Genomic DNA, 115,343 nt, shown 5'->3' with positions numbered 1-115,343 from the left:
AAGTAAAGTACCTAGTAATACAGCGTTTGCAGAACCCATATTAGCGAGGAATTCAGTTAAGCCTGACATGATTGCAGAAACCGGACCACCAACAATGTAAATCATTGTTAAACCCGTTACTAAGCTTGCAAATAATGGAATAATCAAGATAGGTTTAAGTGCCGCCATTGAATCTGGTAGATCAACTTTTTCAGCGATAAACTTAGCAACATAACCTGCTAGGAAACCAGCAATGATACCACCAAGGAAACCAGCACCAGTTGAACTTGCTAACATACCACCAATTAAGCCAGGTGCGAGACCTGGTCTGTCAGCAATTGAGAATGCAATAAAACCAGATAAAACTGGGATCATAAGTGCAAACGCAGATGCACCACCAATAGCCATTAAGGCTGCAGCCATGGTGCCTTCTTCTTTAAATGCTTCGATACCGAATACAAAAGAAAGCGCAATTAATAAACCACCTGCAACAACCACTGGTAGCATATGTGATACACCAGTCATAAGGTGCTTGTAAACACCAGATTTTTCTTCTGAAGTGCTGTCGTTACTTCCGCCTTGATGCTGGTAAATTGTTGCTTTTTCAAAGGCATTATTAATTTCTTGATTGGTTTTCTTTAGTGCTAAACCGGTGCTTGTTTTATAAAGTTTTTTACCTGAAAAACGCGCTAAATCAACTTCAATATCTGCAGCAATAATCACTAAATCAGCGTCATTAATATCTTCTGCTGTTAATTGATTTTTTGCACCTACTGACCCGCGAGTTTCAACTTTAACTTGATGGCCAAGGCGTCTGCCTTCTTCTTCAAGTGCTGTAGCTGCCATAAACGTATGAGCTACGCCTGTTGGGCAAGCTGTAATAGCTATAATCTTTTTAGGTGCAGTCATAGTTGCATCCCCTTGTTGTACTTTCGTTAATAGTGCTGATTTACTCTCAGCATTTTGTAAATAAGTTTTAGCATCTTTTAGACATTCAGAAATATCTGATTGATAAACTTTTTTACCTTTAAAACGACTAATGTCGATGTCAGTATTAGTACAAAGAATAATTAATTCTGATTCATCAATTTGCTTTTGAGTAAGCGTTTGAACAGGGCTTACACTTGATTGACATTCAATATTAATATCCCAGTTTAATTCGTTTGCTCCCTTTTTTAGCATTCCGGCAGCTATAATGCTGTTGGCTATACCGTTGGGGCAAGCAGTAACTATCGATACTTTCATTATGAAATCCTTTATCTAGTAGAGGTTAGTTGTGTTGTTATTTGTATGCTTTCTTGCATCTTTTGTACTTTTTGAATATCTTTTACACCGACACCTATTTGTGTCACAGCAAAGGCTGCGAGTGCGGTGGCAAAACTTAATCCTTGTTTTTTATCCCATTTATTCAGTTCAGCCCAGCAAAGTCCTGCTACTAATGTGTCGCCTGCTCCTACGGTACTAACTACGTCCATCTTTTGAGGGATAGACTGGGTCCAACCATTTTCGTTAAGCCATAAAACGCCTTTTTCTCCAAGAGAAATGACTACGTTTTCACAACCTTGTTGGTATAGCTTTTCGGCGGCCAGTTTGATTTCATCAATACTTGTTAGTTGCTCACCAACAATTGCACTAAGTTCTTCATCGTTTGGTTTAATTAAAAAAGGCATAGCCTCAATACCGGCACTTAAAGCTTGATTACTACTATCAAAAAATACTTTTTTGCCTGCCTTTTGTAACTTTTCAATCCAGTTTTTTAATTGATTCGTTGAAATACCTTTTGCTAAACTTCCGGCTATTACAAATACGTCATGTGTTTCTGCAAGGGAAAAAAGTTGCGTTTCAAAGCGCTTAATATCCTCTGCTGACACTGTCATACCCGGGAAATTAAGATCGCTAACTTGTCCTGATTTTTCAACGATTTTCACATTAATACGAGTATCGCCGTTTACGCGGACGAAGTTGTCAATAATATCTAAGGAATCAAATAGATGAACGAAAGCGTCTTGGTTATTGTCTCCAAGTAGTCCTGTCACCGTGACGCTAGCACCTAATTCAGCTAGCACCTTGGCTACATTAATACCCTTTCCTGCAGCATGAAGGCTACCTGTGTCAATGACATTGACGGTGCCGGTATTTAAAACATCGAGTGAGCCAGTTAAATCCAAAGCTGGATTTAATGTCACGGTCACTACTTTTAATTTTTGATTTATATTCATTTTTCACCCAAGCCTTCATCAATTGCTTTACCAATGGCAGTAAGCGCTTCCTGAGCATCTTCTCCTTGAGCAGTAAACTGTAATTTATTTCCGAATTTGATGCCCAGAGTCATTACTTTCATGAGGCTTTTAGCATTTACTGATTTGCCATCACCGTCTAGGTTGATCATTTGTATTTTGGATTTAAATTTTTTGGTCGTATGAACTAGCATTGCACCTGGGCGAGCATGGAGGCCGTGTGGGTTTTTAATGGTAAAGGTTTGTTGACTACCTTCGAGTTGCTCTTGAGTTAGTAAGGCAATAATCTCTTTTGCATTACTATTTAATAGTTGTTCTATTTTATTTTTATACAATAGTTCAATTAGAAAACTAAGGTTTTTAAGATGCAGGTCACTATCACTTGCAATACAAAGTAAGCCTTTTACTAATTCGTTTTTATACTGTAACGGGGTTGTACTAGTGACGAATGAAATTGCCGTTTTGGTGATACCCTGATTACTCGTTGCGATACAAAGTCCCTGATCTAAATAGGTAACGTTTTTGACAGCGCTTGCGACAAACACATCATTCACCGCACCTTGATTTTTTATTAAACCCGCTGCAGTAGCGCTCAGTTGCGCAACATTGTCTGCAGGAAAATCAAGCAGAATTAAATTGTCATTAAAATCTGTTTCACTTTGCACTTTACCTGAAAGTATTCTAACTATTGTATCTGCGCTACTTGCTTCTTTAATAAAAGTTTCGACACCATCCGTTGAAAGTGCCTTGGTAAGTTGACTAAGAATTGTTAGATGCTCATCTGACTTAGCCGCAATACCGATAGCAAGATAGACTGTATTACCATCCCCCCAATCTACACCTTCAGGATAGTGGTGTATGATAACGCCTGTTTTGTTGACCAAGTCGCGTGTATCTGTTGTTCCATGAGGAATAGCGATGCCACTACCTAGAAAAGTTGAATTCTGTGCTTCACGTGCCAGCATGCCATCACGGTAACCTGCTTCAACATAACCTTTTCCTGCAAGGCTACTCGCAACTGACTTTATCGCTTGGGTCTTCTCAGTAGCTACTTGTGAGAGGACAATATCACTGATCTTAATTGTTAACATGATTTGTTCACCTTAATTTTTATCCCAAAGCTGAGTCGATTAGGCTTTGGTGGGAATTAATATTCAACTAAGAAATTGTTTTATCTTAGTTGCTGAATCGCTTCAGCAATTAATACTGAATCGTTTCAGCATAAATTGCAACTATTACATACTATTTTTGTTTATTTGTTATTCATGACGAGATATAGATCGTGTTTTTGAAGATGTTTATTATAAAAAACAAAAAGAATGCTTATTTGTCGTTCCGCGCTATTTGTTATTTTCTGTTGAAGTCAGTGCGCCACTTTTACTCTATTTTTACCGGAGGCTAGTTATACCAATCGTAATAATTAGTTGATCTATTTTACTTGCTAAAATGATTGTTTTTTCGTTAAAAGGTTCGTAAAGAGACCACCATTTACATCGACTTTCGCCACAAACTAAACAATTTTTCTGCGGAATATTCAGCTTAGATCACATTTTTAGGCCTTTAGTTGTAAGTAAAACCGCTTATATTTTGCTCATACAGTGAGTTTGCATCTTATAAATATTTTTTATGATTATGAGTGTGACTATCGCCAATGGAATATCCATTATATTAGAAACCTGGGATAATATATTTAACTTCATTAATTCAGGTAGTGTTTCAGCACTTGCAGATAATCTAAATATTGATTGGTTCAATATGTTAGATGAAAGCCACAGAGTCCACCAGATAGGAAGAGTGATACTTACTTTTGGATAACGCCAATCAAGCGGACTTTTACTGGTCATCCAGATCTCTTTCAATGCTAGATATGGCTTCCAAAGATTAAAGATAGGAATAAAGTAATATCCAATGGACCAAGCTGGCGTATGACTCATACTCTGTGCACCAAGCTGCCTTGCATTATGATTAGCTCGATAAATCCATTTTAAGATTAATATTGCCGAAGCAATAAAAGCAATGAGAGAAACGATGCCAGTAACTTGCAGTGATTGAATGACAAGCTCGCCATCAGCAAAAGCTTCTTCAAGTGAGGCATAAAAACCTTCTTGATAAGTAGCTAATAATCGAAATTCTAAAAAACCAAATATAATTGAGAAAATGGCAATTACAATCTGGGCATAAAGCACGTATTTAATCCATTGTGTTAGTCTTTCTAAACTTTTAACTGTTTGGTTTAAATTCGTCATATTGATCTCTCCTTTCACTACAAACAATGCTGCAGATATTTCATTAGTTCCTCTTTTAAAGGTAATGCTGTCATTGCGCCTTTTTGACTTGTCGCTAAAGCGCCACAACCATTTGCCCATTTCACAGCTTGACGAATATGTTTAATTTCGCTCCAATTGTTGTTCTGTGCAAGATGACTGATTAACCCACCAACAAATGCATCGCCCGCTCCCGTAGTATCGATTGGGGTAACTGCTTTTCCGGTGATCTGCTCTTTTTCATTTTGTGTCATAATTAATGCACCTTTGGCACCCTGAGTGATTAGTGTCAGTGTACTCTTGAACTTGGCAATGACTTTTAAACCCGCGTCTAACTCATTTGTATCGGTTAAAAATAATAGCTCGTCATCAGAAAATTTAATTACATCAGCCATGGCTACCGCTTTTAATATTACTGATTTTATTTCACTCGGTTCGTTCCATACCTCATCTCGTAGATTAGGATCAAAACTAATAAAACCACCTACTGATTTCATTTGTCGCATTGCATCAAAAGTACTACTTCTGCTTGGCTCATTCGCTAATGCAATGGAACATACATGTAACCACTGATTCTTTGAAAAATGTGGAATATCACTAGGAAGCAAGAATTGATCTGCACTTGGTTTTACCATAAAAGTAAAACTACGTTCACCAGAATCATCTAAATCAACAATGACAGTAGAAGTTCGTTGTTGTTCGTCAAGTAGCATAAAATCAGTATTTACGTTCTCGTTAGTCAGTATTTCTTTCATGAAACGACCGAGAGGATCCTGACCTACACGACCAAAAAACGCGCTATTTCCACCTAAGCGAGAGACTGCAACTGCAACATTAGCAGGGGCACCACCTGGGCACTTTAAATAGCTATTTTCGTTTTCTGGAATTAAATCTACAACGGCATCACCCGTTACCCAAATTTTGTTCATAATAGCGCCTATTTTTTATAGAGAAAACCAGTATTTTTCTCAAAATACTGGTTTAAATGATGACTAAAAGTTAGATTATGCGGTGGCTACTTTTAAAGGTTTAACTTTTTTTGAATCTTTCATTTTAGTGCGTTTACCAAGTACGATAGTTAGACCAAACGCTACAGCAAACGAAATTAACATGCCGATAATATAGGGCGTAACATCGCCTGAACGTATAGATATAATGCCTGGCAAACCGGCTGCTCCAAGCGCACTTGCTTTAACGTTAAACAGTGTAATGAATGCACTCGCCGTTGCAGCAGCAATAATTGCTGCAATAAACGGGTAACGAAATTTCAAATTAACACCAAACATTGCTGGCTCTGTAATACCGAGAAGTGCAGTCACGCCAGATGGAATTGCAATACCTTTCGTTTTGATATCTTTAGTTGTGAACCCGACTGCTAATGCCGCGCCTCCCTGTGCAATATTAGACATTGCCGCTATTGGGAAAATAAATGTACCACCCGTAACTGCAATATCAGCAAGCAGTTGTATTTCAATTGCAATAAAACTGTGATGCATACCTGTGATAACAAAGGGAGCATAGATGAAACCAAATAGCGCACCACCAATAAATCCAGCTGAATCGTATAACCAGTTTAGTCCATCACCTAGTAAGAATCCGATATCGCGAGTGAACGGCCCAACAATGGTGAAAGTAATAACGCCTGTAATAAAGATAGCTAGCAAGGGCGTTAAAAGGTTGTCTAATACAGAAGGGATAAACTTGCGTAAACCATTTTCAACTTTAGCTAAAATAAACGTAGCAACTAGTACAGGTAAAACAGAACCTTGGTAACCGACCTTTTGGATTTCAATGCCAAGAATGTTCCAAACCGGAATATCCCCCGCAACAGTTGCACCTGCAAAACCCCAACCGTTAAGTAGGTCTGGATGAACCATCAACATACCCAACGCCGCACCTAAGAAAGGGTTACCGCCAAACTTTTTACTAGCAGAAAAGGCTAAAAGGATAGGTAGGTAGACAAAAGGGGCATTAGCAAAGGTATTAATCATTGCGGCAAGGTCAGCTAAACCCGGATTTGCACTGACCAGTGATTCTCCATCGATGAATAACCCTGGCGCTACTAATACGTTAAATATCCCCATTAACAGACCACCTGCAACGATAGCTGGAATTATTGGTACGAAGATATCAGATAAATCTTTTACTGCTTTTTGAATAATATTTTGTTTCTCGGCGCCTGCTGAAGCGACATCTTTAGTACTCATCTCTTCAAGTCCTGTCAGCTTTGCCATCTCTGCATAAACTTGGTTAACAATTCCAGAACCAAATATAACTTGGTATTGGCCTGCTACTTTGAATTGGCCTTTAACGCCTTCAAGATCATCAATTGCCTTTTCATCGATTAGTGTTTCGTCTTCAACAGCAAGACGTAAGCGAGTAGCACAATGTGCCAATGCTTTAATATTATTTTTACCACCCAGCATTATTATAAGTTGGCTAGCGATTTTTGGATAATTCATAACTTCCTCCTAGTGAAATTTCAATTCCGTCTATCTTTAATTAATTATTGGGAACGTTTTCAAGGTGAGTTTCAGGTAATTTTAGCCCCTCAGCAAGCTGGTTAGGTATTAAATGTGATGCTTGTCATAATTAATATGCAATAAATGACCTGTTAATATTTTAAATTACAATTGAATGGCTGTTGTTTGCTATAATTGTTGCAAACATTCCCAATATGTAGGAAAAAATTCATGGCTGGATTGCACGAAGTTGCAAAATTATCAGGCGTATCGAAATCGACAGTCTCTCGTGTCATTAATAATGAATATGGCGTTAAAGCGAGTACCAAAGAAAAAGTGCAAAAAGCGATTGATGAGTGTGGTTATGTTGCTAATCAAGTAGCAAGAGATTTGAAATCACAAAAGACTCATCTCGTTGGCGTAATCGTGCCCCGCATGTCTTCATATGCAACCGCAAAGGGGCTTGATGGTTTAAGTTCTATTATAGATCAAGCAGGTAAACATGTTTTATTAGCAAATAGCCAACAAGATAATGAAAAAGAAATAGAGTACATCAAGCGTTTTAATCAAAAGCGTGTAGAAGGCATATTACTGTACGCAACACATTTAGACTCTGAACTGGTCAAAGCAATTAAGCAATCAGATGCTCCGGTTATATTAATAGGACAAGACGGTTCTTTATTTAATATTCCTAGTATTATTTATGATGATGTGAGTGTTGGTTTTAGTGCCGGACTAAGGCTTGTCGAAGCGGGAGCTTCAAACATAGGCTTCATTGGTGTGAATAGCCAAGATATTGCTGTTGACCAATGTCGTTTCCAGGGTTTAGAGCAATCTTTGTTGCATTTAGAGCAGGCTCCTCCTCTATTCCATAGTCGTGGGGAGTTCTCGATGGAGTCCGGATTTTTACAAACAAAAAAATTGCTACTTGATTGGCCACAATTGGATGGTTTATTTTGTGCGACAGATAGAATTGCAATAGGCGCAATGAAGGCGATCACTGAAGCTAATAAAGTCCCTGGTATTGACATCAAAGTACTTGGTGTTGGTAATGATGAGTTTTCTCAAGTGTGTACTCCGCGACTATCAACATTCAACTATAGCTTTGATTCTACAGGAAAAAAAGCAGCTCAGTTACTGTTGGATTTGATCGAAAATAAGCAGGGCGCTGTAAGTAAGTTAGTCATGAACTTTGAGAATATCTCTCGGGAAAGTTGTTGATAATTTAATATAAAGCAAATTAAATAGAGACTTATGTCCTTGTTATTTTCTTAAACTAAAGTCATCTAGCTATTGCATAAATATCCTTTAAGGCATATTCTGCAAACGTTCCCATTTTTTATGTGCTGTAGGTGTTTTATGTCGTTATTATCAATTATTAAAGAGTGTGGTGGTATTAGAAATGTAGTTCGTATTTTGTGCCCTGATTCGCGCATTATTATTGAGATCTTGAATTTTAATTTACTATCCAGCAAGGCAAAGCAACAAGCTTACAATTTACAGTTAAAGCAGATTACTTTTTGCAAAAGTGATATCGAAAATAAAGATGAATTTGAATCTCAATTGTTAGTTGTAGGCCATGCTATCGCACAGCAACAGTTAACCGCACTTGCACCTTGTATTCAGCCTACTAAATGTGAATACCGACCTGCTTGGCATATTTCACCGCCTCAAGGTTTGTTAAACGATCCCAATGGCTTTATTTATCATCAAGGGCAGTATCACTTGTTTTATCAATGGTATCCCTATAGTTGTGCACATAAAGATAAATATTGGGCGCATTTAACCAGTAAAGATTTAATTAAGTGGGATTGGCAACCTGTTGCACTAACACCTTCAGATTGGTTTGATAGTCACGGCGTTTTTTCCGGACATGCACTCAGTCAAGATGATAAATTAATGTTGTTCTATACAGGTAATGTCCGTATTGATGAAAATAGAGACAGGCATACCACTCAATGCTTAGCTACTTCAACGGATGGTATTAACTTTACAAAATATGGACCTGTTGTACCTGAACTGCCAGCAGGCGTAACACCACATTGCCGAGACCCTAAGGTTATTCGTCATAATGACCAATGGCTAATGTTACTCGGTGTTCAACGTGAAGATGAAGTTGGCCGTCTTGCGATTTACCGGTCAGATGATCTCAAAGCATGGGAATTTATTGCTTTGTGCGGTGATGAGCTTGGTGACTTTGGTTATATGTGGGAATGCCCTGATTTTTTCACTTTAAATAAACAAGACTTTATTGTAATTGGTCCACAGGGTATTAAATCACCTAGTCCACATCAAACCGTGCCACACCACAATGGTATTGTGAAAGCAAAGCTTGATGCAAGAGGTAAAGCAATGCTATCTGATTTTCAACATCTGGATCATGGTTTTGATTTTTATGCCCCTCAATCTCTTCTTACACCTGACGGGCGTCGAGTAATGAATGCTTGGATGGGACTTCCGGATGAAGTTGATCATCCGAGTGTAGACAATAATTGGTTACATCAATTAACAACGTTTCGTGAGTTGTCATTAGTTAATGGTAAGTTGTTGCAAACGCCTATTAAGGAACTGGAGCAATTACGTCGTCAGCATGTTTCGGTGCCAATAAACCAAACCTCTTTTGATTTAAAGAGTAAAACGTTTGAGTTAAAGATTTCAATGGAGTGGGGCAGTTCGTTGCGCTTACATCAATCAGAGCAAGGGTATTGTGAAATTCGTTTAGATAAAACAACAAAGACACTATTTTTAGACAGATCTAATACCCTATTGCGTGAAGGTGATACCGTTCGTGAGTTAGCGCTACCAGATTCAAAATCGGTACAGTTACAGATATTATCCGATACTTCTTCGTTAGAAATATTCATTAATGAGGGTGAAGCTGTGATGTCGACTCGCGTATTTACGAATAAAGATGCAACCCAAATCAGTTACGAAGGAGAGGTGGATTTCATCGATTGTTGGTTATATTGAATGAAAAAATCTTCAAAGGCCCCTATTTTACCGATGAAAAACTAGTATAAAAAATCCGAATATAAAAATTCGCTTTTTTATAGGTAAAATTTCTTTAATTGTGATGATATTGTTTTATTAGCAGATGAGTTTAAAAAAACAATAAAGTTAAACTACTTCTTTTGGACTCATTCCATGAATTTTTTTAAAAACTTTATAAAATTACTCATATTTTGAAATCCGATACTATAAGCAATATTAGAATAAGCTATGCTGAAAAAAGTCCTGAAGCTTTTTTAAACACTCGTAATCTTACCCTGGGTATTACATTACTTTTGGAAAACCGATATAGGTTCTAACGGATATACTAGCAAGCTATTCTGCTTCTAAAAAATGATTAATAACAAGTGTAGAGCACTCAACTGTTCAGTATGAAAATAATTAGGGTGAACTCTCACATCAGCCTACTCGATAGCAATAACGACAGATGCGGAAATTCAAATCACAGGGCCAAGCCCAACGTTTTTAAGTTGCTAGGGGTAGTAAATAACCTATTTCGTTTTGGCCGTCATTTAATGCAGCGAAGCACTATTGCTCATTTTCTGAATGGATGCAGGTGAGTTGCGTCCCAAACTAGATTAAGGATAATTTTATAGCCTTTAACTATCTATCATCGATAAGATAATTGGACTCCCTCTACATCTTCGTTAGCGTGTAGAGTAATATCATTGTTACCACGCAAAATATTAAAGGAGTCCTCAATGGATAATACAATAGTTGGTGTTGATTTAGCAAAAAGAGTCATTCAAGTTTGTATTTATACAAATAAAAAAGTGCATTCGAATATCGAAATGACATCTGATGAATTTTTACTTTGGTTATTTCAACAAAAGCCTGTAACTATTATCTATGAGGCGTGTAGTGGCTCTAATTATTGGAAACAAAAAGCAATTGAAGCGGGCCATAAAGCGTTATTGATTTCAGCTCAATTGGTATCGACGATAAGACAAAACCAAAAAATAGATAAAAATGATGCGCTTGCAATTATACAAGCATCACAATTGGCTGAGATTGGTTTTATTAATGGCAAAACGCACAAGCAACAGCAGCTTCAAACTATCTTGAAACTCAGGGAGCTAGCAATTAAACACCAAACTGCATTGCGGAATCAATTAGTTGCTTTACTTGCTGAATTCAATATTCATTGCTCAAGCAGAAACGGTGGTATTAAATCTGCGATAGCAAATCTACTTGAAGATTTTGATAATGGTTTCACTTGTGAATTCAGGGCTACCATCAATGCAGCTTATGCTCACCTCATTGCACAATCAGAAATTATTGAACAATATAATAAACAATTAGCGCATTCCATTGAGCAACACGAAGATTGTAAGCGATTGTTACGAATAGAAGGCGTTGGCCCGATTAATGCCATCAATTTATATGTTGCACTTGGGTGTGGTGATATAGGCACTTTCAAGCGAGGCAAAGATGCATCCGCTTGCATAGGTTTAACGCCAAAGCAATATTCATCGGGTGGCATCATTAAGCTTGGTGCCATTGGCAGTCGAGTTAAGCATGGTAGATTACGTAGCCAATTAATTGTAGGTGCGATGGCAGTTGTTACTCACCTCGCCAAAAGAACACCTAAAACAAAAAAAGAATGTTGGCTCATGGGGTTAATCGAACGCAAAGGTAAAAAATGTGCAGCGGTTGCCTTGGCAAATAAAACAGTTAGAACGGCTTTTGCAATGCTAAGCCAAGGAACAGAGTATAAAGCAGAGTTATTAGCTGTTTAAAAAGGTCCCACAATAAAATGCAATAACGAAGATAAAAATCAGCATATTAAATCAGTTGTCAACTAAGAGTCTTGAACTCGTCGATAAGATATTGATAATATGCTCGCGAAAATATCCTAGAGCCAGGGTTCGCTACTCTATTTAGAGCTCGTACATAAGTTCGCATTAAATTCTTCGATTATTCACTTTGTTGTTGACAAGGGGGAGTCCACATAAGTTGACAATACCCAATACCCATAGGCCTTTCGGATGTTAACTACCCCTGAACGAGCCAGCTCAGAAAGCACTTGGTAAAATTTATCAGCTGGAGCATTATCGGCGTCAATAAATACTGCAATTTTATTTTTATCCTTCATCTATCACTCCATCATTTTTAGGTTTGTTTATCATCATAATACCCATCATGTGAATTAAAAAACTAAGGCTGTTTGACGAGTATTTTTTTCTAGGTTTTTGTGGCTTTGCTTGTTTAATATCTAGGGTTCCTAATGAATTGAGTTGCTCAAATTCCCTTGTTTTTTTAGCTTGGTTTTCTTTACTAATTGCTTTAATCGAAGATTCATCAGGATGAATAAGTTCTAATCGTACATGGCCTCTACCCGTCGCACCTGTTGATTTTGCTTTTTTACCCTTTCTAGTTTTAATATTTTTATAAGCGACTTCCCATTCATCAAGCACTGCGCTTTGTTCGATAGTGTAAGTGACAACGCGCCAATAGCTTTTAGGAACGATATTTTCAAATGCGTTTAAAAAATACTCCAAGTCTTCCGGCCAATTGAAATTAATGCCTGATTGATTCATACACTGGTTACGTAATGCATGTTTTAGCATATTGATAATGCGTTCTTTGTTTTTGTTATCATCGTTATTTTCTTTGAATTTAGTACGCATGTTGATGATTATCTTATCTAGAAAAGCGAGTTCTTTACTGCTTGGTGGTTTTCCTTGAAGTAATGATGAAGGGCGAGAGTGTCGAGGTGCAGGATTACTTCTTCTCGTCTTTATTTTTTGAATATGCTTAGCGTTGTCTATCCAGCGTTGAATCATCTGAATCTTGATATTAAATTCAATCGCTAATAGCTCAGGCGCATAGCCTTCTTCTATTTTTTTGAGAATATCGTAGCAGAGCATGATGCTTACATGCTTGTTTTGAGCCTCTTCTTGCTGTTTAGCTTTAAACTCTGTCGCGTCAAGCAACTTAGGCTCCAATCTATCTATTTTGAGCTTTACGTTCAATTCATCATAGCAATGCTCGATTCGTACTGTACTTGAGTGCGCTGTTTGCAAATCAGTAAAGTGGCGGCGACTTGTTAAACCAAAAGCTCGATTCTCCTGTGGTGTAATGCTATGCGTTGATTTAGATAGCTTATGGGCAACAATCCAATCACAAAAGTGAAAGTAATTACTAAAGCAAGTTACCGGTGTCGCATGACCATCAAAACGCGCAATTCCATAGTACTTATTGCGTAATGATTGACCGCAGATAAGTTGTGTAATTGCTTGGCTTTGCTCTTTTGAGTAAGGTACTGCATTTGGGAGTAGGGCATAAGCATCATCAACTTCGACCATTAGCTGTATGCGACTAATGCAACTATGCCTTAGGTGATGAAACACCAAAAAATCTAGTTGTGATAGGTGGCGCAAGATGCCGGAAATGGTACTTGAAACATAAAGTTCATCAAAAGGCGTGTAAATATCGCTACCTAACGTAAAAGCAATATTATCATCGGCCATTGATAAGATGCGTTTGCGTGCAATGCAATCTCGAACAAGCGTATTTTCACTCTCTGTCAGCAGTGGGTACAGTGGTACCTTTCTTAAGGAGGCTGGCTTCTTATTATTAGCAATTTTATTGCTGCGAATTTGCATCCAGCCAACCTCTGACTTTTCAATGAAACTGAGTGTTAATTTTCTTATTTCACCAATACGCAGGTTGCAACGGAAGCTGAGAATGGCAATGCATTTTAATGTGTCTTTATTGTCATTACTTAAGTTGTTCAAGTTATCTATTTCTTGCAAGGTAGCCTTGAAAAGTACCTCATCAATAAATCCTGCGCGGGTATGATTAGATTGTTTAGCATTATTGTTAATAGGCTCAAGTAACGCGGGAAACTCAAATTGTGATACACAAAACCCGTGCAAGTCACTAATGCGCTTTGTTAGGCTTTGTTTTACTTTTTCTGTAGGGGAATTTTCAATTATCTCCCTGTATATTTCAGCTATTTGGCTGTGAGATATGCCTTCAATATTTTCGCCTTCAAATGCAAATAGCCAACGACGAGTTAATAATGAGTGGTAGTTTGCAATTGTTTTGGGCCCACATGTTGTGTCTAACTTATAAGTAAACCATTGCAATAGTGCTTGCTGTTCAATTGGTAGGGGCAACTTTGCAATACTTAATAGCGCATTTTTAAGTGTTTTTTCTGAACGTTTTTGTTTTGGCTCTGCTTTTTTTAAGGCGACCTTAAGTCGGTGAAATAGATCGCTATTTGTCTTTTGAGAATGATGAATAGCAGTAGATACGTAGGCTGGTGTATCACTTGTGTTGGCGTTTGGCTTAAACCCTCCTTGAACGACTAACGTGGTGCCAATTCTTGCAAGGTTATTCAATGGCAAAGAATAAGACTTTGTACGTCCTGATACATATTCAGACAGCGCTTGATTAATGTTAACGCCTTCAGTTCGCTCTACAATATAGGCTGCCACTTTACATAGCTTATTTAGTGAAGCAGGGAAATATTCTAACCCCCTATCCATACCGAATGTGAGTTGATTATAAAGGGCTAAGTGAGATGTAGGAGGCTTCCTGCTTTTTATGTTTAATGATTGCCATTGTTTGATCAGCCCTAATGTAAAAGGTGATAAATAGCACTGACTTTGTGTTGTGCTATTCCCTACCTCATCGTATACGTTTGTATTAAAGCCAGGTGCTTTATAGCTTAATGTAATTAGCGGAAGGCCTCCTGCATTAACGATGTTTAAAGGAGATAAAAGTTGTTTTGAAAACGCAACAATTAGCGGGTAACTGCAATGACCGGAGTGACACATGAACGAAAGTACTAATGCTTGAAAGTGTTGATCAATGGTTCTTTCTGCTGGTGGTTGCGCTATAAAATTCTCATACCAACCACGGTATTCTTGTTCAAATGCCCAAGCTGTGCGTATCCAGTTACTATTTTTCGTTTGTTTCTCTGGTTTAGCTGTGAATAAATAAGCTGGTGCGCTTACTTGCCAATTATGTTTTTTCCGATAATTTTCAACCGTATTAACAGCGCGATTAAATGCGAGCTTAAAGTCACGCGCCTCACCAAATGTTTTACGAAGCATCTCTTCCATTTTTTCCCATTGAGGCAGGAATTCAACTTGTTGAAGCGGACGCTCAACAGGTAGGAAGTCATCAACGATTTTACTCGCTTTGGCTAATACACGGCGTATCTCATCATTTCTGTTTTTCTTCCTAGCTTTAACGCCAATTCCCTTAGACATATGCGACTTCCTTAACGGCAATTCGCTGTAGTAAGTTCCCAACAAGGAGGGATATTTCTCGCAAGTCTTCAATGCCAATGCTGCTAAATTGTGAGAAAGCAGTTTGGCTAATGCCTGTGTGACCCATCCACGCATCCATTAAATCAGGTGCAACTTTGCTCTTATGTAAAAGCGTCCTTAATTGATGACGATGCCAGTTAGGCGGTAGTGGGAAGTAATCAAATTGTAGAATAATCGTTTCTGGCGTTGATTCTTCGAATAATTTTTCAGGGGCTTGGGTATTGCGGTAGAAAAATAGATGCTCTCGGCTATTTAAGATTTTTTGGTAGCGTTTACTTAATTGCGGGTTTGTATTCTTAAAGTAGCGTGCAGCCTGTGATACGAACGCTAAATATTGTTCAACTATTTTTACTGTCAGTGGCGGAATAATAACAATACGGCCTGATCCTATCGCTAATGAATCCTTATCTGCAATGTAATACTCACCAGAAAAAAGGTTTAAATCAGACTTCTTACCTAGCCATCCTGTTACTGGTCGATAACCAGACGATAATCCCAGCACCATTTGTGTATAGGATGTGATCAAATCATGGTGGTCAGCTATAAACCAGTAGTTCTTGTTTGTTGTGCTTTTATTGATACGTGTAATTAACTTATTCATTAAGCTAGAAAGGATATCTTCAGACACATCTAGGGTAGAGCCTAGCTGCCTGTTATCACTCACTCCTTTTATCTTTGGCAACTTTTTCATTGAGATAGTGGGACGAGAAATAGAAAGTGTAGGTGCTATTTTATAAAGGTAATCAACAAAGTTATTAAAGGCGTTACTCAGGTTTTCAATATCAATATGGGTATATGAAAGGGCTGGTAATTTTTGTACATCAGGATCTGATATTAGCTGTGTTAATACGGGATCAATGCCTACCTGTTTTTGGTGATGGCTTAGAAATCCGCTAATTTTATTTAATGTTAAGTGCGTGTGGTGTTGCTTATTAATAAGAGACAAAATAGCTGAAAGGTCTTCCTTGCTGACTTGCTTTAAAAGCTTTGCATCTTTTAGATAGCGTGGAAATATAATATCAAAATATTTACTGACATCTGGTAAATAAAGTGCAACTTCAGGACGTTGCTTTTGAGATGGAATTACATGCTTTCGGGTGAGCATACTATTTCCGTTTTTAAGGTTAAATTTTGTGTCAATAATTTGCGGATGGCTATTACCCAAAAACAGCATCAGTATGAGGCACTTTACAACTGGTTTTTGCTCTTCAGCTGAAGAGTAATAATGATTTTCACAATAAGCTAATAGTTGGTGTATCTCAAACTCTGTTGCTTGATTTATATTGCAGGAGGAGGATATTTTATTCTGGATTATATGATCTGAAATCGCCTTTGCTTTCACGGCCTGATTGCCATAATGAGAGTGCGAATGATGAGTTGCTGGCTCTTTTACAGTAACGATGACGAACTCTTTATCATTACCTATGTTTTCTTCTTTTTCCCATTTCTCTGTCACCTTTTTCTGGCTTGAGAACACCTTTACGTCAATGTTGCTTTCGCCCTCTAGTTCAGCATCTTCATACGTCATTTCAAGCATTGCATGTCGGCTAGTGAATTCTCGAGTCCCTGCGCTTCTTTCTATTCCCTTTTTATCTTCAGAGCATTTACTTAGGGGAGTGTGATAATGGGCTAATTGAGCATCAATAGCTTGAGTGAATTTTTTCGATAAGTCACTGTTAGGTAAACTCTCTCGTTTATCTTCAAAATCAGTAATCAGATCTGGTAGGTAACGATTACCCACTTTGTTAAGTCGCGGCAAGTGTGGGGCAAGGTTTTCTCTTTTCCCTTTTGCATAAAACCTTATTTCATTACAGGCGCGTTCGATAAGCCCCGGAGTACTCCCCATAAAAATTAGTTTAATCGCAACAGATAACATTAGTGCTTTGTATTGATCGAATTGTTCTAAGTCATAAGAAGCCCTGATGGGAACAGAGGCTAGCATTGCGGGGAGATAGTAAATGTCTAGGTTGCCTTTACATTCTTCCAATAACGCTTCTTTTGTGCAGGGCGGATGTTGTGAATATTCTTTTAACTTTGCTTGCAGTAGAATATCCTCATCAAAACTTCTTTTTAAAGCGGGGGCAAGTAGTTGAGTTAGTCGAATTACTTCTTGCGAAATACAAGAGAGGGCGTCTTTTTTAAATGAAACTGGAAACAGGGTCATAAAGAATATTTCAATATTCTCTTTTTCAAATCTTGCTTTAACGTCATCTTCTGTCATTGATAATCCCCATGCTTATGGTATATTTTTAGTTAGAAGTGCTAATATTGTTGAAAACTTAATTTGGATAAAACAAATGATTAAGCGTAAAAAAGAAAATATGGATTTAAAAAATCAAATCTACCGTACCGTTGCTAGCTCTACCGCAATTGAAACCGGTGAATCTATTCGCGAGCTCGAGAAGAAGTTGAAAAATAAAGAAAGTAAGTTCAACTGGCTGACTTTGGCATAAGCACGTCAGTTATTAATCTCTCCATATGTTGGTAATCACCAGCAACACCCGCTTGGATAGCTTTAAAATAAAAGTCTTTATTTTCATCCCACAGGTCGTAGTTCAAAAGTGCAAAGCCAGCCTTATGTGCAATCACATCCAGTAGTAATCGAGAAATTCTCCCGTTACCTTCTCTGAAAGGGTGGATCAAAATAAATTCCACATGCACTTTAGCTAAAAAATGAATTAATGACTCTTCATCTATGTTCGGCAAGCCCTTAAATTTATTGAGTAGTGATTTTTCAAAGTTATCTAAAAGTGCAGGGATTTGTCTAGCGGCTGCAAAATCAAAGTTTCCTTTGCGCATATTTACAGATCGTGTTGTGCCTGCCCATCCATAAATATTGCCCAGCCATTTTCGGTGCCACTCTTGAATATCTGCGATCGTTAATGAATCTGGTGAATGTATAACATCATCAAATAAGTGCTGGTATAGCTGAACAAGTAAAACACTTTCAGCGTCATTTATTTCAAGCTCAGAAATAATACCTAGTAAATTTTTTAGAACCTTAGAATCAGATCCAGCTTGAAATTCACCTTCTGATGAATTTACGTCGTATTTCTTAGTCATCTGCAATCCTTTGTGAATCATTTATCGGTCTAATGATTAATAAGCTTGGATGTTATAAAAGTAGCTCTGCTCTCATTTCATTTAAAATGTCATCTTTACTAATGACTTTATTCCCTTTATTTTTTTCTCTAATTACAGTTCTCTGATTCGCAATAGTGCCACGACATATTGAAGCTAATTCTGCTAATTTAGGCTCAGACAAATGACCTGCGCCATAAAGTGTTCTTATGAAATGTTCTGGCATTTTTTCATTGGTTTGATTCATGAAGTGGCCGAGTGATTTCATATCAATTGACGAATGAATTTTTTCAATGATCCCAGACCAAGCTAATTCAGATATCTCATATCCAGATAAGTTAGGAGAATAAATGAGAATGTTGGTGGAGGAAAAGTCAGTTTTAGTTAGATCAAAAGCGGTGTGCTCGAAACCTGAAATTATTTGAATAGAGGTGTCACTTTGGATTGCATGTAGGGTCATCGACTTGGTAAAAAAATCAGTTGATGAGGTTGGGAGCTTTTCAATATTGAACAATTTTTCTATTGAAATGAAAAACTCAAATGCAATAGTTGCATCTTTATGAATCTCAAAAGTAAAATTTTTCTTCTTATTCGCACCTAGAATTTTGACCATTAGCACTACTCAAATTACCTTTTTAGTATAAATACTATACGATCTGTTGTGACCAAATACAAAGAAACTACCGTATTAATAGGTGTTTTGTGATGTTAAATGGTGTTAATTATTTTCTTTTAAGTTATCTCTAATCCGATGTTTTTAATGAAGTTATTGTTTTTCTTGGTGTTTTTGTACTGAAAACAAAAACTAGGGGGTAAGCCTTCCAAGCTGATAATGCGGGTTCGATTCCCGCTGCCCGCTCCAAGTTTCTTTATAGAAAGTAACTTTAAAACCAAGCTCTTATGCTTGGTTTTTTTGTTTCTGCTTTCTGAAAAAAATGGTGACCATTCGATGCCAAAGTCTATTTTTTAATGGTGTTGATAGTAATCCATTTTCTCGTTTCTATTCCTCTGGCTTTACTTCTAATTTTTTGCTTTGAAGCTCATAAAGTTCTCCAACCTCAACTTCTAAATGTTCACATTATATTTCTATAGCACTTCACTCCACCCACGTAGCTGTTTCGGTATTACCAATTTAATAACTAACTCATATCTTTAAACGATTATTAAAATGACGGGGAAGCTGGTCATTAAAAGTTGTGACAGATAAATTGAGAAGTTATTCAACCACTAACAAGCATTAATGCCAAGTATCGAACATTTCACTTAATAACGAATGTAAGCTCTCACATCAGACCACTCGGCAGTAAGTTCGGCCAAATTATAGAGTCAAGCTCAGCGGTCTTTAAGTGGTCACGGTGTGACAAATTATTTGTTAAAAAGAGTTAATCATAGTGATTTAGAAAGGTATGGGAGTTCAACCCTTAGCCTAGATTATAGACTTATAAAATAGTAACCCATTAATTTTAGTTATACCTTCCTCAGTTATTCTTTATCCCTAAGCGGTACTACATCCTATTTTAATAACTCCAGAATATTGCTCAAATAAAATGCGATTTCCGTCACTAATTATGATGTTTGTTGCTATATGGTGAGTCGAAATAAGTATTCGATAAACAGTTATTCGATCATTAAACCCTTTCATTTTATTAAAAAGGTTATACCAATGACAAAGAAACCTAACATATTTATTTTCATGACAGATCAGCAAAGAGGTGATTCATTAACTAATCCGTTAATTGAAATGCCAAATGTACGATCTCTGATGAAAAGTGGTGTGAATTTTAAAAATACGCATTGTCCATCACCACATTGTTGCCCGTCGCGAGCTACCTTTTTTACGGGAAAATATCCAACTGAGCACGGCGTATGGAATAATGTATGTGTGCAAAACGCATTATCCGATAGATTAACCCCTGGGATACCATTGTTTTCAGAAAACCTTAAAGAACAAGGTTATCGAATGGGGTATTCAGGTAAATGGCATGTTAGTTATGAAACTGGCCCTGAAGATCATGGGTTTGAAGAAGTTTACGTTACTTCAAATAAAAGAACAAAACCCGACGAAGCGACTAAACATATGAGCTCGGGTTGGGAAGTTTATAAAAAACTCGCTAAAACACGAGATGAAGACGTAGACACTCCGAGAAAAGTGGGGCAAATAAAACGCGCAGGCTATCCTAATTACAATCACTATGGTTCGAAAGATAACCCATTTAATGATTTTGATGTCGTCAATGCAGCAATAGAAAAACTTAATGAAATACAAGAAGATGGTAATCCTTGGTTATATTATTTAGGCACTCTCGGGCCTCATGACCCATATTTTGTACCTCAAAAATTTTTAGATATGTATAAAGATGTTGATATTGAACTGACGGATATTCATTTTGATGATCTTCATGATAAACCTCACCTGTATCAGCGAACTCAGAAAGCATTTAATCAATTATCAATAGAAGAAAAAAAGGATGCCATTATCCACTATATGGCGTTTTGCACCTATGAGGATTATCTTTTTGGATTAGTGCTCGACCAGCTTAAAAAACGTAGTGATTTCGACGATACTCTTATTTTATTTACAAGTGATCACGGGGATTACAACGGTGAGCATGGCCTATGGTGTAAGGGTTTGCCTGCCTTTAAAGGTGCGTATCATATCCCAGCAGTGATTAGTTGGAAAAATGGATTAAAAAATCCTAATCGCACCATTGATGCGCCTGTTTCATTAGCTGATTTTGCTCCTACATTTTTAGAACTTGTTAATGAAGATACATCGACATTAACGGGGCAAAGTTTATTACCCTTTATTTACGATAAGAAGCCAGAACCATGGCGTGAATATTCATTTACCCAGACTAATGGCAATGAGATTTATGGCATACAACGTGCGGTATTCAATGATAAATGGAAACTGGTTTATAACTCTTTTGATTATGATGAACTTTACAATTTGGAAATTGATCCTGATGAGTTAGTTAATTTAGCGACGGATGATAAATATAAAGACATAAAAAAATCTTTATATCGCGAATTGTGGTCTTTTGCCGAGTCGGTAAATGATAAATGTTTAAACCCCTACATAATGGTTGGACTTGCCGAGTTTGGTCCTGCATATGCGTATGAATAACAGAGGATATTAATATGAACAGTTGGACAATAATTTCATTTGTAGCATTTACCGCACTTGTGGCTTACATATCTTGGCGAGCAACAAAACAAGAAGATTTAACAACATCTACAGGTTACTTTTTGGGAGGGCGAGGCCTAACTGGTTTACAAATAGGTACTTCAATACTGCTAACTAATTGGTCAGCAGAGCAATTAATTGGACTTAATGGACAAGGATTCGCAGTTGGCCTTTCTAATATGGGGTGGGCTGTAACAGCTGCTCTTGGCTTGATAATAATGGCTGTCGTTTTCTTACCTTATTTTTTAAGCCGAGGAATAACCACTCTGCCTGAATTAGTCGAACAAAGGTTTGGTAGCGGCGCTCGTAATTTTATGTCGTATTGTATTCTGGTGGGATTAGTTTTCATTCTACTTCCTGCTGTTCTCTACGCGGGGGCAATTGGTTTAAGTAAAGTCTTTGATATTTCTGGCCTACTTAACCTTTCAGATAATGCAGCACTAATAGGAACGATTGCTTTTATTACTATTATTGGCAGTATTTATGCGATTTTTGGTGGTCTGAAAGCGGTCGTTATCTCGGATACAATTAATGGCATTGGGTTCTTCTTCGGTAGTATTTTAGTGCTAGTTTTGGGATTAAACGCTTTAGGTGGCGGTAGTATATCTGAAGGCGTTCATCGATTAGTTGTCGATAATCCTCAAATGTTAAATGCAGTTTCTGCTCCGAAAGTAACAGTGCCTTTTTCTGCCATATTTACTGGTATGATTTTGATCAATCTTTATTTTGCTTGTGCCAATCAGTTGATTATACAGCGTGCTCTAGGTGCTAAGAATTTAGCTGAAGGGCAGAAAGGCATCCTGATGGCGGGAGTGGTAAAAATTCTGAGTATCGGCATTTTGTTAATACCAGGTATTATTGCTTTTCATCTTTATGGCACAGAAGGTATTAAAGCCGATGAAGCTTATCCACTATTGATTAATCGTCTCATGCCTGATTATTTGGTTGGTATTTTTGGTGCGGTATTATTTGGTGCAGTTGTTTCTACGTTTAATTCAATTATAAATACATGTTCTACTATTTTTGCTCTGAATATTTATAAACCATTTAGTAAATCTAACTCTGATATGAAATGTATTTCAGTTGGTAAAAAGTTTGGCGCTGTTATTGCCGTCATGGCTGCTTGTCTTGCACCATTGATTCAATATGCAGATGCTGGAATGTACATGTTTGTGCAAAAATTTAATGCTTCGCTTCATTTACCAATACTATTGATTGTTGTTGTAGGTATGGTTTCCAAACGTGCGACTGCTAAATCAACGATTACAGGTGCCATTGCCTATGTTGTTTTCTCATTATTCTTAAATTATATTTATACTGGTTGGCATCTACATTTCCTTCATAAAGCAGCTATCTTATTCGGATTAAGTCTTGCCATTACATGGTTCATGACCATAAGAAATCCTGATACATCAAACAAAGTATTATTACCTATAGTAGATGTTGTCGATTTAACTCACTGGAAACATATACGTATCGCTTGCGTTATGACCTTTGTGTTAATGGTCGCTACTTATGTCATGGCTTCTTCTGCGGGTATTGTTACTGAGCCTGAAAATATTGCTCGAAACCTTATCACTATTTTAGTTGGATCAATCATCTCTGTTTTTGTATTGAACATATTAGTTAAAGCCCTTTTAGCTAAACATCATGCAAAGAAGCAAGCTGAGGTAGAGGTCTTAAGCTAGGTTAGATTTATTAACACTCTATGTATTTGTTATTAAAACGAAGGCATAGAGTGTTTTTTTATGAACAAAGAATAAGAGTAAAGGAAGTAAAAAACGTTTCGTTCTGCTTGTTGAAATTTAACCTACCTACGTTGAGTCTTAAAGTGATAACAACTATCTATTAAAGCCACGTCTTGTTAGTGAAATTTTTACGTAGCAACCATCGAATACTTCATTATTTTCTTTGCTATAAAATAGGACAGGTTTATGTGCGCTAAAGAAATGAAACAAAAAATAATAGATGTATCTAACCATGGAATTGTACCGAACACCGACATCACATTAAAATTGAGTCAATTATTATTTAAAATAAAGGGGATGGACGACATTAAGTTGTTTTTTCCTAAAGGGGTCTATCAATTCTATAAAAAACACGCGATGGAAGCATATAAAAACATTGCGAATCATGATGATGGTCTAAAACGTATCGCATTTTTAATTAATAATATGAATAGTTTATCTATCGATGGCGATGATTCATTATTTCTTTTTTATGATGAAGTCATTCCTTTTGCTGTTGATAAATCAAAAAATTTCACTATTAAAAATGTGAAAATAGATTTTATTATGCCATTCCACTCAGAGTTAGAGATTGTCACCTCTGATCCTGAAAAAAAGAGTTTTATCGCTAAAATAAATGCACAGCGTTATCCTTATAAAATTGAAAATAACAAAATATTATTTAAACGTTTTGAGCAATGGGTTCATGTTGGTCAAAACATTGCCTTTGATAAAAGTACAACTGCACCAATTTATAATCCTCCTTTATATGAAACAGTTGATTATCCTCATGCAATTGATCTTGGAAATGATTGTGTAGAATTCTCAAAACTAGGTGAAAATATACAACCCATTCCCGAAGGCGCTGTTTGGATCACTTATGGAGAAAGAACCTTAAACCGTCATATCCCAGGTATTCATATCATAGATTCTAAAAATATTATTTTAGAAAATATAACGGTACATACCGCGGGGGGGATGTCTCTCATTATTGAGCGAACTGAAAATATTAAATTATCACAATATTTTGTTACACCACCAAATGACCGTATGGTTTCGACGAGAGCGGATGCCACGCACTTTATGAATTGTAAAGGTGATATTGTTGTTGAAGATTGTAAATTAGATCACATGCTTGATGACGGCATTAATGTTCACGGTGCTTATGTCAATATTGACTCCTATATCGGAGATAATACATTCGTCGCTTCGATTAGCCATTTTCAACAGGAAGGTATTATTTTTGCTGATCCTGGAGATAAGGTTGCTTTTACTAATAAAGAAACTATCTCTTCTTTTTTTGAAACAACGGTGGAAGAAGTTAACATTATTAACAGTAAAGTATTTTTAATTCGTTTTGCTGAAGTACCGGATCCAATCCCTTCTTTTGAAATGACGCTTGAAAATTTAACATGGCAGCCGAATGTTGTTTTTAAAAATAATATTATAGAAAAAAATAGGGCTCGCGGAGCTTTATTGACCACAAAAGGTAAGGTTGAAATTACTGGAAATTATTTTTATAACCAAATGCATAATGTACTTTTGGTGGGTGACAATGACTTCTGGTATGAATCGAGTGGTACAAAAGATGTGACAATTCATAATAATATTTTCGATAAAGTGGGCTTTTCAGATCCAGATGCCTATCCATTATATGTATTAGTTAAATTAACCAAAGACCAAAAATATGGTGAAAAACCCTATCATGGAAAGGTGAGTTTTATAGAGAATCAAATTAATAGTCTTAATGGACTGTTCGTACACGGTAGTTCAATTGATAGCTTATTAGTTAGTAATAATAGTATCGTTTCATCTACAATTACTCGTGACTATCTAAGTCAGTATCCCTCTATAAATCTTAACTCTGTAAATAAAGCGGTAATTAAAAATAATCGTAGCGAGGGCTTTAACAGTGAGCTGTTAGTCAAACAGAGTAAGGTGAGCGAAGCTGTTGTGGATAAAAACTTGGGTTTCTACTCGACGAATTAACCTGCTTAAATATAACAATAAGCTGTAAATGATTAAATGTATTTGCAGCTTTAAACTAATTTATAACATGATCTTTCAATAACATCATTGAGTATGATTCAAAGCAGATCTGTTGTTTTTTATATGCATGTATAATTTTAACCCATTTCTGACTGAGTACCTTCTGCATCTTCCATTTCTATTACATTGTTTAAACCTGTTCAGGTTAAGTTTATCTAAAGGTCTTTATAAGCATAATATTCACTGTAATTCTGACTCTGTAAATTATCCATCACTCAAAGTCGAAGGAGATCTACTTGTTAGAGCCTATCGTTTATACCTAGATTTTTTTACAGCAGGCTGATTCTTTTATCTTCATAGGTATAGCTGTTCCACTACCATTACAACTAAATATTCTTTATGAACGTCGATATGACTCTGAATGCAGCACTTACTATGCGGAATCTAGGTGTGTTATATCTGAGCCAATTTTAAAATGCTATTTAATCGTCTTTGTTATCGAGATCAAAAAATTATTAAAAATAGAGTGAGTTAGGCTATTTTAAAGAGGTATTTCCCTCGTTATATTTATGTTTTGAAATTAAAAACAATGCAGACCTATTAATTATATTGATACCTTCCTCATTTATTCTTTATCCCTAAGATGGCCTATCTCAGACTTTTATCAAAGCAAAATTTGACCCAAATAAAAACGTGAGACACATCATTAATTAGAATTTTTGTACCTATAAGGTTAGTCGAAATTGCTCACAGATAAATTTTATCGATAGATGAATCCTTTTATTTTATAAAAAATATTGGGTAAATGAAAAAAACAGATGTTTTTTTTATTAATTATCAGAAATAAATTTATTAGTGATTTCTGATAATTAATAGGGACATAAACGTATGAAAAAAAGTTTTTTGACACCAAGTATTCTCGCCTTACTTTTTGCATCAACAGCGCATGCAGGGGCTGTGTATGAAACGCCTATCGGTACTATAAATTTAGGGGTAGATGCCGAGTTTGATTTTTCGAACGAATCGAATGTGAACAAAATAGAGCAAAGAACGGATAATGACGCTAAAATTTTCAATTCTGGCGGTCGTTTAAAGTTTCTTTTTGATGGGCAGAGAACGTTAGAAAATGGTCACTTTGTCGGGTTTAACCTTCACCCAATATGGAGACAAAATGGTAATGATAATAATGGTAATGCACATGAGATTACTCTTCAATTTGGTGTAGTAAATGATTGGTCTATTAAAGCAGGTCATTTTGAAGCAACGACGCTTTCTTATCAGGGGCAAGATACTTATTTTGTAACCGCGAACTCAACGGTTTATCGTGCAAAACAATTTCGTGGTCGTACTGGGTACCCACAAATTACTTTTACTAAAACACTAAATGATAATTTTGGATTTGAATTGACCGCTCAATCTCGTGACGATGGTAGTACTATGGTTGCCCGACCACTCGTTACTTATGATACAGACACAGTATCAATGGCATTTGGTTTTGAAATCCCTGTAGCAACCGATAGCTCTGATATAGCAGGAAAAGACGTCGCTTCTTTTATTACGGCTAATGACAATGTTAAAGATGATTTTAATGATAGCTCGAAGGTTGTAGATGATGGAAATGCATGGTTTGGTTCAGCGGTTACCGGTATTTATAAGGTGACAAATGATCTAGCACTAAATGCTCGTATGGGGTATTTATCTGATAAACGTATTAATGATAATGAAGCCACATCTTTCTCGATGGGTGTTGGTGCTCAGTATCAAAATTTTTATATAGCTACATTATATGGGGCAAGAAATGCGGACAAAAATGCTAACGATACAGAAGAATTAAGAATTTATACTTCCTATAAATTTCCAAGTGTTTTGGATCTAGAAAACTTTGATATATATCTTGGGGCTGGTTATACGCAAACTAAAATTGGCGACAATAGTAAAGAAAGTGCCATTGGTGGACGTGTTCGTCTCAAATACCATTTTTAACAGGACTGAAATTTAGAATGTCTGATATTTAACTAAATCTAAAAGCGATGGGCGTAGTCATCGCTTTTAAGTTATTAATTACACTCTTTAAGTATACATATATGAACAATAGATTAAAAAACGTATCACTTGCTTTGCTGATTTCAGCAACATCCCTCCAAGTTTTTGCAGATAATGGATATTACAAAGATTTTGAAACGTCTATCGTAAAAAACTTAGTGACTGATTACGACGTTGATAATTCTGATCAAAAAGATGATACACAAAAACTTCAATCTGCAATTAATGAACTATCACAAATGGGCGGAGCAGAGATTATTATCCCTGCAGGCGTATATTACTTTATGAATGTGGAGTTAAAATCAAATATTAAGTTATTAATTGATGAAAGTGCCAGCATAAGGCCTTATCTACAGGCGATGTATGATAATGGCGGTGATGCGATATTCAACGTGGGGAAGCATAATGATGAAGTTGTCAAAAATGTTGCTGTGACAAGTTTACAAAAAGACAAACGCTTTATCGTGCAGCTGCCTGCTATCACTAAAGTTTCCGGCGCGAATCCTGCTAAACCATTTAATAATGTTTACGGCATAAAAGTGTTTCATTTTTTCAATATTGAAAACTTTTTGACATCAAATATGAATATTTATGATAACAATACAAAATATTCAGCGATGAGTTTGAATGTAATATTAACCGATAAAAATAAAGCGAATAGAGGTAAGTTGCCAACAAGCGGCGATGTTAAAAACATCACTATTTATAACGCTGCATATGGTTATGGAGCAGTGCAAGCCCAAGCTGCAAATAAGGTCTATTTTGAAAATATAGAGTCTGAAGGTGGCGCTGCATTAAGGTTGGAAACGGGTTATGCTCCTATGAATAATATGCAGTTAGGTGGTGTCACTAATATTAAAGCCAAAGATATAAGGTGTATCAATGGTAGTGCTGCATTAACATTATCTCCTCATACGATTCAAACTAATGAGAATATAGAAGCACATAATATAAGTGCAGATGGTTGTAATTTTGCAGTCAGAATCGCCACTGGTTTTATTTCAAAGAAAAACACAATGGAAGGACTAAAACTTGGAGTATTTAAAAATGTAAGTATAGATGGGATCGATGCAACCTTTGGCTACCACTCTCAAATTTTACATAAAGACTTTTCTTTATTATCTAAAGACTTACAACGATATATATTCAGAACAGATAACGCGTTGGAAGCATTGGAAGGTCCGTCTATCTCTGCGGTTGGTTATGTTGGTGGCCCAGGTCAGCCAATAAATTATGAGGCATCGTTAACCAATATCAAAATGTATGGATTTAAAGCAGATACAAAAGAAATCATCACTCCCGCTGACAGAGGCAAGGTTTATACAGCAGAAGAATAAGCCAGTTTTGATAGGCCTTGATGCTAAGTAACCTCTGTTCTGGATAAGCAAAACGATATAACACCGTTATTTCCGCGTTAAATTATCTCTCAATAACCCGTTATTCCTTCAATAATTCGCCTTGAACTACAAAAAACTAACGGCACTGTATAGCCAAAAAAGATAATCTTATGATTTTAAATATAATTCCACTTTGATTAACCAGAATTGAGGTTAAAGCAAATATTACTTCGATTATTTGATGATGTTGAAAATGAAGCTCTTTTTGAATATTAGCGAATTAAAAGTGCTTATGATGTTTATTATTGGCTACCTGCTGCTTAATTTGTTTTATAAACTCATTAATTAAATGGCGACGCTGTGCATTAGGTTTAGTCCAAACACCTATATGATAATGCCAAATGGGCTCATTTAAAGGCAGCTCAACGAATCCTCTATTTTTGATTTTATGTAGCAGAGAGTTTGTTGCACATAATAATGCATCATTTTTCTTTACCAAAGCTAATGCAACTTCAATAAACCCTGTCTTGAGAATAAAGTTAATTGGGGGAGTACGCTCGCGTGATAATAATTTATTGATGCTATCAAGCATCGAGTTCGAACTTTGAAAACCAACCCAAGGATAATCTGAAAGCTGTTTTAATGAGTATTCCGATGATTGAACGAGCTTATGGTTTTCGTGGGCAATAATGCATAGGCGAGTATCCATCAGCGGAATAAAAGAGACATCATTATTTTCTACAAACGACTTACCATTCTCTCCCCCTAATACGATATCCAATTCACCTGAAATTAACTTTGGAATTAGATTTTCAATAGTATTTGGCATAATTTCTATATGTACATTTGGATACATAAATAAAAAATTAGAAATCATTTCTTTTATGGGGGTTTCCCAAGCAGGGCCTGAGCCAATTCGCAAAGATTCTTTTTCAGAAAATAAAGAGTTGATTTCAGATTCCATACCTTTCATCTCATTTTCTATCAGAATGCATCGCTCTATCATTATTTGGCCAGCTGGTGTTAATTCAACACCACGCGCTTTACGCTCAAATAGTTGAACTTTATAACGCTCCTCAAGGGTTTTTATGCTTCGACTTATTGCTGGCTGCGTAATGTTAAGAAATATGGCTGCTTGCGAAATAGAACCATGTAAAACAACTTGCATAAAATGAGTGAATAATTTTTCCATCTTTATTCTATTCCTGTGTTTGCCTTATTTATTACAATAATCATTTATAGTTGTATTTAGAGCACCTAAACAAACATGATTTTGATCATTCTAAGCAGTCGTTCTGATATTTACTTTGACGATTTATTAAATTTTAGTTTCTTAAAATATTCATTAATAGGGCCGGAGATTGTTGCGTTTCTAGTAAACCTTTCATGGTTTTCATATAAGGCGCACTATGTTTAAAAAAGTAAAACAGCCCTTCACAGAAATAGCTCAGATTATGTTCACCTGTAGATGAAGCAATGAATCGATGTTTTGGACAATCACCATGACATTGTTCTAAAAATGCACATGTTTTACAGTCTTCTGCGATTTTATCTTTTTTGTCTTCACCAAACTGATTTGCGTGATCGCTGTTATTCATGGTGGTTATTGATTGTTCATGAATATTGCCTAGCTTATGTTCGGGATATACATAATGGTCACAGTTATAAAGATCTCCATTAGCTTCCAGAGCAAAAGCATGGCCACATTTTTCACTAAAAATACATACCTGAGCAGGGTAACCACAGGTCGTTGCTAGGGTCGTTTCAAATATTTGTACAAACACCTTACCGATATCATTTTTTACCCAGATATCAAAAATACGCGATAAAAACTCACCATATTGAAGTGATGGAACTGACCATTTTGTTACTTGTGCTTGGCGAACAAAATCTGGTCCAATTAAACGGATTTCATTAGATTCTGCATTAGTATCTTCTCGTTCAACGAGTGGGATAAATTGAATATGAGGTGTGCCTAATGATTTTAGATATTTATACACTTTCTCTGGTTGTTTAACATTAAGGCTATTAACTACGGCTAAGATATTAAACTCTATTTTATGGCGCTTTAGCAGTTCAATGGCCTTAATGACTTTATGGTGCGTGCCTTTACCACTTCTTGTTACACGGTAGGCGTTATGTAATTCTTCTGGGCCATCTATAGATATACCTATTAACCAGTCATTTCTTTTAAATAACTGGCACCATGCTTTATTTAAAAGCAAACCGTTCGTCTGCATGACATTGACGATCTTTTTGTTTTTAGCATATTTTTTTTGTAGTTGAATCGCTTTCTCATAAAACTCAATACCAGCTAAAGTCGGTTCACCACCTTGCCAAGCAAAATCCACAGTATCGCTTGATTGCGCTTCTATTTGTTGGCGAATGAAAATTTCTAGTGTTTCATCATCCATAAATTTTTGCTTGGATTCTGGATATAATTTATATTTTTCTAAATAAAAACAATAAGTACAGTCAATATTACAGGTAGACCCCGTTGGTTTTGTCATGACATGACAGCCACTATTTAATTTTTCCATATTTTATACTCACTATATTAAAAAGTTGCTAACACTACCTTTAGAAAATAAAGTCACTAAATCTCATTGATAAAAGTTAATTAGGTATTTATTAATAATATTGTACTTATACCCACATTGATTAAACGTGATATTAAATATTATTCTGATGTTTTTTTGTAAATGAACAATAGTGCTGTTGAGGAAGTTATTAATAAATACCTAAACGACAATGATGAGATTATTTGTTTAACGTTTGGCTATATTCCACAGGTATAACCAGTATATGAATGGATTAAATAATAAAGATGATGTAAAAAACGAACATACTAAGAGCGCGTCGATTATTATTAGAAATTATGTGATCTAGAAAGGAAATGCTTAGATCATAAGGTATCTCTCAGCCAAACAAAAACTTATGCTAATCGGTGGGACTTTAAGCCCTTTGATGCTTTAAGGGCGAATGCTTCTAGCTCTTCTTTATTCATAATGATCTATCTTTAATGTGATTAAGTTAATGATAGGCAATTTACAGGTTGTAGGACAGAGTCACTCTCAGGCCTAGCTGGTTTTACTCTTGTAAGTGAATTTTTTATTGTTGGTTACAAACCTAAAGAGATTTCTCTGAAGTACGATCCAAATAATTACTTTACGGTTGCATAGAAGCTACATATCAACTACGTAAAACTATATTATTGCAACTACCTAGCAATGCTAGTATTTCAAAACTAATACTATTATTGGTATATTTAATTGAATGGTAAGCTAGATAAGAATATTCATATTAAATAAACATTCAATATGATGAGTTTTAACTTTAGTGGTAATTCAAATAGTACTGTTTTACTTTAATTACCTAGGTAATAAATACGCTTTATTACAATTTTATAGTCACAAAGTAAGTCTCAGCTAAACCTAAATAATCAGCGTAGAAAAAAACACTATTTGAATTGCAACTTTAGTGTGAAATTATAAGTATATTAAAATCAATGACTTAATAAATTAAGACATAATAAGGCATTGATTTTTATCCAAATAATCACTATCGTGGTTCGAAAATACCAACTACTTAGTTAACGGAGCTTCGCTTAAATGCATTATTTCTGGGTGCCATTTTTACCCATGTTAGGGATTATCGTTCCCTTACTAACCAATAAACTGAGTCGCAGCGCATGTACGCTGGCAACTGCGTTGTTACCAGCGCTTGCCCTTGGTTTGATTCTTCTTGATTTGCCAGCGATATTTTCTGGAGAGTCTTTTAGTAAGAGTGTTGATTGGATCCCCCAATTAGGCTTATCGTTATCGTTTCGGCTCGATGGTTTAGCTGCACTGTTCAGTATATTGATCTTAGGTATTGGTTTACTGGTCATTTTATATGCGCGTTACTATTTGTCTGAAAAAGATCATATGGGGCGTTTTTACTGCTATTTGATCATGTTTATGACAGCCATGCTCGGCATTGTTATGTCAAATAACATGCTACAACTCTGGCTTTATTGGGAATTGACCAGTATCAGCTCATTCTTGTTGATTGGTTTTTGGTCACATAATAGCGATGCGCGTAAAGGGGCTAGAATGGCTCTTACGATCACTGGTGCTGGTGGTTTAGCGTTGTTGGCGGGGATCATCCTATTAGGTCAAGTCGTTGGCAGTTACGAATTAGACGTCGTCCTCAACAGTGCTGAATTGGTAAAACAAAGCCCTTATTATATTGCAATTCTAAGTTTATTTTTAATTGGTGCTTTTACTAAGTCTGCGCAATTTCCGTTCCATTTTTGGTTACCTCATGCCATGGCTGCACCGACACCTGTAAGTGCTTACTTACACTCGGCGACCATGGTAAAAGCAGGTATTTTCTTATTAGCACGTTTCTATCCAGTATTAGCTGGTACGGAGATGTGGTTTGTTGTGGTTTCTTTAACTGGTCTATTAACTTTGTTATTAGGGGCTTATACCGCATTATTTAAACATGATTTAAAAGGGCTGTTAGCTTACTCGACCATCAGTCACCTTGGTTTAATCGTATTGCTACTCGGTTTGAATACTGAATTAGCTGCGATTGCTGCGATATTTCACATCATGAATCATGCCGTTTTTAAAGCATCATTATTTATGGCTGCAGGTATTATTGACCATGAATCTGGCTCCCGAGATATGCGTAAACTTAATGGGTTATGGAAATATATGCCTATTACCGCGACGTTAGCGATGGTTGCATCAGCCTCGATGGCGGGTGTGCCGCTGCTCAATGGTTTTTTATCTAAAGAAATGTTCTTTACTGAAACCTTAGAGCAAAGCATTTTAGGTGCTATGTCTTGGTTAATCCCTGTATTAGCGACAATTGCTGGTGCTTTCTCTGTCGCTTATTCACTGCGTTTTATTCATGATGTGTTCTTTAACGGTGAGCCGAAAGGTTTAACTAAAACCCCTCACGAGCCACCGCGTTATATGCGTGTTCCCGTGGAAATTTTAGTGACTATTTGTTTGTTGGTCGGTATTTTTCCTAACTATACTATTGGCCCGTTACTAGAAAGTACTTCTTTGGCGGTGCTTAACCATGCGCTACCTGAATATAGTCTTGCTATTTGGCATGGATTTAATCTTCCATTGCTAATGAGTGCGTTGGCTATTGTTGGTGGCGTGGCGATTTATTTGAATCGTAAACATTTATTCAAATTTGCAGGTATGTTCCCAGATATTGATGCAAAATTGGTATTTGAAGGGTGTATTCAAGCCTGTGTAACGTGGGCGCAAAAAATAACCATTAAATTGGAGAACGGTTCTTTACAACGCTATGCTTTTTGTCTCTGCTTCTTCGCTTTATTACTGATCGCACCGCCTTTGTTTGACCTCGACACAACGAGAGGAAGTATGCCTGGCACGCCAATAAATGGCGCCGTGATGGTTGCTGCCATATTGATCATTGCAGGTTCACTTGCAACCTTAATTTGGAGTCATTATCGTCTCATCGCTTTACTCATGTTGTCGCTAGTTGGTTTGGTGGTATCGATAACCTTCGCTTATTTCTCTGCTCCCGACTTAGCCCTTACTCAGCTATCGGTAGAAATTGTAACGGTGATTTTGTTATTACTAGCGCTGTACTTTTTCCCTCAGCAAACGCCAACTAGTAAAAGTCGACCTAGCCATTTTGTGCGTGACTTGACTATCGCATCATTAATAGGTTGTATTATTGGTAGTATTTGTTTTGCTTTAATGACCCATCCTTTGGATAGTATTTCTGCGTTCTTCTTGGCTAATGCAAAAGCAGGCGGCGGTGGAACCAATGTAGTGAACGTTATTCTGGTTGATTTCCGTGGCTTTGATACCTTTGGTGAAATAACGGTATTGGGGATTGCAGCATTGGGTATTCATAAGGTGATTGCTCGCATGCGTTTATCAATGCGCACTAAAGATTACGATGGCCGACTATGGGCTAAAGAGAAATATCCAGTATTATTATTGGTCGTTTCACAAAGCTTGTTACCCCTATTTTTGCTCATATCTGCTTATATATTTATGCGCGGGCACAACTTGCCTGGTGGTGGTTTTATTGCCGGTTTGATTACTTCCATTGCGTTAATTCAACAATACCTTGCACACGGTGTTGATTGGATGGCTAAAAGGGTGAGTATCAGTTATCACTATATGATCGCTATTGGATTAGCGATCGCTGGATTCACTGGTTTAGGTAGTTGGTTTGTTGAACGACCATTCTTAACCTCTTGGTTTGAATATGTTTCCTTACCTTGGATAGGTAAATTTGAGCTTGCGAGTGCATTGATGTTTGACCTCGGGGTTTATTTCACTGTTATCGGTGCGACATTGCTTATATTAGCGAGCTTAGGCAAGTTAACGACTAAAGAACGACTCACAGTAGGAGAAAGATAATGGAATTAGTCTACGCAGTTTGTGTCGGCTTCATGAGTGCCTGTGGCATATTTTTAATGCTACGTGGACACACTTTTACTTTAGTTATTGGGCTTACTTTATTGTCTTACGCTGTTAACTTATTTCTATTTGCCAGTGGTGGATTAACCATAGGCGCACCCGCGGTACTTAACAGCAGTGAAAATTACGCCGATCCGCTACCGCAAGCGTTAGTACTGACGGCGATCGTTATTGGATTTGCTATGACCGCTTTTGCGGTGATTTTAGCGATGCGAGGACGCGCTGACTTAGGTAGTGATCACGTAGATGGAATAGAGCCTTTTGATCCCCTATCTGAGGAAAAATCCTAATGAGTTTGTTTGACCATTTAGTTATCTTCCCAGTGTTAATACCTTTTTTTGTGGCTGTCACTCTGCTTTTTCCAAGCTTAAGCAACTCCTTAAGCCGACAACGTGTACTGAGCATCACCGCCAATGTTTTTCTGGTCGTGGTTGCCTTCTCATTATTATTCAAGGTTGAGCAGCAAGGTATTCAAGTATATGCACTTGGTGATTGGTCCGCGCCTTTTGGTATTGTATTAGTTGCTGATCTATTCTCGGTATTAATGGTGTGTTTAAGTGCTATTTTAGGCTTATCAATAACGCTATATGCAAGTGCCGGAGAAGATAAAACAGGTGCCTTTTTTCACCCTCTTATTATGTTCCAATTAATGGGTATTAACGGTGCATTTTTAACCGGTGATGCATTTAACTTATTTGTATTTTTCGAAGTGTTGTTAATAGCCTCATACTCTCTGATGATCCACGGAGGAGGAAAGCAACGGATACAGGCGAACATCCATTATGTATTCCTTAATTTAATTGGTTCATCACTATTTTTGTTTGCATTAGGCACTTTATACGGCACTTTAGGCACCCTTAACTTTGCTGATATGGCTGATAGAATTCCATTACTCTCAAACAACGAATTACTGATCGCTAAGTCTGGTGCTTTATTGTTATTGGCTGTTTTTGGTTTGAAAGCAGCGATGCTTCCCTTGCATTTTTGGCTACCAAAAGCTTACTCGACGACAAGTACGCCAGTAGCTGCGCTATTTGCCATTATGACTAAAGTTGGTATTTACAGTATTTGGCGGGTACATGGTGTGATGTTTGGTGACCAAGCCGGTGAACTCGCGAATATCGCCTTACCCTGGTTATGGCCGATTGCATTATTAACCATTGCTGTTGGTACGATTGCGGTACTCGCTAGTCAAAGTTTGCGGGTACTTTGTAGTAACTTGGTCATTGTATCCGTTGGCACTTTATTGGTGACCATCAGTTTGAATACGGTACAGGCTACTTCAGCAGGGATTTATTACTTGCTACATAGTACTGTTGCTTGTGCTGCTATGTTCTTGCTCACAGGTTTAATTCAACAACAACGTGGCCAAGCGGAAGACCGTTTTGTTGCTGCTAGAGCAATGCCACAGGCAGGTATTTTAGGCTTTATCTTTGTGTTATTGGCAATCGGTTTAATTGGTATGCCTCCATTATCTGGTTTTGTTGGTAAAGCATTGATTTTGCAATCAGTTACCAAAGCAAGTGAAGCAATGTGGGTTTTCCCTCTCATACTAGGGGGAGGGCTAATCGCTTTGATCGCCTTATCTCGGGCTGGTACTTCACTATTTTGGCGAACCAGTGGTGAAAACACCAGTGCACTAAAAGGGCATCCTATTCAGTATTTGGCCATTGGTATATTGGTTGCGTTACTGCCTTTGATGGTTATTTTTGGAGGACCAGTAAGCGACTATACACAATTGGCTGCAGAGCAACTTAAAGCAGGTTTAAGTTTACAACAACTTAATGAGGTCGCTAAATAATGGATAAATTACGTAAATTTGTTTGGTTTCCTACGCCTTACCACAGCGTATTATTATGGTTGGTGTGGCAAATTTTACATGACTTTAGTCGTGGTCATATGGTGTTAGGTGCGGTATTTGCGATTGTTATTCCTTGGATTGTCGCGCCTCTCAATGAGAAAGAAGCAGTAGCAAAAAAACCTATCAAGGCGGTGATGTATTTGTTTCGCTTGTTAATTGATATTGTTGCCTCTAATTACGATGTAGCAAAGCGTGTGTTGCAAAGCAATCGCGGTTTAAAGCCCGCTTTCATTGCGGTGCCTTTAGATATTAAAGAGTCTTTACCACTCACCATTTTTACCAGTAGTGTTTCATTAACACCCGGTACGGTGAGCGTTGAATTGTCAGATGACCGAACATGGTTATATGTGCATGTGCTGCACCTTGAAGATGAACAAGAGTTAATTAACCTTATCAAAGATCGTTATGAAGCACCTTTAAAGGAGATTTTCGGATGTTAAGTGTCGCTATCCTGATTGCTTGTGCGCTAATTTGTTGTGCTTTAGCGTTAAATACTTGGCGTTTAATTATTGGTCCTACTACACCAGATAGAATTATTGCCGTTGATACGATGTACATTAATAGCATTGCATTGATCATATTGTTAGGGCTTCACCAAGGCTCTGCCATTTATTATGAAAGTGCATTATTGATTGCGCTTCTTGGGTTTGTAAGTACTTCAGCTTTTTGTAAGTACTTATTACGTGGCGATATTATCGAATAAGGAAGGCAGATGACTGTATTTTTAGAAGTAGTAATAAGTGTTTTATTGGTGTTTGGTAGCATTGTTATGCTAATCGGTTCTATTGGCTTAGCAAAACTCCCAGATTATTTTACGCGCTTACACGCTCCCACCAAAGCCAGCACTCTAGGCTGTGCCTCTATTTTGATCGCTTCTATGATATTTTTCAGCGTTCAACTTGGTCACGTGAGCTTAAAAGAAATGTTAATAAGCATGTTCTTGTTGATCACTGCTCCCGTTGCGGCACACATGTTAGCGAAAGCAGGCTTGCACTATAAAGTAAAAATGGCTGATAGTACTAAAAACCAACATCTGGCTAAAAAAGCTTATTTACAACAACACCCTGATGACAAGTAACTCGTTCTTGCTGGCAGTAAATAAGGATAGTGACTTACATATCCTTTAAAGGGATATTGTTAAGTCTATCCCCTGAATAGGATATTACTTTATATAACCCGCTACCAATCGAAATGCTTTATTCAGCCCTTAGCTTATCGCGATAACGTAATTGGTTGCTACTACAAACTTGGAGAAAAGGTTTTTAACCAGTAAGCATAAAAGGCTTTATAGGTATAAAAATCCTCTTTTTCTTTAGGTCTTGGTTTTGGAATTTCAGATACCCTTACACTAAATAATAAACAATCCAAAGCTTCGGTTAAATGCCCCTTTTCGAGACAAACGCTCTCCAAATACCAAGCAGTAGTATTGATATTACCTTGCACACTTCGGTCGCCTCGTTGATAAAATGCACAGGTGCTAATCGCCGCATTATACTGCTCTATATATTGTGTAGCCTTATCTTGACCCATTTTTGCATTATCTACCCAGTAGCGGAAATTCGCCTTAAGACCTGATTCAAAGCTATTTAAAAATTCAACATTATCGCCTTTTTTACCGACAGGAAACATAATGCAATAGCGGCTGTGGTAGTCGGTTACTAACCAATATTTTTTGCGCTGTATCGTTACGCAGTGGACTACCCATTGCCATTGAAATGCACCGTTTTCCTGTGGGTCTACATCCTCTGGAAAAACAGGGGATGCAATCGATTCGGCAATCGTTTTGTGTGGTGATGGTTCAATACAGGTGATTTTTTTACCATCGCGTTTAACACTAAAAAAATCGGCTGCCGCTTTGGTGCAGTTAAAAATTAACATGAGATTTTCCCTTTCATATTTACCTCTCTATTGTTCATTTTTATTAAGCTTGAATGCAAGTCATAAATAGCGTTGTTTATCGATTTTTCAGTATTACTCTTTGAAGCTGTGTGGTTCGCTTAGCAAAGCCTAAACAGGGAGGATAAGATGGTCTTAGGTTATTTTCTCTACTCATTTTCGTGCCTCATTCTGCTCTTTGGCATTGGTTAAACATTTGTTTTTAATCTCGGTTCAATACAAATAGACCCAGTGTACTTGATTCTTTTTATTGTATTTATAGCATATTGTTTAATAACATTAATAATCACTTTCACTCCCTTTAATAGTCTATTATATTGCCTCTTCCTGACTTGCGTGTGCTCAAATATCTAACAGCAGATTATCCTGCTTAAAGCGCTCCACATCTTACAATCACAATAGGTATCAAGCTTAATGTCACCTCTTTTATTAATGCTTCTCTCTACTGTATGTTTATCATTAAGTGGCTTTCTTGCTAAGTACTTAGAGCATATTGTGCCTATCAATGTATTACTTATGGCCCGTTTAACGATCCCTGCGATTATTATGTTAGGTACTGCTTTTATATTAAGAGCGAGACTTCCAACCTTCGCTGAAACAAAGGTGATCGGCAAACGTTCTATTTTTATCGCGTTAACGCAGTTTTGCTTCTTTTTATCATTATCGAAACTAAGCCTGATTGAGTTAGTTGTTTTATTTAGCACTGGCCCACTGTTTATCCCCATTATTGAAAGGATATTATATGGCTCCACAATATCTAGGCCGATAGTGCTGACATTAGTCTTTTCATTTTTTGGCGTTATTGTGCAATCTGGAGTGATTAACGGTGTGCAGTTTCAGTGGGGCATGTTGCTAGGGTTATTAGCGGGCTTTTTTAATGCTTGTTCGCAGGTATCGATGTACAAATCCAGTCAAATTAAATTAAATCCCTTTATGACTAATGGCGTTAGCTTTTTAATTGCGGTGATATTAGTGTTGCCTATTGCTACGTTATTAATGGAGTCATCCACTTCTGAATTTACTTATTGGTTGTTTCCTTACGCGGAAGTGATCGTGTTAATGGGAGCATTGAGTGTTGGTACACAATTATTCAGAACGAAAGCGTACCAACGATCTCTGTCTAGCGCAGAACTTGCTCCTATATTTTATTTAAATATATTTATTGCTGCCTTACTACAAGCGATCTTCTTTGAACAAACATTTCAGCTATTTCAAGTCGTAGGTTTAGCGATTATTGTCAGCGCTTGTTTGGCGTATTCTTATGCAAGTTATAACTCACGATAAATCGTATACATGGTTGTATAGCCGATGGATGATAGCAGGGCTGTTATTAATACGTCGTATGCTCATAAAATAATGGTGAGAACAATAAAGAGAATTAAAATCAGAAAATAAGAGAGTTAAAATAAAGGAATAAAAATTGAAGTGATGACTTTGCAAAGCATATTTCCTTGCAAAGTCATCTTTAATGCAGATTAATGGTTAAGTGTTTGCTCGCCTTGACCAAAGTGCCAATCAAAATGGAAATGCTGTGTAATATCTTGATCTTTACGCTGATAGGTATGACTGCCAAAATAATCACGCATTGCTTGTATTAAGCTTGCTGACGAGTCCGCTTCACGATAACTATCATAATAGCCGATCGCTGAGCTGGTGGTTAACATTGGTAAGCCTTGGCCGATTGCTTCGGTCAATACTTGTCGCCATGCTAATTGTCCTTTAGCAAGGTCGTTACTAAATCGCTCTGCAAGCATTAAGTTGGGAAGTTGAGGCTGGCTTTGATAAGCCTCGGCAATATCATTCAGGAAGGTGGCTCGAATAACACAGCCTGCACGCCAAATTTTAGCAATCACCACATAATCAAGTTGCCAGTTATATTCTTTGTCCGCAGCTGACATCAGCTCAAAACCCTGTGCATAACTGCATATTTTTGAACAATATAAAGCGTCTGCTAATTTATCTATCCATAGTGCTTTATCTTTTGCTTGTACCTCTGGGCCAGCTAATTGTGATGCACCAATAATACGTGTTTTCTTTTGCGTGCTTAAACAGCGGGCAAATACCGAAGCTGCAATCGCATTCGCAGGTACACCTAATTCCAAAGCCTCACGAGCTGTCCAGTTGCCGGTGCCTTTTTGGCCGGCTTGATCTAGAATCACATCAACCATAGGTTGGCCTGTTTTAGGATCAACGGTACGTAAAATATCAGCGGTGATTCCAATCAGATAACTTTGTAGCTTGCCTTTATTCCACTGACTAAAGATATCAGCAACTTCAACGGCAGACATGGCTAATACTTGGCGCATGAATTGGACTGTCTCGGTAATCATTTGCATATCAGCATATTCAATGCCGTTATGTACCATTTTCACAAAATGCCCAGATCCAATTGGACCAATGTATTCAGCACAGGGCTCGCCTTCAGGTAGAGGTTGTTCAACATGAGTGCGTGCAATTTCAGCCCCTGTTGCTGGGTCCACTTTTGCTGAGATAGCTTGCCACATCGGTTTTAATTGCTGCCATGCAGCTTTGTCACCGCTGGGCATTAATGAGGGGCCAAAACGTGCACCTTGCTCCCCACCAGAAATAGCACAGGTAAAGAAATGGAATTTATTCACATAAGCTTGGTGACGCGTAATGGAATCTCGCCATTGGCTATTACCAGTGTCGACCACAACATCATCGGGTGCTAAGCCGGCAGAAATTAGATCTTGGCAAATAATATCAACGATAGGACCCGCCGGAACAGATAATACAATACGGCGAGGCGTAGTAAGTTGTGCCATTAATTGTGTTAGATCTTGCACCGTTTGTAATGGTGCCGCTGTTAATGACTGATGTTGCGTTAGTAGCGCTTGGCTGCGTAGTGGATTGGTATCAAAGGCGACCACAGAAAACCCACGCTCGGCTAAGTTTAGTGTCATGTTCGCACCCATTACACCCAAGCCGATCACGGCAATATCTTTTTGTACTTGCATTAAAACCTCAATATTTAAATGGACGCCTGATTTATGGCTCGATGGCCTTGTTTATTATGCTTCTTATTAGGCCATCTTTATTATTATTTTTTCGTTCTGTTATTACGTTATTAGCTGTACGTTATTATCTATAACGCCGCTATTTTTAACATGGCGACTTTTAACGCGATTATCTCCACCACAGGGCTAAGATTGGGAAAATAATCACCAATCCAAGTGTTAATACTTGTAAGCAGATGAAAGGCACTAGTGCACTGAATATCTCACCCAGACTAATATCTTTAGGTGCCACTGATTTCAAATAGAAAGCAGCCGGCCCAAAAGGAGGAGAAAGGAATGAGACCTGCATATTTAAACAGAAGACAACACCAAACCAAACAGGATCCATACCCAAGCTAACAATAATTGGTACAAAAATAGGCATAGTTAATAACGCAACACCAACCCAATCAAGGAACATACCTAATACTAATAGAATAGCCATCATAATAAGCAGTGTTGTTGTAGGGCTACCGCCACTAAGTGCTAGTATGGTGTCGCCTACAAAATCAATTCCACCCATCAGGTTATAAACACCCACTAATGCGCTGGCGCCAATCCCTATCCAGATGATCATGCCACAGGTTTTCATGGTTGAGATAGCGGCATCTTGTAGCATTGAAATATTAAGCTCCTTACGGATCCAAGTACTTAACATAATGCCTACAACTCCTAATGCAGAGGCTTCTGTAACCGATGCAATACCACTATAAATACTGCCAAGTACCACTGCCACTGACAACAATGGGAAGAACAAGGCTTTAAAAAAGTTAGGTTGTGTTTTAGCATCTTCCGCGAGTTCTTCCGCCGTAGGTAAAGGGGCTAAAGCAGGGTTTAATTTACAACGTATTAATACATATAGAATATAAAAAATAGCCAATAATAATGCAGGTACAAAAGAGGCTTTAAATAAGTCACCAATAGATACACTGGCGGTTAAACCATAAATAATAAGTACAATACTTGGAGGTAACATAGTGCCTAAAGCACCGCCTGCACAGGTTGTACCTATAGCTAGTTTACGGTCGTAACCCAAGCGCAACATTTGTGGTAACGCTAATATACCAAGCAATACCGTTTCACCACCGATAACACCTGACATTGATGCTAATATAACCGCAACCAATAAAGTTTGTACCGCAACACCACCACGTAAACGTTTGCCAAATAACTTCATGGCTTCGAATAGATCATGGGCAATGCCTGAGCGGTCTAATAACGCGGCCATTAATACAAACATTGGCACCGCAAGAAAAATATAACTGTCTACAAAACTATAGAGGCGACTAGTTACCAAAGGAAGTGCGTCGATACCAAACCAACCCACGGTAAAAAAGAGTGCAACAAAACCAGTCACAAATGCTAGCTGCATACCGGTTAACAGTAGCGCTATCATCATAAACAGCATTAATAAGCTACCATAGCCGATGCCAATTGCAGATAAATCAAACATGAGAGTGTTTCCTTAGCGCTTTGATTTCGGCAATCAAATGCAATAAAAATTGAATGGTAAGAATACAAAAGCTAATAAAGATAACCGCTTTTAAGAGTGCAGGGAAAGGAGGGTTCCACGCACTACCTGAAGTATTGAGTCGCAGTTCGCCTAGTGGAGAAAACCATGCACTTTCAACCAGTGTATAAGCGCCATAAGTCATCAATGCAGAAAAAATAATACCGATGATATGGTGTAATAAATTAAGGTAATGGCGGGTACGCTGAGAAACAACATCGTAAATAAGCACTACACGCACATGTTTGTTAGATGCGAAGGCATACAATCCACCAATCACAAATAATGAACCGCCAATAAAAGACGCCGTTTCATGCACCCAAATGGTTGGCGAGTTAAATGCATAACGCATTACCACTTCATAAAAAGAGATAAAGACAGTGAAAATAAACAACATGCTCAGCCAGTTACTTACTTTTAAAATGGCAGCATCAAGTTTGTTCTTAGGTTGCTCATCTTCTTGAGGTTGTGGCATGACTTTTTTGGTAGGCATAAGAGGCTTCCAGATAAAGCAAGGGTTTAGGCAACCCTTGCGATTAAGTTGAGATTATTGCTTATAACAGACCGTTTTCTGCTAAGAAGGTAGTCACCGATTGATATACTTTAGCGGCGTTATCCGAGCGAGCTGCAAATGTTTTCCACTCTCCTTGGGCAATGCTACGGAATTTTTTACGCTCTTCAGCAGACCAGTCGTGAATAGTGATATTAGGATTTGCTTGTGCTTCTTTAATCGCTGCTTGGTCGGCAATTTTTAACTGCGTCGTCATATCGTAAGAGAAATCACGTACAGATACCGTTAAGATCTCTTGAAGATCCATTGGTAATTTATCCCATTTTTTCTGACTTACTGAAATATCGATCAGAGGTAATGAGTGAAAACCAGGTTGAACAGGGTGTGTTGCCACATCATTCAAACCATTTTTTTGGTTAGTTGAGAATACAGTGTAATCAGCTGCATCAATAACGCCTTTGCTTAGCCCAGTAAATACTTCTGAACCTGGTAAGTTAACTGGTGACGCGCCAGCCGCAGCAAAAACTTGTTGTACTAAGCCTTCTGGGGCACGTAGTTTAAGTCCTTTTAAGTCAGCGACACCATTCAGCGGTACTTTAGAAACAAATGATTCAACACCGGTAGTTGATGCACCAACAAATTTAACCCCATAAGGCGCGTATAACTCAGTCATTAACTGATTACCACCACCGTAGTTCATATATTGTAAAAGCTGTGTTGTATCAGACCATGCACCGACCATATTACCAATTAGACCAAAGGCTGGATCTTGACCTGAGAAATAACCAGTTGCAGTAATTTGGCCATCTAAAATGCCCATTTTAATTGCACCTAATGTTTCAGTATGTTTAACCACACTTGCAACGGGCAATAACTTGATATCAATACGCCCATTAGACATCTTCTCTACACGATCAGCCCATTCTTGTTGTACCTGGAAATTTTTGTCACCAGAAGGATCAGACGATTGAATTTTAAACACAAAATCAGCCGCCATTGCAGAAGTCGATAACAGGCCTGCAATAACACCCGAGAGTAATGATTTGTGAAGCTTTTTCATGTTGAGATTCCTTTTTCCAATAAGTGTAAATTTCAAATTAATCATGTCCAGTTACAAATAGGTTACCGGTAACTTGAAGCGCATGTTACCGGTAACTGCCTAATTTTTTCGTGTTTTTGATCACAAATTTATAAGCAGATATTAACCTCATTCTTGATAAAGATCATTTTTTAGCACTTATTTTGGCTTTTTTATTGTTATTCGTAAGTGCTGCTTTTAATCTCTATCCTATTGAAATTAAATAATTTAATTGTTTATTTAGTTTGTTAAGTAAGCAAGTTTACATGGTGTGAACATTGCAAATAGGACCTAGTGAGCGTTTTTTATTGTTGGGGTACAGTTCACATTATTAGACGTTACGGGTAACATGTTACCCGTAACGTGATATTGTTTTTAAAAATATTAGTCATATAACTTGATCAACATAAGCAAGATGGATAGGGGAGCGGGATGAATAAACTACCTAGTGGTGCGGTATTGATAATAATGGGAGTCGCAAGCAGTGGTAAATCATCAATCGGTCAGTCGCTGGCAAAAGCATTAAATGTAAAATTCATTGATGGTGATGACCTGCATCCTAAAGCTAACATCTTAAAAATGGCTTCTGGTCAGCAATTAAATGATCAAGACCGTATTCCTTGGCTAGAAAGAATTCGAGATGCGGCTTTTAGTATTGAGAAAAAGAATGAAAATGCGGTGATCGTCTGCTCTGCGTTAAAACAAAAATATCGCCAATTAATTTGTGAAGATAACAATCAAGTGACTTTTTTATTGTTACACGGCAGTTTTGAACTTGTGCTACAACGTATGCAAAATCGTCAAGGACACTTTATGCCGGTGACTTTATTAAAAAGTCAGTTCGAGGCATTAGAGTTACCCACTGAAGATGAAGTGAACGTCATTAAAATCGATATCGATGGCAGTGCCGAAGCCGTGGTGCAGCGTTGTATTGAAGCGACGCAAAACCTAAATTTATAAAATAGTTAAAGCAAACCATAACAGTAGCGGCATGCTTAACACCGATAAGAGGTTGCCATACAATACCATAGAAGCCACTGTCGCAGCATTCAGTTGGTATCGCTCTGCGAGTAAATAATTCATTACCGCTGGTGGCAGCATCGTAAAGAACACCATCATTTGTAGCTGCAGTTGAGTTAAAGGTACCCATAAATAGATCACCGTAAAGGTGATCGCGCCGCTTAATAGGGAAGTTGCGGTACTCACTAAACCAATTTTAACCCCCGAACGATTAACATAAATCAATTGGCTACCTAATGAAAAAAGCATCAAAGGGATCGCGCTCTCACCGAGTAAATTAGCGGCTTCCCATACCGGCGCCCAAATAGTTACATCGCTTAAATTCAATACCAGTGCAATCACAGTCGCATACATGATCGGCATGGTTAACAATTGCTTGATACCTTGTTTATTAATACCGCTGATAATCACAATGCCCAGCGTGAATTGTATACAGGTTGCGACTATCATCAATAATACCGCATCACTTTTAGCAATTTCACCAAAGGTATAAACAAAAAGCGGGATCGCTAAATTACCACTGTTGCGAAACATGTGCGGAGGTACCCAAACCTTCACATTCCAATGATAGAAACGGCATAACATAGCAATCAAAAGGCCAGGTAATATCACCGCAATTACACTCGCAGTAATCAAATTAACCTGCTTGCTGCCTAAAGGCATATTCACCAAAGAAGCAAATACCAAAGCAGGCACAAAATAATCGAGGTTTAATTTATTAATCGGTGCCATGTCGATCGAAGTACGGCGCGCGCAAATATAACCGGCCAATACGACCATAAACATAGGGAATAAAATTTCTATAATGCGTAATAACATAATAATAATTCAACCGTAGTGGAAGTTGACCGCCATACTGATAGACGAAATAGCTGCGCAGATAAAACCACAAAGCAAACCTATTAAGGAATCATTTAATTTTTTAATCGTTTAGGAAAAACATCACTTAATCTATAACCTAGAGCATAAAGCTAGCATCGAGGGTATTTTGCAATGTAATTCCTTATTTAACTATTCCAAGTTGAGATTAAATACTCTCACCATGGCGGATCTCAACCCCTAAATCAATCACAGCTTCGGTGATCGCTTCACCTGCCAAACGTGCAATCAACTGTTGCGCGGTGACTTGACCTATTTTTTCACGCGGCGTTACCACTGTAGCTAACTTAGGTACCATAGATTGCCCTATATCGTGACCATGAAAACCAGCAACTGCAATCTGTTCAGGAATTTTTAAGCCCATTCGTTGTGCTTCAAAAATAGCCCCGATCGCCAAGTCATCATTGGTACAAAACAACCCATCTGTTTGTGGGTGTGCAGCCAGCGTGCGTGTTAATAGTTCAGCGCCAAGTGAAAATGAAGAAGCCGCTTCAGTCATCATACTTTTACAACTAAGGCCATGCTCTCGCATCGCTTTTTCATAACCTTGCTGTCTTAATTTGGTTCGAGTATCTAAACGTGCACCTAAATAAACAATATGTTGGTAACCTTTTGCAATCATCGCGGAAACCATCTGATAACTCGCTTCGAGATTATCAACACCCACTGCTTGCTCAATGGCCGGTGACGCTACATCCATCATTTCGATCACTGGAATACCCGCTGTTTCAATCATCTTTAACGTTCTTGGGGTGTGATGGCTTTCAGAAAGAATTAAACCGTCGATATGGTAAGACAATAAAAAACTAATACGTTTTTCTTCTAGTTCTGCACTGTATCCATAATGGGCAAACATGGTTTGGTAACCTGCTGCTTCAGTCACCCGTTCAATACCACGAATCACTTCAGAGAATACTTGATTGGTTAAAGAGGGCACTAAGATACCAATGGCATGGCTTTTTGCATTAGACAGTAAATCTGGCGCACGATTAGGTATGTAACCTAATTCTTCTACCGCAAGTGATATCTTTTTTTGCATCTCTGAGGAGACTTGCTGCGGGTCTCGCAGGTAACGACTAATAGTCATTTTAGTTACGCCAACAATGTTAGCGACATCTTGCAGGGTAGGTCTTCTTTTCTTGCTCATAATCATAGCCTATGGAATGTTACCTGTAACATAACAATACTTGTTAGTGGATGCCACAATATTAATCAACTTGGCATAGACAAATAATAAAAAGTGTTAACCGGTAACAAAAAACATGAAGTACGTAGTTTAAAGTATTTTAAAATAATCATTATATTATTCAGATGGTTATGTGATCGTGTTGTTCTAGTTTTTTGCTGTTTTTAAAGTGAGCTTACTGCTTCGCCAACGTAGTAGATCGATCATGCAAAACAAAAATAAACTGACGCCTATTAAGGGTAAGGCATAACCTAGGATGATGGTTATTACACTGAGGGTTATTTGGGTGTTTTTGCTGAGTTTTAACCAAGCTCCGGTAAGGGTGTTTTGTTTGCCTTTGCTATTGCGACGACGTTGCCAAAGCATTTTGTAACCGTAAATAATAATTGCACATAATGCGAACCCAAAAGCGGCCAATATGAGTTGATTGATGACACCAAATAATACGCCCATATGTGCATCGACTCCCCAGCGGATCAGTTTTGCAATGAGTGGGAAATCTTTAAACTCAGCATGGTCAATCACCGTCATTGAAGCGGTATCCACTGCAACGGAATCGACTTGTGTTGGCCAACTATGATCAATTTCACGTACCAACCAAGCTGATTTATTATTATTGGATGGGATTATTTCTATTTTGTTTGCATCAATTCCAAACTTACGGGCAGCCAATAAGACTTGATCAAATTGATTATCTTGAGCCGATAATCTTGTATTTAGATTGATACTTGGTGTGCTTAATTGGCGAGAAACGCTAGGTGTTATCCAGCCTATATCTTGTCTCAACTGTGAAATATTAGCGCCAGCCCATTTCGACCAGGTTAAACCTGTTGCTGAAAAGAAAATTAAACCGATACTAATATATACCCGTTACCATTCAAGATGCAAAGTTCAGCAAGTTGTGAGGTGAGTTAGCTTCTAGGCAGAAAGTTGAAGATCTAACTAGTTCAATCAATACTTTCTAACAACGAAGATGCTTGCCTCACAACTTGCCCTGTGGGTCGTTAGCTCGAAAAGCAATTCAGCGTTGCAACATTCGATAAGGACTAGCCATTGTCATCATGTTACGCCTTGCCTTGCTGTCCAAGCTAACGACTGAATAAAGCATCTCGATTGATAACGGGTATAGATAGCGATATTGGCATGGCGTGTACGTGAACGAATGAAACCATTCTTAGTGTTCTTTGTTTGCTTTTGGCTGGTGGTTTTTATGTTACGACGACCTAGTTGTAGCCATAAAAATATCCCTGATACAGCTGCCACCCACATCCATGACGCAGCTAATTCACTGTAATAACGTCCTACTGATCCGAGTAATAAATCACTATGCATAAAGTCTAGATAGATACGAAAGGGTAAAATGCCACTTGTTCCGTAACTTGGTAAGTTGCCTTGAATGTTGAGGGTGACAGGGTCGACAAAGACGGTGTGGGCACGATAACGGTCTAATGAGGGATCGATAAATAATACACGGGTGGTTTGGCCTTGAGCAGGTGATGGGCGCAATGCTTTAAGTTGTAAAGGCTTTACTAAGCTTTCTCGAGCAGCTGTCACTTGTGTCTGTAATGAGTGGGATTGGCTCTGATCAAGTCCCTGAACCTGACTATTAGTTGTGAGTTGTTGTTTATAAATGATTTGTTCTATTTGAGGAGACAATACATATAAGGTGCCCGTCAAAGCAGCGATAAAAATAAACGGTCCAATCAATAACCCTATATAAAAATGTAAGCATTTAATGAAGTCACTTAAGGCGTTGTCTGGATTGCTATTTTTTGATGACATGATCACTTCTCTTATGGCTTTGTCTTTGCTGATATCGGCGGCATGATACAGGGAGTGATAAATAGATGGCTAGTAGATTAATAAAGGGGAAATTTATTGTATTGATAATACGGCTTTATACAGCCGCATTATCAATTAACTAAAGGTTAGAAGTTGTGATTAAGGTACAAGAGGCTTAGGCACAGTTTTAGGTACTGCTACAGGAGTTACCTTAGGAGCTGCTTTTTTTATTTTTTTTTGTATTGTCTTGTGCGTGAGTGCAGGCAATAAATGCAATTTATGATGAATTGCATGGTGGATAAAGGACAGCTTAGTGCGCACAGCTTGTGTTAATACAAAAGGGTAGGCATCTGCTAATCCCATGCTTCGGTTTAAAGAGTTAAGGATCACTGAAAAATCGACCCACGTATCTAGAATATTACTGATCGCTGTTTGCCCTGAAAAAAAGTAAGCATCTTGTGGTAAATTTAATTCCCCTACCTCATCAGAATCTGCTTGTTCACCAGATGTTGAGCCGGTAATGGAAAAGTTTTGTGCTGTTTCTAGGGTATCGATAATGTGCATATAATGCGCCCAAGTCTCTGCCCAGTCTTCATAAGGGTGCATAGTGGCATATTCACTAATATAATGTTCTGGCCAATTTTTTGGTGCACCATGTTGGTAATGCTGGTCTAGGGCTTCTTGATAATCAAGTTGATCATCACCAAAGTATTGCTTACATAGTTGCTGCTTTTCTGGGGTATGGACGATTAATTGGTCAAAGTAATAGTGCCCTAGTTCATGTCTAAAATGCCCTAGCAATGTACGATAGCGTTCACCCATCGCATCTTTTGTTTGTGAGCGAGAAACGTCGTCGGCTTCGGCTAGATTGATGGTGATATGACCACAATCATGACCGGTGAACACGGTTTCTTGGCCGACTAATGGGCTAGTAAAGTGGTCATTAACATTACGGTCGGTAATAAAATCAAAGCTTAACCCATTGTCTGGGTCTTGAGCGATTGTATTGAGCGGCAATGAGAGGGCTTTTAAGGTATATAACGCACGACGTTTTGCTACTTCCATTTTTTTCCATAACGGAATATGTTCAGCAATACTCAAGTCAGGTACGGTTTCGTTAAAACGACAAGCAAAACACAACACTTCATCTTTGCCTTCAACGGGTACAAATGTGCTTAAATTAACCATGCCGTTGCAAGCTTCAAATTGGGCATTATTATCACATTTTTGATAATGGATAGTCGGGGCAACCGCTTTAAAAAATGTACCTGTTGTTTCATCAAGTTCATAGGGCTCTACTTGATCAAAGTTGTCATCAAGCCCTACTGTTCTGTTACAAACGAGGCAATGACTGCTTTCAAAAAACAAAATAGGTTGTTCTGCGCAATCACATTGAAATGTTTTCATATAAATACTCTATTAACAAAAATGTAAAGCAAGCATATTTAATGCTTTACCGTGCTGAAATACACTTACTTAGATGCGACTTAATAAATCCGATTTTTTAGTATTGTACTCATCATCAGTTAATGCGCCCATCTCATGCAGTTGTGATAATTTTTCTATGATCTCAAGCGTTTGAGTAATAGATTTTTGGTTGTTCTGATCTACCGGTTGTTTGTTGTTTGAATTAGCCGAGTAATTGCTGTCTTGATTACTATTTGTTGTTTGTTGTTGGTTGCTGCTGTTATTAGTATTGCTGTTTAGGTCGTTGTTATTGTTAAAGTTGTTATTTTTTTGCATGTTGTCATTCATATTATTCACAGCTGGCGCTGCCACATCTGCAAAATTAGTGTTCGCTACTGTTGGTAATGGTTGACCTGTGACTAAAGGCAAACTACTTACATTAATGGTGCCCCATTGGCTATTGAAAGTCAGAGAAGTGTTATTACCTTGCTGTTGACTCACGCCACCAATGTTGTGGTCTAATGTGTCATAGACAGATACCTGGCCATTCAATTCCACTGCTAGGCGATTTGGAAAAACCGCATAACGGATATTGTTTTGAGCGCCGCTGCTAAATGGACTGCCGAGGTTACTTGGCCACCATTGATTGCTGCCAGGTGTTCCTGCTGGAATTTCTGGAAAAATTTGGTTGTTACTGAGTATGTTTGCTAGCTCATTACATAAATTGTCGACGGTTGTTTTTAGGCCGTTATTAAACATATCGCCGACCATGGTCATACCACCGCGCATCCATTGTCCAGAACCACCTAATTCAGGACAGTTGAATTGTGCCATAGAGCCGCCGCCATTATTCACTGCAACTAACATGTGAGTCACTGCACCGTGACTTAAGCCATAACGTGACGCTATATCATTAACGAGGTTTTCACCAACATTGGTTAGTTTTTGCATAATAATATGCCCTTTTTATAAATTGAGTGGGAGTGAATAGCCAAAGAAAAAGGCTGGATTAGCGTCTGTTGTGTAATAGGGTGTTTAATAAACATCCTGCCTATATTACTCATACTGAATACCGCTTGATTATATCTTAAGGTCGTTTGTTTAACCGCGAAGTGGCGGTTAAAAGATGCACTATCATAGCATCATTCTTAAGCTTCTTAGCAGCTTTATCGAACACTCTTTTTTATTTTTTTTTAATATAAATTAATCTCTTTTTTAATAAAGACTTAAGATCTCTGAATGATGGAAAAAGCTATTACAGGTAGTGTTTTTTATGATCCCTACATATCTTCGAAAGTTAGACTTTTTCGAACTATTTAGGTCGCTTTTTTCATCTATTTAATTGTTTCTTTTTGATGGTTTAAATAAAAAGGTATATGGATAAAGTTGTCTTCATTATTTTTATATTCGATACGAATTAAGTATTTAAATGTTATTTGCCTCAAACATGTGTGATTAAACACTGTTCAATTGTGTTTTTTGTACGTATAAATGATGTTAATTTCATTAACGCTTATTTAATATTTTTTTACTTTTAAAGATATTAGCGGTGATAGTGCTTTGATGAGGTAAAGATGAAATATAATCCTGTATGTATCGTTTTTTCTGTTCTAGCGCTGGTTTTTCCACCAAAAATATTTTTATTCTATTTGATTTTTAAGGGCTATTTTAGTGCATCACTGCACCATTTCTAAAAATCTTGGTTATTTTAAAAGCCATTATTGAACATATTCGCTGTTTAATTGTGCTATTTGACCGATTAATTAACTTAAAACCTTTATTTTTTATGTTTGAAGTAAGTGGAATAAATTTTGCACAAAATACAATACTAAGAAAGATTTTCATGTTATCTATATAGCTGTAATTTATGAAAGGGGATTAGTCGATGACAATTACTGTTGGTATTTCACACCACACTGAATATAAATATGACCGTTCTGTTAACATGGGGCCGCATATATTTCGTTTACGCCCTGCACCTCATAGCCGCACCAAGATTAAAAGTTATTCCTTAAAAATATTACCTGAAGATCATTATATTAATTGGCAGCAAGATCCCTTCGGTAATTATCAAGCCCGCGTCGTATTTAACCAACCCACCACAGAGTTCAGTTTTACCGTCGATTTAGTCGCAGAGATGACGGTCATTAACCCCTTCGATTTCTTTTTAGAAGAATATGCAGAAGAATTTCCATTTGTTTATGACAGCATTTCAAAGTCAGAATTAGCACCCTATTTAAAAAAACGTAAAGCCAGCCCTAAAATGCTAGCGTTAGTTGCATCGCTACAACCTAAAGAGCCGCTTCGCAGTGTAGATTTTTTAGTGGCGGTTAATCAGGCCATTTATGAGTTAGTAGGATATGGCATTCGTTTAGAGCCTGGAGTGCAAACCGCTAATGAAACCCTTAGTAAAAAAACTGGGTCTTGTCGTGATTCATCTTGGTTGTTAGTTCAATTATTCCGTCATTTAGGATTAGCTTCTCGTTTTGTTTCTGGCTATTTAATCCAATTAACTTCTGACCAAAAATCACTGGATGGCCCGAGTGGCCCTGAAGAAGACTTTACTGATTTACATGCGTGGGCGGAAGTTTACATTCCGGGTGCGGGTTGGATTGGTTTAGATCCTACCTCTGGTTTATTTGCGGGAGAAGGACACATTCCATTAGCCTGTACGCCTGAACCAAGTTCTGCAGCACCAGTTACCGGTGGAATTGACGACTGTAAATCAGAGTTTAGCTTTTACAATAAAGTGACGCGTGTTCATGAAGACCCACGTGTGACTAAGCCTTATTCAGAAGCGCAGTGGTCTGCCATTAATCGTTTAGGTCAGCATGTTGATAAAACCTACGATGAAGAAGGTATTCATTTAACTATGGGTGGCGAGCCTACGTTCATTTCCATTGATGATATGGAACATGCGCAATGGAATACGGAAGCCGACGGTAAAGAAAAACGTCAGTTAGCGCAAAACTTATTTGTAGAAATGAATAAGGTGTTTACGAAAGGTGGCTTTACCCATTATGGCCAAGGTAAATGGTATCCAGGTGAACCATTACCTCGTTGGCAGTATGCGTGTTATTGGCGCAAAGATGGTGTCGCTTTATGGAAAGATGCAAGTTTATTAGCGGATCCCAATAAAGACTATAAGTTAGACCATACAGATACCAAGAAATTTGCTGAAAAGCTGAGTGACGCGTTAGGTTTAGGTAAAAAAGCATTGACCACTGCCTATGAAGATATTCTTTATCACCTCTGGCAAGAAGGTTCTTTACCTACAGAAGTTGGCCCTAAACAGCCTGAATTATTGCATGCCATGAGCCGCCAAGGCTTTTTGAAAAAAATGGAGCTAGGCATAGAAAAACCAGTCGGTTATGTGCTGCCATTACAATGGAATGGTGGTAAAAATTGCTGGCAATCTTGTACTTGGGAATTTACGCGCGGGCATTGTTTCCTATTGCCGGGTGAATCTCCATTGGGTTATCGCTTACCTTTAGATAGCTTGGAGTGGACAAGTAATATTATTGACCGTGACCCCTTTGATATTCCTGAAGAATTTTCTAAACCTAAAAAGCTGAAAAAAGGCTTTATTGGTCAAGAAATGATTAAAACGGCGATGGCCTTAGAGGTACGAGATGGTCGTTTATATATCTTTATGCCGCCGACTAGCCATTTTGAACATTATTTAGGTTTATTGACTGCCATTGAAGGCGTCGCAAAAGCATTATCTATGCCGGTGGTAATTGAAGGTTATAACCCACCTAAAGACAGCCGTGTTGAAAAATACGCGGTAACGCCTGATCCAGGTGTGATTGAAGTGAATATTCACCCTTCTAAATCTTGGGATCAGTTAGTTGAAAGAATGACTACCTTATATGCGTTAGCCAAAGAGGCGCGTTTAGGGACAGATAAGTTTATGGCTGATGGTCGCCATACGGGAACCGGTGGTGGTAACCATGTGACCTTAGGCGGTGAAACGCCAGATCAAAGTCCGTTCTTACGTCGCCCTGATATTTTAAGAAGCTTTATCACCTATTGGCAACATCATCCTGGGTTATCTTACCTATTTTCTGGTTTATTCATTGGCCCAACAAGCCAAGCTCCTCGTGTTGATGAAGCCCGCGATGAAGTATTATATGAATTAGAAATTGCATTTTCACATATGCCTGAAGGCGAGGTCCCTGAACCTTGGTTAGTTGACCGATTATTACGTAATTTATTGGTTGATTTAACCGGTAATACACACCGTGCCGAGTTCTGTATTGATAAGTTATATTCACCAGACTCTGCAACAGGGCGTTTGGGTATTGTGGAATTTAGGGGCTTTGAAATGCCACCTCACTCACAAATGAGTTTGGTGCAAATGTTATTACTACGTACCTTATTAGCTTGGTTTTGGAAAAAACCATACCACAAACCATTGGTTCGTTGGGGTACTGAGCTACATGATAAATTCTTACTACCGCAATATGTTGAAAATGATTTGGCCGAAGTATGTCGTGATTTACAACAATCTGGTTTTGCATTCCAATTCAGTTGGTTAAACCCATTCTTTGAATTTAGGTTCCCTGTTTGTGGTACCCGTGAGTTGGATAATATTACCTTGGAATTAAGAACTGCGATTGAGCCGTGGCATGTACTCGGTGAAGAGGCCAGTGCTTCAGGTACTGCAAGGTACGTGGATTCGTCCTTAGAAAGGGTGCAAATAAAAGTTCAAGGGACCATGAGTGACCGTTATATAGTGACTTGTAATGGCCGCCGCGTTCCGCTTAAAGTGGTGAAAGGTAAAGCCAAAGATGAGCGTGTCGCAGGTATTCGTTACCGTGCATGGCAACCACCAACGGCTTTACATCCAACTATTGGAGTGCATGCTCCTCTGGTGTTTGATCTAATTGATACTTGGGAAGGACGCTCTTTGGGTGGCTTTGTTTATCATGTGAGTCATGCTGGTGGACGTAACCCTGAAACCTTACCTGTTAATGCGTTTGAAGCGGAAGGAAGAAGGGTGGCTCGATTCTGGGAACATGGACATACCCCTTCTTTATTACCTTCAGATCAACCAAGTTGGAGTCCATCTGCGGTGACACATAGCTTCCAAGTAGCCAATTCAGTTAGTGAGTTTGTGGTACCGGAAGAAGAAAGTGTTAACCAAGATTATCCAAATACCTTGGATTTACGTCGCCAACCTGCTTTTAAATAAAAGACAGCGACATTAATCACTCTACCTGTTGATTGTTTAGGGTAGAGTGATTTCATGATCATCGATGCAATGAATACTGATCATGATGTTTGATAAAACGGAGCAATGTTAAATTGTATATAAAAAACCACACCATGTCGGCCTTACCTAAATGGCTGTCTTTGTATTTAAATAAGGTCCATGTTCACGATGAGCTGGCTAATCATGGTGGGCGTTATCCTGAGCATTGGGATACATTATTTAAGCGCTTAGGTAATTTAACTGCGGAAGATCTGAGTAGTCGTGCTGTCGAAATAAGCCAGTTATTACAAAATGGTAATACGCAGCCTGAAAATAATCAGCGTTGGCATTTTGATCCGCTTCCTTTTATGTTTTCTAAGTCAGAGTGGGCTTTTATAGAAGAAGGGATTAAACAAAGAACTGTACTTTTAAATGCTATTCAGCAGGATATTTATGGCGAACAAAAGTTGTTGCTTGAAGGTCATATCCCTGCGCAACAATTATATCAAAATAGTAATTATTTAAGAGAAGGCTTTAGCTTACCAAGCAATGAATTGAAATTATTTTTTACCGCTTTGGATATTTACCGGACACCATCGGGTGAATTTAAAGTATTAGCAGATCATTGCCAATGCCCATTAGGGTTAGGGTTGTTAGTTGAAAGCCGCATTATCGCTCGACGTGTAATGGCGGAAGAGTTTGCTGATTGTAATGTTCAGCAAATCAAAAACTTTTTGAAAATATTTCAAGAAGGGATCAATGAATATACTCAGTATATGGAAGATCCTCGTGTGGTTATTTTAACCCAAGGAACGGATGATCCTAACTATAACGAACATGCCTTTTTATCCGTTTATTTTGGTTATACCTTAGTGCAAAGCGCTGACCTTACGGTGCGCAATGGTGAGGTGTGTTTAAAATCGTTACAGGGTTTAGGTAAAATTAACGTAATTGTTCGTTGGGTGCCGGATCGCAGTATTGATTCTTTAGAGCAAACGGAATACTCCTTACATGGCATTCCTGGTTTATTACAAGCGGTACGTGAAGGTGCTGTTAAGGTATTAAATCCATTTGGAAGCGGCGTTTTATCTTCCCCTGCTGTGCAATGTAATTTAACGCATTTATCGCAACATCTTTTAAAGCAGCCATTGATGATTGCCGAACCTAATTATTATGATGTTGAAAAGGCCAAAACCTTAGATTGGTCGCTATTAGAATTAGCGAGTTATAAAGATAGAAGCTTAAAGCTCGATGGCAGTGTCGATGCTGAGAAAATAAAAGCGTTGATCAGTGTAAAACCTGAAGAATATTATTTTCAAGATAAACCCATTTTTAGTACCGCGCCTTTTTGGGACAATGGCAAGCTGATATCTAAACCAGTGGTTTTTAGGTGTTATGCTTTAACCACCGAGCACGGGGTTGAAATATTACCTTCGGCGTTATGTTTCTCCAATGAGATTAGTAATGATCCGAGTGTTTCAGGTTGGATCAAAGATACTTGGATAAATGCAGCCAGTGACGTTGATCTAGAAGCCGTTGTATTGCCTCCACCGATCAAGAAAAGAACAGATGTTGCGTTATTAGAGGGTGTGATCTCTAGTCGTACTGCTGAACATCTATTTTGGCTCGGGCGTTATTTAGAGCGATGTGAGAATACGGTGCGTATTTTGCGTATTTTCATCGATAGATATACGGAGTTGGCTATTTATCCTGACACTATACGACATAGTATTGTGGCTCGCTTCAGTAATGCGATTAAGTCACAGCAGATTGTTTTCCCTTACATAGAACAGGATGCTAAGTTAGATGACTTTGACCCGCTTTTATCTAAGCAAGTCGCGTTTCAATTATTAGCCGATGAGCAATGTGCAGGAAGTATTATTAATACACTTAAGTACTTATCGAATACTGCTTTGCAAACGAGAGAGTTATTGTCGCATGATAGTCGACGCATGATTGATGATATTAATGACCAAGTTAAACAGTTAAGAAATACTACTCGGGATATCTCAACACGTGCCATGCAAAGTATATTAGATAAAGTGATCGGTTCAATCATGGCTTTTAATGGCTCGATTACAGATTGTATGCCTAACAGTAATGGCTGGTTTTTATTGGAGATTGGTCGTCGTATTGAACGTAGTATTCAAATTACTTCTTTAAGTTCCGCGCTATTAACCGAAGAGATGGATACACCTAAAGAATTAGGGTTGTTAGAGGCAGTATTGAGCTGTCAAGTAAGTTTAATTACGCATAAACGTCGTTATCGTATGTACCAAACTATTGGCACTGGTTTAGAGTTGTTATTGTTAGATGCCGAGTACCCTCGTTCGTTATTGTTCCAACTAGAGCAAATTAATCAGCTTTGCCAGCATTTACCGACCAAGCGTCGACCGGGTTTAATTGCCGCCCACGAGAAAGCGATTTTGCTGTCCAAAACAACCTGTTATTTGACTGAAAAAGACTACCTGCAGAAAGCTGAAGATGGCAAACGTCAACAATTGATAGAGTTCAGTCATAACATTCGAATGAATTTGAATACTTTCTGTGATGTATTGCTATTACAGTACTTCACACATACTAAAACGTCCCATAAATTAAATTGGACCAACATTGAGCAAGCTCAATCGTGAAATATAAAATAAAACATTCAACGACTTATCAATATGCTGACTATGTCAGTATATGTCAGAATCAAGCTCGCTTGACGCCAAAAACGGATCGTGGGCAAATTTGTCATCATAGTCGTATTGATATTTCTCCACCGCCCAGTTATTTACAGCAATTTACTGATTATTTTAATAATAATGTGACAGTTTTTGAGGTTGCAACACAACATAAGACGCTTAAGGTCACCATGACCAGTGAGGTTGAGCTATTAACGGATGCCAAAGCCAATATAAATGGCTTTGATATGTTATGGATAAAAGTACGAGATTTGCTGGAAAACCCTAACACCATAGAGCTATTAAAGGCCTCTGAATTTGTTTTGCCTTCTCAGCTCACACCATTGGAAAAGGGGATAAAAGAATACACGCTGGTGTCATTTGCGCCCGATGTTAATTTAATTGATGGGTGTAAAGACTTAATGGCACGAATTTTTCATGAGTTCTATTATGACCCAGGTTTTACAACAATAAGTACGCCATTAAGCGTTGTTTTTGCACAAAAAAGGGGCGTTTGCCAAGATTTTGCACACTTTGCGCTCGCATGTTTACGAAGTGTTGGGTTAGCGGGGCGATATATTAGTGGATATATTGAAACCATGCCGCCCGAAGGTGAAGAAAAATTAGAAGGCGCTGATGCAACCCATGCTTGGTTTGCCGTCTATTTGCCTAATTTTGGGTGGGTTGATTTTGATCCCACCAATAATGTAGTACCCACAGACCAGCATATCACCTTAGCAGTAGGACGAGATTTTTCCGATGTCACTCCTTTAAAAGGTGTTGTATTTGGTGGCGGATCTCAATTGCTAGACGTTGCGGTAGATATGATTCGATTAGAGTAATTTTAATATCTTATATGAGTTAATAATCAAAAGGCGGAGAAGTGTATGGGAATTGATTGGAAAGCGTATCAAACAAATGGTTTTTTTGATGAATTAATTGACGCTAAAGGGAACGTGAGATTACACGGCAATCAATTAGCTCAGTTCTTTTCGAGTTTATCAAGTGAAGAGTTAGTCAAAGCGAGGGCTGTTGCAGATTTAGCGATTAAAGAAATGGGGATCAGCTTCACCGTCTACGATGAAGGTAACATGATCGATAGAGCCTGGCCTTTTGATATTATTCCACGCACCATTGGTAAAAAAGAATGGCAAGGTATTGAAGTCGGTTTAAAGCAACGCGTCGAGGCGCTTAACTTATTTATTGATGACTTATACCATGACCAAAAAATAATAAAAGATGGTTTTTTTCCAAAAGGTCTATTGGAAAAGTCAGTTAACTTTCGCAAGCAATGTGTAGGGGTTAACCCTCCTAACAAAATATGGGCACATATTTGTGGCTCTGATTTAGTACGTGATGGCAACGGCACCATGTATGTCTTAGAAGATAACTTACGCGTCCCATCTGGTGTTTCTTATATGCTTGAAAACCGATCCGTAATGAAGCGTGTTTTCCCTGAATTATTTGAACAAGTCTCGATCCTACCTGTTGATGATTATCCGTCTCAATTATTTGATATGTTAGCAGCTATGTCACCTCGTCCACAGGATAAGCCTGAAGTAGTTGTTTTAACGCCAGGTGTTTTTAACTCAGCTTATTTTGAACATTGTTACCTAGCACAAGAGATGGGTTGCGAGTTAGTAGAAGGTCGTGATTTAGTCGTAGAGAAAGATGATTGCGTATATATGCGTACCATCACTGGCTTGCAGCGTGTTGATGTTATTTATCGTCGTATAGACGATCTATTTTTAGATCCCGAAGCATTTTTGCCGGATTCTCAATTAGGTGTACCTGGATTAATGCGTGCTTGGGCAAAAGGCAATGTTGCATTAGTAAATGCTCCAGGTGCCGGCGTTGCCGATGATAAAGTAGTTTATGCCTATGTGCCTGAAATGATTAAATATTACCTAGGCGAAGATGCGAAACTAGCGAACGTGCCTACGTACAAGTGTCTGGATCCAAAAGAATGCGATCATGTTATTAAAAACATTGATAAATTAGTGGTTAAACCCGCAAATGAATCAGGTGGTTATGGTTTGTTAATTGGTCCCAAGTCAACCAAGAAAGAACAACAAGAAACCATTGCTCAAATTAAAGCAGATCCTCGTAATTGGGTTGCTCAACCGACATTAGACTTATCCACAGTGCCAACATTAGATGGCGTTGAACCCGATGGAAGACATGTGGATTTAAGGCCGTTTATTTTATCATCTGGGCATGATACTCAGGTCACTACAGGTGGATTAACACGTGTTGCTATGAACAAAGGATCGCTGGTGGTGAATTCATCACAAGGTGGCGGTAGTAAAGATACTTGGATTGTTGACGAGGAGGCGTAATAATATGCTATCAAGAGTATGTGAAACTTTATATTGGGTGTCTCGCTATATTGAACGTGCAGAAAACGTAGCGCGTTTAATTAATGTTAATAATATGCTGATCATGGATCTACCTAAAGGGGTGAGCACTGGTTGGGAGCCTTTAATTGATATTATTGGTATGCGTCAAGCCTACCAAGAAAATCATACTGACTTTTCAGAACCAAAAGCATTGCGTTATTTATTAATCGGTTACGATAATAATTCATCTATCCTCAATTCTGTCATTAATGCTAGAGAGAATGCGCGTACTATTCGAGATGTTATTCCAAGAGACGTTTGGGAAGAAATAAACTCTTTATATTATTATGTCAAAGATAATCAAAACGAAGGGCTGAGCAAGCGCGGACGCTTTGCTTACTTAAAAAAGATCATCGAATCAACGCATATGATCTTTGGTACTTTAGATGCCACTCTTAACCATGATCACGGTTATACGTTTAGCCGATTTGGTTTAATGATAGAACGCGCCGACATGAGTTCACGTATTTTAGACATTCGATCCGCTACGCTGATCACTAATGAAGTAGGTAAACCCTTTGAAAACATTCAATGGATCAGTTTATTACGTTCAATGAGTGCTTATCAAATGTATCGTCAACAAATGGGTGTACGTGTTCAACGTTCCGATGTAATTGAGTTTATAATGCATAGTGAGGTTTTCCCTCGTTCGATTTTATTTTGTCTAAATGAATTAAGAAAAATGATGGAGCCGGTTATTCATTCTGAGGAATTAATTAAGCTCATTGATCAAGTATGTGATAGTTTAAAAAATGAAGATGTGAGAATGCTAAAGAATGGTGATCTGCATGATTATGTGGATAAAATACAGCTTAAATTAGCTGGTGTACATAATCAGCTCGCTGAACTGTACTTCTTAAAAGCACCTGAATTAATTGAAACTGAAGCGGCTGAATAAGTCATTTTATTAAAGCAGTGGGCGAGCCTTGTGTGTTCAATAAAGTGCAAGGTACCTACGCCTACTACTCACTTTTCAGATAAAAATCGACACGGGTACTGCCAAGCGCTTTGCTCGTTTTCTGTTTTCGAAACATTCATTTAAGTATTAGCCCCCTTTATTCCGCACCAATAGGATTATTTTATGCAAGCGATTCAAATTCATCACCATGGCGACCCACTTTTATTGACTCAATGTGCTGACTTAAGCGTTACAGATGAGGATATTTTAATTGCAGTTAAAGTGTCAGGGGTTAACCCTGTTGACACTTATATCGCTGCTGGAAGCAATGGTTATACCGCTACTTTTCCTCACACCCCTGGCAAAGATGGCGCCGGTGTTATTACTGCGTTAGGGAGTCAAGTCACTGGTTTTAAGGTTGGTCAGCGCGTTTATTGTTCTGGTTCTAAAACAGGTACCAGCGCACAGTTTGCATTAGCAGCACCCGCTCAAGTTTTTCCTTTAGCTGATAGCCTTAGCTTTGAGCAAGGTGCTTGCCTTGGTACTCCTTATGCTACCGCTTGGCGAGCTTTGTTTATTCGTGCAAATTGCCAGGCAGGAGAAACGGTATTTATTCATGGCGCTAGTGGTGGTGTTGGTTTAGCGGCTTTGCAGTTAGCTAAAGCAGCTGGTTGTAAAGTCTTTGCTAGTGCGAGTTCTGAACAAGGCAGAGCATTATTACAGCAGCAAGGTGCAGATCTGGTGGTGAATCATCATGATCCTGAACATTACCAAAGTGTAAAAGAGGCAGGCGCAGTCGATATTATTTTAGAAATGCTTGCTAATCAAAATCTAGGTGATGATTTACCTCTACTCAATGTTAATGGCAGGGTAGTGGTGATTGGTAGCCGTGGCCAAGTTGAAATCAATCCGCGTGATTTGATGGCAAAAGATGCCTGTGTAATGGGTATAGCACTAGCAAATGCAAGTCCAGAACAAGTTACCTTAATACATGAAGCCTTGTTTACGGCCGCTGAAAAAGGCGATATTAGCCCCGTCATTGCGAAACGTTTTGAATTGGCAGAGACAACGGAGGCGCATATTGCAGTGATGGGCTCTGGCGCAACGGGTAATATTGTTATTAACGTTCAAGAGTAATTAAGTGTTCTGAATAGTTAAGTACTCTGAATAGATAAGTATTTAGCCTAGATTCTCATAATATGTACTTAGTTATTCAGAAAAGAGAAATTGTATAATTAATGATCTGCTTACTAATGATGCTTGCTTAGTTTTTAAGGATTAAAACGTAATATCAGATCATTTTTCTTTCTTGAATTTCTTGAATTCAGATCATAAGTACAAATTTTTATACTTATCCAGAACTGAAGTTACTTAACTTATTGCTGTCACTTGGCTAGTTGATTTTATACTTCAGAATAGAATATGGATAAAAGCACAGCCTATAAAATACTGTTGATGAGAGAATTCAAAAGCTACCCCTTAAATCCTCTCCTTAAACTCCATCAAACATACGAGTACGCGCATTATTAAGATGGCTCTTCATTGCGTCTCTTGCTGCTATTGCATCCCCTGCTTTTATTGCATCTACAATTGCTAGGTGTTCTTGTTGTACAAGCTCTAATCGAGAAGGAGGGTGGCGTAACGATAAGTTTCTGGTGATATTGATTCCTTCTTTGACACTTTTTTCCAATGATTTCAGAACGGTACTATAAAAATAGTTATTGGCTGCATCGATAATTGCATAATGAAAACTGAAATCTTCATCGGTAGCCAGTTTACTGGAAGCGTTAGCAACATTTATTTTCTCATAGGCATCTAGAATGGCTTCAAGCTGTATATTAGTTCTTCTGCTTGCCGCTAATCCTGCTGCTTCAGCTTCTAAGTTAGCTCGGAATTCAAAACAGCGTTGGATATCTGCAATGCTAGAAAGAGGAGAGAATTTTAACACATCACTGTCAGGTTTTTTTATTACATAACTACCTGAGCCACGGCGTGAAGTAATTAACTCATCTTCTCGAAGGCGTGCTAAAGCTTCGCGAAGAATAGGGCGAGAAACTTTAAAGTCTTTACATAATTGAGTCTCTGCAGGGAGTTTTGTATTGAGTTCATAAACCCCTTCTATTATAGCCGTCAGTATTTGTTCATAAACGATCGCACCCAATGATTGTTGGTGGCTTTTGGGTAGGTGATTAGTTTTGCTCATAAGTTATTTTCCAACGTCCAGCGGTTAAGCTATTTTATTCTTTATTGACTCTAGCACAGTACTAAGAATTACCTTTAAGGTGTTGATAGTATTGTGATGTAATGCTAATTCCACTGCGCAACAGAGCAATCTTGATGGTTAACACAAACGATAATAGTGTTAACGTTTCCATCAGTGTTTGCTATTAGCTTTCTTAAATAAAAATTATATCATTGTATTGATTAATATTTATTGATCGTAGCCAGTTGTTTACTGCACATTATTTGCCGATCATTATTTATCGGTCATTATTTTCCGATCATTATCTTGGATTAACTTTATTTAATTAACGGGTGTTATTAAAGCTTTCCCAGAAAAATAGGCTTCTAAATTATCTACAACCATTTGCGACATATTCGCTCGAGTTTCCACCGTTCCACTAGCGTGGTGTGGTGATAAAACAACATTATGTAAACCTTTAAAAATATCACCACGACAAGGCTCTTCAGTGAAAACATCTAGCCCCGCACTATCAATGGTATTGTTAGCAAGCGCTTCTATTAAGGCCGTCTGATCCACTACCGAACCCCTTGCTACATTAATTAAAGTACCTTGTTTCCCTAGCGCAATAAGTATTTGTTTGTTAATAAGTCCGACGGTATCTTTACCACCAGGGCAACAAACGACTAAAATGTCAGCCCAATTAGCAAGGTCGATTAATTGGCTTTCATATTGATAGTCGCAATTGTTTTTTTTATTACGACCGAAGTAAGCAATTTCTAGTTGCATTGCTTGCGCCCGAGTAGCTATAGCTTGGCCTATTCGACCTAAGCCAACAATACCTAGCTTCTTTCCGGACAATGAAGAGGTTAAAGGCATTGGCCCTTTTTCTGCCCATTGATTACTGCGTAGCCATTGGTCACCGAACATTAATCTACGACGAGTTGCAAGAATCAACATTATGGCTAAATCAGCCGTGTCATTTGTCATTAATCCTGGAGTATTACATACTTTAATACCGCGTTTATTGCATAATTCAATATCAATAGCATCGTAGCCCACACCTGATGATGAGATGATTTTAAGGTCAGGTAATCGATCAATAAGCTCATTAGTTAAAGCAATTGTACCGCTAGTGACTATCGCGATAATGGATGCCGCAACTTGTTCAGGTAATTGCTTTACGGGGGCAGTAATGTTGAAAAAATGTAGTGTGAAATTCTGCTCGAGTATGGCCATTTGTTTTGCTTCAAGAGCGCGAAGTACCAATATATTTGGTTTCATTAATATATTCCTTGATAGGGTCCATGCTTGATTTAAAATAGAATACAACGGATAAAAGCCTGATAAATATCAGGCTTTAGTATGACCATAAAGTTTTTAATTGATACGTTTACCGTCTAATAAATGAGATGTAGTATTTAGATTATCATCTCGAAGGCTTTTTGGAAGCAATGCCTGTGGTAAGTTTTGATAACATACTGGACGTAAAAAGCGTTGAATGGCACCACTACCTACGGAAGTGCTTCGTGAATCTGATGTTGCAGGGAAGGGGCCGCCATGTACCATTGCATGACAAACTTCAACGCCTGTAGGCCAACCATTTACCATTACTCGACCTGCTTTTTCTTCTAGTATTGGCAATAATGCAGAAGCCACTTCTAGATCTGAATCATCCATTTGTAACGTCGCCGTTAATTGCCCTTCAAGCCCAGTAGCGACTAACAGCATTTGCTCGATATCTTTACATTCAACCACTAAAGACGTTGAACCAAATACTTCATCACGTAGTGTTTCATCTTTTAAGAAATCTTCAGCAGTAGTGACAAATAGCCCTGACTGACAGCCGTTTGGTTGCTCGCTGCTAACTCCATATCCTTGTGATTTGACTGCTTTGTTATTAGCTAATGCGCTTACGCCCTGTTGATAAGCTTGATGAATGCCTGGTGTTAACATGGTTTGGGCAGCTACATTATTAATTGCTTTTGTTGCTGTTGTTAAAAAATCTTCAAGTGCCTTTCCACCGACCGCAATAACTAGCCCAGGGTTGGTACAAAATTGTCCTGCACCCATCGCCAATGAAGTAATAAAGCTTTCACCTAGCTGAGTTGAGCGTGCTTGAAGTGCTTCAGGCAATAAGAAAACAGGATTGATGCTGCTCATCTCTGCATAAACAGGGATCGGTTGTTGACGAGATTGCGCAATATTCATTAATGCTAGGCCTCCGCTACGCGACCCTGTAAAACCTACGGCTTTGATACGTGAGTCACTTACTAATGCTTGTCCAAGTTCATTTCCCGAACCATATAATAAAGAAAACACACCTTCTGCTAAACCGCATTTAGCAACGGCAGATTGAATCGCTCGGCCTACCATTTCAGAGGTGCCTGGGTGAGCTGAGTGCGCTTTGACCACGACAGGGCAACCCGCTGCAAATGCAGAAGCAGTATCACCACCTGCAACACTAAATGCTAATGGGAAATTACTTGCACCAAACACCGCCACTGGACCTAATGCTATATTTTGTAAGCGCAAGTCCGGACGAGGTAATGGTTGTCTATCTGGCATCGCAGGGTCAATACGTAAATCTAGCCATTCACCTGCACGTACTACTGAAGCAAATAAACGTAATTGCCCACAGGTTCGTCCACGCTCACCTTCAATGCGCGCTCTAGGTAGTCCAGTTTCAAGCATTGTTCGTTCTATTAGTGGGTCACCAATGGCCATTATTTCTTCTGCCACTGTTTCGAGAAATACAGCGCGCTCTTCTAAAGAAGTATTACGAAATTCGATACTGGCTTGTGTCGCTAATTCACATGCTTGGTTGACCTCAGCAATACCGCCTGAATAATAAGCTGGCTCTAACAACTCACCGGTCGCAGGGTTAATTGCTCTAATCTCTGGTTCAGCAATAGCGACGCTTTTTTTACCTATTAATAGTCGTCCAGTTAATTCCATTTTTGTTCTCCTAAGTATTTAATATATTGAGCTCTTCAGAGCCTTATTTAATTGATGAATTAGCCTAAAAAGGTTTCTTTAATGGTTTCTTTATCGCTAAGAAGTACACAAAGATCAAAGTTAAAATGACAAAAAATAGGCTGTCATAATTAGTAAAGAAGGTCATCGGGTTACCATTTGATAATGATAATGAGCGTCTTAAAAATTCTTCTAAATTGGGGCCAAGGATAAATCCAAGAAGTAAAGTGATGACAGGGAAATCATGTTTTCTTAAGTAGTAAGCTAAGATACCTATGATTAATGACATCATCATTTGAAATGTTGAGAACGTCGCAACGTAACTACCTACCACGGCTAATAAAGCAATGATGCCGTACAAAACGTCTTTGCGGATTGCGACTATTTTTATAAAGTATGGGCCAAGTAAATATAAGGTTAATGGGATCAATATTAATGCACTAAACAGTAATGAAGCTAACATCGGCGCGATCAATTCGGCTTGTCCTACCATCAACTGTGGACCTGGTTGGATACCATTGATCACTAATACACCTAACATAATAGCTGTCACTGGGTCACCCGGAATACCAAAGGTCAACATGGGCACTAATGCACCGCCACATACCGCATTATTAGCACTTTCAGATGCGACAATGCCTTTCGGGTTACCTTTACCAAAGGTTTCAGGTTCATCAGAAGTACGTACTGTTTCCGCATAAGCGAGGAAACTACCCATTGAACCACCTGCGCCAGGCAATGTTCCTACTGCATATCCAATAAGGCTAGATTTTAGGTAGCACATTACCCCTATTTTGCGTATTTCAGATAAAGGTGGAATAAAGTCTCGACGAGATATCGTTACTTTCTTTAATGCCTCAACCATTTTTTCAGCACAACCATTGGACTTTGCTTGGATCAGGATTTCACTGATTGCAAATGTACCTATAATCATTGGCATTAAATCGAGACCGGCAGTGAGTTCGCTAGAACCAAAAGTGAAACGAGTCATTGGCTCCATTGCATCTAACCCGACCGTTGCTAGCATTAAACCAATACAGGCAGCCATACCCGCTTTAACTACTTTGCCGCGCTGTGCAATCACAATGACTACAATTGCAAAGGCTAATAGTGAAAATTTACCCGTTGTTTTAACTAATAGCGCAACCTCAGCTACAAAGGGGGCGAGTACAATTAGTAATATTGCGCCTAATGCTCCACCGACCATAGAGCCAAAAGCTGCATGACCTAAAGCTAAAGGCCCTTTGCCTTGCAATTGCATCGGGTAGCCGTCCAAAGCGGTCATCATCGATGAAGGTGCACCTGGAATGTTAATGGTGGTTGCTGTAATACTCCCTCCACACATACCTGCCATATAAATACTGGCACATGCCATTAGTGCAGTGGATACGTCAAGGCTGTAGGTAAGTGGTAGTAAAAGTGCTAATGCAAGTGTTGCCGTTAATCCTGGAATTGAGGCAAAGATAGTACCAATCAGAAACCCTGCAACCACATAAAGAAGAATTTGAGGAGACAGCAATAATGAAAAACTACCTAAAACAAGATTAATAAATTCCATGGTCTATCCCCATAACGTCGGAAGTCTTACACCAAACATCTGTTCAAATACCAGATATCCAAAGGAGACTATAATTGTTGATATCACTATTTTTTGAAGCACTTTTTCCAGTGATGAAAAAATAATAATGATTGATAAAACAAACAAAATAGATGAGAAAAAGTACCCTAAAGGTGAAAATAGCAAAATATATAAAAAGATTGATAACATCACCGCAAGTGGTGCAAATCGGCCTTTCCCTGATAAAGCATTATCTGTTTGAGTGTCGTCTTCTAAAGAAGAAGCCTTACTTTTCATTAATTTCACTTCTCTATACAGCAAAATTGAACTGAACATCATCGCAAAAAGACCAATCAGTAAAGGAAAAGAGGATGGCTGCAATCCATTATTAACAAATGGAGCCCCTAAATTGATCGCAATGACAAAATATCCGACTGATAGAAAAAAAAGTAAAAAATGAAATACTACATTCTTGTTTAAAAGCATAACCCCTCCATTTACGCCTCGTATTTACGTGAGGCGTATATTACTAAGTCCTTATAGACCTAATGCATCCATCTCTTTGAACGTGCTAGATTGAAGTTCGTCAATCCAGGCTTGCACATCTTTAGATCCTAACCAGCTAGGTGTAACACCCACTTTCATTATCCACTCTTGAAATTCAGTGCTGTCGTAAGCTTTTTTGAATGAATTTTCAATAATAGCAATGGTGTCTTTAGGCGTTCCTTTGGGCGCGGCTAATAATATAAAGCTACCTGTTTCTAGTTCATAACCGAGGGTACTGATTGGTGGGACATCTGGGAAAGATGGATTCTGCTCAGAGGCTAATTCAATAACTCCTTTAGCGTCACCTGATTCAATGATGCCGCTGAAATCACCTAAACTTGAAATTGCACCATCAAGCTCACCTGATAATAATGCTTCTGTTTCTGCACTTGATGAACCAGGGTAAGTAATAACGTTAAACTTAACACCGGTGAGTTTTTCTAAGCGATGTACCGCTAAGTAAGGACCTGAACCCTTTGGAGCAACACCAATTCGTACTGTATTTGGTTTGGCTTTTGCCGCCGCAATCAACTCTTCAAAGCTGTTAAAACCGGACTGTTTAGAAACAACAATGGAATCAGCTTCTTTTGTGATGCGTGCAATCAGTGACATTTTATCCAGAGAGTAACCGGGTACCATTTTTCCACGTGGCAAAGTGATCACACTGTCATAGGTTAAAATACCAATTGTTTGACCATCTGGACGTGCTCGCGTCATTTGCATTAAACCGGTTGCGGTAACGGCTCCATTGATATTTTCAACATAAATTGATTTAGGTAATTCTTGCTCAGCAATATTACTAATTTTACGTGAAATGCCATCTGCGCCACCACCTGCTGCCCATGGAACAATGAGACGAATATCTCGTGATGGGAAATCTGCTGCTATGACTGAAGAGCTAAGAATACAAGCTCCCAATGCGCACATAAGTTTGTTTTTTAATCCTTTGTATAACATAACTATTTTCCTTTTTTTATAAAACGGTTGATAATCAAACAATAAGTGAAATGTTTAAATAAACTATTCACTCGGTTTAATATTGGTCACTGTTTGTACTAATAAATGAAAAGCTTGTTTGAATTAATTAGCCTCAGCTAATTTTGCTTGGTTATATTCTTCTAATACTTTGTCTGTTGGTGGATAAAGGCCAATGACTTTGCTGCCAGTGCGTACTTTAGCAATCACATAGGCTTCAAAACGTTCCATCGCAGCTGCTTCAAGTGATATTTCTTCAGCAATTTCAAGTGGAATAACCATTACACCATCACCATCGCCGACTAATACGTCACCAGGGTAAACAGCAACACTGCCACAACCGATAGGTACTTGAAGTTCAACACCGTGGTGCTTGGTTAAATTGGTAGGGGCACTAGGTTTGGCACAAAAAATAGGTAAGTCCATATTTGATGAATCATCAAAATCGCGAATACCAGCATCCGATACAAAACCACCACACTTTCTAAATTCTAATCGAGCTAATAAAATACTGCCTGCACTTGCTGCTGAGGCATCTTGGCGGCAGTCTGAAACGAGGATCATGCCCTCTGGCACGGTTTCTACTGCGACCCTTTGTGGATGTTGCGGATCTTTGAAAGCGGCAACCGTATCAAGGTCTTCGCGAGCTGGTATGTAACGCAATGTGTATGCTTGCCCAACCATTTTTACTTTCTTTTTGTTAACTCGGCTGACATTCTGGATGAAGGTATTACGGAACCCTCTTTTAAAAAGAGCGGTATGTAAAGTAGCGGTAGAAACTTTACGAAATCTGTTTATTACTTGTTCATCTAATTCTTGAATACTAGTTACATTACTCATTAATAATCCCCTTGTGTATATGACGTTTGACCATTAATAAGATATGACTAAAAAAACAACAATTCAAACTAATTATTACTAATATTTACTAATTTAGGCGCGATATCTCACTTTCTTAAATAATGAGATATTGCGCATGTTTGCCTTTTATCCTTATTTCTAAGCGATTATTCATAATGATAATTGTTTTTATTTTATTTAATGTATTGATTTTAAATATATTTATTTTTAGAGTGAAATTTAAGGATAGATAATAAATTTCTATATTAGGAATTTTGTTGTTTTATTGTTTTTACACATTATTACAACTATTTTGAGGGGGAATATTATATTAATCGACTATTCGCATTCATATTGCTGGTGAAAATTATTGTACTTTTTGAATATATCGAGGGTGAGATCGACCAATAACTAAATAAAAGCTGTAATAGTAATTGCTGCTTTTATTCAATTATTGGTTCTTGAAAATCATTGATTTAAATTTATGTTATTAGGTAGGCGTAGACATTTGTTGAAATAGATAAGCATTTTTAATCGTTTTTCTGCCTTAAAAAATACTTAACTATAATAAAGCGAAATACGGTTACCTTCTACTTCCTGTACTTTAAAGGGAATTTCATAGATCTCGCTGAGTACCTGTTCTTGAATGACTTCTGACACGGTACCACTTTTAATGAGTTGTCCCTGTTTCATGGCGATAATATTATCGGAATAACAAGATGCAAAATTAATATCATGGATCACTATGACCACTGCTTTATGGTGTTTTTTTGCTAATTTCTTTAGTGTTTTCATGATATCTACCGAGTGTTTGATATCAAGATTATTCAAGGGCTCATCAAGAAAAACATAATCAGTATCCTGTGCGACAACCATAGCGATAAAGGCCATTTGTCGTTGCCCGCCGGATAATTGATCAATATAGCGATCCTGCAAGTGAGTAATGTCCAAATTAATCATTGCTCGGTCAATGAAGCTATTATCTTCTTTTGTGAGTCTGCCCTGCGAATAAGGAAAACGGCCAAATGCAACTAGCTCACGTACAGTGAAGCGCATATTAATATTATTAGATTGTCTTAATACCGATAATCGCTTTGCTAAACTTGCACTGTCCCATTGATTTAATGGTTTGTCCGCAATCATGACTTGTCCTGCATCACTTTCTGTTAAACGGCTAACCATTGATAATAGGGTGCTTTTACCTGCGCCATTAGGGCCAATAATACTGGTCACTTTACCCAGAGGGAAAAGGGCATCGACATTGCTTACAACGTATTTATCGTTATATTTTTTACTTAATCCGCTAACTGTGATCACGAGACTAGACCTTAATCAAATTTATGTTTCATTAATAAAAATAGGAAATAACCACCACCGAGGAAGTTAATAATGACACTAATAGTGGTATTAAAATTAAATAAGTTTTCAACCATCCATTGTCCGCCAGCAAGCATCACAATAGAGACTAGAGCGCTTGCGAGTAGTAGAAATCGATGTTGATAAGTCCGAAATAATTGTCGTGTTAATGCCACTACAATTAAGCCCAAAAATAAAACTGGGCCGATCAATGCAGTAGAAATTGAAACCATTAAAGTGATAACAAACATGATATGCATGGTTAACTTCTGTGTATTCACCCCTAAGCTAGTTGCGTTATCAATGCCTAACCACATGACATCTAGTTTATTAGCGAGTTTCATTAGATAAGCAAAACACAGTAAAAGTGGCACTACACACCAGTAAACTAACTCTGCATTAATATTATTAAAGCTGGCAAACATTGAATCTTGAATATAGGTAAATTCATCGGGATCAATGACCATGGTAAAGAATCCAGTCGCACTATTGAACAGACTGCTGAGTACTACGCCAATTAATAACAGGGTGAATATGTTGCGTTGTCGGCTTTTAAAATAAAAATGAAATAAGACCATCGAGCAAAATATCATGATGCTAGTTGATAGTAAAAAGTTCATTTCACTATCAATGACAACTGCACTAAAACCACCGAATACAGCCACTAATAACACTTGGATCATGACATACAAGGAATCAAACCCCAGTATCGAAGGGGTAAGGATTCGATTATTGGTGACGGTTTGAAAAATCAGAGATGAAGAGGCAATCGCCATTGCTGATAAAATAATGGCCAATACTTTTGGGATCCGGCGTGATAAGAAAAACTGATAATTATCAACGGTCAGCCCTTTACCTAAAAAAAGTGCGCAAATGATAAATGCGATAGCGCCGACAATGAATAGCTTAATAGGATCACGCATTAGACTTGTCCCGTAGGATCAGATAAATAAACACAGCACCACCTAAAAGGCTAATGATCATCGAGATAGGGATTTCATAAGGGAAAATAATCAGGCGGCCTAAAATATCACAACTCAGTACAAGCACCACACCAACGTAAGCAGTCCAGGGCAGGTTACGACGCATATTGTCACCAATAAATAGCGAAACGATGTTAGGCACAATTAACCCTAAAAACGGGATCATACCTACAATCATTACCACTGAAGAAGAAAGCAGTGCCACTAAAATAACGCCAATCATGATGATACGCTGGTAATTTAACCCTATATTTTTTGCAAAGCTTTCACCGACGCTGGCAGCGCTGAATTTATTTGCATAAAAATAGGCTAAGACGGCAACAGGTAGGGCGATATAAAGGAATTCATAGTTACCGCGTAATACAGAAGCAAAATTGGCCACTGTCCATGAATTTAAAGATTGAACTAAGTCGTATTTGTAGGCGATAAAGGTAGTCATGGAAGAAACAACATTGCCGTACATAATGCCAATTAAGGGCACCATCACCGTACTCTTAAACTTCAAGCGTTGTAAAAAATGTATGAACAAGATGGTGCCAAACACTGAGAATGCAAAAATAATTAATAAATGAACCCAACTACTCATCTCTGCAAATGCAACCAATGCGACCATGTAACCAAACATTGCCCAATCTATGGTGCCGGTTGTGGAAGGTGCTGCAAATCGATTTTGTACAATCTGCTGCATGATCAAACCTGCAATACTTAACCCTGCTCCGGCTAACATAATTGCTAATAATCGTGGTAAGCGGCTGGTTGTTAATATACTAAGAGCGTGTGGATCCGCATGGAATATATCACTCAATGAAAAATCAGCAACGCCGACCATTAGTGATGCGCAGGTAAGAGCCAGTAAAATGGCAATAGCGAGAAAGTGGGTAAACTTCATTATTATCTACATTGAAGAGCTTGAAAGGTTGCGAGTTTAAGCAAACCTATCAAGCCGTTCATATTTTAATTGTTAACGGATGGCATTATTAAGGTCGAGTATCATCTGTTTAATTGATCGATAACCACCTCCCGCTAAGTACCAAGCTGTAGTATCAAGGTAGATGATACGGCCATTTTTTGCAGCAGGGATTGAATTCACCAATGCGTTATTAAATAGTTGTTGTGCTTGGCCACTTGCTTTGCCAATAGCTTGGTCTCGATCCAGTATTAACAGTACATCTGGCTGAGCATCTGCAATATATTCGAAGGAAATTAAGTTACCGTGAGTATGATTTTTTGAAGCGACATTGGTAGAAGTTGATGGCATAAAGCCAGCGTCATCATAAATAAATGAAAATCGACTGGTTGGGCTAAATGAAGTGATATTACTACCATTACTCATAGCGGTGAGGACTTTTAAAGGAGTACGTTGCGTTTTTTGTTTTATTTTATCAATACGATTTTGTATATCGGCGATAAGTTGCGCACCTTTTTCTTCTTTTCCTAATATTTTACTTAGGTTAAGCCAATGTTTTTGCGTTGACTCCCAGTAGTGTTTAGCTTCTACCTGAAATAGGTAAGTAGGTGCAATCGCTGCAAGGTCAGGATAAAGCTTAGCCATTCGTCCTTCAGCGATAATCAAATCAGGCTTTAGCGTAAACAGAGTCTCATAGTTAACTTCTTGCAACGTGCCTGTGTCGACATACTTATCTGCTTTGTATTTTTCTAGTGTGGTTGGCAGTAGGCTTTTTGGCATCGCGATAGGGGTAACACCGAGTGCATCCACAAAGTCTAAGCTACCGAATCCTAATACAACTACTCGTTTTGGCACTCCATTTATCTCTACGGTTCCTAGGCTGTGTTCATAAGTGGTAGCAAAAGCAGGGCTGGTCACAACCACTAACAGTATTACTTTTAATAATCCGTGAAAAACATTTTTAGCAAAGGTCATGTTCTTTATTCCTATTCTTTAGTGTGGAGCTATTACGAATACAACCCAGTGATTAAACTGGGTTGTATTTACTATAATGGTTGCAAAGTTATCGAGACCATTTTTTCAATTAAAAGAGGTAAGATGCAGTTAATTTCACTGTTCTACCTGGTTCAAAATCGGTGTAACCATTAATTGAATTATTGTATGAAGCATGTGACGCATAAGTTTCATCAAAGATATTCTCAAGCCCAGCGGTAATGGTTAAATCTTCCACTTGTTTTGGAGTCCACTGAATAGATAGGTCATGTACGTCGTAACCTTCTTTAGCGACATCAGCGTCAACATCTTTATGCAAATCTAAGGTCAACATACTGGTCCAATTAAGTGATACATCTAATGCTGGGATGGCATAACCTAGGTTTAAAGAGAAGCTATCACCCACTTCATTAGTTAAGGCTTGACCTTTAGTCGGCGCACCCGTTGCATTGGCATTGATTGAGGTATATTTAGAATCAGAATGAGCGTAAGTTAAGCGACTTGTAAACTCACCTTGACGCATGTTAATTGAAGACTCCACACCACGGATTTGTACGTCACCTAAGTTTTCAAGGCCTGTTTTACCCGTTGTTGAGTTATCAATGTAATCATCGATATTGGTTTCAAATACACTTACAGAGAAACCGACGCTATCTAATCCTGCTAAGTTTTGCTGTTCAAATGATAAACCTAACTCATAGTTAACACCTGTCTCAGCTTTTAAGTCTTCGTTGATAACTTCTGGAGCACTTAGGAATGAACCTGGTAATGAAGGGCCTTGGAATAATTCAGTGGCACTAGCACGTGCAGTCCATTGATCATTAATCAGGTATTTAGCTGCTAATGCAAAGCTGGTTTCTTTGAAAGTATCGTTAGAAGAGTTAGCATCCATGGCATGATGATCGTAACGCACACCCGGTGTGACAGATAATTTTTCAGTTAACTGTACTTCGTCTTCAACATAAACTGCATAGCTATCGATTGATTCTTTCTCACCCGAACGATTGCTATTAACTTTTTTCTCTGACTCTTGTTGCTGGCCTTCAACACCGTAGCGAGCAGTATGTTCAATACTTGCGGTTTCAAGATAAGTTTCTGCTAATACTTTAAAGCCAATGTTATTGGTGATCCCTTCGTCGTTTGTACTACCGTAATCGCGGCGATCTGGGTTGTAATTCATTTCGTTGCTGTACAGAGTAGAGTGCACTTCTGTATTGGTTAGCGATAATTCATAATTTAATGCAATTGATTCACGTGTATATTCAATCGGATAAATCAAATTATCATGGCTGTAACCAGCGCCTAAATTAGATTTAATAGTGTAATCGCCATCATCATTATAATAATCGTAACTTAGCTCTAAACGATTTGAATCATTAATATCAAAACCTGCTTTAAGCAGAACATTTTGCATTTTTCCTTCTTGACCCACTTGTTCTACGCCATCACCGTCATCAGGGTTGTTACGATCTATCGCGCTGTAATAAGCGAGCATATCAAAGTGGTCATTTAAACGAGAGTAGACAGTGCCAGAGTAGGTGTAGTAATCGTTATCTGCATAACCACCGTAAACTCTTGCTCCTAACTTTTGGCCGTCTTTTAATAGGTCATCAGCATCTTTGGTTTCAAAGGCAACCCCCCCACCAAGACCACTGTTAATAATAGAGTTGCTACCTAATTTCAGGTCAACCGCTTTAATAATATCTGGATTAATTAATAGGTTACCAACATGGTGAAATACGTTGTTACTTTGATCAACACCATCGATCGTAATATTTAAGTCAGACTCGGTAACACCACGAATATTAATCGATTGATTAAGTGCATGTGAACCACCCACATCGATACCCGGTTGGTCACGTAACAAGTCACTGAGATGATCTGCCTGCTTAGATTCAATATCATTACTTAATAGCGAGCTATCATTATTGATTTGTGTTCCCCACACCTCAACCGTTTCGTAAGTACTCACCTTTGGTTCTTCTGCTTGTACAGAAAAGGCTAAACTTGAACATAATGAGCTAATAATTATTGCGATGCGTTTACGTTGAAATGGTGCAGATTTTTTCATTTTTCTATCTCGTCCTGAAATAATGATGAGTAATAAGTCGGTTTAACATTGCCTTTGTGATAATGGTTATCATTAGACTTGATGGTGATGTTAAAAGCAATCATTCTCATATTCATTTTCTGGATAGCTATTATGCAGCTTATGAATGGTCCTTATGTCACTTAGTGAGTGCTCGATTTTTCACTTAGTTAATGGTCGTTATGTCACTTTGGAACTATGGACTAATTTAAATTATCAAGCTTACAGTGGCATGGATCTTCTGAATAATCGTCGCTTAGTTTTTAGTTTGTGAATAATTTTTCCACTAAAAAATTGTTTTATAAGTACTTATTTTCTAGATTGCTAATCTCGGTAATGATTGAACGAAACCACACACACATAGGATCTTGATGATAACGTTTGTGCCAGTATAAATAGAGTCGCTTGGTAGGGTGCTGTAGGTTTGTTGGCACCTCTCTACAAACTATGTTGTGCGACTTTGCTGCCTGTAGGGCGTAGTCCGTTGGAAGGTGAAAAATAATATCTGAGTTGGCCGCAATGGAAGCAGCAGATGAGAAATTATTAAGACGTACAGGGGTCGCTATTTTGCCATTGTCACCTGTTATACCTAAGGCTTTAAAGCGTGGTTCAATGGATAATTTTTTGTCTCCCTGTAGTGAAACTTGTCCAAATTGGCAATTGCGTAATTTTTCTGCATCAAGAGGGGCATCTGCTAAGGGATGGTTAGCAGACATAATTAAACGAAAGTCACGTTCTAAATAATGTTGACGATATAAGTCTTGGTCAGCAGCGGGTGGCTCTTGGCTAGTAATAATAAAATGATGCGCACCGGAAATCAGGCCTGTAAAGTGTGGTTTGGATACCGTATCTACATCGAGCGTCATCTGTGGAGCTCTATCTCTCAGTATATTAACTAATTTCGGTAGCAATATATCCATTTGCGGAGCTAGTCCAAAAATACGAATAGTTTTATCACTGCTTGATGGGAAAAACTCATTGCCATCGATCAACTTTTCTAAGCTAGTAAGCACCGTATTTAAATCACGTTTAATGGTTTCTGCCTTAGGTGTTAATGCATAACCGTTACTGGATTTTACTAATAATGGATCAGAGAACAGCTTACGCAGTTTATGCAATGCTCGACTCACCGACGATTGACTCATATTGAGTGTTAATGCCGTATTAGTGACGTGTTTTTCCTGAAGAAGCTGTTTTAAAAGCAACAGTAAGTTGAGGTCGACTTGGTTTAAATTCATAGTTCGCTTAGATTGATAGTTCACTTAGTTAGTGTGATTAGTTGATTGATAAATAATTAAAACGGCACCTATAACCTATACCCATTTTACGACTCAACTTTTTATTCCAGTTGCTTGAAATACTTAACTACTTAGGACAAAAATTTTGTAAAGAAAATTATTCTTTGACGTAATCTATGCCCAATATTGGTCGCATACTTAATGGGATTAGTATCGATTATAGCGACTTACTTTTAACTTTTAAATAGTAAAAGTTATCATTACTATTATCATTAGGGTTTGTCGAATGTGTCGGGCATTATCCATGAAACTATCGATAATCTACGCTATAGGGTGGTGAGTGGTTAACAATGACAGCCAATAATCACTGGCTTTGAATATTTGATGGTTATGTTACTTTGGAGCCCCTGTGAACTTATAACAGTGAGCTATTAATTCACTTGCTGCGCAATCTGTGATGCCAATTCATCTAAACCTTCTGCAAGTGCCATCACCAATTGTTGATAACCTTCACTTTTTAGCGGTTTGATTATTTCGAAATTGTCACTTTGAATAACCTTACCCTGTGAATCAATCAGTAACCACTCGCCACTTAATTCAGCATTACCGGTATATACGCCATTGAATCTAGAGAGAGAGAGGTGTAATTGCGGTTGATTATTCAAAACCATTGCTGCGTTTAATTGCACTGGCCAGTAAGCGCTTTGTTTTGCCCGTAGATTAAGTATCATTTGTTGATTAATTTGCGTGGATATTTTTTGTGCCCAGCGATTATGTTTGGCTAATATTACTTCGGTATCAGAGACCCTATACACTAAACCAACTTGATCTAAATACTCATCCAAATTTGTTTTAACTACTACAATCGGTGCACTTTTAGAGGTGACGACTGCAGTGCTATTCACTGGTAGTAAAAACAATGAATCTTGTTGTATTGCAGTATTGCTGCACCCCGCGATAAAGAGGGTGAATAACGTAAGCCATATTTTCATTAATTTACTCTCTTCGCTGGGATCGGATCTTGTACGGTGCCTGTGCCAAATATAAGTGAATTTGGTTTATCATTAATTTGTTTCAAAACAGGTTGTAATTCAGACATGACTTGCTCAAACTTTTTCATTGTTTGCTCTAAATCATTGTACATTACTGAGTTCGGACTGAACCCATCTAATGTTTTTTGTAGCTGTTTTAAACTAGTTTGAATATCTGCCGGTAGGTTTTGAGTTGCTTCTTCAGAAACCAAGCCATTTAAGTTTTTGATGGTAGTATTGGCTGATACTAAGGCTTTATCTAAAGAATTCATTGATCGTGCCATTGACTCGACGGCATCATTTAAAGGTAGATCATTGACCTTGTTAAATAATGATGAAAGCTGCTGTTGAACCATTGCAAATTCGCCTTTTTTTGTTGGAAACACATTGTATTTACCAACTTCTGTCATCTTGAAGTTTGGCTCAGGTGCATCAAATTCAGTATCAACAAATAAAGCACCGGTTAATAAATTGCCTGTCTCTAGCTTCCCTTTTAAGCCATTTTTAAAGTGTTGCTCAAAGGCTTGTTGGAACGTATTTAAAGAAATGTTGCTACCTTTATCAAACAGCCTACCTAGTTCGAGTTTTACTAAAATCTGAATTTTGTTTGATGATGCATTATTTTCAGAAAAGGCGACATCATAGGGCGCTTCTAATACGGTGCCGATACGTATACCTCGATACTCTACGGGAGCACCTGCAGTCAAACCTCGAATGCTTTCATCAAATTCCATAATAAACTTAACGTATTGTTTATAAAGTCCTTCTTTAACTTGTTCATAATTATCAAAGAGAGGCAGTTTAACTAATTCATCGTCAAAGGGTTGTCCAACATCTTCTCCCGCAGGAATACCAAAAGTCACCCCTCCGGATAGTAGGCTTTGTAACGAGTCGACTTGCACATTAAAACCATCGGCATTCAGTTTTACATCAATACCTGAGGTGAGCCAAAACTGTGAGCCGGAAAGAAGTAAACCATCATAGGGTTCAAAAATGAACAGTTGATACAGTGCTTTTTTTTCTGCTAAATCAAAAGATGTTTTTTCTACGCGCCCGACGGTAAAACCTTGATAGCTGACTGGATCCCCTATATTTAGCTTTCCTGCTTTATCATGACTTAATAAAACGCGTACTCCTTTACTGCTAAGAGGAGTAATAGGAGGTAACTCTAACGCAGTGAAATCGAGTTTTTTTGTGGTGGATTCGCCGGGCTGAATCTGAATATAAGCACCGGATAAGATCGTCTCTAAACCTGAAATGCCTGCACTGCCAACCCTTGGTTTGACCACCCAAAATTGTGTTTTATCATTAAGCATTCGCTCGGTATCTTTATTCATTTGCGCTTTGATTTTTATATGATCATAGTTTTCACTGAGCGTGATATCGGTAACCATACCTACTTTTACATTTAAGGATTTTATCTCTGTTTTCCCAATATTAATGCCTTCTGCAGTGGGCATGATAATAGTGATTTCAGGGCCTTTATTATTAATAAATTGAAATAGCATCCATAGGGCAATGACCAGAGCAACTATTGGCACAATCCATATCGCTGATATTGAGTTTTGTTTCTTTATATTAGCTTCTGTCTGAGTACTATTACTCGTCATGTTTTATCTCTTTTGTATCATTGGTTAAGTGAGAGGAACCTTTTATTTCACTGTGTATTTCTAGGTTTTTATTGCTGCTATCAGGCCAAAGCATTCTTGAATCAAATAACATCGCCGATAACATGGTAAATATAACCACAATCGCAAATGAAAGTGCAGCGGGTCCGGGGTAGATTGCCATTAAACTTTGTAATTGCACAAGTGCAACTAATATAGCTACTACAAAAATATCTATCATCGACCAGCGACCAATAAACTCAGTTATTCGATACACCTTTAGTTTTTGAATTGCATCTTTATTAGACAAAGTGTGCATCTTTTTTGCGCTGATGAAAAGCCAACACAGGGCAAATATTTTTACTAAGGGGATAAAGACACTAGCAATGAAAATAACGGCTGCAATTGGGTAGGAGCCTAATTGCCACAATACAATCACACCTTCCATAATAGTCGAGGGACTGCTTGAACCTAGGCTGACTGTGTACATTATCGGGTATAGGTTCGCGGGTAAATAAAAAATAATAGCTGTGAATAATAGTGCCCATACCTTTTGCAAGTTTGCGTGCATATTAAAGGGATGTATTGGGCTGTCACAACGAATGCAGGTTTGATTATTGGTTATCGGTTGAGGATTTATTTGGTGGCATACATGGCAGTTAAGATGGGTGTTGGAATGATGAGTATCACCTTGATAATCTTTTTTGAACTGTATCGAAGGAATAAATTGTTCCCAGAGCCAACTTTTATCAACTAAAGAAACGCACTTAACAACCAATACGGTATAGATGCAAAATGCAAAAAATGAATAACCGAGGCTAATATCTGCCAGTGACGAAATTTTTATAAGGCTGACTAATACACCCAATAAAAATACATCAACCATCAACCACGGCTCTATTTTTAGTAACAGTTTACAGAGTCGCTTAATATGCTTTTGCGATGATTTTACAACGAGGTTCGGCTTATTTTTGGCCGCCATAAAATACAGATACAGCATTGAACTGATGTACAGGGTCGGTAATACAATCACAGTGGCCAATAACAACAAGGCGAGTAATGAATTTTGAAATTGATCGAGCATTTGCACAGCATGAAGCAGGGTTATTTGTTGCGTTAATCCCTGCACTGAAAATGACATAAATGGGAAACTAACACTGAGGATCATCATTAGCAAACAGGCCGATGCATAGGCGATCGCTGTTTGATGAGGTTTAGCGATAGTTTGTGTCAGCATGTGCGCGCATCTTGGGCAGTGTGCTTTCTGCGCTTGGTGTAATTTAGGCACAGCTACAACTAACCCGCATTCATCACAAGGGATCATTAAATTAACTGGTGTCTTGTTGATGTTTATTGTCACGTTATTGATGGGCTCACTTATTTTTCTATTGGCTAATTTAAAATTGCTAATGGTTAATTTGAAACTGGTACTGGTTAATTTAAAACTGCTGGTGGGTATATCCCCATCACCCTCTAAGGTGTAAAAGTCAGTAAGACGTGAGGTGAACAGATTATAGACATAAAGGTGAAGATCTAAGCAACATAATAACAGAACTATTGTATTTAGCGTTAATCCTACCAATTAGCTGCATTATATTTTCAATAACATTAAGCTGTGCCTTCAACCATATTAAATTATATTTTCAAGAATATTAATTCATGTCCTCAACAATATTAAGTTATGTTCTCAAAAACATGAAATCGTGTTTTTTCCTCATAAAAGCACTTTCTCGCGATGAAAGTAACAATTAAGAGGTAATCGATAATTTATCTCTTTTTGCGCTGTAATTTCACATATCAATCACTTATGTTTACGCAATCATTTTTAACGTTATCTGGATCTCATTATGCAATTTTTGAAAGTGACCTGCCTCTCAATCCGTCCTTTATAAAAGAGACACTATCGTGAAGGGTGCTATTATATTTACCAATGTTTACGGAAACATTCGCAAACTTCCTTATTACTTTAAATAAACCGGAGAAACATCATGCCAATAACAATTCTTTTGTCATTTCTGTTCTTTACCGGCCTTGTGGTTTTTGTCACATGGACTCGTGTAAAGGCAGATAAAAATGACTCTAAAGATGGCTACTTCCTTGGTGGTCGTAGTTTAACAGGTGGTCTTATTGCAAGTTCACTAATCCTTACCAACCTTTCAGCGACTAGTTTTGTTGGCATGAGCGCACTTGCATACAAAGGCAACATGTCTGTAATGGGTTACGAAGTAGCATCGGGTATTACCCTAGTCATCATTGCACTGTTTCTAGTGCCGCGTTACTTGAAGCAGGGGATAACAACTATTCCTGATTTCTTAGAATCGCGTTATGACATGTCGGTAAAGAAATTTGTAACGATTCTGTTCCTGTTAAGTTACGTTATTAACTTATTACCTAACACGCTTTATGCTGGTGCAATGGTAATCGGTGGTATCTTTGATGTTGAAGCGCTACTAGGTATTGACCGCTTCCAGTCGGTGTTACTTATCTCTGCTATTATCGGATTTTTAGGTTTGTTCTACGCTATTTACGGTGGTTTAAAAGCCGTTGTTATTGCAGATAGTATGAATGGTGTTGGTCTTATTGTTGGTGGTTTGATGATCCCTATCTTTGGTCTTTATGTCCTAGGTGATGGTAGCTTCATGGACGGTTTTACAATAATCACAACCCAAGCAACAGATAAATTACAAGCTGTTGGTGCATCAGATGATCCGAACGTACCATTCTCAACTATGTTTACGGGTTTATTACTTGTTAACTTATATTACTGGGGTACTGACCAAGCGATTATTCAACGTGCTCTTGGTGCAAAGAATCTTAAAGAAGGTCAAAAAGGGGTTATTTTAGCCGGTGCGATTAAAGTAATTACACCGTTATTCTTAATCATCCCAGGTATTATTGCTTATCATATGTTTGGTACTACCGATGCTGCTGGACAAGCGTTTGAAGCAGATACGATGTACACACGTTTAGTTGGCGAAGTATTGCCTAAACCATTAGTAGGTTTCTTCATCGCAGCGATGTTCGGTGCAATTCTATCTACCTTTAACGGTGTATTGAACTCATCAACAACGCTGTTTACGCTAAATGTATATAAGCCTTTCTTTGATAAAGAAAACAAGCTTTCTGACCTAGAGTTAGTACATAAAGGACGTATATTTGGTGTGTTAATTGCAATCTCATCAGTTGTTATTGCCCCATTCGTTATGTATGCACCAAATGGTCTATTCGATCTATTGCAACGTCTTGCTGGTCTATTTAGTGTGCCAATCTTTACTATCGTATTCATGGGTTACTTAACCAAGTATGTGCCTGCTGTTGCTGCAAAAGTTTCGTTAGCATTCTTCGTGGTTGCTTACGGTATTATTCAGTTTACACCAACTCAATTCCAAGATTCATTAGGCCCACTTAAACCGCTTGCAGAGTTACATTTCTTCCATCAACTAGCAGTACTATTCGTTATCTGTTGTGGAATTATGTATGTTATCGGTAAATTGCGTCCTCGTGAAACTGCCTACGTAATGCCTGTTAATGAAAATATTGATATCACACCTTGGGCATTCCGCTTTGAAGCGTCAGGTATCATTCTTTATATGGTATTAGGTGCATACATTGTATTCTCTGACCTTGGTCTTGTTACTGGAGATAAAGGCTTGATGGTTATTTACGGCATCGTTGGTTTGGTTCTTCTTGTTGGTATGTACTTCAGAATTAAAACAAAACATAAAAAAATGCGTGAAATGGAAGCGTTATCTGCTAAATAATAGATAAAATTGATCCCTTCCACAAAGCAGAGTTATTTAACTCTGCTTTTTTCGTTTTAAAAATGACCTAATCTGCTTAGAATCAAAAACCTTAATCTGATGAATGTCCTCTTTTTTAATAAGTGTGTAAAATGAAGGTCTGGTTGGATAAAACCTATTCCCGCCTAGGAAGTTTGTTTAGCGTAACAAGGAAGTGAGGCTATTATTATGTGCTTAGTATTCACATTAACAGAGATGGAAAGAGATTATGAATGTAACTTTTAAAGACGTTGCTAAACTAGCGAATGTATCGACGCAAACTGTTTCTCGTGTCACTAATGGCTCGTCTAATGTGGCTGAAGAAACACGCATCAAAGTGAATGCTGCGATTAAAGAACTTGGTTATATTCCCAATAAAGGCGCGCAGATATTAGGCCGTGCTAAATCAAATATGATTGGCGTTGTGACCCTTGATATTTTGTTGCATGGTGCATCATTGATTGCCAATGGTATCCGTAAACAGGCAAGAAAGTTAGGTTATGGGACCTCGTTAGCGGTGGTTTCGACGCACTCCTTGAATAAAATTACGGCGGCCATAGATGAACTAAAATCTCAGCGAGTAGAGTTTATCATCATGAATATTCCGCTCAGCAAAGAAGAATCAGAAATATTAATCGAACGTTATGTTGGTATTCATTTTGTATTTATTGATGTGCCACTTGATAGCCAAGTTAATATCGTATGTGGTGCTAATTATGAGGGCGCAAAGAAAGCTGCTGAATTGATGATCTCATTACAAAGAAAACATTTTTTAATCATCACTGGTCCACTTTACTCAAGTGCTGCTGAACAACGTCTAAAAGGATGGTCAGATGTGCTTAATGAATATCCTGATGTTAAAGTTATCAGCCAATTTGAAGGTGATTGGCAAGCGGATAGTGGTTATTTGCATACTCATCACGCATTGACTAATGGTGTCCATTTCGATGCGGTGTTAGTGGGAAGTGACCAGATGGGGCTTGGGGTGTTAAGAGCATTAAATGAGTTTAACTTGAGCGTTCCACAGCAAGTGTCTGTTATTGGTTTTGATGACACGGCAGATAGTGCGTATTTTTCTCCACCGCTAACTACGATTAGACAAGATTTTTTATTGATCGGAGAGCGTAGTGTTTTAATGGCGTTGAGCATGGAAGAGGAGTCTGATGCTGAGTTTAAGCAAGAATCTATTGTCACTGAAGTTATTGAAAGAAAAAGCACTCAGGCCTACCAAAAGAACCTGAGTGATAAACAGCAGTTGCGTGCGTTACTCAAACAATGCGAACAACTGCTTGATTAATCTGTTCAATATCCTGTTAAGCCAACTGCTAATTAAAGGATATATCTAAGATTATCAATATTGGTGATTTACACTTTTATGATCTTACAGGTATTCGTTGAGCCTGCAGAATGGTCATCTCCATGAGTAATCAATATAAGATCGTCCGTTTTTAGGTAACCCGCATTTTTTAATGTATCAATTGCGTTGCGAACATAATCACTGTTATTGGTTGCAGTCGAACTAAACCTAATCGGTGTGACACCACGATATAAAGCACAGTAATTAAGAGTTTGGGTGCTACTTGAAAGTGCAAAAATAGGTAACCCAGAGCTTAAGCGTGACATTAATAATGGTGTGCTGCCTGATTCAGTTAAAGCGATGATCGCTTTGATACCAACCGTATGATTTGCCGCAAACATGGCTGTCATTGCTAATGCTTCAGTTGGGTCATCAAAGGTACAATCCATACGATTGGTTGAGATGTTAATGCTTGGGTGCTTTTCTGCCCCGATACAAACGTCACTCATGGCTTTAACGGTTTCTAGAGGATACTCACCTGCCGCTGTTTCGCCCGATAACATCACTGCATCTGTACCATCTAATACGGCATTAGCGACATCCATTACTTCTGCACGAGTCGGCATTGGCGCGCTGATCATCGATTCCATCATTTGTGTTGCAGTGATCACGACTCTATTTAAACGGCGAGCAGTACGGATCATATTTTTTTGTACACCAACTAATCGTGCATCACCAATTTCAACGCCTAAATCACCACGTGCTACCATCACCACATCAGAAGCTTTGACAATATCTTCTAATGCTTCCTGTGTTTCTACTGCTTCTGCACGTTCTACCTTAGCAACAATTTTAGCATGGCAACCTGCTTCTTTTGCTAATCGGCGAGCATAGTGAATATCTTCACCATTGCGTGGGAATGAAACTGCTAGGTAATCACAACCAATTTCAGCAGCAGTAATAATATCTTTTTTGTCTTTTGGTGTTAAAGCTGCCGCAGATAAACCACCGCCTTTTTTATTGATCCCTTTATTATTAGATAAAGTGCCACCAATAGAGACGGTTGTGTGTACTTGGTTGCCAGTGACTTTTTCAACAATAAGCTGAATACGCCCATCATCTAATAATAAGACATCGCCTGCTGCTACTTCTTGTGGCAATGTTTTGTAATCTAAACCTACTGCTTGTTGATCACCTTGTCCCTTGTCGATATCACTGTCTAATATAAACTTATCATCTACGGCAAGTTGAATCTTTCCTTCTTTAAAGGTGGAAACGCGGATCTTGGGACCTTGTAAATCACCCATAATGGCAACTTCAATGCCTAAGCGTTTGGCTATTTCACGCACTTCTTTGGCACGTTTTATATGATCCGCTGGCTCACCATGTGAAAAGTTCATACGCACCATATTGGCGCCGGCGGCTATAATTTTTTCTAGGTTATTATCGCGGTCAGTTGCTGGACCTAATGTTGTCACTATTTTTGTACGTCTGGTCATGTGAATTCCTTATTAATATATTTTCTCATGAAGGTAAAAAAACGCTACTCAGGGTACCCTGTATTGTGTGTTTATTGTACTCATCTTAGGAGTTGCTATAAACATATTCGCTGATTTATCTTACGGTTTGAAGTCAAAGTCTAAAATGATAGTTTGAACTCTTAGTTTGAATTATTAGCTTTAATGATTTGTTTGAATTGCTAGATTTAATTTATGTCGGCTAACGATTGATATAGTTAGCCGACATAAAGAGGGGCTTAGATTTTTTTAACAGAAAGCATGAGTGCAGATTCAGGATCAAGGATTGGTAGTGTTAAGCCAATTTCTTTAATGTTTTCACCGCTTAAGGTTAATGTTTTGTCTAACCATTGAGGACGCTGTTTCATTAATTGGAAGCTAGTCTCTGGCATCTCAACTATTTGCACTTGATACTGTGCATTTGCATCAATACAGCTAATACGCAGTGGCGATGGCAATGCATAATCAGGCATGGTTAGCTGACAAACAGTCAACAACATCTCATTTTCATTTTGTACACCGTAGATGTTTTGACGCTTATCGGGAGTATCTAAACGGAAACTACGGCCACTGTGCAATAATTCACGGTATTGTTTATGTAACGCGATGTACTTAGCGAATGCTTGTCTTTCATCTTCAGGTACTTTTACTGGGTCTAATTCAACACCCATGTGGCCACCTAGCGCAGTAATACCACGCATATTGATATGGTGACGACGATTAGTCGAATGACATTCTTCAGGCCCAATATGTGATCCCATTACTTCTGGAGGAAAGAAATAACTCATACCACGTTGGATTGCTTGACGCTCTAACGCATCGTTACAATCTGATGCCCAAAAACGATGAGTACGTTTAAGGATTTCAAAGTCAATTCGACCACCGCCCGATGAACAAGACTCAATTTCTACTTCACTATGTGCTGCTAATAATTTATCTAATAATGCATATAATGCTTTAGTTTGGCCGTGTACCGCAGGTTTACCTTCGTGACCTGGTTGAACTAATTCACGGTTCATATCCCATTTTAAGTATGAGATATTGTAGGTAGTGAGTAGATCATTGAGGCGATCAAATAAATAGTTAAAACAATCTGGATTTTGTAGATCCAGCAGATACTGCCAACGACCCGATGGTTGATGATAACCCTTAAGTTCTAATACCCAATCAGGATGTGCACGGTAAAGATTTGAGTCTTGGCTAATCATCTCTGGTTCAACCCACAGACCAAACTCCATGCCTTGATTGTTAACGTGTTCGATAACAGGCTCTAAACCATTTGGATATTTTTTCTCATCCAAATACCAATCGCCTAACGACGTGCGATCATCATCTCGACCTATAAACCAACCATCATCAATAATAAAGCGTTCAACACCCATAACAGCAGCTTCAGTTGCCATTTTCATTATGTATTCAGGATCGTGCTCGAAGTAGATACCTTCCCACGTATTAAGGTGCACTGGACGTGGTTTATCAACGGGGAATTTTAAAATGTTGTTGCGTACAAAGTGGTGGAAATGTTCAGAAATACCATTTAAACCGTTGGCACTGTAAGTTGCGTATAACCAAGGCGTTGTATAGCTTTGTGATTGTTCAAGAACGGTTTCACCCGCCAGCAGTAATTCACCTGCTTGTACAAAACGACGACCATCACTTTTAACATCAGCACGTAGTTGATGATTACCGCTCCAACCTAAGTGAAAACCCCAAACCTGTCCATTTTGTTCAGTAAAGTGATCCGTGCCAACGAATAAACCAGGAAAGTTTTCATGAGAGGTTCTACCGCGGCGGTTTTCTTGCATGAAACCACCGTGTGAGAATGATTGACGGTGAGTTTGGAATTCTCGTGTCCAGCGACCGTAGAAAGTCATTAATTCATTCGCATGGTTTGGCACTGGTAACGTAGAAGAAAGCTTGGTGAGATGGTATTTTCCTTCACCAACATTAGTGACGGTTACACGTTTTTGCACAACATCGCTTTCAAAATCAAGCTTCAGCTCAATATCTAATTGTAGTTTGGCAACATCATCTTGTAATGTGAAGGTGACAGATTGATCTGTAACTACTTGATCGATTACTGAAAAAACCGGTGCCCAATCATGGCTATTACGATGACCTTCTATACCTGGCGCATTAAAGTGCCCACTGCCTAACTCAGGACATAAAGACAAAGGAACATCAACATCAAGGCGCGCTTGAGAGATAGGGCGCTCAGTAGATAACATAATATCAGGGTCAATCTGACTTATTTTTGCGCCCCAATGTAGCACCTCAGGAGTGCGATCAACCTTGATTATTAGGCTACAATTTTTACTCGTTAGGTGAATAATTTCGCTCATTTTATCTCCAGTACGTAAAGAATATTGAAAAAGTAAGTTGTTTGCGTAAACATTATGGTTAGATTGTCACCTTTTAAAGGTTTTGTCAGCCTTTAAGTTGGTATATGTGATATGAAACAATAGATTTTATGTAACCAATTGTTTTTGAAAACATTGGTTGAACTTTTGTTTAACTTTAAAGTAAATGATAAGTCTTTTGTAACATAAAATCTGTTAATACGATTAGAGTCTGTTAATTTTCAGGCTTTATTTTTGTATTTTTTAATTAAAAAATTGGAAACGTTAACATCTTCTGATTTTGAGTATCGATAACGTTATAATGATTGCAATAATGAAACTAAATAAACTTCTTTTAAGAGAATCAAATGGCAACCATTAAAGATGTAGCTAGAGAAGCTGGTGTATCCATTGCGACTGTATCAAGGGTGATAAATAATTCCCCTAAAGCAGGGAAATCATCAATCAGTGCAGTGCAGTGTGCTATGAAAAAATTGGGCTATCGTCCTAACGTTAACGCACGCGCTTTGGTCAGCCAAAACTCTAATACTATTGGCGTGTTGGTGAGTGATATTTCAGATCCCTTTTTTGGTACTTTAATCAAAGCAGCGGATCAAGTTGCACGGGAAAATCATAAACATCTGTTAATTGGCAATGGTTACCATGACGCCGATAGTGAACGAGAAGCGATTGAGCTGTTGATTAATAGCTGCCGAGAGTCGCTTATTATTCATGCTAAAGCATTAAGTGCAGAAGAGTTGATTGGTTTTGCTAAAGAAGTGCCGGGGTTAGTATTAATTAATCGATATATTCCTGAAATTGCGGATCGCTGTATTGCCTTTGACAATTTTCAAGGGACCTATATGGCGACGGAATTTCTGATTAATAATGGCCATAAGCATATTGCTTATATTAACTCTAATCATCAAATTGATGATGCTTCGGAACGCCAAGCTGGTTATCTAAAGGCTTTGAAGGACCATAATTTACCTTCACCAATGCAATATATTGCCGCTGCAGATAGCAATGATCAAGGCGGTAAATCTGCAATGATCGAATTGTTATCTAAAAATATCCCAATTAGTGCGGTGTTAACTTACAACGATTTTATGGCTGCTGGTGTACTTAGCGCACTGGAAGAAAATAATATTGCGGTACCTGAAAAAATATCGTTAATAGGTTTTGATAACAGCTTAATTTCCCGTTATGTTCATCCTAAATTAACAACCATTAATTATCCCATTGAGATTATGGCTAAACAAGCAACAGAACTGGCACTTAAACTTGCTAAAAAAGAACAATATACTCCCGAAACTCGTATTTTTTCACCGACACTGGTGAAGCGTTTGTCGGTTAGCAAGCATGACGCAGAGTGAATATAATTGGGTGCAGTGAGCAGGAAAATTACTGCTCTTGGTGCAGTTTTTTGTTTGCTTGAATTCAAGTAATAAATCGATAGGTGGTTTGATAATGGTATTCTTGTCCCGCTTGTAAAATAGCGCTAGGCTGCCATTCTGGATGGTTGACAGCATCCGGTAAAAACTCTGTCTCTAAAGCTATGCCAGCATAGTCTTGATACTCTCCACCATTGCGATTAGGCGTTCCTTCTAACCAATTCCCAGTGTAAAGTTGCAGCGCAGGTTTATTGGTAAATACCTCTAGTGACAGATCATTATCTGCACTACTAAGCAATGCTGCACGGGCACCTTGTTGGCAAGGTTTGTTAAGCAAAAAAGCATGGTCATAACCTTTTGCTAATTGCTGTTGTGGCTCGGTCAGAAAATCACTTGTAATGACTTTAGGCTGACGGAAATCAAAGCTGTTTTTATCTACAGAAGCAGGTCCATCGAGTGGAATTCCGACTTTATTAGTTGGCAGGTAATGGTCTGCATCTATCTGTAGCCTATGATTTCTGCAGTCCTCACCTGATTCAGCACCGGCAAGGTTAAAATAAGCATGGTTAGTTAGGTTAATTGGCGTGGGTTTGTCAGTGATTGCGTGATAACTGATAATAACCTGATTATCATCGGTTAATTGATAGCATACTGATACTTGTAATTGCCCTGGAAAACCTTGGTCACCATCCTCTGATACAAGAGCAAAGCGAACGAACCCTTGCGTCTGCTGTTCTATTTCCCAACGACGTTTATCGAAACCATCAACCCCACCATGCAGTGTATTACCATCTTGATTGATTGATAATTGGTAGGGATAACCATTAATACTAAATTGCCCATCTGCAATACGATTGCCAAAACGGCCCACTGTCGCACCCAAATAGGTGCCTTGTTTTTTAAAATCAGCCATTGTAGATACACCTAATAAAACCTCTCGCTGCTGATCGGCAACGGGTACTTCACAACTCAGCCAAGTTGCACCGATGTCCATAAAAATAACCGATAGGCCATTTTTATTCTGCAATTTAACTAATTTTGCAGGTTGACCATCAAAAGCGACTTCTTCAGTCATGGTTTTAAAAAGTGTATTCGACATGATGATTACCTTTCGTATTAAATAACGCCTGCACCATTTTGTGGTGTGCAAATATAAATAGATTCTTTAATGCCTGTTTTTGCTTGATACTTAGCTTCAATAGCTGCCTGAACTTGAGGCACCATTTCTGTTGGCATCAAAGCAACACAACATCCACCAAAACCACCGCCAGTCATGCGTGCACCACCTTTGTTACCTAATGCTTCAGTTAATACTTCAACAATATAGTCAATCTCTGGCACAGTAATTTCAAAGTCATCACGCATAGAAGCATGCGAAGCATACATATATTCACCGACTTTTTGTAAATCACCTGCAATTAGTGCATCAGCACAGGCAACAGTACGTTCATTTTCAGAAATAACATGATGTGCACGCTTATAAACATCTGAGCCTTTTTCAATACTTGATGCATCTAATTCTGCTAACGTTGCATCACGCAATGCCACTTTACCAAGCAAACGAGAAGCTTCTTCACACTGTTCGCGCAGTGCATTATAGGCTCCATCAACTAAGCTATGCGTGACATTAGAGTTAACAATCATAATGCTAACACCTTCGGGAATATGCACAGATTTTGTTTCTAGGCTTCGACAATCAAGCAATAGTGCATGGCTCTTTTCACCACAGGCAGAAATCATCTGATCCATAATGCCACATTTACAACCTGCAAAATTATGCTCAGATGCTTGGCCAATAAGTGCTAAATCAGACTGAGTAACATCTAATTCATAGAGCGCTTTCATGGCCTGACCTGTAACTACCTCAAGTGCAGCTGAAGAACTTAAACCAGAGCCTAGTGGAACATTACCAGTAATAGCAATATCTGCGCCGCCAAGTGAGTAGCCCTTTTCTTTTAAGAAATGAACCACTCCACGCATGTAATTAGCCCATAGTTTATCTTCAGTTGGTTTTATTTCTTGATCAACAACAAATGAATCTTGAACATGATCATAATCCACCGAAATCAAACGGATCACACCATCGTCGCGTTTAGCGCAGGCAATAACGGCTTGATAATCAATGGCACAGGGCATAACAAAACCGTCATTGTAATCGGTATGTTCACCGATTAGGTTAACGCGGCCGGGCGCTTGTACAAATGTTGTTGCAGGATAACCACATACATCTTGGAATGCGTTTGCTGCGCGTTGTTTTAAGTGAGTGCTTGGCATACAGTAAATCTCCGTCCCTTATTGTTGTTCTTTGTAGTGAACATCGCTGACATCACGTAACTTCTGAGCGGCTTGTTCTGCGGTTAGATCGCGTTGCGATTCAGCCAACATTTCATAGCCCACCATAAATTTACGAACTGACGCAGAGCGTAGTAGTGGTGGATAGAAAATGGCATGTAATTGCCAATGGTCAATATCCGTTCCTGCTTCAAAGAAAGGAGCATAGTGCCAACCCATTGAATAAGGGAAAGAACACTGGAATAGATTGTCATAACGACTGGTTAATTTCTTGATCGCAACGGCAAGGTCATCACGTTGTTCACTAGAAAGCTCACTCATGCGGCGAATCGCTGTTTTTGGTAATAACATGGTTTCAAATGGCCATGCAGCCCAATAAGGAACAACAGCAATCCAATGCTCTGTTTCAACAACGGTACGTTCACCGTCTTTCATTTCAGCTTGCACATAATCAAGTAACAGGTTTGAACCCTGTTGGTCGTAATATTCTTTAAGGTGTTTTTCTTTGCGTTCAATTTCATTAGGCAGGAAACTGTTTGCCCAGATTTGACCGTGTGGATGCGGTTGTGAACAACCCATTGTCTCGCCTTTATTTTCAAAAGCTTGCACCCAAACATAATCTTTACCTAATTCTTCAATCTGCTCGTTCCACGTATCAATAACGCCACGAATTTTGTTTACTGGTAGTTCTGGTAAGGTTTTGCTGTGGTCCGGTGAAAAACAGATCACACGACTTAAACCACGTACCCCTTGGGTTTTAAATAATGGGTTTTCAGATTCTGGCGCTTCAGGCGAATCCGTCATTAATGCTGCAAAATCGTTAGCAAAAACATAAGTACCTTTATAGTCTGGATTTTTATCACCAGAAATACGTGTGTTATTAGCACATAAGAAACAATCTTTATCGTAACTTGGTAGCTGCACGTTTGATGGTTTCTCATCCTGTCCACTCCACGGGCGTTTCGCACGGTGTGGAGAAACTAGGATCCATTGTCCTGTTAATGGGTTATAACGGCGATGTGGATGATCAATTGGATTAAATTTAATATCAGACATAGTTATTCTCGTTCCTATTTATAACGTTAGGTATTGCTTACTCAACACCTAACATTTGGGATAATTATTAATAGCCTTGTGGATTTTTTGACTGCCAATTCCAAGTATCTGCGGTCATTTCCATAATGCTACGGCTGGCTTTCCACCCTAAATCTTGTTCAGCTTTACTGGTACTTGCCCAACACTCTGCAATATCACCCGGCCTGCGTGGACAAATTTCATAGGCGATCTCTTTACCAGAGGCTTCACTGAAGGCATTAACCATTTCAATGACGCTAGAACCATTACCTGTCCCTAGGTTATAAATATGTAATCCAGATTTTTGACCGACTGCATTTAATGCAGCGATATGACCATCGGCAAGATCCATAACATGAATATAATCACGGACACCAGTACCATCAGGCGTTGAGTAATCATCACCAAATACAGACAGTTTCTCGCGACGACCAACGGCAACTTGTGCAATAAAAGGCATTAAGTTATTAGGGATCCCCTGTGGATCTTCACCCATAGAGCCAGAAGGATGTGCGCCAACAGGATTGAAATAACGTAGTAGCGTAATGCTCCAATCAGGCTGAGAATCATAAAAATCAGAGAAGCAACATTCCACTATATATTTACTACGACCATAGGGATTGGTTGTTGCACCAACAGGTGAGTCCTCTGTAATAGGCACGCTTGCTGGGTCGCCATAAACCGTTGCAGAAGAGCTAAAAACAATACTTTTTACACCTGCAGTGCGCATTGCACGTGCTAGTACTAAGGATCCATTAACATTGTTATCATAGTATTCCAAAGGCTTCGCTACTGATTCTCCCACCGCTTTGAGGCCGGCGAAATGAATAACAGATTGAATATCATGTTCACTAAAGACTTTATCTAGAAATGCTTGGTCGCGAACGTCGCCTTGATAAAATATTGGGCGCACTTTTGTCAGCGCTTCAATACGATCCAATACGGCCAATTTACTGTTACAAAGATTATCAACAATAATAGGCTCTAGGCCAGCTTGTAACATTTGTACACAGGTGTGACTGCCTATATACCCCATACCACCAGTAACGAGAACTTTCATGACAAACTGCTCCTATAGCTATTCAATTAAGATAAATAATAACAATTAATATTTTGAAAAAAAGTGATCCAATACGCATAGTGTAAACGTTTACACTTTATTTTTGAAGTGTTTTTTTACTTACCTACACCCTCAATAAAGTTAGTTTTTTTAGCTTTATATTTTTTATTCGCTTGATTATTAGGTTAATTATAACAATTGTATTGCTTATAAAATAAGCATTAATAGTCTGAAATAGACCAAAATTGAGGCTATTTTGTATAAAAAGCATTGTGTAAACGTTTCCATTGTATGCTATAAATATGACTATATTGTCTATTTCTTAATGGTTGTATTATGTCAGAAACACTTATTCCAAATATTGAATCGTTTATCGCTAATATCGATCCATTCAGTCGCTTACCGGAAGCATTACTTCAAAAAGTAAGTGCGACAATTAAGATCGTTTATCTTGCCAAAGGAGAGGTGATCCCACCGCCTTCATCGGAACAAGATAACTATTTGTTTATTGTCAAAACAGGTGCTATTGAACAGCGATGCGTTGACGGTAGCCTAAGAGGGCGGCTTGAAGAGGATGATGTATTTGGTTTTAGTTTATTTTCTAACTCCGAAGCGCGCTATCAAATAGAGGCAATTGACAATACATTACTTTATTTAGTGCCGGCCAAAACTATTTATTATATTCAATCTCAATATCCCGAATATGCACAACATTTTACTGCCAAACCGGAAGACCGGATCCATTCAGCACTTGAGTCAAGTTGGTCTGATATTAGTCAGAACTCTTTTTTTAATCGCGTAGAACAAGTAGCCAGTGAACAATTTTCGCAAGTTAATAGTGACGATTCCATTGCGCAAGCAGCTAAAGTTATGCGAGATAACGATGCATCTTGTTTAATAGTAAAAAAGGATAATCAGTTAGTAGGTATTGTTACCTGCACAGATCTTATTGGGCGAGTAATTGCGGAAGAGAAAAGCACACAATCGCCAGTTAGTGAGATTATGAGTGCACTACCAAGTACTATTTCTCCAAAGGCTAGTGTTTTTGATGCTGCTATCTGCATGATGGAAAATAATATTCAAAATTTGCCTATTGTGGAGCATAGTAAAGTACTGGGTTTGCTATCTTTAAATCAGCTTTTTCAAAATCAGCGTATTGAAGCTATTTATCTGATTAATAAAATAAAAAAATCAACTAGTGAAAATAAATTAGCAGAACACATGCCTGAACGTGACCGTATTTTTCAATCATTGGTCAATGATAAAGTGCCTGCAGACTTAATCACTACTATTTTGAGTACGATCATGGATGCTGTGAATCAGCGTTTAATTGATATTGCCATTGACCGACTTGGCCCTGTGCCTTGTGAGTTTTCTTGGGTAGTCTCTGGCTCTCATGCGCGTAAAGAGGCGCATATTTTGTCTGATCAGGACAGTGCGATTATTTTATCGAATGAGGCGACAACAAAAGATAAAGTGTATTTTCGTCACCTTGCTATGGTCGTCACTAAGGGACTCGACCTGTGTGGTTATGAACTTTGTCCTGGTAAGTTTATGGCGGTAACAGCGAAGTGGTGCCAACCTTTATCTGTATGGCAAGAATATTTTAAAAAGTGGATCCGCAATCCGGAATACGAATGCCTTTTGAACCTTAGTGTATTTCTTGATACTAGGGTTATATATGGGAACCACCAATACAGAACAACCCTAGTAAATGAATTTAAAGAAATGCTTTCTAGCCGTATTTTTTTGAGTAAATTAATACGTGATGCGGCAGAAAATCGAGCACCTTTAGGGATTTTCCATAATCTGGTATTAAGTAAGAATGAACATAATGAAAAAACACTTAATATAAAACGTTACGGCATTAATATTATTGTCGATTTAGCGAGAATTTATGCGCTATCAGCTAAGTCTGATGCCTGTAATACCACTGACAGGTTAATTGCAGTCAACAAAGCTGGGCTGATGGATGATGCAACCTTAAAAAATATAATCAGTGCGTATAACTTTCTTAAAAGTTTTCGTTTTTCTTATCAAGTGGATATGCTCAATAAAGGCGAGATACCAAGTAGTAAGATAAATCCTGATTATTTTGGTAGTTTCGAGCGTAAACATATCAAGGATGCTTTCCGTCTGATTGATGATTGGCAACAATATACGAAGATGAGATTTAGCTAATGCGTCGCTTTTTTAAAAAAAAGAATTATTGGAAAGAGTTGGCTGCTAAACGCGCAGAATGTTTAATCTCGCCCCTTCCTAATGAAGTCAGCTTGAATTTAAGCCAGCCATTACTCGATAAAAATACACTGTTTAAGGCACTGCCTTTTCTCGTTGTTGATTTTGAAACTACTGGTTTTGAGCCCGCCAAAAACGATATTATTAGTATTGGTTGGGTAGAAATTGTCAATATGCAAATAGACCTTGGATGTAAGCAACATTTTTACATTCGTAATAGCCAAGACATTAATCATGAGACCGCGGTTATCAATCAAATCGTACCGCAAATGATCCAAAATGATGGCGTTCCTCTTGAGCAGGTGATTAATGCTTTACTGAATGCTAGCAAAGGTAAAATATTAGTGGTGCATGGCAAAGTGATTGAAAAAAACTTTCTAGACTTTTATGCACAAAAATTCTTAGGGATCCCTGAGTTACCTTTGATGTGGATTGATACCATGAAAATAGAAGAGTGGAAAACTGCAAAAACGGGAGGCAACACAATATCCCAAGATAATCGACTTTCAGCGGTCAGGAAACGCTATAACTTACCTCAATATACCGCGCATAATGCCTTGGTTGACTCAGTTGCTAGCGCTGAACTATTACTTGCACAAATAGCGCATATGTACCGAGATCGGCAGGTCACCCTTGAAACGTTATATGAAATGAGTCAATAAGCAATGAGAGAAAAGCTTTCAGACTATTGATGCTGCAAAGAGTTGATGATGCAATTTTTTGCGTTTAATTATCAAGCCTCTAATCTGCACATAAAAAAAGGAACTGTTATTAACAGCTCCTTTTTAAGTAGTAACGCTAGAGGTAGTGCCTAGTTAGCTAATTATTTAATGTTTATTTATCAAATGTTTAGTTATTTAGCATCTTGTGATCTATTTTTTAAAAGTACGTTTACGGACTTTTTCTAAACGTTTAAGAATGCTATCAAGTCGCTCTGGTTTTACCATAAACTCTTGGAAACCTTTCATTGCTTCTTTAGCCATACCTGGATCGGTATCTCGGTCAAAGAACTGAGCCGTTCCATCTGCATTATTAAGCATGGTAACCCCTTTATTTAGGAAAGGATTATCAACTGCTTTTGCTTTTTTATTCGGTGGGATCTGTAATAGCGCTTTGTTAACTAAGGTTTGGTTTTCAGGTCTTGCCATAAATGCGAGGAAAGCACGTGCATCTTCTTTGTTTGCTGCTTTTGACGGAATATGTAAGGTATCCATTGGCGCATCTTCAGCCATACCAACTTTTGGGTTGATCATTGGGAATTGCATGAAGGCCATTTTACCTTCTAATTCTGCTGGGAAGTTAGGGGTAATGAAGTTACCGATCAAATACATTGCCGCTTCACCACGGTATAAGAAAGGCTGTGCTTCTTGCCAAGAGTAAGTGGCATGGTTTTCTAGGAAATAGCCAGGTTCAACCATCTGTTTCCATGTGTTGAAGGTATTTTTCACACGTTCGTCAGTGTATGGTATTTTTCCATCCATTAGATCCATATGAAAATCTAAGCCATTGACACGTAAATTAATGTAATCAAACCAACCGGCCGTAGTCCAAAGATATTTACTACCAATCGCGACGGGTGCAATATTATTTTTTTTCAGTGTTTCACTAGCTGCAAGGAATTGATCCCATGTTTTGGGTTCGGCAATACCATATTTATCAAAGATATCTTTACGGTAATAAATACCCCATTGATAATAGGTATAAGGCACACCCCATTGTTTCCCATCTATGGTCATCGCAGGTTTAGAGCTGGCAAAATCTTGGTGCATATCGTTAGCATTCCAAATATCGGATACGTCTTCAAATAAGCCTTTATCCACAAATGCCTTCATGCGGTTACCTGCATACCAAAATACAACATCTGGTGGTGACGTAACTAACCAATTACGAATAGTGGTTTTATAACCCTCATGGTCATAAAGATTGTAAGTTACTTTAATATCTGGATTTTCTTTTTCAAAGGCAGTGATTATTTCACCAAATGCCGCTTTTGGTGCTGGATCTGAAGCATCTGAATTGATGACTAAGTTACCAGCATAGGACATGGATGATAGCGTCACGGAAAGCGCACTAGCAGCCAATATTGTATTGAACTTTTTCATATTTTTTCCTTGTAAGTAATGGCAGCATCTTGTCGCCAATGGTTATCTAAATTTGATCTATATGATCGCTATTACCCTTTGGTTGCACCGAGTGTTAACCCTGCAATGAAGTGACGCTGCATGGCAAAAAAGAGTGCTACAGGTGGCAATGCGGCCACGACTGCACCCGCTGAAATTAGATTCCAAGACGCTAGCCATTGACCCTGCAATGAACTTAGGCCAGCCGTCACAGGACGCACGGTATCACTTTGTACCAATACCAATGCCCAGAAGTAATCATTCCAAATAAAAGTAAAAATAAGTACAGAAAGTGCTGCAAGTGCAGGGCGTACTAAGGGTAAAACAATATACCAAAAGATTTTAAACTCACTAACGCCATCAACCCGCGCAGACTCTAATAATTCATTAGGCAAACCTACAATAAAGTTACGCATAAAGAGCGTACAAAAGCCGGTTTGAAAAGCTACATGAAACATGATTAATCCCATGTGAGTATCATACAAACCTAAAGAGATAGTGAGGTCTCGTACTGGGATCATTAAAATTTGAAAAGGAACAAAGTTACCGCCAATGAAAATAGCCAACATCCAAATATTTGCTTTAAATTTATACTTGGCTAAAGCAAAGCCCGCTAAGGTTGATAAAGCGACCGCACCGAGTACGGCAGGTAGGGTGATGATCATGGAGTTAAGTAAATATTGTCCCATCTCTGTTGATTGAAAAACCATATTATAGTTTTCAATGAAGTTAAAGCTGGTGGGCCAACCCCAATAATTACCTTGGTTAATATCTTGAATGGATCGTATCGAAGTCATCATTACCGCTGCTAAAGGCATTAACCATAATAAAATAGTTATCGGTAGTGAAATTCGATAAAGGATGTTGGTTAACGGTGAAGCATGTTTTATCGGTGTCGGATACATTATCTTTCACTCCTCAACATATTAACTAAGAAATAGGCAATATAAACAGCCATAATCAAAAATAACACAACGGCAACGGCAGCGCCGTAACCCATACGGTAATTGAATATAGATTCTTCATACATCATGTAGGCGAGTACAGTGGAACTTCCCCATGGCCCGCCGGCTGTCATGGTGGCGACTAAGTCAAAGGAACGTAGCGCACCTATCACGGTTACGACGACAGCGATAAATGTTGCAGGTGATAGTTGCGGTAAAATAATATAACGCAGCATTTTTAAACCTTTTGCGCGGTCCAAGCGTGCCGCTTCTATTTGATCGGGACTGAGGCTATTTAATCCTGTGAGGTACAAAATCATGCAGTACGCTATTTGTGGCCATAAGCCCGCAACGATAATGCCGTAGGTGACATATTCTTCGCTAGACAGTAAGGCAATGGTCTGAAAACCAAAAACATCTAAAATGGTATTCAGCAACCCTAAATTAGGATCATAAAACCAAGAAAAAACTAATCCTATAACTACTTGGGAAATTACAAATGGAAAGAAAAAGAGGGCTTTAACTAAACGTATACCGGCCACGTCTTGATTTAAAAACAGTGCGATTGCTAACCCGATCGGCGGGGCTAACATAAACAATATCATCCAAAGAATATTATTTTTTAATGCCGTCCAGAAGCTTTCTGAGTCAAACAACTGAATATAATTATCGAAACCAATCCAAGTTTTATCGCCAAGACCATCCCAACTATAAAAACTAAGCATAAAGCTATCGGCGATGGGATAGAGCACATAGAGACTGAATAATATTAAGGCTGGTGCCATAAATATCCAAGGTACCCACTGTTTGGATATTCTGCGTGTTGGTGTTGGTAAGCGCTTTGGTCGTTGAATTCCATTTGTTTTGGCTGTTGATTGCTGCAACATATCTGCTCCATCATATTGTTATCAGATAATCATCAATTGCGTTTATGTTTACGCAATACATTTCAAGCCTTTATTTCTACTTATTTCAAATAAGCCTAGCTAATCACCCTAATAAGGTAAACATTTTCACTCACGATTTCAGTTTAAAAATTAAAAATTGGGAGGTTGGTCTCTCTCCTTTTTTATGTGGAAATAATTCAAAAATAACAGTGAGATCCCAATCAAACTTATTATAAATTGTATTTTTATAGATCACATTTAATGTACTCTGGACTATCTGCACGAGGAAAGTTGCGATAACGTAAATTCATTTGATTGAGCGTTTTCGCAAACATTTTTTCGCTTCACACTCGGTTTTCATCACACGTTCTTAAGAGGGTAATTAGTCATGGCTGCAATTTCATTACATCAGGTTGTTAAGCGCTTTGGAGAAACCGAAATTATCCATGGTGTTGATTTAGAAATAAAAGAAGGTGAGTTTACTGTCTTTGTTGGTCCCTCTGGTTGTGGTAAATCTACCTTATTGCGTCTCATTGCTGGGCTTGATGATATTACTAGTGGCACACTTTCTATTGGAGACATCGATGTCACCAACGTAGAACCTGCTGATCGCGGCGTCGCCATGGTATTTCAATCCTATGCACTTTATCCGCATATGACGGTTGAGGAGAATATGGGCTTTGCTTTAAAAATGGCAAACGTTGAGATAAGTGAGATTAAAAAGCAAGTTAAAAAAGCCAGTGATATTTTACAATTAGAGCCATTATTAAATCGTAAACCAAAAGAACTGTCGGGTGGCCAACGTCAACGTGTTGCAATAGGAAGAGCCATCGTCCGTGATCCTGAAGTGTTTCTATTTGACGAACCATTATCTAATCTAGATGCTGAGTTACGTGTTGAGATGCGCTTACAAATAGCTAACTTACATTCGCAACTTGGTAACACCATGGTTTATGTTACCCATGATCAAGTTGAAGCCATGACCCTAGCAGATCGAATTGTCATATTACGAGATGGTAGAGTGGAGCAAACTGGCAGCCCAATGGACCTCTATTACCGCCCTGGTAATGAGTTTGTTGCTGGATTCATAGGCTCCCCTAAAATGAACTTTATTAGTGCAACATTACTTGATGTTAACGGCTCTCAAGTTAGCGTCGGTTTACCTGACGGGCAGTCGGTATTGATTAATACGCATTCAAGCAATTGCCAAAAAGGCGACCAAGTTAAGTTGGGTATCAGACCGGAACATATGCAACTAGCTGCTACAGAAGCAAACGCACTTACCCTATCATTCCTGGCTAACAACGTAGAGCGCTTAGGTAATAGTACTTATCTATTTGGGCATTATCAGAGCAATGATAATTTCATTGTGCACATTCCTTCTGATCAACAAGTGAATAGAGGCGATAAAATGTCTTTATACGTAGAGCAATCTGACCTGCATTTATTTGACCAAGAAGGGCTGTCACTGCGTGATTATGAATCCAAGTGATGTTTAGGCTGTTATTTTAGTACTTTACTTAAAACTTACTTTTACCGTTTAACAAAAATGCCTCGATATAAGTTACTTATATCGAGGCATTTTTATTTACGTTAACGGAGGGGTATTAAATCACTGTTAACACCCCTTTGTCATAACACTTTTGCAGTTATGTTTAATTGGCTAATTTGGTCTGTAATTGCCTGTCCGAGCTCACGAGTGCTGGCTGTTCCTCCCATGTCTCTTGTTAAACACTGTTGTTTTTTAATTACTTTTTCAATAGCATCGATCATGAGGTCATGTATATCTGTTTCCCCTAGGTGTTTCATCATCATTGCTCCAGCCCAAATAGTCCCGATAGGGTTTGCAATACCTTGGCCAGCTATATCTGGTGCAGACCCATGGACTGGTTCAAACATTGATGGAAATCGTTTGTCCGGGTTTATATTGGCAGAAGGGGCAATCGCGATGGTGCCAGTACAAGCGGGTCCTAAATCAGATAAAATATCACCGAATAAGTTAGAGCCGACGATGACGTCATAAAACTCGGGCATACGTACAAGGTTAGCAGTGAAAATATCTATATGAAATTGATCTACATTGACACTAGGGTACTGTTCTCCCATATTTTTCACTCGACTATCCCAGTAAGGCATTGAATGAAATAAACCGTTTGACTTAGTGGCTGAGCTTAAGTGTTTTTTAGGGCGGCTTTGTGCTAGTTCAAAGGCATATTTTAAAACTCGGTCTGTTCCTTTTCGTGTAAATACACTTTGCTGTAATACAAACTCATCTTCTGTACCTTCATATTGTATGCCTCCAATCGCCGAGTATTCACCTTCCACATTTTCGCGAACCACATAAAAGTCTATGTCTCCTGCTTTTTTATTTGCTAGCGGTGAAGGAATACCATCAAATAATCGCACAGGTCGTAAGTTTATATATTGTTCAAATTCTTTTCTTATTGGTAATAAAAGGCCCCATAAGGAAATATGATCTGGTACGCCAGGATAACCAACTGCACCTAAATAAATAGAATCGAAAGCTTTTAATTGTTCAATGCCATTTTCAGGCATCATACGTCCTGTTCGATGATAGGTTTCACATGACCAATCAAAATAAGTAAACTTCAGGTTAACGCCATGTGATTTTGCTGCTGCCTGTAGAGCAATAATTCCCTCTGGAATCACTTCTTTACCGATTCCGTCGCCAGCTATTACTGCTATATTGTATTCTTTCATAATTAATCCTTTACTATATAATGATTTTATTCGTTCGAAAGATAATAGAATGAAACGACTTAACTAAGGAGTGCCAAGGTGTAAAGTATGAGATTACAAAATGTAAACAAATTACCCTCTTTAGAAGATTTAAAAGTGTTTAGTGTTGCGGCTCATTGCGAAAGCTTTAGTATTGCGGCAGACCAACTAGGCGTATCACCTGCATATATCTCAAAGCGCATTAAATTATTAGAGGATAATGTTGGGGTTACTTTATTCTTTCGTGCACCTAGATCTGTACACTTAACTGAGCAGGGGAAAATTGTACTCAACACATCTGAACAGCTATTAATCCAACTGGATAAAATGCAAGCTCAACTACGAGAGCTAGCCATTGAAACTAAAGGCTTAATCCGTGTTGGTTGTAGCTCAGGATTTGGGGCCACTTTTTTAAGTCATTTTATTGCAGCTTTAAAACAAAAATACCAACAGCTAAATATTGATTTATATTTAAATGACAAACCTTCTGATCTTATAGAAGACAATCTACACCTAGATATTCGGATCGGTGGCTCATTTCCCCCACAATATATCGCCAAAAAAATAGCTAATAACCACCGAATCCTATGTGCGAGCCCTAGTTATGTAGAGCAACATGGCAAACCAATACATCCATCAGATCTTGAGTCAAAGCATGTTTGCATTGGTATTAGAGAGCGCGATACCTTATTTGGGAGTTGGAAATTAGGTTGTCATGGTGAGTCTGTGGTTATCATGCCGAACACTGAATTAATTGTGAATAATGGCCATGTAGCCAAGTTATGGTGTCAAGAAGGGCAGGGTATTATATTGCGTTCAATTTGGGATGTTGAAGCAGAATTGAAGTCAGGACAGCTTATTCAGCTATTACCTCAATGGAAACAAGAGGCAAACGTTTATGCTGTTTACCACCAAAAAACCAGTCATAACGCCAATCTACGGACATTTTTAATTGAATTTGAACAGTTTTTAGCGACTCAAATTCAGTCTGATTTAAATATACCAGCTACCTGAGGTTATAACTTTCATGAGCACTGAACAGTTCAATCAACGTTTTGTTAAGTTACTTAAAGATAAAAAAATAACGCAAATAAAAGTTGCTAAAATGCTAGATATTTCTCGTACTGCAGTCAACAAATGGACTAAAGACGGCAAAATCGATGATAATAATCTAGAACAGTTAGCTGACTTTTTAAAAGTAGATCAAATATGGCTTAAATATGGAACGCCTAGTGAGGAAATGCACCCCATTTCTACCAAGAAAATTAATGAGTTAAATATACTGCATAGTACTGGTGAAATTGTAACTTGGGAGTGGGATTTGTTTAATGATACTGCCACTTATTCTGACAATGTTGAAAAAGTTTATGGTGTTAACGTTACCTCTAATAGCGATTTTTGGAGTTTGATGGATGAAAATACAAAGCAACGCTTAAATAGTAACTATGAAGATATTATTAAGCATGGCGGGGCACATGAAATTGATTTTAAAATATCTAAAGATGGACTTTCTCGTTGGATAACCTCTCGTGCTACAGGTGTTAGGGGCCGTAACGGGAAAATAACAAAATTGATTGGTATCAGCCTTGATAATACAGTGCGTAAGGAAGCTGAAATTAATTTGCAAAAAACACAACACTATTTTAATACGCTATTGAAGTACATCCCTAAAATTGTTGTATTTACTGATAAAGAAGGAGAAATTCTGGCCACAAACTATCATGACAAAAAGCCAGAGATCTCCTATCTAAAACTGCAAACAAAAATCTATCACTTTATTGCAGCTGAACAAAAACTAGTGGAGCAACTTCAAGTGGCATCAAATATGCGATACGAATTTGATCATTCAACTATTATTGCAAGTTATCATGAGCAGAATAAACAACCTTATTTGATGTTAGTTTTTGAACAATTATAAATCGAGAACTAGTCGAGCAGAGCGAGCACGAGACACGCATACCATCATAGTAGACTGCTCTTGTTGCTCTTCTTCTGATAGATAAAGATCATGATGCTCTGCTTCACCTTCTAAGATAGTTGTTTCGCAGGTTCCACAAACACCATTTCGGCATAGACACTCAATATTAATACGGGCATCTGCTTCTAATGCTTGGAGGATAGACATATCTTCTTCTACTCGAAGCGTAATGTTAGATCGCTTACAATGCACATCAAAAGCATGGCCAGTTTGAATACTTTCAGTAAACTTTTCAAAGTGAATATATTCATCGTCAAATGACTTTTTGCCTCTCTCAATGACTTCATCAATCAGAGAATCTGGACCACATACATAGCAATGGCTATCTGCAGGAATAGTAGACATCAGCTCAGCTATATTAATCCTTTGTTGTTGTGCGCCATTATACAAGAATAGCTTATCGCCTAACTGCTCTTTTAACTCTGATATAAAGCCTGCGGTATTTGGCTGACGAAAACAATAATGTAATTCAAAGTCAAACGCTCCTTTTTGTAGCGTATGTAGATATGAAAGAAATGGAGTAATACCAATACCACCCGCAATTAGAATATGTTTCTTTGTACTATTTTCTACTAAGGGAAAATAGTTTTCAGGCTCAGAAATATCTAAAGTATCACCCACTTTTACATTGTTATGCATATAATGTGAGCCACCCTTTGAGGTTTCATTAAGGTGGACTGCAATCGCATAAAAGCGTGTGTTTGTAGGTGCGCTTAACAAAGAATATGAGCGTTGTAATTCCCCATTTTGCATCGATACTGTCACGTGACTGCCAGGTGAGAACTCTGGTAAAGAGCCATCAATTAACTCAAATTGAAAGTATTTAACTGTTTCACTGATCAACTTGCATTCAGTAACCGTTACTACTAATTTTGCTTTCTCTTCCATATAAACCTCTGTTATTACGCTATATCTAAGCAGAGGTATTTAACCTCTAAGTAATCTTCGATACCATATTTAGAGCCTTCTTTGCCCAAGCCTGATTGTTTTGTACCGCCAAATGGAGAGACTTCATTTGAAATTAATCCAGTATTAATACCTATCATGCCGTACTCTAAATTTTCTGACATGCGGTAAACTCGTTTAATATTATTGGTATAGAAATAAGAAGCCAAGCCGTAAATCGTATCATTAGCCCGTTCAAGTACTTCTTCTTCAGTACTAAACCTGATGATTGAAGCAATAGGTCCAAAAATTTCTTCATGTACAATATTCATACTATGGTCAACATCTAATAGTACTTGTGGACTCATATAGTTAGCATGGTCAGGTGTTGAAATAGATAAAGGAGCGAGTTTGGCCCCTTTGTCTAGCGCATCTTGAAGTAAGCTTTGCATATTTTTAATTGCTTGAGACGTGATCATCGGGCCAATATCAATGCCTTCATCAAGTCCATTGCCTACTTTAAGATTACTAACTTTATCCATGAATTTACTGACAAATTGATCATAGATCGCATCATGGATATATAGACGGTTTACACAAACACAAGTTTGCCCTCCGTTTCTAAACTTTGCGATCATTGCTCCTTCTACCGCTTTATCAATATCTGCATCATCGAACACAATAAAAGGAGCATTGCCGCCTAATTCCATTGAAGATTTTTTAATCGTTGTTGCACATTGCTTTAATAGTTGTCGCCCAACAGGGGTGGATCCTGTGAATGAAAACTTTTTAACCAGAGAATGCGATGTCAGTATTTCACCAATTTGTCTCGACTCGCCCGTTACTACATTAAATATACCTGCAGGGATCCCCGCCTGATCTGCTAACTCTGCTAAGGCTAGAGCTGTATAAGGCGTTTCAGAAGCAGGTTTAATAATAATACTGCACCCTGCAGCCATGGCTGGTGCCGCCTTTCGAGTGATCATCGCAGCAGGGAAGTTCCATGGAGTAACTGCACCACACACACCAATAGGTTGTTTAATTGTTGTGAGGCGGTTTGTTCCTATGGTTTGGGGAATAGTTTCGCCGTAAGTACGTTTACCTTCTTCTGCAAACCATTCAATAAATGAAGCTGCATATTTAATTTCACCACGTGATTCATGCAACGGTTTACCTTGTTCCATGGTCATAATGTATGCTAAATCATCAATATTACTTTCAATTAAATTAAACCAATTTCGTAAAATAATTGAGCGAGATTTTGCAGTTTCTTGTTTCCATTTTTGCATTGCCTGCTGAGATTGTTCAATTGTGTCTATTATTTGTTGCTCTGATAACTTTGGAATCGTGCCTATCAATTCACCATTTGCTGGGTTTGTTACATTAATAACATTGCTCGAAGAGATCCACTTACCACCGGCATAGCAAGACTGTTTAAAAAGTGTTGGTTGTTGAAGTATGTTCATTGCAAAGTCCTTTATTAATCTAAATGTTGTTGAACAAGAATTTGATGGAAATGTGCGACACCATGTTCGCTAATACCACTTCTTTGTTTGTCGGTCATAATACGGCCTCGACCACGATAGCCTCTTGAACTTAATCCCTTTTGAACACTCTCAACTAAGCGTAAATCCTCTGGGCGAAATACATCTTTGTACCACTCCACTAAACGTTTTTGATCTTCTGTAAGTTCCTCATTTAGAAAATAAATATCATAATATTGTAATGTTTTCCCTGCGCTCATTGGAAACTCATAAATAACCGTCATGTAATCGCCACCAGGGGGCATATTAAACATGGTGCAAGGCCAAATCCAAAAGCCACTAAAGCGAGGATCTACGATGGACTCATCAAATTTGTATGAGGATTCAGAAGGTTTTGCTTTACCTACTTGTAGTGTCCAATTCTGGTGCAAGGTATGCTCATAATCTCCAACATCTACAGACTCAGCAAAACTCACGTGATTAGTTGGACAGTGATAACATTCAATATAGTTATCAACGATAGTTTTCCAGTTCGCAGGCGTTTCGCTTACAAAACGAGCCGCTAATTTGAGGTCTTTTACTACAGTACATGCTTCAAATACTTTATCTTCTAAACCTACTAATTGATCTTCTATCGGCTTAGGCGTTTCACTTAAACTAATAAAAATAAAACCTGCAAACTCTTGAACATGGAAAGAGACTAAACTAGATAAATCTTTATCAAAATTTTCAACATTATCACAGTTATTTGCATGTACTAACTCACCATCAAGCTTAAATGCCCATGAGTGATAAGGGCACGTAATCACATTTTTTGCTTTACCAGAATCCCCTGATAATAACTGATGTCCTCTATGTGGGCAGACATTATAAAAGCCACGCAAGATATTATCTCTACCACGAACAACAATAAGGTTCTCGCCAATAATCTCGCGAGTAATATATGAATTTTTTTCTTTTACTTCACTGCTATGTGCTACACAAACCCACGAATTAGCGAATATTTTCTCTTTTTCAGACTCAAAGATACTTTCATCGGTGTAGTACTGTGCAGGGATGGTCCATGCATTTTCGATATCGGTATATTCTTCTTTATTCAATTTAGTTAATGGACGCATCATTGTTTCCTTATTGGTTTTGTTAACTTCAGGTTTACGTGAAGGCTATATCTTAAATTAAATCCGATCAATAACATATTAATGTAAACTTTCAGGAAACAATTGTCGATCACAATTTAAACAATTTTAACTCATATTTAATACTTTTATAACATGTTGATCTTGTTTTTTAATTGTTTTAAAACATAGTGTTATGTGTGTTTTTTTAAGTTTGTTATGTTTTTTATCTCCTTTTGTTGTATTGACAGGATTAGATTTTAAACACTTAATGTTAAGTATTAGTTAACAAAAACTCTACTGATGAAAGGATAGTAATGTGATGATAAAAAATGGATCCAGCAATATTGACTACACGCTCTTTATACCCGCAATGATAATAATTATATCGAGTTGCTCATACCTCGCTATTGAACCAGAGGCCGGCTCTCAAATAGTCGATACTCTTTTTAATTGGACAACGAGTAAATTTGGTTGGCTTTATTTGAGTATTGGTCTTGTTTGTTTTTTTGTGATGTTCATTCTAGCTTTTAGTCGTATAGGACGGATTAAATTGGGTAGAGAGGAAGATCACCCTGAGTTTAGTAAAGCTTCTTGGATTGCCATGCTTTTTTGTGCTGGAATCGGTATTTCATTATGTAATTGGGCGTTTATAGAGCCTATTTATATTATGTCTTCACCACCTTTTGGGATCGAAAAAGGTAGTGCAAAGGCGATTGAGTGGGGAGCTATGTACCCATTATTACACTGGGGAATAGTACCTTGGTCTATTTATTTGTTGCCCGCCATTCCTATGGCCTACAATTTTTATGTTCGACGCATTCCTATCATGAAATTTAGTGAGGTGTGCCGACCAATTTTAGGTAATTTAGTTGATGGAATTCTTGGTAAAACAATTGATCTAATTGTTATTTTATCAATTGTGGGTGCCGTAGGAACGTCGTTGGGATTGTCTGTTCCACTTGCTTCAACATTGATCAATAGCGCTTTTGGTATTGAAGAATCCTTTGGGTTGCAAATGGCCATTTTAGGCGTGTGGATTATTTTGATCGGCTGGTCTGTTTATAAAGGGCTGGGTAAAGGTATTCAGATTTTGTCTAACGTTAATGTTGGTTTAGCATTTCTATTACTTGCTATTGTTTTCATTGCTGGTCCAACTATCTTTCTTTTAAACCTTAATGCCAATAGTTTTGGGTTATTTTTAGATAACTTTTTCCGTGTTAACACATGGACCTCTCCTGTTGTACATGACAGTTTCCCAAGAAGTTGGACAATTTTCTACTGGGCTTGGTGGATTGCTTATGCGCCTATGATGGGTATCTTTGTAGCTCGCATTTCAAAAGGGCGCACTATAAAAGAGTTTATATTAAATGGTGTTTTATGGGGCTCTGCTGGTACATGTGTATTCTTCGCCGTTTGGGGTGGATACTCTTTACACTTAGATTTTAATGGCATATTGGATGTTGAAGGGATTTTAAATAATGAAGGTATTCCCGCAGCTGTGACGCAAATTGTTAATACATTGCCCTTAGCTGGAGCAGTAGTATTACCTCTATTTATATTATTGTGCTTTATCTTCTTAGCGACCACTGTTGATTCATCTGCTTATACGTTAGCGTTAGTGACGTCTAAAAAGCTCCATGTTACAGAAGAACCAAGTCGTATTAACCGCCTATTTTGGACTGCTTGTCTTGCCTTTGTAGGGGTGGGATTATTATCTGTCGGGGGATTAAAAACAGCACAAACCTCTACTATTATTGTCGCTTTACCTATGGTTCCCGTTATTATTATGATGATTTTAGCTTTCTTTAAAATGGTTAAAGAAGACTTTCCTGATGAGTTACAAGCTAAATCCGTTATCTTTAAAGGTGAGACTGAAAAAGACTGCGTTATAGCAAAAGTGTAAAGTACTATTGCATTATGACGGCTTTCTAAGGAAAGCCGTTTTTTTAAATAGGCGGAGCGACAACCTAACCTATCAGCTATTGATGTTAAAAATACCCTCTTCGATTTAAATGATTAAAAATCAAAATGCCGTAGCAGTGTTATTTTCCTCTTCTTGAATTCAAGTAAGAAAAGCAACTTACACTAAAAATCTGTAATAGCCCTCAAACAATAACTACGTAACTAAACCGCCACTACATCATCATTATACTGCCATTAAATAACCACTACAGCTCGACTACAAGCATGTCATTAAACCTAGGTCACATTCGTGTTCCTTTTTGCTCATTTAACGTGTTCGAACACGTGTTTTCTTGTTTGTGATGTTTAATCTTTGTTAATCAAGTGTAATCTTGTCGTTGCTAGTTGCTCTGTTTACCTAGAGCAATATTGGTCAGGTGTTTAGGTATTTATTGTGCGGCTTTAATGACTATTTATTTGTTATTTAGCGGTATCCCCTCCGAGTAAAAGTCTTAATTATCAATCTACTTCCTCGTTAAAACTGCATCAATATTCCTATCCTAGATTCGTATAATAAGTGCAATTGCTTATATCGACTGCTGTTATTAACTGACTTAGTTATTTGGTTGGTTAATCGCTATTGAAAGCAAAAATTTTTGAATGTTTGGAAAGTAAAAAATAAGTGGAGAGAAATGCAAAAGGTTATAAATACAGTTTATAAATTAATACGAGGTGAAGTTTAATGAAAGCAAAAGCAAGGTATTTTGGTATCGGGTTTAGGCTTGTTTGTGCTTTCAGTGTGTTGGCTTTTTCAGCCATTTTAGTGTCCAGTGTTTCCTATTCCACTTTTAATGAAACCTTGAGTAAGCTGACTGAAATCCAACAGGAAGATATGGTTTCTTTAGAAGAAGCGGCACGCCTTAATGACCTTGCTCGTGTCATTATTTCTACTTCTTTTATTATTCTTTCCGCAGAGTCAGATCAAGAACGTGACCAAGCAATGCAAGAAATAGATAGTTCGCTTTCTACCATGAGTGAGTTGATGGTTAATTTCCCCGATTACAATCAATACTTTAAAAATCTAATCAATCAAATTAATTATAACTTAAGTCTGCTATACAGTAATGAAGTCAAAATGCAGGTGTTAAATACACGATTTAAAGATTTATTAAGTGGGTTGTTTCCATTTTTGATTGCAACGGATCAATGGTTATCGCAGTTAAGTGAAACAAAAAAGCGCGCTATTAATCACAACGAATTAAGAAGGTTATTACATTACCAATTTGGCTTAGCTGAAAAACTGTATAACGACCTGACATTTAACGAATTGGACGACACTATTTTACGTTTAGAAAGAGTGAGTAGTAATTGGTGGGAGTTATGGCAATCAGGGCAATTAGAAGTCACTGATCAAGCACTTAATAAACGCCTTTTATTTATTAACAACATGATGTCTCGGCAGGGTAAATTATTTGAATTAAAGAACCAACAGATCGATTTACATTATCAACAGAAATTCCTTTGGGGCAACAGTCGTTTACAGTTACATCAACTGGCGGTGCAAGTAGAAAGTTACGCTAAGCGTGTTAATCAGCAAGTCGACTCAGAAATAGATTCGACGGAAAAAAGACTATTACAGAATATGAAATTAGCACTGTTGGTTTCATTTTTCAGTTTAGGCGCCGCGGTCTTTTTCTCTTGGTTTTATGTTCGAAATAATATTCTACAACGTATTCGTAACTTGCAATCGAGCATGCGCTTAATTTCATCTGGAAAGTTAGATACTGAAATACAAATCAAAGGGCGTGATGAAATAACTGAAATGGCCAAAGATGTGCTGCTATTTCAAGCCAATTCACAGAAGCTCGAACAGACCAATAAACAACTCATATTACTGCAAAATGAATTAGTGCAATCAGGGAAATTAGCTGCATTAGGTGAACTTAGTGTCGGTATCACCCATGAGATAAATCAACCTTTGACGGCGGTTAATAGCCACTTACACAGCGCGTCGATTTGGTTGGAAAGGCAGCAACTGGATAAGGTAAAAAATAGCCTATGTAAAATAGAAAAGTTAATTGCTAAAACCTCGGTTATTACTCAACACCTTAAGTCATTTGCTCGTAAATCAGATGGAAAACTTGAAAAAGTGAGTGTTAATGAGGTGATTAAAGAGGCGTTAGAACTGTTATCAAGCCGTATTGACCATGGCAAATGTAGGATCAGCTATACCCAACTCGATGATTACTTTGTGTGGGCTAATGCTATTCGCTTGGAACAGGTGATGGTTAATATTATCGCCAATGCTTTGGATGCGGTGGAAGGTGTGAAAGACCCACATATCGCTATTTACCTTACTGAAAGTGAGCAGTTACTTTGCATTAAAGTCAAAGATAATGGGGCTGGCATTATCAGTGAAGATTTACCGTATATATTTGATCCTTTTTTCAGTAAAAAAATGGTCGGTAAGGGATTGGGCTTAGGTTTATCAATTACGTTTAATATTATTAAAGATTTCAATGGCAACTTGTCTGTGCAATCAGAACTAGGGAAAGGGGCAACCTTCACCATTGAATTGAAGAAACTCAACGGGGAATATGTTAACCATGCAAAATACTAAAGTAGTAGTCCTAATAGATGA

The 115,343-nt window shown here is 38.1% G+C and carries 87 protein-coding genes (2 of these 87 running past the window's edge); 34 read left to right on the top strand and 53 right to left on the bottom strand.

All coding sequences use genetic code 11. From position 1 onward, the window contains the following. The 6 genes from fruA to MT390_RS01935 form a co-directional block, all read right to left on the bottom strand. Positions 1 to 1,224, bottom strand: the 5' portion of a protein-coding gene (fruA, locus tag MT390_RS01960; RefSeq protein ID WP_499439295.1) for a PTS fructose transporter subunit IIBC. The gene continues 495 nt to the left of window position 1, outside the view; 1,224 of the gene's 1,719 nt are visible here — the first part of the coding sequence; the start codon lies at positions 1,222 to 1,224; the stop codon falls past the left edge of the window. 11 nt (positions 1,225 to 1,235) lie between these two features. Then, positions 1,236 to 2,198: a 1-phosphofructokinase gene (gene pfkB / locus MT390_RS01955; protein WP_499439293.1), complete on the bottom strand. Its 963-nt coding sequence runs from the start codon at positions 2,196 to 2,198 to the stop codon at positions 1,236 to 1,238. Further along, on the bottom strand, positions 2,195 to 3,307 hold the full coding sequence (gene fruB / locus MT390_RS01950) for a fused PTS fructose transporter subunit IIA/HPr protein (protein ID WP_499439292.1): 1,113 nt from the start codon (positions 3,305 to 3,307) through the stop codon (positions 2,195 to 2,197). Before fruB ends, pfkB begins: the two co-directional genes overlap by 4 nt. Positions 3,308 to 3,796: 489 nt before the next feature. Then, on the bottom strand, positions 3,797 to 4,462 hold the full coding sequence (locus MT390_RS01945) for a DUF4328 domain-containing protein (RefSeq protein ID WP_499439290.1): 666 nt from the start codon (positions 4,460 to 4,462) through the stop codon (positions 3,797 to 3,799). A 17-nt stretch (positions 4,463 to 4,479) separates the two neighbouring features. Beyond that, positions 4,480 to 5,409 (bottom strand): fructokinase, encoded by a 930-nt coding sequence (gene cscK, locus MT390_RS01940; RefSeq protein ID WP_499439288.1) that lies wholly within the window; start codon positions 5,407 to 5,409, stop codon positions 4,480 to 4,482. 75 nt (positions 5,410 to 5,484) lie between these two features. Then, positions 5,485 to 6,942, bottom strand: coding sequence for a sucrose-specific PTS transporter subunit IIBC (locus tag MT390_RS01935; RefSeq protein ID WP_499439287.1), 1,458 nt, complete (start codon positions 6,940 to 6,942; stop codon positions 5,485 to 5,487). A gap of 231 nt (positions 6,943 to 7,173) precedes the next feature. On the opposite strand from MT390_RS01935, the gene MT390_RS01930 reads away from it, so the two are divergent. The 3 genes from MT390_RS01930 to MT390_RS01920 all read left to right on the top strand — a co-directional run bounded on the left by MT390_RS01930 (position 7,174) and on the right by MT390_RS01920 (position 11,690). Beyond that, positions 7,174 to 8,163, top strand: a complete 990-nt coding sequence (locus MT390_RS01930) for a LacI family DNA-binding transcriptional regulator (RefSeq protein WP_499439285.1) — start codon at positions 7,174 to 7,176, stop codon at positions 8,161 to 8,163. A 138-nt stretch (positions 8,164 to 8,301) separates the two neighbouring features. Next, positions 8,302 to 9,912: a glycoside hydrolase family 32 protein gene (locus MT390_RS01925; RefSeq protein WP_499439283.1), complete on the top strand. Its 1,611-nt coding sequence runs from the start codon at positions 8,302 to 8,304 to the stop codon at positions 9,910 to 9,912. A gap of 740 nt (positions 9,913 to 10,652) precedes the next feature. Beyond that, positions 10,653 to 11,690 (top strand): IS110 family RNA-guided transposase, encoded by a 1,038-nt coding sequence (locus MT390_RS01920; protein WP_499439282.1) that lies wholly within the window; start codon positions 10,653 to 10,655, stop codon positions 11,688 to 11,690. Positions 11,691 to 11,872: 182 nt separating this feature from the next. On the opposite strand, the gene MT390_RS01915 is transcribed toward MT390_RS01920, so the two are convergent. The 3 genes from MT390_RS01915 to MT390_RS01905 are packed head-to-tail and all read right to left on the bottom strand — an operon-like array spanning position 11,873 to position 17,457. After that, positions 11,873 to 12,046: an NYN domain-containing protein gene (locus MT390_RS01915; protein WP_499439281.1), complete on the bottom strand. Its 174-nt coding sequence runs from the start codon at positions 12,044 to 12,046 to the stop codon at positions 11,873 to 11,875. After that, the gene (locus MT390_RS01910; RefSeq protein ID WP_499439279.1) at positions 12,036 to 15,176 is read right to left on the bottom strand and encodes a site-specific integrase; all 3,141 of its coding nucleotides are present in this window, start codon (positions 15,174 to 15,176) and stop codon (positions 12,036 to 12,038) included. Before MT390_RS01910 ends, MT390_RS01915 begins: the two co-directional genes overlap by 11 nt. Continuing rightward, positions 15,169 to 17,457, bottom strand: a complete 2,289-nt coding sequence (locus MT390_RS01905; protein ID WP_499439278.1) for a hypothetical protein — start codon at positions 17,455 to 17,457, stop codon at positions 15,169 to 15,171. Before MT390_RS01905 ends, MT390_RS01910 begins: the two co-directional genes overlap by 8 nt. Before the next feature lie 76 nt (positions 17,458 to 17,533). Here MT390_RS01905 and MT390_RS01900 point away from each other — a divergent pair, with 76 nt between their 5' ends. After that, entirely contained in the window at positions 17,534 to 17,689 is a 156-nt protein-coding gene (locus MT390_RS01900; protein ID WP_499439276.1) for a hypothetical protein, read from the top strand. Here MT390_RS01900 and MT390_RS01895 read toward each other — a convergent pair. Beyond that, positions 17,667 to 18,299, bottom strand: coding sequence for a Fic/DOC family protein (locus tag MT390_RS01895; protein ID WP_499439274.1), 633 nt, complete (start codon positions 18,297 to 18,299; stop codon positions 17,667 to 17,669). The genes MT390_RS01900 and MT390_RS01895 overlap by 23 nt on opposite strands. Positions 18,300 to 18,351: 52 nt before the next feature. Next, positions 18,352 to 18,930, bottom strand: a complete 579-nt coding sequence (locus MT390_RS01890; RefSeq protein WP_499439272.1) for a hypothetical protein — start codon at positions 18,928 to 18,930, stop codon at positions 18,352 to 18,354. Between the two features lie 1,050 nt (positions 18,931 to 19,980). Between MT390_RS01890 and MT390_RS01885 the strand changes: the two genes are divergently transcribed. From MT390_RS01885 to MT390_RS01865, 5 genes are all read left to right on the top strand, one after another. Continuing rightward, positions 19,981 to 21,444, top strand: coding sequence for a sulfatase family protein (locus MT390_RS01885; RefSeq protein ID WP_499439271.1), 1,464 nt, complete (start codon positions 19,981 to 19,983; stop codon positions 21,442 to 21,444). 14 nt (positions 21,445 to 21,458) lie between these two features. Further along, a complete protein-coding gene (locus MT390_RS01880) occupies positions 21,459 to 23,192 on the top strand; it encodes a solute:sodium symporter family transporter (protein ID WP_166368742.1) in 1,734 nt (577 codons plus the stop codon). A 246-nt stretch (positions 23,193 to 23,438) separates the two neighbouring features. Beyond that, positions 23,439 to 25,220, top strand: a complete 1,782-nt coding sequence (locus MT390_RS01875) for an alpha-1,3-galactosidase-related protein (protein WP_499439270.1) — start codon at positions 23,439 to 23,441, stop codon at positions 25,218 to 25,220. A gap of 903 nt (positions 25,221 to 26,123) precedes the next feature. Next, positions 26,124 to 27,203: a carbohydrate porin gene (locus MT390_RS01870; RefSeq protein WP_499439268.1), complete on the top strand. Its 1,080-nt coding sequence runs from the start codon at positions 26,124 to 26,126 to the stop codon at positions 27,201 to 27,203. A gap of 101 nt (positions 27,204 to 27,304) precedes the next feature. Further along, positions 27,305 to 28,600, top strand: a complete 1,296-nt coding sequence (locus tag MT390_RS01865) for a glycoside hydrolase family protein (protein WP_499439266.1) — start codon at positions 27,305 to 27,307, stop codon at positions 28,598 to 28,600. Between the two features lie 280 nt (positions 28,601 to 28,880). Here the strand turns inward: MT390_RS01865 and MT390_RS01860 are convergent, their stop codons facing one another. Both MT390_RS01860 and MT390_RS01855 read right to left on the bottom strand, forming a co-directional pair. Beyond that, positions 28,881 to 29,792 (bottom strand): LysR family transcriptional regulator, encoded by a 912-nt coding sequence (locus MT390_RS01860; protein ID WP_499439264.1) that lies wholly within the window; start codon positions 29,790 to 29,792, stop codon positions 28,881 to 28,883. A gap of 133 nt (positions 29,793 to 29,925) precedes the next feature. Further along, the gene (locus MT390_RS01855; RefSeq protein ID WP_499439263.1) at positions 29,926 to 31,140 is read right to left on the bottom strand and encodes an anaerobic sulfatase maturase; all 1,215 of its coding nucleotides are present in this window, start codon (positions 31,138 to 31,140) and stop codon (positions 29,926 to 29,928) included. A 1,071-nt stretch (positions 31,141 to 32,211) separates the two neighbouring features. Between MT390_RS01855 and MT390_RS01850 the strand changes: the two genes are divergently transcribed. The 6 genes from MT390_RS01850 to MT390_RS01825 are packed head-to-tail and all read left to right on the top strand — an operon-like array spanning position 32,212 to position 38,006. Further along, positions 32,212 to 35,007 (top strand): monovalent cation/H+ antiporter subunit A, encoded by a 2,796-nt coding sequence (locus MT390_RS01850; RefSeq protein ID WP_499439261.1) that lies wholly within the window; start codon positions 32,212 to 32,214, stop codon positions 35,005 to 35,007. After that, on the top strand, positions 35,007 to 35,357 hold the full coding sequence (locus MT390_RS01845) for a Na+/H+ antiporter subunit C (protein WP_166368695.1): 351 nt from the start codon (positions 35,007 to 35,009) through the stop codon (positions 35,355 to 35,357). The genes MT390_RS01850 and MT390_RS01845 overlap by 1 nt, the downstream gene beginning before the upstream one ends. After that, positions 35,357 to 36,868 (top strand): monovalent cation/H+ antiporter subunit D, encoded by a 1,512-nt coding sequence (locus MT390_RS01840; protein WP_499439259.1) that lies wholly within the window; start codon positions 35,357 to 35,359, stop codon positions 36,866 to 36,868. Before MT390_RS01845 ends, MT390_RS01840 begins: the two co-directional genes overlap by 1 nt. Next, a complete protein-coding gene (locus tag MT390_RS01835) occupies positions 36,868 to 37,368 on the top strand; it encodes a Na+/H+ antiporter subunit E (protein WP_499439257.1) in 501 nt (166 codons plus the stop codon). Before MT390_RS01840 ends, MT390_RS01835 begins: the two co-directional genes overlap by 1 nt. Beyond that, a complete protein-coding gene (locus tag MT390_RS01830; RefSeq protein WP_166368689.1) occupies positions 37,362 to 37,631 on the top strand; it encodes a K+/H+ antiporter subunit F in 270 nt (89 codons plus the stop codon). Before MT390_RS01835 ends, MT390_RS01830 begins: the two co-directional genes overlap by 7 nt. A 9-nt stretch (positions 37,632 to 37,640) precedes the next feature. Further along, a complete protein-coding gene (locus MT390_RS01825) occupies positions 37,641 to 38,006 on the top strand; it encodes a Na+/H+ antiporter subunit G (protein WP_166368687.1) in 366 nt (121 codons plus the stop codon). 161 nt (positions 38,007 to 38,167) lie between these two features. Here MT390_RS01825 and MT390_RS01820 read toward each other — a convergent pair whose 3' ends face one another. Next, positions 38,168 to 38,806, bottom strand: a complete 639-nt coding sequence (locus MT390_RS01820) for a DUF6933 domain-containing protein (RefSeq protein WP_499439254.1) — start codon at positions 38,804 to 38,806, stop codon at positions 38,168 to 38,170. 432 nt (positions 38,807 to 39,238) lie between these two features. Between MT390_RS01820 and MT390_RS01815 the strand changes: the two genes are divergently transcribed. Next, positions 39,239 to 40,108, top strand: a complete 870-nt coding sequence (locus tag MT390_RS01815; RefSeq protein WP_499439252.1) for a DMT family transporter — start codon at positions 39,239 to 39,241, stop codon at positions 40,106 to 40,108. A 191-nt stretch (positions 40,109 to 40,299) separates the two neighbouring features. Here MT390_RS01815 and gnd read toward each other — a convergent pair whose 3' ends face one another. From gnd to MT390_RS01795, 4 genes are all read right to left on the bottom strand, one after another. Next, positions 40,300 to 41,802, bottom strand: a complete 1,503-nt coding sequence (gene gnd, locus MT390_RS01810; RefSeq protein ID WP_499439251.1) for an NADP-dependent phosphogluconate dehydrogenase — start codon at positions 41,800 to 41,802, stop codon at positions 40,300 to 40,302. A gap of 169 nt (positions 41,803 to 41,971) precedes the next feature. Next, a complete protein-coding gene (locus MT390_RS01805) occupies positions 41,972 to 43,294 on the bottom strand; it encodes a TRAP transporter large permease (protein WP_166368679.1) in 1,323 nt (440 codons plus the stop codon). Then, positions 43,287 to 43,844, bottom strand: a complete 558-nt coding sequence (locus tag MT390_RS01800; RefSeq protein WP_028868049.1) for a TRAP transporter small permease subunit — start codon at positions 43,842 to 43,844, stop codon at positions 43,287 to 43,289. The genes MT390_RS01805 and MT390_RS01800 overlap by 8 nt, the downstream gene beginning before the upstream one ends. Positions 43,845 to 43,905: 61 nt before the next feature. Continuing rightward, entirely contained in the window at positions 43,906 to 44,922 is a 1,017-nt protein-coding gene (locus MT390_RS01795) for a TRAP transporter substrate-binding protein (RefSeq protein ID WP_028868048.1), read from the bottom strand. 450 nt (positions 44,923 to 45,372) lie between these two features. On the opposite strand from MT390_RS01795, the gene MT390_RS01790 reads away from it, so the two are divergent. Beyond that, positions 45,373 to 45,900: a gluconokinase gene (locus MT390_RS01790; RefSeq protein WP_499439249.1), complete on the top strand. Its 528-nt coding sequence runs from the start codon at positions 45,373 to 45,375 to the stop codon at positions 45,898 to 45,900. On the opposite strand, the gene MT390_RS01785 is transcribed toward MT390_RS01790, so the two are convergent. The 6 genes from MT390_RS01785 to MT390_RS01760 form a co-directional block, all read right to left on the bottom strand. Then, complete coding sequence (locus MT390_RS01785; protein ID WP_499439247.1) at positions 45,895 to 46,779, bottom strand: AEC family transporter; 885 nt, start codon at positions 46,777 to 46,779, stop codon at positions 45,895 to 45,897. The genes MT390_RS01790 and MT390_RS01785 overlap by 6 nt on opposite strands. Positions 46,780 to 46,987: 208 nt before the next feature. Next, positions 46,988 to 47,989 (bottom strand): gluconate operon transcriptional repressor GntR, encoded by a 1,002-nt coding sequence (gene gntR / locus MT390_RS01780; protein ID WP_499439498.1) that lies wholly within the window; start codon positions 47,987 to 47,989, stop codon positions 46,988 to 46,990. 183 nt (positions 47,990 to 48,172) lie between these two features. Further along, positions 48,173 to 48,880 (bottom strand): PepSY domain-containing protein, encoded by a 708-nt coding sequence (locus MT390_RS01775; protein ID WP_499439497.1) that lies wholly within the window; start codon positions 48,878 to 48,880, stop codon positions 48,173 to 48,175. A gap of 204 nt (positions 48,881 to 49,084) precedes the next feature. Further along, the gene (locus MT390_RS01770; protein WP_499439245.1) at positions 49,085 to 49,807 is read right to left on the bottom strand and encodes a PepSY-associated TM helix domain-containing protein; all 723 of its coding nucleotides are present in this window, start codon (positions 49,805 to 49,807) and stop codon (positions 49,085 to 49,087) included. A 159-nt stretch (positions 49,808 to 49,966) separates the two neighbouring features. After that, a complete protein-coding gene (locus MT390_RS01765) occupies positions 49,967 to 51,214 on the bottom strand; it encodes a zinc-binding metallopeptidase family protein (protein ID WP_499439243.1) in 1,248 nt (415 codons plus the stop codon). A gap of 69 nt (positions 51,215 to 51,283) precedes the next feature. Next, a complete protein-coding gene (locus tag MT390_RS01760; RefSeq protein WP_499439242.1) occupies positions 51,284 to 52,165 on the bottom strand; it encodes an SHOCT domain-containing protein in 882 nt (293 codons plus the stop codon). Between the two features lie 934 nt (positions 52,166 to 53,099). On the opposite strand from MT390_RS01760, the gene MT390_RS01755 reads away from it, so the two are divergent. The 6 genes from MT390_RS01755 (at position 53,100) to MT390_RS01730 (ending at position 63,511) form a co-directional block, all read left to right on the top strand. Then, positions 53,100 to 56,411 (top strand): transglutaminase family protein, encoded by a 3,312-nt coding sequence (locus MT390_RS01755; RefSeq protein ID WP_499439240.1) that lies wholly within the window; start codon positions 53,100 to 53,102, stop codon positions 56,409 to 56,411. A 113-nt stretch (positions 56,412 to 56,524) separates the two neighbouring features. Next, a complete protein-coding gene (locus MT390_RS01750; protein ID WP_499439238.1) occupies positions 56,525 to 59,044 on the top strand; it encodes a circularly permuted type 2 ATP-grasp protein in 2,520 nt (839 codons plus the stop codon). Continuing rightward, positions 59,041 to 59,919, top strand: a complete 879-nt coding sequence (locus tag MT390_RS01745) for a transglutaminase family protein (RefSeq protein ID WP_499439237.1) — start codon at positions 59,041 to 59,043, stop codon at positions 59,917 to 59,919. Before MT390_RS01750 ends, MT390_RS01745 begins: the two co-directional genes overlap by 4 nt. A 45-nt stretch (positions 59,920 to 59,964) precedes the next feature. After that, positions 59,965 to 61,416 carry a circularly permuted type 2 ATP-grasp protein gene (locus tag MT390_RS01740; RefSeq protein WP_166368662.1) on the top strand — a complete coding sequence of 484 codons (1,452 nt, stop codon included), beginning with the start codon at positions 59,965 to 59,967 and terminating at the stop codon, positions 61,414 to 61,416. Positions 61,417 to 61,420: 4 nt separating this feature from the next. Continuing rightward, complete coding sequence (locus MT390_RS01735) at positions 61,421 to 62,374, top strand: alpha-E domain-containing protein (protein ID WP_166368660.1); 954 nt, start codon at positions 61,421 to 61,423, stop codon at positions 62,372 to 62,374. A 183-nt stretch (positions 62,375 to 62,557) separates the two neighbouring features. Further along, positions 62,558 to 63,511, top strand: coding sequence for an NADPH:quinone reductase (locus MT390_RS01730; RefSeq protein ID WP_499439235.1), 954 nt, complete (start codon positions 62,558 to 62,560; stop codon positions 63,509 to 63,511). 355 nt (positions 63,512 to 63,866) lie between these two features. Here the strand turns inward: MT390_RS01730 and MT390_RS01725 are convergent, their stop codons facing one another. From MT390_RS01725 to MT390_RS01650, 16 genes are all read right to left on the bottom strand, one after another. After that, a complete protein-coding gene (locus MT390_RS01725) occupies positions 63,867 to 64,577 on the bottom strand; it encodes a FadR/GntR family transcriptional regulator (protein ID WP_166368656.1) in 711 nt (236 codons plus the stop codon). Positions 64,578 to 64,898: 321 nt separating this feature from the next. Beyond that, positions 64,899 to 65,840, bottom strand: coding sequence for a 2-hydroxyacid dehydrogenase (locus tag MT390_RS01720; RefSeq protein WP_166368654.1), 942 nt, complete (start codon positions 65,838 to 65,840; stop codon positions 64,899 to 64,901). A gap of 96 nt (positions 65,841 to 65,936) precedes the next feature. Continuing rightward, a complete protein-coding gene (locus MT390_RS01715; protein ID WP_499439233.1) occupies positions 65,937 to 67,514 on the bottom strand; it encodes an aldehyde dehydrogenase (NADP(+)) in 1,578 nt (525 codons plus the stop codon). Positions 67,515 to 67,578: 64 nt separating this feature from the next. After that, on the bottom strand, positions 67,579 to 69,090 hold the full coding sequence (locus tag MT390_RS01710; protein ID WP_166368650.1) for a tripartite tricarboxylate transporter permease: 1,512 nt from the start codon (positions 69,088 to 69,090) through the stop codon (positions 67,579 to 67,581). A 3-nt stretch (positions 69,091 to 69,093) separates the two neighbouring features. Then, positions 69,094 to 69,576, bottom strand: coding sequence for a tripartite tricarboxylate transporter TctB family protein (locus MT390_RS01705; RefSeq protein ID WP_299663853.1), 483 nt, complete (start codon positions 69,574 to 69,576; stop codon positions 69,094 to 69,096). Between the two features lie 51 nt (positions 69,577 to 69,627). Next, positions 69,628 to 70,593, bottom strand: coding sequence for a Bug family tripartite tricarboxylate transporter substrate binding protein (locus MT390_RS01700; RefSeq protein WP_166368646.1), 966 nt, complete (start codon positions 70,591 to 70,593; stop codon positions 69,628 to 69,630). 123 nt (positions 70,594 to 70,716) lie between these two features. Then, on the bottom strand, positions 70,717 to 71,451 hold the full coding sequence (locus MT390_RS01695; protein WP_166368644.1) for a ribonuclease activity regulator RraA: 735 nt from the start codon (positions 71,449 to 71,451) through the stop codon (positions 70,717 to 70,719). A 558-nt stretch (positions 71,452 to 72,009) separates the two neighbouring features. Next, positions 72,010 to 72,768 (bottom strand): iron ABC transporter ATP-binding protein, encoded by a 759-nt coding sequence (locus MT390_RS01690; protein ID WP_499439230.1) that lies wholly within the window; start codon positions 72,766 to 72,768, stop codon positions 72,010 to 72,012. An 11-nt stretch (positions 72,769 to 72,779) separates the two neighbouring features. Continuing rightward, positions 72,780 to 73,730 (bottom strand): iron chelate uptake ABC transporter family permease subunit, encoded by a 951-nt coding sequence (locus tag MT390_RS01685; RefSeq protein ID WP_499439228.1) that lies wholly within the window; start codon positions 73,728 to 73,730, stop codon positions 72,780 to 72,782. Continuing rightward, on the bottom strand, positions 73,723 to 74,679 hold the full coding sequence (locus MT390_RS01680; RefSeq protein WP_166368638.1) for an ABC transporter permease: 957 nt from the start codon (positions 74,677 to 74,679) through the stop codon (positions 73,723 to 73,725). Before MT390_RS01680 ends, MT390_RS01685 begins: the two co-directional genes overlap by 8 nt. Before the next feature lie 72 nt (positions 74,680 to 74,751). Continuing rightward, positions 74,752 to 75,672, bottom strand: coding sequence for a siderophore ABC transporter substrate-binding protein (locus tag MT390_RS01675; protein WP_166368636.1), 921 nt, complete (start codon positions 75,670 to 75,672; stop codon positions 74,752 to 74,754). A gap of 109 nt (positions 75,673 to 75,781) precedes the next feature. Further along, the gene (locus tag MT390_RS01670; RefSeq protein ID WP_499439226.1) at positions 75,782 to 77,761 is read right to left on the bottom strand and encodes a TonB-dependent receptor domain-containing protein; all 1,980 of its coding nucleotides are present in this window, start codon (positions 77,759 to 77,761) and stop codon (positions 75,782 to 75,784) included. Between the two features lie 317 nt (positions 77,762 to 78,078). Then, the gene (locus tag MT390_RS01665) at positions 78,079 to 79,017 is read right to left on the bottom strand and encodes a LysR substrate-binding domain-containing protein (RefSeq protein WP_499439224.1); all 939 of its coding nucleotides are present in this window, start codon (positions 79,015 to 79,017) and stop codon (positions 78,079 to 78,081) included. A 431-nt stretch (positions 79,018 to 79,448) separates the two neighbouring features. Then, positions 79,449 to 80,009: a PqiC family protein gene (locus MT390_RS01660; RefSeq protein ID WP_499439222.1), complete on the bottom strand. Its 561-nt coding sequence runs from the start codon at positions 80,007 to 80,009 to the stop codon at positions 79,449 to 79,451. Beyond that, positions 80,009 to 81,658, bottom strand: a complete 1,650-nt coding sequence (pqiB, locus tag MT390_RS01655) for an intermembrane transport protein PqiB (protein ID WP_499439220.1) — start codon at positions 81,656 to 81,658, stop codon at positions 80,009 to 80,011. The genes MT390_RS01660 and pqiB overlap by 1 nt, the downstream gene beginning before the upstream one ends. Next, positions 81,648 to 82,979, bottom strand: coding sequence for a PqiA/YebS family transporter subunit (locus MT390_RS01650; protein ID WP_499439496.1), 1,332 nt, complete (start codon positions 82,977 to 82,979; stop codon positions 81,648 to 81,650). The genes pqiB and MT390_RS01650 overlap by 11 nt, the downstream gene beginning before the upstream one ends. 664 nt (positions 82,980 to 83,643) lie before the next feature. Between MT390_RS01650 and MT390_RS01645 the strand changes: the two genes are divergently transcribed. After that, a complete protein-coding gene (locus tag MT390_RS01645) occupies positions 83,644 to 85,416 on the top strand; it encodes a solute:sodium symporter family transporter (RefSeq protein ID WP_499439218.1) in 1,773 nt (590 codons plus the stop codon). Between the two features lie 247 nt (positions 85,417 to 85,663). Then, on the top strand, positions 85,664 to 86,731 hold the full coding sequence (locus MT390_RS01640) for a LacI family DNA-binding transcriptional regulator (RefSeq protein WP_499439216.1): 1,068 nt from the start codon (positions 85,664 to 85,666) through the stop codon (positions 86,729 to 86,731). 68 nt (positions 86,732 to 86,799) lie between these two features. On the opposite strand, the gene pyk is transcribed toward MT390_RS01640, so the two are convergent. After that, positions 86,800 to 88,230: a pyruvate kinase gene (pyk, locus tag MT390_RS01635; protein WP_166368622.1), complete on the bottom strand. Its 1,431-nt coding sequence runs from the start codon at positions 88,228 to 88,230 to the stop codon at positions 86,800 to 86,802. A 257-nt stretch (positions 88,231 to 88,487) separates the two neighbouring features. Then, positions 88,488 to 90,590 (bottom strand): alpha-galactosidase, encoded by a 2,103-nt coding sequence (locus tag MT390_RS01630; protein WP_499439215.1) that lies wholly within the window; start codon positions 90,588 to 90,590, stop codon positions 88,488 to 88,490. Positions 90,591 to 90,955: 365 nt separating this feature from the next. Here MT390_RS01630 and MT390_RS01625 point away from each other — a divergent pair, with 365 nt between their 5' ends. Continuing rightward, positions 90,956 to 91,963, top strand: coding sequence for a substrate-binding domain-containing protein (locus tag MT390_RS01625; protein WP_166368618.1), 1,008 nt, complete (start codon positions 90,956 to 90,958; stop codon positions 91,961 to 91,963). A gap of 64 nt (positions 91,964 to 92,027) precedes the next feature. On the opposite strand, the gene galM is transcribed toward MT390_RS01625, so the two are convergent. The 4 genes from galM to galE form a co-directional block, all read right to left on the bottom strand. Beyond that, positions 92,028 to 93,086 (bottom strand): galactose-1-epimerase, encoded by a 1,059-nt coding sequence (gene galM / locus MT390_RS01620; RefSeq protein WP_499439495.1) that lies wholly within the window; start codon positions 93,084 to 93,086, stop codon positions 92,028 to 92,030. Between the two features lie 11 nt (positions 93,087 to 93,097). Next, a complete protein-coding gene (gene galK, locus MT390_RS01615) occupies positions 93,098 to 94,255 on the bottom strand; it encodes a galactokinase (RefSeq protein WP_499439212.1) in 1,158 nt (385 codons plus the stop codon). An 18-nt stretch (positions 94,256 to 94,273) separates the two neighbouring features. Beyond that, complete coding sequence (locus tag MT390_RS01610; RefSeq protein ID WP_499439210.1) at positions 94,274 to 95,329, bottom strand: UDP-glucose--hexose-1-phosphate uridylyltransferase; 1,056 nt, start codon at positions 95,327 to 95,329, stop codon at positions 94,274 to 94,276. A 67-nt stretch (positions 95,330 to 95,396) separates the two neighbouring features. Beyond that, on the bottom strand, positions 95,397 to 96,407 hold the full coding sequence (gene galE / locus MT390_RS01605; protein WP_499439208.1) for a UDP-glucose 4-epimerase GalE: 1,011 nt from the start codon (positions 96,405 to 96,407) through the stop codon (positions 95,397 to 95,399). 336 nt (positions 96,408 to 96,743) lie between these two features. Here galE and MT390_RS01600 point away from each other — a divergent pair, with 336 nt between their 5' ends. Both MT390_RS01600 and MT390_RS01595 read left to right on the top strand, forming a co-directional pair. Next, complete coding sequence (locus MT390_RS01600) at positions 96,744 to 98,588, top strand: DUF294 nucleotidyltransferase-like domain-containing protein (RefSeq protein ID WP_499439206.1); 1,845 nt, start codon at positions 96,744 to 96,746, stop codon at positions 98,586 to 98,588. After that, complete coding sequence (locus tag MT390_RS01595) at positions 98,588 to 99,307, top strand: exonuclease domain-containing protein (RefSeq protein ID WP_499439204.1); 720 nt, start codon at positions 98,588 to 98,590, stop codon at positions 99,305 to 99,307. Before MT390_RS01600 ends, MT390_RS01595 begins: the two co-directional genes overlap by 1 nt. Positions 99,308 to 99,517: 210 nt before the next feature. On the opposite strand, the gene MT390_RS01590 is transcribed toward MT390_RS01595, so the two are convergent. The 3 genes from MT390_RS01590 to MT390_RS01580 form a co-directional block, all read right to left on the bottom strand. After that, complete coding sequence (locus MT390_RS01590) at positions 99,518 to 100,747, bottom strand: ABC transporter substrate-binding protein (RefSeq protein ID WP_499439203.1); 1,230 nt, start codon at positions 100,745 to 100,747, stop codon at positions 99,518 to 99,520. Positions 100,748 to 100,818: 71 nt separating this feature from the next. Further along, on the bottom strand, positions 100,819 to 101,670 hold the full coding sequence (locus MT390_RS01585; protein ID WP_166368544.1) for a carbohydrate ABC transporter permease: 852 nt from the start codon (positions 101,668 to 101,670) through the stop codon (positions 100,819 to 100,821). Continuing rightward, positions 101,670 to 102,596, bottom strand: coding sequence for a carbohydrate ABC transporter permease (locus tag MT390_RS01580; protein WP_166368542.1), 927 nt, complete (start codon positions 102,594 to 102,596; stop codon positions 101,670 to 101,672). Before MT390_RS01580 ends, MT390_RS01585 begins: the two co-directional genes overlap by 1 nt. A gap of 388 nt (positions 102,597 to 102,984) precedes the next feature. Between MT390_RS01580 and MT390_RS01575 the strand changes: the two genes are divergently transcribed. Further along, the gene (locus MT390_RS01575; RefSeq protein ID WP_499439201.1) at positions 102,985 to 104,088 is read left to right on the top strand and encodes an ABC transporter ATP-binding protein; all 1,104 of its coding nucleotides are present in this window, start codon (positions 102,985 to 102,987) and stop codon (positions 104,086 to 104,088) included. Positions 104,089 to 104,228: 140 nt separating this feature from the next. Here MT390_RS01575 and MT390_RS01570 read toward each other — a convergent pair whose 3' ends face one another. Further along, positions 104,229 to 105,317, bottom strand: a complete 1,089-nt coding sequence (locus MT390_RS01570) for a tartrate dehydrogenase (RefSeq protein ID WP_499439199.1) — start codon at positions 105,315 to 105,317, stop codon at positions 104,229 to 104,231. Positions 105,318 to 105,404: 87 nt separating this feature from the next. Here MT390_RS01570 and MT390_RS01565 point away from each other — a divergent pair, with 87 nt between their 5' ends. Both MT390_RS01565 and MT390_RS01560 read left to right on the top strand, forming a co-directional pair. Next, a complete protein-coding gene (locus tag MT390_RS01565; RefSeq protein WP_166368536.1) occupies positions 105,405 to 106,349 on the top strand; it encodes a LysR substrate-binding domain-containing protein in 945 nt (314 codons plus the stop codon). A gap of 13 nt (positions 106,350 to 106,362) precedes the next feature. Beyond that, a complete protein-coding gene (locus MT390_RS01560; RefSeq protein ID WP_166368534.1) occupies positions 106,363 to 107,253 on the top strand; it encodes a helix-turn-helix domain-containing protein in 891 nt (296 codons plus the stop codon). Here the strand turns inward: MT390_RS01560 and MT390_RS01555 are convergent. From MT390_RS01555 to MT390_RS01545, 3 genes are read right to left on the bottom strand one after another with little or no spacing between them, the layout of a single operon-like run. Beyond that, on the bottom strand, positions 107,248 to 108,201 hold the full coding sequence (locus tag MT390_RS01555) for a PDR/VanB family oxidoreductase (RefSeq protein WP_166368532.1): 954 nt from the start codon (positions 108,199 to 108,201) through the stop codon (positions 107,248 to 107,250). The two genes, MT390_RS01560 and MT390_RS01555, sit on opposite strands and share 6 nt — an antisense overlap. A gap of 14 nt (positions 108,202 to 108,215) precedes the next feature. Further along, complete coding sequence (locus tag MT390_RS01550; RefSeq protein ID WP_166368530.1) at positions 108,216 to 109,664, bottom strand: NAD-dependent succinate-semialdehyde dehydrogenase; 1,449 nt, start codon at positions 109,662 to 109,664, stop codon at positions 108,216 to 108,218. Positions 109,665 to 109,678: 14 nt separating this feature from the next. Then, a complete protein-coding gene (locus MT390_RS01545) occupies positions 109,679 to 110,803 on the bottom strand; it encodes an aromatic ring-hydroxylating oxygenase subunit alpha (protein WP_499439196.1) in 1,125 nt (374 codons plus the stop codon). Between the two features lie 316 nt (positions 110,804 to 111,119). Here MT390_RS01545 and MT390_RS01540 point away from each other — a divergent pair, with 316 nt between their 5' ends. The 3 genes from MT390_RS01540 to MT390_RS01530 form a co-directional block, all read left to right on the top strand. After that, positions 111,120 to 112,703: a BCCT family transporter gene (locus tag MT390_RS01540; protein WP_166368997.1), complete on the top strand. Its 1,584-nt coding sequence runs from the start codon at positions 111,120 to 111,122 to the stop codon at positions 112,701 to 112,703. Between the two features lie 741 nt (positions 112,704 to 113,444). Beyond that, complete coding sequence (locus MT390_RS01535) at positions 113,445 to 115,322, top strand: ATP-binding protein (protein WP_499439195.1); 1,878 nt, start codon at positions 113,445 to 113,447, stop codon at positions 115,320 to 115,322. Continuing rightward, positions 115,309 to 115,343, top strand: the start of a protein-coding gene (locus MT390_RS01530) for a sigma-54-dependent transcriptional regulator (protein ID WP_499439193.1). Its footprint extends 1,333 nt past the window's final position; only the first 35 of its 1,368 coding nucleotides appear in the window; the start codon lies at positions 115,309 to 115,311; its stop codon lies off the right edge, out of view. Before MT390_RS01535 ends, MT390_RS01530 begins: the two co-directional genes overlap by 14 nt.

This window comes from Vibrio sp. 2-Bac 85 (genome assembly GCF_037546705.1).
In the GTDB taxonomy this organism is placed as follows: Bacteria; Pseudomonadota; Gammaproteobacteria; order Enterobacterales; family Psychromonadaceae; genus Psychromonas.
Note: the sequence above shows the minus strand (reverse complement) of the source record. Positions and strands in the feature narration are given on the sequence as shown.

Bases quoted from the DNA above. Each gene is read 5' to 3' on its own strand.
- pfkB (WP_499439293.1), bottom strand. From the start codon at position 2,198: ATGAATATAAATCAAAAATTAAAAGTAGTGACCGTGACATTAAATCCA.
- fruB (WP_499439292.1), bottom strand. From the start codon at position 3,307: ATGTTAACAATTAAGATCAGTGATATTGTCCTCTCACAAGTAGCTACT.
- MT390_RS01945 (WP_499439290.1), bottom strand. From the start codon at position 4,462: ATGACGAATTTAAACCAAACAGTTAAAAGTTTAGAAAGACTAACACAA.
- cscK (WP_499439288.1), bottom strand. From the start codon at position 5,409: ATGAACAAAATTTGGGTAACGGGTGATGCCGTTGTAGATTTAATTCCA.
- MT390_RS01935 (WP_499439287.1), bottom strand. From the start codon at position 6,942: ATGAATTATCCAAAAATCGCTAGCCAACTTATAATAATGCTGGGTGGT.
- MT390_RS01930 (WP_499439285.1), top strand. From the start codon at position 7,174: ATGGCTGGATTGCACGAAGTTGCAAAATTATCAGGCGTATCGAAATCG.
- MT390_RS01925 (WP_499439283.1), top strand. From the start codon at position 8,302: ATGTCGTTATTATCAATTATTAAAGAGTGTGGTGGTATTAGAAATGTA.
- MT390_RS01920 (WP_499439282.1), top strand. From the start codon at position 10,653: ATGGATAATACAATAGTTGGTGTTGATTTAGCAAAAAGAGTCATTCAA.
- MT390_RS01915 (WP_499439281.1), bottom strand. From the start codon at position 12,046: ATGAAGGATAAAAATAAAATTGCAGTATTTATTGACGCCGATAATGCT.
- MT390_RS01910 (WP_499439279.1), bottom strand. From the start codon at position 15,176: ATGTCTAAGGGAATTGGCGTTAAAGCTAGGAAGAAAAACAGAAATGAT.
- MT390_RS01905 (WP_499439278.1), bottom strand. From the start codon at position 17,457: ATGACAGAAGATGACGTTAAAGCAAGATTTGAAAAAGAGAATATTGAA.
- MT390_RS01900 (WP_499439276.1), top strand. From the start codon at position 17,534: ATGATTAAGCGTAAAAAAGAAAATATGGATTTAAAAAATCAAATCTAC.
- MT390_RS01895 (WP_499439274.1), bottom strand. From the start codon at position 18,299: ATGACTAAGAAATACGACGTAAATTCATCAGAAGGTGAATTTCAAGCT.
- MT390_RS01890 (WP_499439272.1), bottom strand. From the start codon at position 18,930: ATGGTCAAAATTCTAGGTGCGAATAAGAAGAAAAATTTTACTTTTGAG.
- MT390_RS01885 (WP_499439271.1), top strand. From the start codon at position 19,981: ATGACAAAGAAACCTAACATATTTATTTTCATGACAGATCAGCAAAGA.
- MT390_RS01880 (WP_166368742.1), top strand. From the start codon at position 21,459: ATGAACAGTTGGACAATAATTTCATTTGTAGCATTTACCGCACTTGTG.
- MT390_RS01875 (WP_499439270.1), top strand. From the start codon at position 23,439: ATGTGCGCTAAAGAAATGAAACAAAAAATAATAGATGTATCTAACCAT.
- MT390_RS01865 (WP_499439266.1), top strand. From the start codon at position 27,305: ATGAACAATAGATTAAAAAACGTATCACTTGCTTTGCTGATTTCAGCA.
- MT390_RS01860 (WP_499439264.1), bottom strand. From the start codon at position 29,792: ATGGAAAAATTATTCACTCATTTTATGCAAGTTGTTTTACATGGTTCT.
- MT390_RS01855 (WP_499439263.1), bottom strand. From the start codon at position 31,140: ATGGAAAAATTAAATAGTGGCTGTCATGTCATGACAAAACCAACGGGG.
- MT390_RS01850 (WP_499439261.1), top strand. From the start codon at position 32,212: ATGCATTATTTCTGGGTGCCATTTTTACCCATGTTAGGGATTATCGTT.
- MT390_RS01845 (WP_166368695.1), top strand. From the start codon at position 35,007: ATGGAATTAGTCTACGCAGTTTGTGTCGGCTTCATGAGTGCCTGTGGC.
- MT390_RS01840 (WP_499439259.1), top strand. From the start codon at position 35,357: ATGAGTTTGTTTGACCATTTAGTTATCTTCCCAGTGTTAATACCTTTT.
- MT390_RS01835 (WP_499439257.1), top strand. From the start codon at position 36,868: ATGGATAAATTACGTAAATTTGTTTGGTTTCCTACGCCTTACCACAGC.
- MT390_RS01830 (WP_166368689.1), top strand. From the start codon at position 37,362: ATGTTAAGTGTCGCTATCCTGATTGCTTGTGCGCTAATTTGTTGTGCT.
- MT390_RS01825 (WP_166368687.1), top strand. From the start codon at position 37,641: ATGACTGTATTTTTAGAAGTAGTAATAAGTGTTTTATTGGTGTTTGGT.
- MT390_RS01820 (WP_499439254.1), bottom strand. From the start codon at position 38,806: ATGTTAATTTTTAACTGCACCAAAGCGGCAGCCGATTTTTTTAGTGTT.
- MT390_RS01815 (WP_499439252.1), top strand. From the start codon at position 39,239: ATGTCACCTCTTTTATTAATGCTTCTCTCTACTGTATGTTTATCATTA.
- gnd (WP_499439251.1), bottom strand. From the start codon at position 41,802: ATGCAAGTACAAAAAGATATTGCCGTGATCGGCTTGGGTGTAATGGGT.
- MT390_RS01805 (WP_166368679.1), bottom strand. From the start codon at position 43,294: ATGTTTGATTTATCTGCAATTGGCATCGGCTATGGTAGCTTATTAATG.
- MT390_RS01800 (WP_028868049.1), bottom strand. From the start codon at position 43,844: ATGCCTACCAAAAAAGTCATGCCACAACCTCAAGAAGATGAGCAACCT.
- MT390_RS01795 (WP_028868048.1), bottom strand. From the start codon at position 44,922: ATGAAAAAGCTTCACAAATCATTACTCTCGGGTGTTATTGCAGGCCTG.
- MT390_RS01790 (WP_499439249.1), top strand. From the start codon at position 45,373: ATGAATAAACTACCTAGTGGTGCGGTATTGATAATAATGGGAGTCGCA.
- MT390_RS01785 (WP_499439247.1), bottom strand. From the start codon at position 46,779: ATGTTATTACGCATTATAGAAATTTTATTCCCTATGTTTATGGTCGTA.
- MT390_RS01770 (WP_499439245.1), bottom strand. From the start codon at position 49,807: ATGTCATCAAAAAATAGCAATCCAGACAACGCCTTAAGTGACTTCATT.
- MT390_RS01765 (WP_499439243.1), bottom strand. From the start codon at position 51,214: ATGAAAACATTTCAATGTGATTGCGCAGAACAACCTATTTTGTTTTTT.
- MT390_RS01760 (WP_499439242.1), bottom strand. From the start codon at position 52,165: ATGCAAAAACTAACCAATGTTGGTGAAAACCTCGTTAATGATATAGCG.
- MT390_RS01755 (WP_499439240.1), top strand. From the start codon at position 53,100: ATGACAATTACTGTTGGTATTTCACACCACACTGAATATAAATATGAC.
- MT390_RS01740 (WP_166368662.1), top strand. From the start codon at position 59,965: ATGGGAATTGATTGGAAAGCGTATCAAACAAATGGTTTTTTTGATGAA.
- MT390_RS01735 (WP_166368660.1), top strand. From the start codon at position 61,421: ATGCTATCAAGAGTATGTGAAACTTTATATTGGGTGTCTCGCTATATT.
- MT390_RS01730 (WP_499439235.1), top strand. From the start codon at position 62,558: ATGCAAGCGATTCAAATTCATCACCATGGCGACCCACTTTTATTGACT.
- MT390_RS01725 (WP_166368656.1), bottom strand. From the start codon at position 64,577: ATGAGCAAAACTAATCACCTACCCAAAAGCCACCAACAATCATTGGGT.
- MT390_RS01720 (WP_166368654.1), bottom strand. From the start codon at position 65,840: ATGAAACCAAATATATTGGTACTTCGCGCTCTTGAAGCAAAACAAATG.
- MT390_RS01715 (WP_499439233.1), bottom strand. From the start codon at position 67,514: ATGGAATTAACTGGACGACTATTAATAGGTAAAAAAAGCGTCGCTATT.
- MT390_RS01710 (WP_166368650.1), bottom strand. From the start codon at position 69,090: ATGGAATTTATTAATCTTGTTTTAGGTAGTTTTTCATTATTGCTGTCT.
- MT390_RS01705 (WP_299663853.1), bottom strand. From the start codon at position 69,576: ATGCTTTTAAACAAGAATGTAGTATTTCATTTTTTACTTTTTTTTCTA.
- MT390_RS01700 (WP_166368646.1), bottom strand. From the start codon at position 70,593: ATGTTATACAAAGGATTAAAAAACAAACTTATGTGCGCATTGGGAGCT.
- MT390_RS01695 (WP_166368644.1), bottom strand. From the start codon at position 71,451: ATGAGTAATGTAACTAGTATTCAAGAATTAGATGAACAAGTAATAAAC.
- MT390_RS01685 (WP_499439228.1), bottom strand. From the start codon at position 73,730: ATGCGTGATCCTATTAAGCTATTCATTGTCGGCGCTATCGCATTTATC.
- MT390_RS01680 (WP_166368638.1), bottom strand. From the start codon at position 74,679: ATGAAGTTTACCCACTTTCTCGCTATTGCCATTTTACTGGCTCTTACC.
- MT390_RS01675 (WP_166368636.1), bottom strand. From the start codon at position 75,672: ATGACCTTTGCTAAAAATGTTTTTCACGGATTATTAAAAGTAATACTG.
- MT390_RS01670 (WP_499439226.1), bottom strand. From the start codon at position 77,761: ATGAAAAAATCTGCACCATTTCAACGTAAACGCATCGCAATAATTATT.
- MT390_RS01665 (WP_499439224.1), bottom strand. From the start codon at position 79,017: ATGAATTTAAACCAAGTCGACCTCAACTTACTGTTGCTTTTAAAACAG.
- MT390_RS01660 (WP_499439222.1), bottom strand. From the start codon at position 80,009: ATGAAAATATGGCTTACGTTATTCACCCTCTTTATCGCGGGGTGCAGC.
- pqiB (WP_499439220.1), bottom strand. From the start codon at position 81,658: ATGACGAGTAATAGTACTCAGACAGAAGCTAATATAAAGAAACAAAAC.
- MT390_RS01650 (WP_499439496.1), bottom strand. From the start codon at position 82,979: ATGATCCCTTGTGATGAATGCGGGTTAGTTGTAGCTGTGCCTAAATTA.
- MT390_RS01645 (WP_499439218.1), top strand. From the start codon at position 83,644: ATGCCAATAACAATTCTTTTGTCATTTCTGTTCTTTACCGGCCTTGTG.
- MT390_RS01640 (WP_499439216.1), top strand. From the start codon at position 85,664: ATGAATGTAACTTTTAAAGACGTTGCTAAACTAGCGAATGTATCGACG.
- pyk (WP_166368622.1), bottom strand. From the start codon at position 88,230: ATGACCAGACGTACAAAAATAGTGACAACATTAGGTCCAGCAACTGAC.
- MT390_RS01630 (WP_499439215.1), bottom strand. From the start codon at position 90,590: ATGAGCGAAATTATTCACCTAACGAGTAAAAATTGTAGCCTAATAATC.
- MT390_RS01625 (WP_166368618.1), top strand. From the start codon at position 90,956: ATGGCAACCATTAAAGATGTAGCTAGAGAAGCTGGTGTATCCATTGCG.
- galK (WP_499439212.1), bottom strand. From the start codon at position 94,255: ATGCCAAGCACTCACTTAAAACAACGCGCAGCAAACGCATTCCAAGAT.
- MT390_RS01610 (WP_499439210.1), bottom strand. From the start codon at position 95,329: ATGTCTGATATTAAATTTAATCCAATTGATCATCCACATCGCCGTTAT.
- galE (WP_499439208.1), bottom strand. From the start codon at position 96,407: ATGAAAGTTCTCGTTACTGGTGGTATGGGGTATATAGGCAGTCACACC.
- MT390_RS01600 (WP_499439206.1), top strand. From the start codon at position 96,744: ATGTCAGAAACACTTATTCCAAATATTGAATCGTTTATCGCTAATATC.
- MT390_RS01595 (WP_499439204.1), top strand. From the start codon at position 98,588: ATGCGTCGCTTTTTTAAAAAAAAGAATTATTGGAAAGAGTTGGCTGCT.
- MT390_RS01590 (WP_499439203.1), bottom strand. From the start codon at position 100,747: ATGAAAAAGTTCAATACAATATTGGCTGCTAGTGCGCTTTCCGTGACG.
- MT390_RS01585 (WP_166368544.1), bottom strand. From the start codon at position 101,670: ATGTATCCGACACCGATAAAACATGCTTCACCGTTAACCAACATCCTT.
- MT390_RS01580 (WP_166368542.1), bottom strand. From the start codon at position 102,596: ATGTTGCAGCAATCAACAGCCAAAACAAATGGAATTCAACGACCAAAG.
- MT390_RS01575 (WP_499439201.1), top strand. From the start codon at position 102,985: ATGGCTGCAATTTCATTACATCAGGTTGTTAAGCGCTTTGGAGAAACC.
- MT390_RS01570 (WP_499439199.1), bottom strand. From the start codon at position 105,317: ATGAAAGAATACAATATAGCAGTAATAGCTGGCGACGGAATCGGTAAA.
- MT390_RS01565 (WP_166368536.1), top strand. From the start codon at position 105,405: ATGAGATTACAAAATGTAAACAAATTACCCTCTTTAGAAGATTTAAAA.
- MT390_RS01560 (WP_166368534.1), top strand. From the start codon at position 106,363: ATGAGCACTGAACAGTTCAATCAACGTTTTGTTAAGTTACTTAAAGAT.
- MT390_RS01555 (WP_166368532.1), bottom strand. From the start codon at position 108,201: ATGGAAGAGAAAGCAAAATTAGTAGTAACGGTTACTGAATGCAAGTTG.
- MT390_RS01550 (WP_166368530.1), bottom strand. From the start codon at position 109,664: ATGAACATACTTCAACAACCAACACTTTTTAAACAGTCTTGCTATGCC.
- MT390_RS01545 (WP_499439196.1), bottom strand. From the start codon at position 110,803: ATGATGCGTCCATTAACTAAATTGAATAAAGAAGAATATACCGATATC.
- MT390_RS01540 (WP_166368997.1), top strand. From the start codon at position 111,120: ATGATAAAAAATGGATCCAGCAATATTGACTACACGCTCTTTATACCC.
- MT390_RS01535 (WP_499439195.1), top strand. From the start codon at position 113,445: ATGAAAGCAAAAGCAAGGTATTTTGGTATCGGGTTTAGGCTTGTTTGT.